60 protein-coding genes and 1 tRNA gene (1 of these 61 running past the window's edge) are annotated in these 81,496 nt (G+C 33.7%); 26 read left to right on the top strand and 35 right to left on the bottom strand.

Going from position 1 to position 81,496, the window contains the following annotated elements:
* The 5 genes from A9G25_RS02685 to A9G25_RS02665 form a co-directional block, all read right to left on the bottom strand.
* Positions 1 to 5,444: two-partner secretion domain-containing protein (locus A9G25_RS02685; protein WP_141674978.1), on the bottom strand; the 5,444-nt coding region annotated here is incomplete at its 3' end.
* 97 nt (positions 5,445 to 5,541) lie between these two features.
* Complete coding sequence (locus tag A9G25_RS02680; RefSeq protein ID WP_065625637.1) at positions 5,542 to 7,236, bottom strand: ShlB/FhaC/HecB family hemolysin secretion/activation protein; 1,695 nt, start codon at positions 7,234 to 7,236, stop codon at positions 5,542 to 5,544.
* A 405-nt stretch (positions 7,237 to 7,641) separates the two neighbouring features.
* Positions 7,642 to 9,225: a glutamine-hydrolyzing GMP synthase gene (gene guaA, locus A9G25_RS02675; protein WP_065625636.1), complete on the bottom strand. Its 1,584-nt coding sequence runs from the start codon at positions 9,223 to 9,225 to the stop codon at positions 7,642 to 7,644.
* A gap of 90 nt (positions 9,226 to 9,315) precedes the next feature.
* The gene (gene pta / locus A9G25_RS02670) at positions 9,316 to 11,466 is read right to left on the bottom strand and encodes a phosphate acetyltransferase (protein ID WP_065625635.1); all 2,151 of its coding nucleotides are present in this window, start codon (positions 11,464 to 11,466) and stop codon (positions 9,316 to 9,318) included.
* A 66-nt stretch (positions 11,467 to 11,532) separates the two neighbouring features.
* Positions 11,533 to 12,738 carry an acetate kinase gene (locus tag A9G25_RS02665; RefSeq protein WP_065589139.1) on the bottom strand — a complete coding sequence of 402 codons (1,206 nt, stop codon included), beginning with the start codon at positions 12,736 to 12,738 and terminating at the stop codon, positions 11,533 to 11,535.
* Between the two features lie 174 nt (positions 12,739 to 12,912).
* Between A9G25_RS02665 and yfbV the strand changes: the two genes are divergently transcribed.
* Entirely contained in the window at positions 12,913 to 13,395 is a 483-nt protein-coding gene (yfbV, locus tag A9G25_RS02660) for a terminus macrodomain insulation protein YfbV (protein WP_081297121.1), read from the top strand.
* Positions 13,396 to 13,400: 5 nt separating this feature from the next.
* The gene (gene priC / locus A9G25_RS02655; protein WP_065625633.1) at positions 13,401 to 13,904 is read left to right on the top strand and encodes a primosomal replication protein PriC; all 504 of its coding nucleotides are present in this window, start codon (positions 13,401 to 13,403) and stop codon (positions 13,902 to 13,904) included.
* Between the two features lie 91 nt (positions 13,905 to 13,995).
* On the opposite strand, the gene A9G25_RS02650 is transcribed toward priC, so the two are convergent.
* The 4 genes from A9G25_RS02650 to A9G25_RS02630 form a co-directional block, all read right to left on the bottom strand.
* Positions 13,996 to 14,328, bottom strand: coding sequence for a DMT family transporter (locus A9G25_RS02650; protein ID WP_065625632.1), 333 nt, complete (start codon positions 14,326 to 14,328; stop codon positions 13,996 to 13,998).
* Positions 14,329 to 15,462: 1,134 nt separating this feature from the next.
* Positions 15,463 to 16,923 (bottom strand): DASS family sodium-coupled anion symporter, encoded by a 1,461-nt coding sequence (locus A9G25_RS02640; protein WP_065625630.1) that lies wholly within the window; start codon positions 16,921 to 16,923, stop codon positions 15,463 to 15,465.
* Between the two features lie 261 nt (positions 16,924 to 17,184).
* Positions 17,185 to 18,144 (bottom strand): FAD:protein FMN transferase, encoded by a 960-nt coding sequence (locus tag A9G25_RS02635; protein WP_065625629.1) that lies wholly within the window; start codon positions 18,142 to 18,144, stop codon positions 17,185 to 17,187.
* Between the two features lie 29 nt (positions 18,145 to 18,173).
* Positions 18,174 to 20,945: a flavocytochrome c gene (locus A9G25_RS02630; protein WP_065625628.1), complete on the bottom strand. Its 2,772-nt coding sequence runs from the start codon at positions 20,943 to 20,945 to the stop codon at positions 18,174 to 18,176.
* 522 nt (positions 20,946 to 21,467) lie between these two features.
* Here A9G25_RS02630 and A9G25_RS02625 point away from each other — a divergent pair.
* Positions 21,468 to 22,520 (top strand): dihydroorotate oxidase, encoded by a 1,053-nt coding sequence (locus A9G25_RS02625; protein WP_065625627.1) that lies wholly within the window; start codon positions 21,468 to 21,470, stop codon positions 22,518 to 22,520.
* A gap of 182 nt (positions 22,521 to 22,702) precedes the next feature.
* On the opposite strand, the gene A9G25_RS13315 is transcribed toward A9G25_RS02625, so the two are convergent.
* The 3 genes from A9G25_RS13315 to dnaQ form a co-directional block, all read right to left on the bottom strand.
* Complete coding sequence (locus A9G25_RS13315; RefSeq protein WP_081297120.1) at positions 22,703 to 22,963, bottom strand: YbaN family protein; 261 nt, start codon at positions 22,961 to 22,963, stop codon at positions 22,703 to 22,705.
* Positions 22,964 to 23,057: 94 nt separating this feature from the next.
* A tRNA-Asp gene (locus tag A9G25_RS02615) sits at positions 23,058 to 23,134 on the bottom strand.
* 116 nt (positions 23,135 to 23,250) lie between these two features.
* Positions 23,251 to 23,985 (bottom strand): DNA polymerase III subunit epsilon, encoded by a 735-nt coding sequence (gene dnaQ, locus A9G25_RS02610; protein ID WP_255306995.1) that lies wholly within the window; start codon positions 23,983 to 23,985, stop codon positions 23,251 to 23,253.
* A 180-nt stretch (positions 23,986 to 24,165) separates the two neighbouring features.
* Here dnaQ and rnhA point away from each other — a divergent pair, with 180 nt between their 5' ends.
* The 3 genes from rnhA to A9G25_RS02595 all read left to right on the top strand — a co-directional run bounded on the left by rnhA (position 24,166) and on the right by A9G25_RS02595 (position 26,728).
* Positions 24,166 to 24,639, top strand: coding sequence for a ribonuclease HI (gene rnhA, locus A9G25_RS02605; protein WP_065625626.1), 474 nt, complete (start codon positions 24,166 to 24,168; stop codon positions 24,637 to 24,639).
* A gap of 84 nt (positions 24,640 to 24,723) precedes the next feature.
* Complete coding sequence (gene gloB, locus A9G25_RS02600; protein WP_065625625.1) at positions 24,724 to 25,452, top strand: hydroxyacylglutathione hydrolase; 729 nt, start codon at positions 24,724 to 24,726, stop codon at positions 25,450 to 25,452.
* 40 nt (positions 25,453 to 25,492) lie between these two features.
* Positions 25,493 to 26,728, top strand: coding sequence for a transglycosylase SLT domain-containing protein (locus tag A9G25_RS02595; RefSeq protein ID WP_141674977.1), 1,236 nt, complete (start codon positions 25,493 to 25,495; stop codon positions 26,726 to 26,728).
* Here A9G25_RS02595 and A9G25_RS02590 read toward each other — a convergent pair.
* From A9G25_RS02590 to rlmC, 3 genes are all read right to left on the bottom strand, one after another.
* Positions 26,709 to 27,488, bottom strand: coding sequence for an endonuclease/exonuclease/phosphatase family protein (locus A9G25_RS02590; RefSeq protein WP_065625623.1), 780 nt, complete (start codon positions 27,486 to 27,488; stop codon positions 26,709 to 26,711). The genes A9G25_RS02595 and A9G25_RS02590 overlap by 20 nt on opposite strands.
* Entirely contained in the window at positions 27,481 to 29,049 is a 1,569-nt protein-coding gene (gene gshA / locus A9G25_RS02585; RefSeq protein ID WP_065625622.1) for a glutamate--cysteine ligase, read from the bottom strand. The genes A9G25_RS02590 and gshA overlap by 8 nt, the downstream gene beginning before the upstream one ends.
* 253 nt (positions 29,050 to 29,302) lie before the next feature.
* On the bottom strand, positions 29,303 to 30,445 hold the full coding sequence (gene rlmC / locus A9G25_RS02580) for a 23S rRNA (uracil(747)-C(5))-methyltransferase RlmC (protein ID WP_065625621.1): 1,143 nt from the start codon (positions 30,443 to 30,445) through the stop codon (positions 29,303 to 29,305).
* Between the two features lie 220 nt (positions 30,446 to 30,665).
* Here rlmC and map point away from each other — a divergent pair, with 220 nt between their 5' ends.
* On the top strand, positions 30,666 to 31,454 hold the full coding sequence (map, locus tag A9G25_RS02575) for a type I methionyl aminopeptidase (protein ID WP_065625620.1): 789 nt from the start codon (positions 30,666 to 30,668) through the stop codon (positions 31,452 to 31,454).
* Between the two features lie 62 nt (positions 31,455 to 31,516).
* Here map and A9G25_RS02570 read toward each other — a convergent pair whose 3' ends face one another.
* Positions 31,517 to 32,386 (bottom strand): co-chaperone YbbN, encoded by an 870-nt coding sequence (locus A9G25_RS02570; RefSeq protein WP_065625619.1) that lies wholly within the window; start codon positions 32,384 to 32,386, stop codon positions 31,517 to 31,519.
* A 27-nt stretch (positions 32,387 to 32,413) separates the two neighbouring features.
* The gene (locus tag A9G25_RS02565) at positions 32,414 to 33,184 is read right to left on the bottom strand and encodes an SDR family oxidoreductase (protein ID WP_065625618.1); all 771 of its coding nucleotides are present in this window, start codon (positions 33,182 to 33,184) and stop codon (positions 32,414 to 32,416) included.
* 98 nt (positions 33,185 to 33,282) lie between these two features.
* Here A9G25_RS02565 and A9G25_RS02560 point away from each other — a divergent pair, with 98 nt between their 5' ends.
* Positions 33,283 to 33,975: a 5'-methylthioadenosine/adenosylhomocysteine nucleosidase gene (locus A9G25_RS02560; RefSeq protein ID WP_065625617.1), complete on the top strand. Its 693-nt coding sequence runs from the start codon at positions 33,283 to 33,285 to the stop codon at positions 33,973 to 33,975.
* A 27-nt stretch (positions 33,976 to 34,002) separates the two neighbouring features.
* On the opposite strand, the gene rnd is transcribed toward A9G25_RS02560, so the two are convergent.
* Complete coding sequence (gene rnd / locus A9G25_RS02555; protein ID WP_065625616.1) at positions 34,003 to 35,085, bottom strand: ribonuclease D; 1,083 nt, start codon at positions 35,083 to 35,085, stop codon at positions 34,003 to 34,005.
* A gap of 28 nt (positions 35,086 to 35,113) precedes the next feature.
* Complete coding sequence (locus tag A9G25_RS02550) at positions 35,114 to 36,205, bottom strand: metallophosphoesterase (protein ID WP_176701062.1); 1,092 nt, start codon at positions 36,203 to 36,205, stop codon at positions 35,114 to 35,116.
* A 126-nt stretch (positions 36,206 to 36,331) separates the two neighbouring features.
* Between A9G25_RS02550 and cmoA the strand changes: the two genes are divergently transcribed.
* The 4 genes from cmoA to argE all read left to right on the top strand — a co-directional run bounded on the left by cmoA (position 36,332) and on the right by argE (position 45,865).
* Positions 36,332 to 37,063 carry a carboxy-S-adenosyl-L-methionine synthase CmoA gene (cmoA, locus tag A9G25_RS02545; protein ID WP_065625614.1) on the top strand — a complete coding sequence of 244 codons (732 nt, stop codon included), beginning with the start codon at positions 36,332 to 36,334 and terminating at the stop codon, positions 37,061 to 37,063.
* Between the two features lie 37 nt (positions 37,064 to 37,100).
* Positions 37,101 to 38,069: a tRNA 5-methoxyuridine(34)/uridine 5-oxyacetic acid(34) synthase CmoB gene (gene cmoB, locus A9G25_RS02540; protein WP_065625613.1), complete on the top strand. Its 969-nt coding sequence runs from the start codon at positions 37,101 to 37,103 to the stop codon at positions 38,067 to 38,069.
* A gap of 407 nt (positions 38,070 to 38,476) precedes the next feature.
* The gene (locus A9G25_RS02535; protein ID WP_065625612.1) at positions 38,477 to 44,461 is read left to right on the top strand and encodes an alpha-2-macroglobulin family protein; all 5,985 of its coding nucleotides are present in this window, start codon (positions 38,477 to 38,479) and stop codon (positions 44,459 to 44,461) included.
* A gap of 240 nt (positions 44,462 to 44,701) precedes the next feature.
* Positions 44,702 to 45,865: an acetylornithine deacetylase gene (argE, locus tag A9G25_RS02530; protein WP_176701065.1), complete on the top strand. Its 1,164-nt coding sequence runs from the start codon at positions 44,702 to 44,704 to the stop codon at positions 45,863 to 45,865.
* 57 nt (positions 45,866 to 45,922) lie between these two features.
* Here the strand turns inward: argE and rnz are convergent, their stop codons facing one another.
* Positions 45,923 to 46,840 (bottom strand): ribonuclease Z, encoded by a 918-nt coding sequence (gene rnz / locus A9G25_RS02525; protein WP_065625610.1) that lies wholly within the window; start codon positions 46,838 to 46,840, stop codon positions 45,923 to 45,925.
* A gap of 6 nt (positions 46,841 to 46,846) precedes the next feature.
* A complete protein-coding gene (locus A9G25_RS02520; protein WP_065625609.1) occupies positions 46,847 to 47,074 on the bottom strand; it encodes a YccJ family protein in 228 nt (75 codons plus the stop codon).
* A gap of 73 nt (positions 47,075 to 47,147) precedes the next feature.
* Between A9G25_RS02520 and yaaA the strand changes: the two genes are divergently transcribed.
* A complete protein-coding gene (gene yaaA / locus A9G25_RS02515; protein ID WP_065625608.1) occupies positions 47,148 to 47,921 on the top strand; it encodes a peroxide stress protein YaaA in 774 nt (257 codons plus the stop codon).
* Positions 47,922 to 47,928: 7 nt separating this feature from the next.
* Positions 47,929 to 48,885, top strand: a complete 957-nt coding sequence (locus A9G25_RS02510; RefSeq protein ID WP_065625607.1) for an AEC family transporter — start codon at positions 47,929 to 47,931, stop codon at positions 48,883 to 48,885.
* Positions 48,886 to 48,898: 13 nt separating this feature from the next.
* Here A9G25_RS02510 and A9G25_RS02505 read toward each other — a convergent pair whose 3' ends face one another.
* From A9G25_RS02505 to A9G25_RS02495, 3 genes are all read right to left on the bottom strand, one after another.
* Complete coding sequence (locus tag A9G25_RS02505; protein ID WP_065625606.1) at positions 48,899 to 49,756, bottom strand: carboxylate/amino acid/amine transporter; 858 nt, start codon at positions 49,754 to 49,756, stop codon at positions 48,899 to 48,901.
* 190 nt (positions 49,757 to 49,946) lie between these two features.
* A complete protein-coding gene (locus A9G25_RS02500; protein WP_141674975.1) occupies positions 49,947 to 50,621 on the bottom strand; it encodes a hypothetical protein in 675 nt (224 codons plus the stop codon).
* 16 nt (positions 50,622 to 50,637) lie between these two features.
* Positions 50,638 to 50,991 carry an integrase core domain-containing protein gene (locus A9G25_RS02495; protein WP_335340307.1) on the bottom strand — a complete coding sequence of 118 codons (354 nt, stop codon included), beginning with the start codon at positions 50,989 to 50,991 and terminating at the stop codon, positions 50,638 to 50,640.
* A gap of 701 nt (positions 50,992 to 51,692) precedes the next feature.
* Here A9G25_RS02495 and A9G25_RS02490 point away from each other — a divergent pair.
* Positions 51,693 to 53,285, top strand: a complete 1,593-nt coding sequence (locus tag A9G25_RS02490) for an ABC-F family ATPase (protein WP_065625603.1) — start codon at positions 51,693 to 51,695, stop codon at positions 53,283 to 53,285.
* Between the two features lie 102 nt (positions 53,286 to 53,387).
* Here the strand turns inward: A9G25_RS02490 and A9G25_RS02485 are convergent, their stop codons facing one another.
* The 4 genes from A9G25_RS02485 to rhlE form a co-directional block, all read right to left on the bottom strand.
* The gene (locus tag A9G25_RS02485; RefSeq protein WP_141674973.1) at positions 53,388 to 54,821 is read right to left on the bottom strand and encodes a hypothetical protein; all 1,434 of its coding nucleotides are present in this window, start codon (positions 54,819 to 54,821) and stop codon (positions 53,388 to 53,390) included.
* Between the two features lie 576 nt (positions 54,822 to 55,397).
* Entirely contained in the window at positions 55,398 to 55,589 is a 192-nt protein-coding gene (locus A9G25_RS02480; RefSeq protein ID WP_065625601.1) for a hypothetical protein, read from the bottom strand.
* A gap of 85 nt (positions 55,590 to 55,674) precedes the next feature.
* A complete protein-coding gene (locus A9G25_RS02475; protein WP_065625600.1) occupies positions 55,675 to 56,010 on the bottom strand; it encodes a YggL family protein in 336 nt (111 codons plus the stop codon).
* Positions 56,011 to 56,026: 16 nt separating this feature from the next.
* Entirely contained in the window at positions 56,027 to 57,340 is a 1,314-nt protein-coding gene (gene rhlE, locus A9G25_RS02470; RefSeq protein WP_081297116.1) for an ATP-dependent RNA helicase RhlE, read from the bottom strand.
* Between the two features lie 293 nt (positions 57,341 to 57,633).
* Here rhlE and nikA point away from each other — a divergent pair, with 293 nt between their 5' ends.
* From nikA to A9G25_RS02440, 6 genes are read left to right on the top strand one after another with little or no spacing between them, the layout of a single operon-like run.
* The gene (nikA, locus tag A9G25_RS02465) at positions 57,634 to 59,199 is read left to right on the top strand and encodes a nickel ABC transporter substrate-binding protein (protein WP_065625599.1); all 1,566 of its coding nucleotides are present in this window, start codon (positions 57,634 to 57,636) and stop codon (positions 59,197 to 59,199) included.
* Between the two features lie 22 nt (positions 59,200 to 59,221).
* Complete coding sequence (gene opp1B, locus A9G25_RS02460; protein WP_065625598.1) at positions 59,222 to 60,166, top strand: nickel/cobalt ABC transporter permease; 945 nt, start codon at positions 59,222 to 59,224, stop codon at positions 60,164 to 60,166.
* The gene (gene opp1C / locus A9G25_RS02455; RefSeq protein WP_065625597.1) at positions 60,163 to 60,993 is read left to right on the top strand and encodes a nickel/cobalt ABC transporter permease; all 831 of its coding nucleotides are present in this window, start codon (positions 60,163 to 60,165) and stop codon (positions 60,991 to 60,993) included. The genes opp1B and opp1C overlap by 4 nt, the downstream gene beginning before the upstream one ends.
* On the top strand, positions 60,990 to 61,844 hold the full coding sequence (locus A9G25_RS02450; protein WP_065625596.1) for an ABC transporter ATP-binding protein: 855 nt from the start codon (positions 60,990 to 60,992) through the stop codon (positions 61,842 to 61,844). Before opp1C ends, A9G25_RS02450 begins: the two co-directional genes overlap by 4 nt.
* A complete protein-coding gene (locus tag A9G25_RS02445) occupies positions 61,845 to 62,624 on the top strand; it encodes an ABC transporter ATP-binding protein (protein ID WP_065625595.1) in 780 nt (259 codons plus the stop codon). It abuts the gene before it with no gap.
* A gap of 3 nt (positions 62,625 to 62,627) precedes the next feature.
* Positions 62,628 to 63,953: an MATE family efflux transporter gene (locus A9G25_RS02440; RefSeq protein ID WP_065625594.1), complete on the top strand. Its 1,326-nt coding sequence runs from the start codon at positions 62,628 to 62,630 to the stop codon at positions 63,951 to 63,953.
* A 156-nt stretch (positions 63,954 to 64,109) separates the two neighbouring features.
* Here A9G25_RS02440 and A9G25_RS02435 read toward each other — a convergent pair whose 3' ends face one another.
* From A9G25_RS02435 to A9G25_RS02425, 3 genes are all read right to left on the bottom strand, one after another.
* On the bottom strand, positions 64,110 to 64,466 hold the full coding sequence (locus tag A9G25_RS02435) for an MmcQ/YjbR family DNA-binding protein (protein ID WP_065625593.1): 357 nt from the start codon (positions 64,464 to 64,466) through the stop codon (positions 64,110 to 64,112).
* Between the two features lie 150 nt (positions 64,467 to 64,616).
* A complete protein-coding gene (locus A9G25_RS02430; protein ID WP_065625592.1) occupies positions 64,617 to 65,048 on the bottom strand; it encodes a hypothetical protein in 432 nt (143 codons plus the stop codon).
* Between the two features lie 266 nt (positions 65,049 to 65,314).
* Entirely contained in the window at positions 65,315 to 65,521 is a 207-nt protein-coding gene (locus A9G25_RS02425) for a hypothetical protein (RefSeq protein ID WP_034910630.1), read from the bottom strand.
* 214 nt (positions 65,522 to 65,735) lie between these two features.
* Between A9G25_RS02425 and A9G25_RS02420 the strand changes: the two genes are divergently transcribed.
* Positions 65,736 to 66,575 carry an IS3 family transposase gene (locus tag A9G25_RS02420; protein ID WP_065625591.1) on the top strand — a complete coding sequence of 280 codons (840 nt, stop codon included), beginning with the start codon at positions 65,736 to 65,738 and terminating at the stop codon, positions 66,573 to 66,575.
* 322 nt (positions 66,576 to 66,897) lie between these two features.
* Here A9G25_RS02420 and mgtA read toward each other — a convergent pair whose 3' ends face one another.
* Positions 66,898 to 69,606, bottom strand: a complete 2,709-nt coding sequence (gene mgtA, locus A9G25_RS02415) for a magnesium-translocating P-type ATPase (protein ID WP_065625590.1) — start codon at positions 69,604 to 69,606, stop codon at positions 66,898 to 66,900.
* 944 nt (positions 69,607 to 70,550) lie between these two features.
* The gene (locus A9G25_RS02410) at positions 70,551 to 72,521 is read right to left on the bottom strand and encodes a TonB-dependent receptor domain-containing protein (protein WP_065625589.1); all 1,971 of its coding nucleotides are present in this window, start codon (positions 72,519 to 72,521) and stop codon (positions 70,551 to 70,553) included.
* 167 nt (positions 72,522 to 72,688) lie between these two features.
* Here A9G25_RS02410 and A9G25_RS02405 point away from each other — a divergent pair, with 167 nt between their 5' ends.
* The 4 genes from A9G25_RS02405 to A9G25_RS02390 all read left to right on the top strand — a co-directional run bounded on the left by A9G25_RS02405 (position 72,689) and on the right by A9G25_RS02390 (position 78,548).
* Positions 72,689 to 73,615: a siderophore ABC transporter substrate-binding protein gene (locus A9G25_RS02405; RefSeq protein WP_065625588.1), complete on the top strand. Its 927-nt coding sequence runs from the start codon at positions 72,689 to 72,691 to the stop codon at positions 73,613 to 73,615.
* Positions 73,616 to 73,951: 336 nt separating this feature from the next.
* Positions 73,952 to 75,268 carry a 30S ribosomal protein S12 methylthiotransferase RimO gene (rimO, locus tag A9G25_RS02400; RefSeq protein WP_442903077.1) on the top strand — a complete coding sequence of 439 codons (1,317 nt, stop codon included), beginning with the start codon at positions 73,952 to 73,954 and terminating at the stop codon, positions 75,266 to 75,268.
* Positions 75,269 to 75,272: 4 nt separating this feature from the next.
* Entirely contained in the window at positions 75,273 to 76,661 is a 1,389-nt protein-coding gene (locus tag A9G25_RS02395) for an MATE family efflux transporter (RefSeq protein ID WP_065625586.1), read from the top strand.
* A 315-nt stretch (positions 76,662 to 76,976) separates the two neighbouring features.
* Complete coding sequence (locus A9G25_RS02390; RefSeq protein ID WP_065625585.1) at positions 76,977 to 78,548, top strand: phosphoethanolamine transferase; 1,572 nt, start codon at positions 76,977 to 76,979, stop codon at positions 78,546 to 78,548.
* Between the two features lie 72 nt (positions 78,549 to 78,620).
* Here the strand turns inward: A9G25_RS02390 and tkt are convergent, their stop codons facing one another.
* Together tkt and tal are read right to left on the bottom strand one after the other, a co-directional pair.
* Positions 78,621 to 80,627 carry a transketolase gene (tkt, locus tag A9G25_RS02385; RefSeq protein WP_065625584.1) on the bottom strand — a complete coding sequence of 669 codons (2,007 nt, stop codon included), beginning with the start codon at positions 80,625 to 80,627 and terminating at the stop codon, positions 78,621 to 78,623.
* 137 nt (positions 80,628 to 80,764) lie between these two features.
* Positions 80,765 to 81,496, bottom strand: the 3' portion of a protein-coding gene (tal, locus tag A9G25_RS02380; protein WP_065625583.1) for a transaldolase. 219 nt of this gene lie beyond the right edge of the window; only the last 732 of its 951 coding nucleotides appear in the window; its start codon lies off the right edge, out of view — the gene reads right to left on this strand; the stop codon is at positions 80,765 to 80,767.

Here is an 81,496-nt window from a genome sequence, read left to right as displayed (position 1 = left end):
GACTCCATTTTGGCATGCTCAAGATCGATAGTGGTGACGGATTGGTTTTTATAATCTTTCCACCTTGCTCTTTTTTTATATACGGCTTTACCGTGCTTATTCTCTTTTTCTCGGTAATGATAAATTTCATCGCCAGTATCGGAAATGGTGCGCTGGCCTTTTAATGAGTGATTATTAAGTGTGCCGGTCATAATATCTAAGGCATTACCGGCAACAATTTTACTGTTGTCATTCTCTAAATGGTCGGATTGTATACGCAAATCTTTACCAGAGATGATTTCTGCCGGTGCCGTACTTTTGATTTTAGTTTCATAAATATTTCTTGTGTAATCATATTCATAATACTTATGAGTGGAATCAAAAGCGCCATTATTTGAATGCAAAACAGGGTATCTGTGCCGCTTTTTAGGGCTAGTGCGAATGCTGACTTCATCGGGTTTATATCGCCGAGCATCACCGAGAGGTGAATATTCAACAATATGTTGCCTTTCTACCAAGACCTCTTCAGTTTCAATATGGTCATTAATGTTGTTAATGTGGTTAACTTTTAAGGCCATATCGTCAGCCGCTTCAATCCGTGCTGAATGGTTGTTTAATGTTTGCCCCTCAATGTACATATCCCCTAAGCTGAGTATCAAAGCGTGATTGGTGTTATTTAACGTGTCAACATCCAATAAGAGTGCTTCCCTTGCCGCAATAGTGGGTGCAACGGGGCTGGATAAAGAAGCAGCACGGTTGTTCACCTCATGGGCTTTGATAGAAATCCAATCCCCATATAAACGTGCACCCTCTAGATTGTCAAAACGCTGCGAAGCGTTCACATTGACCTCGCCACCATCAATAAGCCCTTTATTTTCCAATACACGACTATTGGTGTTGATTTCCTCCGATTCGATAATACCCTTTTCTGTGTTTTTAATTTCATCACTCTTAAGGGTAATGGCTTGACCTGATGAGATTTTACCGTCATTGGTAATATGGCTTGCATTGATTAATATATCTTTATTGGCTAGCAAGCTGTTTTTGTTATCAAACCCATGCGTTAAATTAAGCTCAATATTGTTTTCAGCAAGCAGTTCTCCATCACCACTAAGTTGATTGGCGTTAATGGCAATATCATTGGCTAATAAACGGGCTTGGCTGTTGGCTATTTCATCCGCTTGAATATGTAATAACGTTTTGGCAATGATATCCGCTTGTTGGTTTTCAAGTGATTGTGTTTTTAGCTCAATTTTTTCTGCATTAAATTTAGCATTCTGATTAGTAATGGTATTAGCAATAATCTTTAATAAACTTGCCGTTTCAAGTTTTGACTGGCTATTATTAATCGAATTGGCCTCAATTAAAATGCCATTATTGGCCGTCGTTGTTGCGTGTTGATTATCAATAGCCCCATGAGACTGCAATTGAATTTGTTGCATCGCTATGAGCTTGGCATGATTATTGGTTAAATTATTTTCTGCATGTAACCGAATATTGCCCATGCTCAATAATTTTGCTTGTTGGTTATCAACGGTTTGTCCATCTAAGGTGATATCACCTTTAGCCTGAATATCAGCAGACTGATTATTGATATAATTTGCTTCAATTGTTAGGTCGCTTTCTGCGATTAATTGTGCTTGGTGATTATTCACATCATTGGCCGTAATTGCCAATACCCCTTTACTGCTTAACTCAGAATCTTCATTATCTAAAGAATCTGCATGAATGATAAGACCATCTTGCCCTGAGATAAGCATCGCATGTTGGTTAGCTAGATGGGCATTGACATCCATTTGCATACCTTGTTTGGCTTGTAAGGCGGCATTACGATTATCAAGGTTGTTGGTATGAATCGAAATGCGTTTATCTGCTAGCCATAAAGCGTTTTGATTATTTATTTCGTTACTGTTTATCGAAATATCTTGTTTAGCGGATAATGTGCTATCTTGATTATTTGTTTTGTTGGCGTCAATACGTATCGAATCATTAGTAATTAATGTCGCTGATTGATTATCAAATTCAGTACTTTGAATATCAATCCCTTTTTCTGCATTAAAATAAGCAGATTGGTTAGCTAATTTTTTAGCGGTTAATGATAATTGACCACCCGATATTAAGGTTGCCTCGTTATTATTTAATGTATCGGCTTTGACGGTAATATCATTATTGGCTTTAAATACAGATGAATGATTATCAATGTCATCACTATCAATAGTAATAGCATTTTGACTGACCCATTTGACTAATGCGCTATTAAGCTTTTTGGCTTTTATGGCAATATTATCATCCGCTTTTAATATAGATGACTGACTATTAAGTTCATCCGCATTAAGCGTGACTTCGTTACCCGCTACCAATAAGTTATTCTGATTATTAATTTGCTTGGCAGCCATATTAATTTTATTTTGTGTTCGAATGTCAGCGTTTTGATTATCTAATTGCTCATCAGCATTAAACTCAACATCGCCTGTCGCAATCATGGTGCTATGTTGATTATGAATCTTTTTACCTTGCATAGTCAGGTCATGACCAGACTTGATTTTCGAACGTTGATTATTAATTAACTGTGACTCAAGCTTTAGTTTATCACCGGAAATGAGTATTGCATCAGCATTGTCCAATTTGTCGGTAGCCATTATAGATAGTGCCTTACCCGATTGCATGGCCAAATGACGGTTATCAATGTCTTTACCTTCGATATTTATCGATTGCTGGCTAATGATTTGTGCATTTTGGTTGTCAATGTCGTTAGCCTGAATATGAATAGCAGCTAATGCATTAATTTGGGTATTTTGGTTATTAACATTGTTCGACAATAAATCAATTTTTCCATAACTGAACAATTTGCTGTTATGATTATTTAAATACGGTGCTTTAAAGTAAATATCTTTATAGCTTGATATTGACGAATTTTGATTATTAATCGTTTGTGCATTAGCGGTGATATTGCCTTCACTAATCCATTTTGCGTTGTTATTCTCTAATTGTGAAGTTGCTGTAACGGTTATGTCATCTTTGGCACTTAATGTTGCTTCATTTAATTTAACTGTGTTTGCTTCAATGGTTGACTGTTTTTCACTCACCATTAAGCCATTCGTGGCATCAATATAATCTGATGCATTCAGTTTTATATTCCCTTTGGCTTTAACTTTTGATTTTTGCGCATCAATATGTGAGCTGGTAATATGGATATCATTATTGCTAACTAATGTGCCCTCATTAACCCATAGTTGCTCCGCTGTTATCGCTATGCTATCGCTAGCGCTGAGCTCGGCATTATTATTATTTATATTTTTACCTTGTAGCGTTAAGCCAGAATTAGTCAGTAATTGTGCGGATTGATTGTTTTGTTCGGCTGAATTAATGGATAAATACCCATTGGATTTTAATTCTGCAGATTGGTTATTAACCTGTTGCCCATCAATAGCAATATTATGCAGTGCGGTAAATTTTGCATATTGATTAAAAAATTGCTTAACATTGATATTAATCGTTTTTTCTGAAATAAATGTCGACGAATGATTATCAACTAGCCCACTGTTAATATTAATATCACCTTTTGCCCTTAACGCCGCTTTTTGGTTGTTGATTTGATTGGCATGAACAGTCAAAACACCTTCAGTTAATAACTCAGACTGCTGATTATTAAACTGATGGCTATCAATGGTTAAATCTTTTTTCGATTGTAATGTGGATTTCTGGTTTTCTAATGTATCAGATTTTATTTGCAAACCATCATTAGTGACTAACAATGATTCGTTATTCGTAATATGTTGCCCTTTTAAATTAATCGCCCCTTCTGCCAAAAGCATCGACTTGTGATTATCAATAAAACGCCCTGCATTAAAATTAATTTTATTACCTGTATTGAGTTTTGATTGAGCATTATTGATACTACTGCCATTAAAGGTTATGTCTCCTTTAGCCAATATAACAGATTGTTGGTTATCAATTACGTTACCTGTAGCTGAATAAGATGCATTAGTTTTAACTTGTAAATGGCGGCTATCAATGGAATTATTCGCCTGTAGAAGGATATCTTTTTCACTATGGATTGTTGCTGTGTTGATATCAATATTTTCAGCCGTTAATGTGACCGATTCAGCACTATTTTGGCTGTTGGCTAGATTAATATTCTTTTGTGCATTAACTTTAACGTGTTGACCTGCCAGATTTTTACCCGTGAGTGAAATATTATTGGCATCTGCGGTAATATTGCTTTTTTGTGTTAATTTTCCCTGTTCATCAATCCCCGCGGCAATCGTGCTTTTTTGCGTACTATTTATTTCCGAAGCTTTAAGCGTAATGTCATTTTTTGCAACTAATGTTCCTTCATTGACTATTGATTTTTCACTGTTTAACTTGATGTTTTGTTTACTGTATATCTGCTTACTGTTGTGAATGTCGTTTTGACTGCTTAAACGGATATCTTGCTGAGCCTGTATCGCCCCTGTATTGACGATTTTACCCTCCGCCGTTAGGGTTATATTGCCAACACTCGCACCCAATTCTCCTGCATTATGTACACCAACCCCCTTTTCAGTGCCCACTAGGTTGATTTTGCCTGCATACATCCCTCCCAATGCGGATACATCTATCGATACTTCAGGTTTGTCGCCTACCTGTTCATCCAATGGGGTGATTTTTTGGGTGTCTTGGCTGACTTTATTGCGACCCGTCACTACATTTAAGTCATTCGCCCAAACCGCTGAGTTTATCGATACCGTGCGTGCAATTAAATCCGTATAACTTTGCGTTGAACTGTCAAATCCTTTACCTGTCACCGCGATATGACCTTGTTCAACCTGATAACCCGTCAAATCACCATTTTCTATTATCGGCTTTCCCGTCGTTAGCGTGCCACGACTGGCATTAATAAAACCACAACCATTACAGGTTATTCCCGATGGGTTGGCAATGATAACTTGTGCCTTTTGACCCGCTACTTCAACCACCCCATTTAATTGACTAGGATTGCGTGAGTTGACTTCGTTTAAAATAATTTTAGCACTACCTGTGGCATTTAATAGCTCATTACCTTGAACATACCCCCCAATCTGGGTTTTGCTTGCCTTACTACTGTTATTTAAAATGACACCTTGCTTCGATACATCAAACTGTTGGTATTTATTATGTGATACCCCTTTCTTATTCGGCGTTTGAATATTAATCTGCGTTGTGCCATTGGCTGTTGAGCCAATCAGAGGCTGTTGATGTTTGCTGGCTTGACGGTCTGGGACAATGTGGTTGCCATAAACTGGAGCGCTAATACTCACAAAACCTAACGAAATAGATACAAGAAAGGTTATCGGTCTTAATTTAGCAAAAAGCGATTTGAAACTGGCTTGCTCTCTTGTTGATGAAGTTTGTTCACTACCTATCGGTGTTTTAGTTATATCCGCAACGACCATCTGCATGCCACGTTTTTTGTTAAAAATAACTCGGTATAACTTCTTATTCATCGCTTAATTCCTTTCTCTTATTATCTTTTCTAATATTGATTCTGTATTTATCTTGCTTTACTTCTCTCTTTTTTGACTATTAAATCGTCATGTAATATTAATAATTCCAATTGACACTAAACCCTAAGACTAAGGGGTTAGTGTTAAAACCTTTGGGTTTTCGTATCGGTTTTCCCGCAAAGAGGTCATAGTAAAATCCATAATTATTACCTCTGATTCCAATAACACCTCCCGTTAGGTGCCTCCCCAACAAATATTCACTTTTTGCTCCTGATACTTCACCTGTATCAATCCCTAAGTAAGGTTCATGATTAAACGGTGCTTGCCAAGCAAGCTCATTACGCACATACCACCCCCGGTCTGCTTTTAACGTTAATTCACCATCAAAACCGCGTACGCTCCAACGTCCGCCTATCGAAAACTGGTCTGGTGAAGTTAAACGCTCGCCTCGAGTATATTGACCTTGATAGTCGATATGATAACGATATTGTTGCTCACCTAAACGAAAAGGAATATTGGCCGCAAAGTTAACTAGAAAAATATTCGATAATGCACTGCCGTTATCTTCCGGATTAAGCTCCTCTGGCGCTTTTTGTGCATTGAACCATCTCACGCCTTTTTGATATGACACCCCCGCATCCAATACTATATCGTTAATATAATGCCGATGTTGTAAACCTAATTGCCAGTTTGTGGTCTTCCTTTGCTGGATTTCGATTTCCGTTTCATTGATATAGTTATGCGATTGACGCAAGTTAATGCCATAACTTAATGTCGTTTTTTGTGATTCATTTCGATGAATCACTCGACTGAGCTGTACATTTGCGCTCCGACTGCGACCACTGTATTTGTAATCTTCATTTTGTCCCGCTACCGTTTGATGATATTTATTCCCCGATAACGAAGCACTAAGCAACCAATATCCCCATGGCACAGAATACGATAATAAATAGTTACGTGAGCCATATTTCCCTTTGCCGTTTAAATCATGTCCCCCTGATGCATAAAAAGAATCACTTAATGACAAAATGTTGTCCAAATAAAAGGTTACCCCTCCTTGATCCCGCCCTGTTGTTTTTGTCCCTGAATCATCCACCGATAAACCTAATCGCCACATCTTTGTCTGTTTTCGAGCTATTACAATATCACTTTCACCTGGTTTGTCTCCTGGGACTAACTGCATCTGCGCACTTACGGTGGGTAAACGTTGTAAATTTTCAAGCCCTTGCTCAATATCGCGTAAATTGAGTGTTTTGCCTTCTCTAACTGGCATGGCACTATAAAGCTGCGCATATTTATCACTATCATCACTATAGTTAACGTGCCTAACTTTACCTTCAACAAGCAATAATTTTAACGTCCCATTCGCTAAATCTTGCTCTGGGGCTACAACTCGAGTTGTAATAAAACCATAACTTACCAAGCGGTCTTGCAACTGACTCATCAATAAATTAATACCTTCCCCCCCCAAACAACGATGCTCAGCTTGTTGAGCGAGTTTCTTTAAAGGGATAAACCAAGGTAATTTGTCACGATCAATTAATTCAACTCGATTAATATTGAAACATAATGACTCAACAGGAAATTCTATCTCGCCAACGGTTTTACTTGGCGGTAATAAATGAATATCAGGAGAAGTTGGATTTAATGAATCCTCTAGCGCTTTTTGACGCTCTTGCTGGTGAATTAACTGCTGATCGCTAAGAGTTTGGGTTTGGGTTTGAGTTGGCAGTGCCAACAAAATAGATACAGGAGAGATTACTAATACAAAACTTAATAAATATTTTTTCATCAAAACACTCTTTTTAGATCGATATTCACCCAAATATTACACAAAATTTACACAACAAATGTTAAAGTAAATCAGGTTAAATGTCTATGTTAAAATTTGATAAATATTATTTATGTGGTATTTGTTTGTTTTGCGATTGTTGATAGTACTTTATCAAATACCTAATTTGAAAAAAGATTTTATCCCAATTTTAGAAAATGCAACATAGAATCAAAATGGAATTTTTATTTTTCCCTTTAGTTTTACTAATTTAAACTTAGTTTTTGTTAACGTATTTATTTCTGATTAAAGATACCGCTAAAAAAGTTAAGTTTAAGTGGGATTAAATGAGGCTAAAAAGCCTTTATAAACAAGGCTTAAATTTTGGAAAAGAGACAATATAAGATCATATGATATTAATTACAATTATTCCCATTCAATAGTCGCTGGTGGCTTTCCGCTTATATCATATACGACACGAGAAATACCATTGACTTCGTTGATAATTCGATTTGAAACTCGTCCTAGGAAGTCATAAGGTAACTGAGCCCAATGAGCCGTCATAAAATCGATGGTTTCAACTGCACGCAAGGATACAACCCAATCATATTTACGACCATCCCCCATCACACCTACTGAACGAACAGGTAAGAACACAGTAAAGGCTTGACTTACTTTGTGGTATAGATCAGCTTTATAAAGTTCTTCAATAAAAATAGCATCAGCTTGACGTAACAAGTCGCAATACTCTTTTTTAACCTCACCAAGTACACGCACTCCAAGACCTGGACCAGGGAATGGGTGGCGGTAAAGCATGCCATAAGGTAAACCAAGTTCTAAACCAACTTTACGGACTTCATCTTTAAATAATTCGCGCAGTGGCTCAACTAAGCCCATTTTCATATCTTCTGGTAATCCACCTACATTATGGTGTGATTTAATTACATGGGCTTTTCCAGTATCAGCAGCAGCCGATTCAATAACATCTGGATAGATAGTACCTTGAGCTAACCATTTTACATCTTTTAATTTTGCCGCCTCTTCATCAAATACAGCAACAAATTCACGCCCGACAATTTTACGTTTTGCTTCAGGATCTGCTTCACCTTTTAGTGCAGCTAAAAAGCGGTCTTCGGCATTTATGGCGATGATATTTAAGCCAAATTTATTACCAAACATATCCATAACTTGTTGTGCTTCGTTCAAGCGTAACAAACCATGATCGACAAATACGCAAGTTAATTGATCACCGATAGCTTGGTGTAATAACAATGCTGTAACAGAAGAATCAACCCCTCCTGATAAACCAAGTAATACTTTGTCATTACCAACTTGTTTTTTAATTCGAGCAATAGCATCGGTAATAATTGAAGATGGTGTCCAAAGTTTTTCGCAGTGACAAATATCAATCACAAAACGTTGCAATAAATCTAAACCTTTAACAGTGTGAGTAACTTCTGGGTGGAATTGAACGCCATAAAATTGTTTTTCGTCATTAGCCATAATAGCAAATGGGCAAGTTTCAGTACGGCCAATCAGTGTAAAACTATCAGGCAAGGTTGTTACTTTATCACCGTGGCTCATCCAAACATCAAGTTGATTAACGCCTTGTTCGCTTGTGCTATCCCAAATACCATCAGTTAATTTTGACGATCCTACAAGATCCACTTTAGCATAACCAAATTCACGTTGGTTAGAGCCAGTGACTTGACCGCCCTTACCAACTTGAATTGCCATAGTCTGCATGCCATAACAAATACCCAAAACAGGTACGCCAGCATTAAAAACATACTCGGGAGCACGAGGACTATTAGCATCGGTGGTACTTTCAGGGCCACCTGATAAAATAATACCTTTAGGATTAAATTGTTTGATTTTCTCTTCTGATACATCCCACGGCCAAAGTTCACAGTACACACCAATTTCACGAATACGTCGAGCAATTAATTGAGTAACTTGTGAACCAAAATCGAGGATTAATATGCGCTGTTGGTGGATGTCTTTTTTCATCAATTTTATTCCTAAGGTATGAAATAATATAAAAAATAAGAGGCGATATTGTATCACCTCTTATTTGTAGTTAGAACGCCTTGCTTAAACTTATTTTGCAGCGTTTTGTTCTTGTGCTGATTGAATTGCGGTTAATGCAATAGTGTAGACAATATCGTCAACTAATGCACCACGAGACAAATCATTCACAGGTTTACGCATACCTTGTAGCATAGGACCAATCGAAACAAGATCCGCTGAACGTTGTACTGCTTTATAAGTAGTATTGCCCGTATTAAGATCAGGGAAGATAAACACAGTAGCTCTACCTGCAACTTGTGAATTAGGTGCCTTCGATTTAGCTACATCAGGCATTACCGCTGCATCATATTGTAATGGGCCGTCAATCATTAGATCTGGACGTTTTTCTTGAGCAATGCGAGTTGCTTCTTTCACTTTTTCAACATCAGCTCCTTGACCAGAACTACCTGTCGAGTAGGAGATCATCGCAACACGTGGTTCAATACCAAAGGCAATTGCTGTATCAGCTGACTGAATGGCAATTTCGGCTAACTCTTGTGCGTTTGGATCTGGATTAATTGCACAGTCACCATAAATATATACTTGATCAGGCATTAACATAAAGAATACCGATGAAACAAGGGAACTACCTGGTGCAGTTTTAATTAATTGTAACGGTGGTCGAATAGTATTAGCAGTTGTATGCACTGCACCTGATACTAAGCCATCGACTTCATTAGCTTCAAGCATCATGGTGCCCAATACAACATTATCAGCCAATTGCTCACGAGCAATAACTTCAGTCATCCCTTTGTTTTTACGTAATTCAACTAGGCGAGGAACATATTTTTCACGGATATTTTCAGGATCAACGATCTCTACTCCTTGACCTAAAGTCACGCCTTGTGAAGCGGCAACTTTACGCACTTCGTCAGGATTACCAATAAGAACACATTTTGCAATGTTACGTTCAGCACAAATTGCTGCTGCTTTAACTGTTCTTGGTTCGTCACCTTCTGGTAGTACCACTACTTTTTTCGCATTACGTGCAAGTTCAGTTAATTGATAACGGAATGCAGGAGGAGACAAGCGACGTGCAGAATTCACTACTTCATTTAATGATTTAATCCATTTAGCATCAATATGATCAGCTACATAATTTTGGGTGTTTTCCATACGTTCTTTATCGTCAGCAGGAATTTCTAAATTAAATTGTTGTAGACTGATCGATGTCTGAAAAGTGTTGGTTTTAACCGTAAATACAGGTAAACCAGTATCAAAAGCTGGTTGGCATAATTTTGCAACTTTATCGTCGATTTCATAACCACCAGTTAGAAGTACACCACCAATTGCCACACCATTCATTGCCGCTAAACTGATAGTAACTAGCACATCAGCACGATCAGCAGAAGTCACTAAAAGTGCATTTGGTTGTAGGTGGTTAATAATATTTGGTACACTGCGAGAACAGAAAGACACATGTTTAATACGACGATTTTTAATACAACCTTCGTTAATTATTTTTGCATCAAAATGCTTAGCAATATCTATAGCACGACAAGCACTTAGATCAATATTCCAAGGAATACAACCAAGAACAGGCAATGGACTGTGTGCATTTAAATCATCGATAGTAATTTTTTTATCGTCAAATTTAGGTGTATGATAAATTTCAGCAACATCAGGACGAGCAAGATTCTGCTCTTCAACTGGCGCATTAACTTTATTAACAATCACACCAACGATTTTATCATTTTTAATACCACCAAAGTTAGAACGAGCAATTTCAATACGATCTCTAAGTTGTTCTGGCGTATCTTTGCCCATATTAACTACAAAAATAATTTCGGCGCCAAGAGTTTTAGCAATATTATTATTAAGTTCATTAGCAAAAGGATAATCAGATGTTGGCACAATACCTTCAACTAAAACAACATCAGCTCCTTTAGTATTTTCGGCATAAAGGGCAACGATTTCTTCCATTAACACATCTTGTTGATTTAAACCTAATAGGTTTTCAACATGGCTCATTTTAAGCGGTTTTAGTGTTGGAATTGATGTATTGTTGCTCACTAGGGTTGTGGTATTATCTGGCGCATCGCCACCAGCTCTTGGTTGCGCGACAGGTTTAAACACATTTAAATTAATACCTTGACGCTCCATAGCTCGAATAACGCCCAGACTCACACCTGTTAACCCGACATTAGTGCCAGTTGGGATGAGCATAATTGTACGAGACATAATTATTACCTCTTAAATCTTTATTGTATAAAAACAAACCGCCATTTAGGCGGTTTTGAATATTTATTAAGCAGTTAGACGCGCAGCATCTTGAGCAATGACAAGTTCTTCATTGGTTGGAATAACCATCGCAATAGCTGAACCATCTTTAGTAATTTTGCCACCCTTACCAAAACGAGCTGCAAGGTTACGTTCTTGATCAAGTTCAAAACCAAGAATACCTAATTTTTGTAATGCCATACGACGCACTTCTTCTGAGTTTTCACCGATACCACCAGTAAATACTATAGCATCTAAACGACCATCTAAAAGCATAGCATAACCACCGATATATTTTACTAAGCGATGAACAAAAACATCTAAAGCATTTTTAGCATTTTCGTCTTTATCGTAATTATCGGTTACATAACGGCAATCACTGCTCACACCAGTCAAACCTAATAAACCAGATTTTTTGTTTAAAAGGTTATTAATATCAGCAACAGACATTTTTAAGTTATCATGTAAGAAGAACATAATCGCTGGATCGATATCACCACTACGTGTACCCATCACCAAGCCTTCAAGCGGAGTTAAACCCATTGAAGTTTCAACACATTTACCATTTTTAACAGCTGTAATTGATGCGCCATTACCTAAATGACAAGTAATAACATTAGTTTGGTCAACTGGTTTATTTAATAATTTAGCAGCTTCGCGACTAACATAATAATGGCTAGTGCCATGCGCACCATAACGACGAACACCGTGTTTAGTATAAAGTTCGTTTGGAAGAGCATATAGATAAGCTTCTTTTGGCATTGTTGTATGGAATGCAGTATCAAAAACAGCAACGTTTTTAGTTTTTAGGTGCGGGAACGCTGCAAATGCTTCACGAATACCGATTAAATGTGCAGGATTATGTAACGGTGCAAAAGCAGATGCTTCTTCGATTCCTTTTAATACTGAATCATCGATAACAACTGACTGGGTGTATTTTTCGCCACCATGAACAATACGATGACCAATCGATTTAATGCTATCTAATAATTCTGGTTTTTGTGGGAAGATGCTATTAACAATAAAACGAATTGCTTCACTGTGTGCTGCGCCAGCCCCTAAAGACGCTTCGTTCTTAACACCATCAAGCTTCCACTTAATACGAGCATCAGGAAGATGAAAACATTCAGCTAAACCAGATAAAAACTCATCACCATTTTCAGGGTTTATAATGGCAAATTTTAATGATGAACTTCCGCAATTAAGAACAAGAGCGTTATTACTTGATGACATAGTAATTCCTATAAATTGAATAAAAAGACATATACCAATCAAAATTGGTAACTTTACACATGATTTAAAATCAATGCGACTACGCTAAGGTGACTTCTGATATCTTGCTTTTTGAGATAAAATAGAGAGAGTCCCCAATTTGAATGGACACTATTTTAAGACAATAAGAAGTGAATGTCGAGGAATCACAATAATATGAATTTAATAACCACATTTAAAGCCGGACATAGGTATATGAAGCTTTGCCCAATGGACAAACAACTAACACATTCATTTCCTGAATTAAAAATTATTAACCACATAAAAACCGCAAATAAATACTTGCCTCCTATCATTATTGGCTTGCTCCTTTGGCAATATTTCATGCCAGCACAAATTGCTGTAACAATAATAACCATACTATTCACCTTAAGCATGCCCTTACAAGGAATATTTTGGTTAGGAAAACGTGCTCTATCACCCTTACCGCTTAACTTAATTGACTGTTATAATCAATTAAAATTAAAGTTGATTGCTAAAAAAATTATCGCTGAAAATAGCACAGACGACAATAAGCTAACATTTGAAGCATTTATGAACATTATAAATTTAGCCAAATTGCACTTAGGTGATTATTTTGGGCAAAATGATGATTCCTCACCTTATTATAAAGACTAACAACAATGGCAGATTTACTTACAACACTACAAAATCAAATTGATCAATTAGAACAACAGATCAATTTGGTAAACGAACAGCGGTTTCAAGAGCCCTATTTTGATGAGCAACTATTTCAAACCAATAAAATTGTGACAGACAAAACGTTTTACCTTGAAAAAATAAAACAAACCTATCACGCATTAGTTGCCAATATTAAATCAGAAAAAATTGAACAAATCACATTTTTATCCGACACATTAGTCAACCAAATTACAGCTCTAACACGCGAACTAGCCACTCATGACTTGCGCAAGAAAGAACCTAAACATATTATTGAAGAAACCTTAGCACAAAAGCACATGCGTCATTTAGATTACTTACGCCGACTACAAGAAATGAAATACGAGCTAGAACTATCACCTGAAGTTATCAATCAAAGCAAAATAGCTGCACTTGATAATCGAATTTATCGCTGTGAACAAGCAATTAAAAAGATTGAATTTGAAATTGAGAATGATATCGATTAATAAATTTTATACTTTCCTAATTTTAATCTGATCTCATTCATTTTATTGGACAGTTTTATTTGAATTTTTCTTATAGTTAATTTACGATTAATCAATGCCCTGATACTTTTGAAAATAAATTAATAATCACAACACCAAACATAATAAACCCCATGCCAACTAAAGCTGCAAAATCTAAAGTTTGTTTTAGAAAAATCCATGCAATTAAGCTTATCAATACAATTCCAATTCCAGACCAGATAGCATAAGCAATACCTACGGGAATAGTTTTTAGTGCTAATGAGAGTAAATAAAACGAAGCGCTATAGCCCACAATGGTAATGATGGAATAGATAAGATTGGTAAATCCATCAGATAGTTTTAATGAAGAAGTTGCAATAACTTCACAAATAATTGCAAAAAAAAGTAATAAATATGAGTTCATCCTAATACCTATAATCGTTAAATAAGAAGCTAGTTATCTAAAATTAATGTTGAAATTTTATAGCAATCAATCTCTAATTAACTGTTAAACATTGATAAATAAAAAATATAGTTTTGTTTTGCTTTATTTTAATATCATTAATTGTGATGAAGAGGTAAAGATAGATAGCTATTAACGCTTGAAAAGGAAAAGCTTTATGATAGCTTAGGTTTCCATTTTAAAAAATAAATTATTAATTATTAATAAAAATGCATATCAAACCAACTCCACTATTCTATATAATAGCCATTATTATACCTAAAAATAAGGCGCTTTGTAGTGCCAATAAATTTTATACTGCACAAAAAATTTAGTAATGCTATAAATAATTTGATATTTTAATTTTCTTATTATAGGTGTTAATGTAAAACAATCTGTTAATGGTGCACTATCTAATGCCCAGTAATTAATTAAATCCTCATAATTCTTATAATTGTTAAAAAGAATATTTAAAACCTTTTGAATAACTTTATCATTAGGGTTTAATCCCGAAGAAATTAAATCGTTACAAACATCAAGAGATAAAATCATTAATTCTTTTTTTTCTATTGAAGAATATCCATTATATAAATATGCAAAAATATATTTATTTAACCAATATTTTGTTCTATATTGATCTGGTAACTCATAAGCTTAATCCTGAGTAAATCGATGGCCATATGGCAAATTAAGGTCATCACATAATTTTTTAATTATTTGCATGTTATCCTCAAATTTTCAATTTAAAAATGATGAATTAAATGGAGTTGATATTCGTACTGATGCATCAAATTTCACAACTGTTCTTGCCATATCAAGGGAAATATTATCTCACTAAGTAAATAGTCTCTTTTTTCTCTACTCATATTTTTACTAGATGACCATGATATTTAGTCAGCTTGTCCAAATAGCGGATAATTATTGGTAAGCTGACCACAATATCAATACCTAACACTTCACAATTAAAGCCATTTTATTACATTGAACATTCTGAAATGACGTTAATTTCTACTACCATCACTTATAAAATTTATTGATTAAAATTCACAGTACCAATAACTTTTTTAATGATTCAAGGTGGAATATGTATTATTTTAGAGGATAGTTACATAACCATTAATCCAGACCTATTATCTTCCACCATAAAATTCCAACAGTAAATACGATAATTAGATTTACAACACTACAAATAAACCCAACTTTCCACCAAGTTTTTACTGGCACAAAACCTTCGGCAAATAATAGTGGATTTCGAGCATTGGCAAACTGGGTAATTGATCCAAAGTAGTTGGTACAAATAACCAACGCAAAAATTGCAGTTAGAGTTGGTACGCCTAAGGCAATAGCGATCGATAAGAAAACGGGAAATAATGCAGCAATATGAGCATTTCCACTTGCAAAGAAATAATGTAAATAAACATAGGCAACACATAAAATAACTAATACTAATACCCAACTACTTTCACCTAAATGACCTTGTACAGCTCCACCTATTGTGTCCCCTAACCATTTTGTTACACCAAGTTTATTAACTTGCCCCGCCATCATAAGTAATGCCGCAAACCAAATTAATGTATCCCAGGCAGCTTTTTCTCCTTTTATATCATCCCAGCTTAATACACCAGTTAAGATCAAAATAGTTAAACCAATAAACGCAGTAGTTGTTGAATCAATACCGAAGTTTTTACCAAAAATCCAAAGCGTTAACAAAAGTACAACAGTAACGCCCATAATGATTTCTTTAACAGTAATTACCCCCATTTTCTTTAATTCTTCAGCTGCCAATTTGGGCGCTTCCGGTGTTCTTTTTAATTCTGGGTTAGTCAGAAAGTAAATTACCAAAGGTATCACAACGAAAGAAACTAAACATGGCGCAATTGCTGCAACAAACCATTGCCCCCACCCTAATGTAATACCTAGTGATGTTGTAACTAATTTAGCGGCTAATAAATTTCCTGTAAATGCCGTTAGAAACATTGCCGAGGTGATATCATTTACATGGCTAATAGTTAGCATTAAAAAAGTACCTATGCGGTTTCTTGATTCATCTTTAGGGTTGGATTTAAAATTGATTGCTAGTGCTTCCGCTATTGGATAAATAACACCACCAGCACGTGCTGTTGTACTTGGAATAGCTGGTGCCAATGCAATATCAGTAACGGATAAACCATAAGCAAGTCCTAAGGTATTTTTACCCAAAATTTTAACAAGATAATAGGCTATACGTTTACTTAAACCTGTTTTGATAAAACCACGAGCGATCATAAAGGCAATAACAATTAACCAAATAAGACTACTATTTAATTCGCTTAACGAGATTTTTATTGACTCAGTCGCTGTTATTGCACCAGATGGTCTCAATACAGCAAAAACAGTAATCGTTAATAGGCCAATTGCGCCAATTGGCATTATTTCGGCCACAATACAGGCAATAGTAGCCACAAAAATAATACTGGTTTGCCAACCTTCTTGGCTAATACCTTCAGGTGGCGATGCAAACAACCAAAATATGGCTGAAATTACCACAATAATGATAAGTGGCAACCATTTTACTGGTGGTTTCTTTACTATGCTCATAATATTTTCCTTTTTAACTTAAATATTATTTAATTTATAAGATCTAATTCAGTTACAATAATACTATTCTTTTTGGGCTATTATTTATAATTATTCATGTTTGGATGACTAAAAAACTTTAATAAAATCAATAACATATCTGAATGTTTTTAGTAAAAATACTTATATATTAAGTCATTTACACAAAAACAGAACTCATAAAAAACCAATAAAATTATATCGTTAACTAAAATCGCATTTATAGCAAATTGAATAATCAATCTATTTTATTGTATATTGAGTATCGTTTTTTTGAAAACTAAAGTTATCAGGATTTATTAATGCTATGGTTTTATTTTTTAACAAAAATATGGCTGATAAATTTTGATTCTTTCGCAAATACGCCGTACTTTTCTCAATCCCCCATCCATAAAAAACAGTCGAATAAATATCGCCTTCTAATGAAGAATCTGAAATTATTGTCACACTTTCAAGTTCGTTGTCCAACGGATAGCCTGTTTTGGGATTAAATATGTGATGATAAAGTTTATTATTTTGCATAAAAAAGCGTTCATAAATTCCCGATGTCACAACTGATTTATTTTTAACTTTAATAACCCCAGACAGCTCATCACTAGTTGAAAACGGTTTTCTTAATCCTATATTCCAATAGCCACTTTGTTCTGTTAAACACTCACCTAAAGTTAATACATTTCCACCTAAGTTAATAATACCTTGATACACTTGATTTTCGAGTAAAACCAATTTGACGATATCAGCAACATACCCTTTAGCAATTGCACCTAAATCAATTTCCATTCCAGTTTTTTTTAAAAAAACGGAATGTGTGTTTGTATCAAGTTCGACATTTTTAGGATCAATTAACAATAGTTGTTGTTTTATTAATTCAGCAGATGGTACTTGATAACCTTGGAAACCAATCTTCCAAAGCTTAACTAATGGACCAATAGCAAAATTAAAGCAACTATTGAAATAAAGACTGACATTTTGAGCTTGTTCAATTAGGGAAAAAATAGGTCGACTCACTGTCACTGGATGTTTACCCGCAGCTAAATTAATTGACATAACTTCTGAAAATAGCCGGTTAACAGTCAATTTATCCTCAAGCATTTTTATAATTTGAAAAACAGTGTGTGCAACGGCTTCATTAGGCTCTAAAAGGGTTAATGAAACCGTTGTTCCCATTAAAGTTTGAGAATATTCATATCTCGAACATACCATATTAAACAAGCTCAGCTAGTTGTAATAATTTAATTTTTTATATAATCAGCAGCCTTTTTACCCGCTTGTCTACCAAAAATAATGATATCTGCAACAGCATTGCCACCAATACGGTTAGCACCATGTACACCGCCAACGACTTCGCCTGCGGCAAAGACTCCTTGGATGATATTTTTATTAGCATCTAGGACTTGTGTTTGGGTGTTGATTGTCACTCCACCCATGGTATGGTGAACGCCCGGTGCGATCTTTATTGCATAGAAAGGACCTTTTTCTATTGGATGACGTATACCTGTTGTTCGACCAAAATCCTCGTCTTGTTTGGTAATAGCAAACTGATTATAACGCTTTACAGTTTTAGTTAATGTATTAGTATCAATTGATAATTTTTGTGCTAATTCTTCAATGGTATTTGCTTGTGATACAAGTTCATTTGAAACATATTCTTCCACTGCTTTGTTTTCATTACGGACTTGCTGATCAAATAAGATATAAGCATAGTGCTCAGGTAATTTTATAATCTCAGCTGAAACTTTATCCCTTGTATCAAGTTCATTAACGAATCGTTGACCATTTTGTGATACAAGTATTGCGCCTCCACCTCGAATCGATTCAGATATTAAATAAGATGTTGTTTGTTCAACCGTTGGGTGGATTTGAATCTCTCCCATATCAACGGTTCCTGCACCAAGTTTTTCCAATAACATAATGCCAGAACCAGTAGCACCTTTGTGGTTAGTAGTGACAAAACCTTTTAGATCGGGTCGATATTTTTCAACCATTGTGGTATTGGCACTAAACCCACCAGTTGCAATAATAACTACTTTTGTTTTTATTACGTGATTTGAGCCATCTTCTTCTGAAACTTTAACACCAACCACTTTATTATTTTCTGTCATAATTTCAGTAACTACAGTATCAAGCATAACATCAATACCACGCTTATTGATGTTTTTAACTAGGCCACTAATTAAGAAACCACCTACTGCAGCACCACTTTCAGGGCGGTGAGTTCGATCAATACTCATTCCACCAGTTGTTGTAATACCACTTAATTCAATACCATTTTCATCTAACCAATCAATGGCATTTGGTGCATTTTCAACAAAATAATGTAATAAATCAGGGTTATTTTTATTTTTTCCGCCTGTCATCGTTTCGTTATAAAAGAGTTCTTTACTATCTGTAATACTTTTGAGTTTTTGGAATTTGGTTTCTGCCGCATTCATACCAGCTGAAGCTTTATTGGTATTACCGCCAATTACAGACATTTGTTCAACAATAACTACATTTGCACCAAGATCATGAGCTTGGATCGCAGCAGTAAGCCCAGCACCACCACTACCAACAACCACAACATCAAAAGATTGGTCATTAGGATCACCACCTTCCGCAAGAATCGCTTCTTTGTTAGATTTGGCTATTGCTTTGGTCACAGCTTTTTTGAAGGCTTCGCATTGGGTTGTTGCGCCAGAAATGGTATCAACATGAGGGCTATTTGAATCAATAATTCTATTTTTAATGATCGAAAAATTATCTAGAACATTATTATCAAACTCTTTAGCATTTACCAATTCCATATCTTTTATGAAATCTTTAGCTAATTCCACATTAATAAGGAATTCGTAAGATTCGTCATTAACTTTTTCTTGATAACTCCCCGGTTTGAATTTTTTAATATTAAGATTCACATCACGAATTAAACTTTCAACAAGAGAAAAATGCCATAGAGGTTCTGGGATATTCAGATCTTCACGTTTATCACTATTTATAAATAGCTCTAGTTTTTCACCTTTCTTTATGCGACTAACCCAATCAGGATAAGCAATGCAAGCTCGACCAACCGCAACTAAATCATAGCCATTGTCGATGGCACTATCCAAATCACTTTGATTAACAACATTACCGACCCCTACAACAGGAATTTGTGATAAAATTGGTGAACGCATCGCAACAAATTTTTTAATTAATGGTGTCGGATCTTGAGTATCAACAATCGACGATCTAAGCGTTGTTCCCATTGAGAAATGGACATAATCAAGCCCTTTTTGGGCCAATTTTTCAAGCAAATACATTGTATCATCAAAACGAATGCCTGGGATTTCTAATTCTTCTGGAGAAAAACGATAACCAACGATGAACTCTGGAGATGCATATTGTTTTACCATACTATGAGTGATATCTAAGACAGCTAAAGGGAATTGAGTACGATTATCACGACTTCCCCCCCACTTATCATCTCGTTGATTTGAATTTGGTGAATAGAATTGCTGAATAAGGTAAGTATTTGCACCATGAATTTCAACACCATCAAATCCAGCTTGGATAGCGCGTCGCACTGCTTGACCAAATTTATCGATCATTTCATCTACTTCATCAGCGCTTAGTGCTACTGGTGTTGCTGCACCAGGGCGTGGTGCTGCTATTGCACTTGGTCCCACAGGCGATTGTCCACCAATTAATTTTGGTTCAACCATTCGCCCTCCATGGTAAACTTGAATCACTGCTTTGGAGCCTTTTTCTTTGATTGCCTTCGCAATCTTTGCTAATCCTTCAATTTTGTCATCACTATCTAAACCAATTGCACCAGGAAAAGCTAATCCTCTATTATCAACAAATCCACATTCAACAATAATTGTCCCTATTTCACCAGATCGTACACGATAATATTCGATTAGATCTTGAGTAACTGAACCATCATAAAAACCAGAACAAGTGGTCATTGGGGCCATCATTATACGATTTTTTAGTTCAACGCCATTAGGTAGAGTTATCGGACTAAAAATATGATCATTTTTCATTTCTATATACCTACTCACTAGTATTTAAACTTTTTAATTATGATAACATTAACAATAGTTACTCTCCACATGGATTATCTACATTAATAACAACAAGTATCATTTTTTAGACAGAAATTTTTTTAGTGTTATTAAGCAATTATAAAATTATTACGATACATAGGATAAGATCATGCTTATTTTTGGTATTTTAGAGAGATTATATTGTCGTATTTACAATCAAAAATCTAGAAAAAAATACTATAACCTTTTCATTTAGTTAAATATTTTTCTATTTTTTATATTGAACTTTAATTTTATTCAGATAAAATGTGTACAAATTTACACAATAGAGAATAACTTGATGTCTTTAATTCCAATTGGCAGTTCTGAATCAACCCCATCTTTTTACTTTCTATTGTTGCTATTTCTTAATCCTCCTTATGGGGGATTTTTTTTTGGCTATAAAACCTTATTCATTTTATTTTTATTACAACTTAATACCCAACTTCACTTTAAGAACATGCATGATCAGGAGATAGTATGGAATATTTAACACCTTTTTATAATCCTTCTATAAGCTACGAAGATAATTATGCTCAAGGACCATTTGGACTTTTTACACAATTAAATAAAGCTGAGCAAATCCCAACAAAATCTTCAAAATTTTTAAATCATGACGTTAATTTACCATTTGGTATACCAGCGGGTCCTTTATTAAATGCAAACTACATCAAAGCTGCATTTGCCTATGGATTTGATTTATGCGTATATAAAACAGTTCGAACAAAACTACATAAATGTCATCCATTACCGAATGTATTATCAGTTCATCCTAAAGGTAAATTATCGTGTAATTTAGATACAGTATTAGCTGATACTGCTTACAATCAACCTCTATCAATTACCAACTCTTTTGGGGTTCCTTCTTTTTCTCCAGATATTTGGCAACCAGATATGGCTGATGCAGTAAAATCTGCAGGTCATGGGCAGTATGTAATTGGTAGTTTTCAGGGGACGCAAAGCAATGAAGAAATAGAAAATGATTATGCTTTAGCTGCAAAATTAGTTAGAGAAACCAATGCGCCTATTCTTGAAGCAAATTTAAGTTGCCCAAACGAAGGAGCAAGTAAACTACTTTGCTTTGATATAGATAAAGTCGAACGAATTGTTAACGCTATTAAAACAGCTGTTCCTGATCGTCCACTTATTTTAAAACTAGCCTATTTCCCTGATGATGAAAGGATCGTTTCTTTATTGACTCGTGTCGGTTCTATTATCGACGGCTTAAGTGCAATTAACACACTGTCCGCTAAACCAGTTGATGCTAAAGGTAATCCTGCCTTAGGTGAAAATAGAAAAGAAGGCGGTGTCTGTGGCGATGCAATTCGTTGGGCTGGTTTAGATATGGTGAGCAGATTAGCTAAATATCGAAAAGAAATGGAGCTAAAATTTGCTATTGTAGGTGTTGGTGGTGTTAGTTCTAGTGAACATTATCGTCATTTTATTGATAATGGCGCTGATGCGGTCATGAGTGCTACGGGTGCCATGTGGAACCCTATGCTTGCTATAGAAATTAAGAAAAACCTTAAATAAAAATATTTACAGCTAGGCTCACAAATGTTACAGGGTAACTACCCTGTAATTTTTTACTGGTAATATACTCTACTACATTCTTACTTTTTCCTAAAATAATAAAATCCAAAAACAATATGAGCTAAAAAAACGATAATTAAAATAATTCGCACATGTAAGGAATGAATAAAAATAAAAGGTATTCACAGTACAATTAAGACCATTGCTAACATTTTAAACAAACTTGTTTTTGTTGCTTTCTTTTCAAGAAGCAATTTTTGTATATAAGTTTGATAGTAATGACTATTAGTAAAATAGCTATAAAGGCGATCTGAGCTATTGAACCAAAGATAGGCCGTTAATAAATAAAAAGGCACTGTCGGTAGAAGTGGCATGAAGATACCAATTGTTCCCAATACAAATGAAACACTACCTATAATTATAAAAAGCCATTTTTTAAACATTATTAAATGTAACTCAGAAAGGTTTCAGCATTCAGCTTAATACTAGTATTGCGATGTTAATAATAGTATAAAAGTGTAATTAGAAAATTTGAATTGGCGGAACGGACGGGGCTCGAACCCGCGACCCCCTGCGTGACAGGCAGGTATTCTAACCAACTGAACTACCGCTCCGCTTTACTTGATAGTTTTAACGTTATAACGTTAAAGTAGACGTGATATTAAATATTATTTTTATTCTCGTCAATAAAATTTTTAAAATATGCGATCGATTGAATACAAAACAATCATTAATTTATATTCCACAATGCTCTCCCACTTTTTTTGTCAATTTTTTTTAAAATAATCTCATGTTCAGAAAGCTCATGTCCTGTGGCTTTGATTACTTTCAAAGGCACACCATTACGTTCTACTCTTTTTATCGAATTAGATTCGGATAAAGATGAGTTATTATCTTCTGAACTAAAAGACAATGTTGTTTGTCCACCTGTCATTGCTAAATAAACTTCAGCTAAAATCTCAGCATCTAATAATGCACCATGCAATGTTCGGTGGGAATTATCTATCTGATAGCGTTCACATAACACATCTAAATTATTACGTTTACCTGGAAATAAACGCCTTGCCATAGCTAAAGTATCAGTAATAATACAATGATCAGCTGTTTTAAAATCTAGCCCACAAAGACGAAATTCATAATCCATAAAACCTACGTCAAATGATGCATTATGGATAATTAACTCGGCACCATCTATAAATTTAATAAAATCGTGAGCAACATTTTTAAAAATAGGTTTATCTTTAACAAAATCATCACTGATTCCATGCACTTTAAATGCATCTTCATCAATTAAGCGTTCGGGGTTTATGTAAACATGAAAATGGTTACCAGTTAATCGTCGATTAATAATTTCGACGGCGCCAATTTCAATAATCTTATGTCCTTCATAATGATTATTACCTTCTTGGTTCATACCTGTCGTTTCAGTATCTAATACAATTTGTCGTGTAGAATTATGAATCACTTTCTTCTCTTTTATATCAATCGTTGGGAAAAACTTTTATTTAATGGTATAGTCTAGCACCAAAATCCCTTAAAGTTGATACATTCAGAAATTAATATAGTCTTTTATTTACTTAACTTACAGAATTAAAGTAAATAAATTAATAAAAAATTTAACATAGTCATAAATGAAATTAAAAAGATGTTAAAAAAAATTGAAATATATACTGATGGCTCTTGCCTTGGAAACCCCGGTCCTGGTGGTTATGCTGCAATTTTAAAATATAAAACAACCGAAAAAATATTATCAGAAGGTTTTTTTAAAACTACAAATAATCGTATGGAATTATTAGCTGCAATTGTTGCTTTAGAACAATTAAAGCAGCCTTGTCAAATTGAGTTATATTCTGATAGTCAATATTTGCGAAATGGAATCATCAATTGGATACACGGTTGGAAAAAAAATGGTTGGAAGACAGCCAACAAACAACCAGTAAAAAATGTCGACTTATGGAGAAGACTAGATGAGTTAGTACATATTCATAAGATTGAGTGGATTTGGGTAAAGGGTCATGCAGGGCATATTGAAAACGAGCGTTGTGACATTATAGCTAAAACACAAGCTCAATCCCCTACACTACAAGATACTATATTTGAACAATGTATAAATGGTTAATGTATTAATTAAATATTTTTATTCAATTTTAAAAAATTTATTTGCTTTTAACGACATAATTTATAATTAACGGTAAAATTTAAAATGTATAAACTACATAGCATTGCATCCTTAAAGGATAATTATATTTGGATACTAACCAATGCAAGTAACCAAGCCATAATTATCGATCCTGGTGAAGCTGAACCTGTTATTAATTATATTAATAAGCATAAATTAGTGCCCCTTGGAATTTTACTTACTCATCACCATATTGATCACACTGGAGGAGTAAACCAATTAAAAGCTCGATACCAAGATATTGATGTTTACGGTCCAAGTGAAATCAATTTACCAATTAATTATCTTATTAAACAAGATGAAGTCTGTATTGGTGATTTTAGTTTTGATGTTATAGAAGTACCAGGGCACACTCTTGGTCATTTGGCATATTATTGCCGGCCCTATTTATTTTCTGGAGATACTTTATTTTCAGCTGGTTGTGGAAGGATTTTTGAAGGTACTCATGAACAAATGTCAAACTCGTTAGAACATTTAAAACAACTGCCTAATGATACTTTAATCTGTGCAGGTCATGAATATACTTTATCAAATTTAGCATTCGCATCCCAAATACTGCCCGATGACAAAAATATCAAAAGCTATTTAGATTCGATTTCTAATAAATCAACAACATTACCGTCTAATTTATCTGACGAAAAAAAAATTAATTTATTTTTGCGATGTCATGAAAATAAATTACAAAATAAGTTCAAAATTAATAATGAATTAGAATTGTTTGTTTTTTTTAGAAGCCAAAAAGACATTTTTTAGGTATAATACTAAACTTAATTTAGGTAAAATTTACGGACTAATGAAAAAATTATTAATATTTACAGCGTTATGTTTGTTTTTAATCGCATGTCAGCATCATGGACCACGATATAATCCTGTTGTTAGAATAAAGTATTCAAAAAACACAGCTAATAATACAAATAGTTCCAGTAATTATGTATCTATTACTCAGAATCCATGGCAATATATGCTGAATCAGATTGAAGCAAATGTTCCAGAAAATAGTCGAGTTAACGCAGAAAGAGAACGATTATTACGTAATCCTAAAGGTTTTGAAGCCGTTGCCTTACGCTCAGAGCCTTATGTTTATTACATAATTAATCAGCTTCATAAAAATAACTTACCTACGGAGCTAGCTTTAATTCCTCTTATTGAAAGCGCTTATGACCCACTTGCTACATCATCTGCTCAAGCTGCAGGATTATGGCAATTTGTTCCTGTTACTGCTAAAGAGTATGGACTACAACGAAGTAGTTCATTTGATGCTCGTCGAGATTTAATTGCATCTACTAATTCAGCTATTTCACTTTTACAAAATTTAAATAAACGTTTTGATGGTGATTGGCTATTAACTTTGGCTGCTTATAATGCAGGTGAAGGTCGAGTAAGAAAAGCCATTGAGAAAAATCAGGCTAAAGGTTTACCAATTAATTATTGGTCGTTAGACTTACCAACAGAAACTATGCACTATGTGCCTAAAATTTTAGCAATTATTGATATTGTTAAGAATAATAAACGATATGGAATTAAATTACCCGATTGTAATTATGAAAATTCACTCGTTAGAATTGATATATCTAAGAATATTTCTCTAGCTAAAATTGCTAAATACTCAGAACTATCACTTGATGAGTTAGCTACTTATAATGCTGGATATGTGCAACAAACAGTAAACGGTCCTTTCCATTTGCTTGTTCCTTATGCTCATGCTAAAAGTTTATTCAAAAAACTACAAGCAGAAAACCTTGTTGTGAATGAAATTACAGAACTTTTACAAGATACTCCTCGTTCTAATATGGCGTTTGAATTTAGAACAAGTTTTATTCAAAATAACAGTATAGTGAGTAAGGATAGTTTTTCTAAAAATGTAAAAAAGATTGTCTATCTTGTTAAAGCAGGAGATAGCCTCTACTCTATAGCTCAAAATTATCGTGTAAAAATTACCGATATCTTGCAATGGAATAATCTAAAAAATTCTAGAGTTCAAGAAGGTGATATGTTAACAATTAATCTTGTCAACGCGAATCCAATCTAAAATTCACTAATAAAGGATTATGATCTGATGCGGTTGTGCTAATAATTTCAGCCTCATTAAGTTGTAATCCTCGATAAAAAACAAAATCAAGCGGTCTGCCCATAAATCTCTTTCGAACATCTACTGAAAAATTAACCGGCTTAAGTTCTATTGAACGAACAAAATGATACAACAAATTTAATCGTTGCCGACTCCATGCATTAAAATCCCCCGCCAAAATCACTGGACCAGTATGCTCTTTTATATGATTTAATAGCATGTGTATTTGCTGGCGGTAAACTTTTACACCAATACTAAAATTTACAGCATGAATATTAGCAACTAATAACTGTTGTTTGGAATTGCTAATAGGATAAATAGTAATTAAAGCAGATTTAGAGACACGGATTAATGGTTCTTTTTCTCTAAAAGAGGAGAGTGAAGTTGGTAAAGAATCAGAAATTGTCATGACTCCAGCATAAATATCATTAAAACAATATGCTGGAACATGATCTGCAATTTTATTGTGCTGTGAAATAAAATTAAGTAATGGCGATGTTGTTTGAGCTTCTTGTAATAAAATAAGTTTAGTCTTATCAACATAGTTTTTGAGTATATCAATGCAATCAGCCCTTTTTAGTTTAAAAATATTCCAAACTAAAATAGAAAACGATGTTTGATCAATTAATGGCCTATTAACTACTACTGATTGATTAGGTAAAACCAACTCAACTTTGTTATCTGCCTGATATCGTAAAGTATAACAGCGCTTTTTAAACATTTTTGGCGTTCAATTTTTTCAAATATTCATCAAAAGATAAAGTATCTCCTTGCTCTTTCTTTATCTGTTTCTCAATAGATAAATGGCGTTGTTGTACAAAATCACCTTCGGTTAATAATGCTAAAGGTTCTACCATAAGTTGTTTTTTATATTGATTTGCTAAAGCTAAACCAAATTCTGCTGTACCTAAATCACTTATTGCTTGCAACGTTCTTGCTGATAACGTTAATTCTGGTTGATCAAACATTAAATCTAGACGTTCACAAACATTACGATAACGCTGCATATCATCTTGATGATCTAAAACATCAGCAACACGTAACAGATCTTTAAATAATTCGTGACCAACTTTAGATAATGGTTCTCGATTGCTTTCACAGCCGATACCGATCTCAAGTCCTGGTTTTCTCCCTTCTATTATGACTTTATTCCAATTTAATTTAGCACATTCAAGTTCTTTACTGCTCATTTCAGGTGCTGGAGCTAGTGCACACCAAATTAAAAATAGATCTATAAAACGTATTTGATCTTCAGTAATTCCTATTGGCGAAAATGGATTAACATCTAATGCTCTTACTTCAATATACTCAATACCACCACGCAAAAGTGCATCCGATGGAGATTCCCCTGCCATTGGTACTCGTTTAGGTCGAATAGGTGCGTAAAACTCATTTTCAATTTGTAATACATTATCATTTAATTGGCAATAATGGCCATCAGCTTTAATTCCCAACTTAGCAAAATCTACAGACTCTGTGCGCGTTGCACGTTTTAGCCCCTCAACATATGTATCCAAATGGTTAAAAGTAATACCAAGCTGTTTTTGAGCATTATTGGTGTATCCAATATCACTTAATCTTAAAGAAGTTGCATAAGGCAAATAGCAATTGCCATTTGTTTGTTCAATAAAGGCTTGTGCTTTAACTGGATCTTGAATAAATGAAGAACACATTGATGGCGATGCACCAAATAAATAAGGAATAATCCAACCAAAACGATAATAATTTCGTATTAAGGTAAAATAACCTTCAGAAATTACAGCTTTACCTTCTTCGCTATTTTTAACCCCTTCTCTTGCCTGCCAAAATGCGGTTGGTAGTGAAAAATTATAGTGAACACCTGAAATAGTCTGCATCATTGCACCATAGCGGTTTTTCAACCCTTCACGATAAATCGTTTTAAAGCGGCCTTCATTAGAAGTACCATATTGAGCAAGAATAATATCTTTTTCGTTTGCAACAAAACAAGGCATACTTAAAGGCCACATCATTTCATCACCAATATTTACGCTAGCATAACGATGCAAGTCGCGCAAAAACGTTAACATATAATCAATATTGGTATTAACTGGCGTGATAAATTCTAACATTGATTCGGCAAAATCAGTTGTTATCCAAGGGTGGGTTAACGCTGCACCAATTTTTGAAGGAAATGGCGTTTTTGACAATGATCCATCAGGTAAAATACGTAAAGTTTCTCGTTCAATACCACGTTGAATACCTTGTAAAATGGTGTAGTGTTTTTCTAACCAACTAAGTGCTTTTGAGACATCAGGAATCATATTTTGCGCTTCCTTAAAATGTAGTTATTTAATATTTATATTAACATAATTTAATATTATGTGATGGGCTAATTTATGACAACACTTGGAATAAATTAACATTATACGTCGTAATATAGCAATCCTAAAAACTATAATTTACTATTTTTATTGCAAATAATTTGATCTTAAATACATGGCAGCTTTTAAAAAATAACAGCTATTTCATGGATAGGAAATAGCACATATAATATTTATCATAAATCTATTTTATTTATAATCGTTGCAATAAAACTAATACTTCCATATGTGAAGTATGCGGAAACATGTCAAATAATTGTACTTTTTGGATTTGATAATTTGACAGTAGCATTAAATCATCAACCAATGAAAATAAGTTACAACTTGAATACATAATATAATTAGGTGCCATTTGTTTCAAATACTGCATAAGTACTTTACCTGCCCCACGTCTTGGGGGATTTAGTAAAATTAAATCAGGTACATTTTTTTGAGCTGTAGCGTATTGTGTTGCGTCAAATGCTTTGAAGTTTAATTGTTTAAAACCTAACTTTTTTGCTGATTTGGTTGCACACTCAATTGCGTCTGAATTAATTTCAATTCCTGTAAGGTGAATATTTTTCTCAGTAATAAGGTTAACACAACTTAACCCAAAACCGCCTACCCCACAAAACATATCCCAAATAGAATGAATAGGTAAATCTGTGACCCAGTCACTTGCTGTTTTATAAAGGTTGCTGGCAACATATGGGTTTGTTTGAAAAAAGCTTTTAGGTTTAATAAAAAGAGGAGTGTTATTTAAAGTTATCGGAAGAAATGAATTATCAGTTAAGACTATTTCTTCTTCACCTTCTAAAATAGCCGCATGATTTGGTTGAATATTTATCGAGATTACGTCTAAGTTTTGAATTTTATCTTGTAATTGTTTAATAGAATTATTTATTTTACCAACAAACTTGTGTGATTTTAAAACAAATCGTAGCATAAAGTTGCTCGGACCCTCAGTTTTACTTTCAGTAATTATAACAAATTTCAGCTCCCCTTTACGCTTATTAATATTATAAGGGACAAGTCCTTGTTTACGAATGAAAGTTCGAACAAGCTTTAGGGTATTTTGCATACTGTTTGAGTAAAGAGGGCAATCGCACAAATCGACCACCTCACTCCCCGTTTGTATTCCTAAAACGGGCTTTTCAACACTACCTAACACTGCCATCTTTGCTTTATTACGAAAAGTGGTTTCATGACTCGCAAAAGGTTCTTTAACCTCTTTTGGTTTAAATTGGGTTAATTGTTGTAATAACTTATTTTGTTTTTCTGCCAGTTGTACATGATAAGGATGTTCTATCCATTGACAAGATAAACACTTTTTTTGTTGGTAAAAGTGACATTGCATTGCGATTAAAGCCTTTTTTATAATGAGTATAATTATATACAGAATATCGAACAAATATAAGAATAGTTTTGAATTTTATACTAAAACATATATTTTCCTGAAACTTTTTTACAAAAAATTATAAGATTTGAAGAAAAAGGTGTAATTAATTCTCTGGTATAATTTGACGAAATAGTGCTGTATGATAGGATATTGCCATTAATATTAAAGGAAAAAATTAATGTCTATAAAGTTAAAAACCCCTGCTGAAATCGAAAAAATGCGTATAGCCGGCAAACTTGCTGCTGAAGTTTTAGAAATGATAGAGCCTTATGTTAAACCCGGTATTACTACAGGTGAACTAGATAAGATCTGTTATGAACATATCGTCAATATCCAAAAAGCTATTCCAGCTAATATAGGTTATCACGGTTATCAACACACTAGTTGTATTTCAATTAATGATGTGGTTTGCCATGGTATCCCAAGTTTTGACAAAAAGTTAAAAGATGGCGATATTCTAAATATTGATGTGACAGTTATTAAAGATGGTTTTCATGGCGATACCTCTAGAATGTACATTGCTGGCAAACCAACTATCGCAGGTGAAAAATTATGCCAAGTCACCCAAGAAAGCCTTTACGAAGCGATTAAAATTATAAAACCCGGCATTCGTTTAAAGGAAATTGGTAAAACGATTCAAAAATATGTCGATAAATTTGGTTTTTCTTCAGTCCGAGAATATTGTGGTCATGGTATTGGGGAAGTCTATCATGACGAACCACAAGTATTACATTATGACGCTGATGATGGCGGTGTAATTTTAAAACCAGGAATGACCTTTACCATCGAACCAATGGTCAATACTGGTGACTGGCGTACTCGTACGATGAAAGATGGTTGGACAGTTAAAACCAAAGATCATGGGCTTTCTGCACAATATGAACATACCATTTTAGTTACTGAAAGTGGCGTTGAAGTCTTAACATTGCGCAGTAACGAAGATTTTCCTCGCATTATTGAACACTAAATAAAGTGGATTCAACAATAGTTTATTGTTGAATCCTTCCGCTTTATTAAATTTCATAAATCTTAATATAATAAACTATACAATTTACGTCGATAACTACTAGCTAACGGGTTACTTGTTCCTAATGCCGCCAATAAATCGAGTAATGTTTTCTTCACTTGCCCGTCACCAACATTAAGATCTTTTGTCAGCGGTTTGAATAACAACTCTAATGCTTCCTCATGACGCCCTACATGCATTAATTGGGAAGACAATTGAATCATTAGTTCAACGTTATCAGGATGTTGAGCAAATTCTGCCTGTAATTGTTGTAATTCTGGAGAATTAGCAGCTTGTTCAAGTAATTCAATTTCGACTTGTAATCCATGATAGCTTGAATCTTGATCTTGTAGCGGAATAGTTGCCAGCACTTCTTTTGCTTCACTTAGCTGTTTAAGTTCAATTTGTGATTTTATTAGCATTAATGCAATATCGGTTCTCGGTTTACCCAAATGATCGGTTAGTGATTTCCAGGTTTGCCGTAACAGTGGTAATGCTTCTTCATATTTAGCTTCATGAAATAAATTTTGTGCTTCAATTAATTTAAGCTCATCTTCATTTGGTAGCACTTTTTCTAAAAAAGTTTTAATGGTTTCTTCGGATTGAGGACCTTGAAAGCCATCTACAGGTTGACCATTTTGAAATAAATAAACAGTTGGAATCGCCTGTAAACCAAATTGAGCAGCCAGCATTTGCTCTTCATCGCAATTAACACTTGCCAAAATAAATTGACCATGATGTTCATTAGCTAATTTAGTTAAAGTTTGAGTCATTGCTTCATAATTGGGACTTCTTGATGACCAAAAATAAAACAACACAGGGGATTGTGAAGATCTTTCTATAATCTCTTGAATATTTTGTTCATTAACATTAAAAATAAATTGATTTTGCATATTATGTCCTAAGAATATTTTGATTCATTATTTATTTCTTAAAATTCTATCCATTAATCTATCAGGTAGCAAACGTTTGGCAATAGCTGCTATTTTGGTTATTTTTGTTACCCTGTAACGTATTTTAGGGCTTTTATGTTCAAGCGCATGAAATAAGTAAGGCAACACTGCTTCTGGTGGTAACGTAAATCGTTTAGCAATAGGTGGATTTTTTACAATATTTTCTTTTTCTATTTGATTAACATTATTTGAAAAATACGTTTTTAATGGCCCTGGTTCAATTAGACTAACTTTGATATTGGTATTAGCTAATTCTAATCTTAGTACATCAGACCACGCTTCTAAAGCATATTTACTTGCTGAATAAGCTCCTCTACCAGGAGTGGCAACAATGCCAACAATTGAGCTGGTTTGAATAATACGCCCTTCATTTTCTACAAGCATTGCAGGAAGTAGTAATTGAGTTAACTGATGTACACCAAAGAAATTGGTTGAGAATTGAGACTCTAACTGCTCTCGGCTAATTGTTGCTAATCGCCCATATACTCCAAAGCCAGCATTATTAAATAATGCATATAATTGTCCGCCTGTCATAGCTAACACTTCTTTAGCGACTAAATTAACAGAATCAGGATCATCTAAATCAAGTAATACGGTTTCAAAGCCTTGTTCAATTAATTTTTTCTGGTCAGACTTTTTGCGGCAAGACGCAATAATACGATAACCACGTTTTTTTAATGCAATGGCTGAAATAAGTCCTATTCCACTTGAACAGCCTGTAATAAAAATTGTTTTCAATTTTTATCTCCGTCTTATTCACATATTGTCAAGCTAGTCTTCTGCAATTATGATATCACACTTAAATAGAAGTTACCCAAACTAAGCCAGAGGATCGTATGAAAATTGCTATTATTGCTGCAATGGAAGAAGAAGTTGCCATATTAAAAAGTAAAATTACCCATTATCAAGTTGAACGCCATTTAAGTTGTAATTTTCACCTTGGCCAAATTGCCGGTTGTGAAATAGTTCTACTTCAATCAGGTATTGGTAAAGTAGCAGCAGCTTCAGGCACAACACTATTATTAAATAATTACAAGGTTGATGTCGTTATTAATACGGGTTCAGCTGGAGGACTTTCAAGCGAGCTCAATATTGGTGACATTATCGTATCAAAAGATGTATTTTATCATGATGTTGATTTAACCGCTTTTGGTTATAAACCTGGGCAAATGTCCGGTTGCCCGGTTGTATTTGAAGCAAGCCAACAATATCAATCATTAGCCAAATCATGCATAAAAAAACAAGGTATTAATGCAGTTGAAGGATCAATCGGTAGTGGTGATGCATTTATTAATGGTAAAGCTACATTAGAACGAATCAAACAAACCTTTCCAAATGCCATAGCGGTAGAAATGGAAGCCGCAGCAATTGGGCATGTCTGCTGGCTATTTAAGGTCCCTTTTGTAGTGGTAAGAGCAATCTCAGATAATGGTGATAATGAATCTGCAATGGATTTCCAGTCATTTTTAAAACTCGCAGCGAAACAGTCTTCCTTAATTGTTGAATCAATGTTAAGCGAGCTAGCCTAAACTCTTTTAAAAAATAGCATATTGAAATCACAAACAATATTCACTAAACAAGGGTTGACGCCAACCAGTTAGTATTTCTGGTACGTCACCTTTTTTATCAATTTTCCATTTAATATATTGATTAATTAATCGGCGCGAAAGCAGTAAATCTTGATTAAGCCCTGTTTTTGATGAAATCATTTGAGCCGCTTTTTTTAATTCATCCGAGATCTTTTTGAAATCGGGATAAGTATTAATTCTACGAATAGGTGGTACCTCGGGTATTGGTTCAGATAAAATATCGAGAATTTTCTGCCCATATAAGCGAATTTCTTTACCTTTCATCCCTAATTTATCAAGTTCAGCTAATGAAGATGGTAAATAACGTGCTATTTTCAACAAAACTTCTTCGCGTATAACAAAATTTAAAGCGATATCTTGCTCTTTGGACAATTTATATCGCCAACTTGCTAATTTATACAATTGACCTAGACTTTTCCCTTTCAATTGCCAACTATTTTTAATATTTAGATAAGCGTTGTTTGGATCTATCACTGTACATTTACGAGCCACCGTCATTTGGCACTCTTGATAAGCGGCTTGCAAATAATCATTTTCGGTTAATTGTGATTTTAGAATGTTTACTAATGGAAAAAGATATAACACATCATTAATAGCGTACTCACACTGTTTTTCGGTTAATGGTCGTTTTAACCAGTCTGTTCGAGTTTCACTTTTATCAAGCTCTGCACCTAAATATTTTTTTACCAAACTGGCATAGCCAGAACTTAACGGATTATCTAAAAAAGAAGCAAATATTTGGCTGTCAATAATAGGAGTTGGCACCATTCCAAAGTAATAAAGGAAAACCTCAATATCTTCACTGCACGAGTGGAAATACTTTTCAATTTTAGGATTTTTTAAGATAGCTAAAAAATCTTGCCACTCACTAATAGTGATTGGATCAATTAATGCGGCATGTTTTCCATCAAAGACCTGCAACAGCCCTAAATGAGGATAAAATGTGCACGTACGTACAAATTCTGTATCTAATGCAATCGCTGAGCTTTTTTCGATTTTTGAACAAAACTCAGCTAGCTGGTCATTATTAACAATAAGTTGATAAGACAAAGTAAAATTCCTATTTATATAAATCTATTTATTGTGTACTTTTTTTAAATACAACATCAATCACCACAATTTCAGAACGCGTCATTAAGCGAATAGGTGGTCCCCAAAAACCATATCCACTACTTACTATACTAGTAAAGTTATTATCTTCATTTTGATACAAACCATAAGCGTTTTTATACATTAACTTTTCAATAAGGTTAATTGGAAATATTTGCCCTGCATGGGTATGCCCAGAAATCATCAAATCAACACCTAACTTTGCTGGTTCAGTAAGATCTTTGGGTTGGTGATCTAATAAAATAACCGGTGTATTTGTATCTGCAAACATCATCAATTCCGCTAATGTTGATCTTTTCACATCATAAAGTGCAGAAGAAAAATCATCTCGCCCAATTAAAGTAATCCCCATATCATCAAGGTATACAATATCATCTTTTAAAACTTTCATTTTTGCTTGTTTAAAAGCATCAATAATATCCTCTTCGCTATTATTTTGTTTTCTAGTATTTAAATATTCGTGGTTTCCAAAAATAACATAGGTACCATATTTCGATTTTAACTGCTGAAATTGTTTATCAAAACCTTGTTCAGTAAAGGGCGACAAACGTTTATCTAATGTATCACCTGTAATTACAATAAAATCGGCATTTAATTGATTTACTTTATCTATCATTTGTTGAATAAATCCACTCGAAGTTAATTCATTAATATGAATATCACTAAGCTGAACAATACGCAGGTTTTCAACATGAGCTGTTTTATCTATTTTTACTTGATAATAAACGGTTTTCGGACTAATTGCCATTTCATGGCTGCAATAAAATAGTGAGAAAACTAAGTTTACATAAACAATTCTAAGCAGTAAGTTAGGCTTTAATTTTTTTTTGCTGAGCAAATAGATCGCATCAAAAATCAATAGAATAAAAATACTACACAAAAATCCAGCAAAAATAATATTAAAAATCAGAGATAGCTTATTAAAAATACCACCTAATGCCCTAGAAAGCACCAATGATAATCCAGCAATTGCAACAAATAACCAATAGATGATTTTAGAATAACCAGTAAAATGAAAATTGAACCAAAATGACCATCGTTTACCTAAATAAGTAATCATTAAAATACCGATCACTATAACCATAAATAAAATAGAAAAATAAATAAAACTCATAATTATCTGAACAATTGAATACGAATAATGATATGATAACAAAATTATTTTTTTTCGTACCAATAACTTTTTATGGATATTAAAAAAGACCAATTATTTATCACACCTATTGAAAAATTGGGGGATTGGACTTTTGATGAGAAAGTTGCCGAAGTTTTCCCTGATATGGTGCAGCGCTCTGTTCCTGGTTATTCTAATATCATCTCAATGATCGGCATGCTAGCTGAAAGGTTTGTACAACCTAATTCCATGATTTACGACTTAGGTTGTTCATTAGGCGCTGCTACATTATCTATTCGACGTAATATCAATCAAGAAAATTGCCATATTATTGCGGTTGATAATTCTCAACCAATGGTTGAACGTTGTAAGCGACATATTGAATCCTACAAGTCAAGCACACCTGTAGATGTAATTTGTGATGATATTTGTCATATTAACATGCAAAACGCATCAATGGTTGTACTCAATTTCACCTTACAATTTTTAACCGCTAAAAATCGTCAACGTGTTTTAAATAATATCTATAATGCGTTAAAACCAAATGGCATCTTAGTTCTATCTGAAAAATTTAGCTTTAGTGATACTTGTATTGATGAATTACTATTTAATATGCATCATGATTTTAAGCGTGCTAACGGCTATAGTGAGCTTGAAATCAGCCAAAAACGTAACATGCTGGAAAACGTCATGCTAACAGATACTATCGAAACTCATAAACAGCGACTATCTGAATCAGGTTTTAAACACATTGACACTTGGTTCCAATGTTTTAATTTTGGCTCTATTATTGCCATAAAATAACAGATTAATTTAAGCGTAATTGATAAAGGATAATAGAATGATTGATTTTGGTGATTTTTACCAGATTATCGCAAAAAATAGACTTAGTAGTTGGCTTGAAGTCTTACCTGCACAACTCGCAAATTGGCAAAAACAAAACATAGATAGCCGCTTTAATCAATGGTTTAACAGTATCAAACATTTACCATCCATCTCACCTTATCAAATTGATTTATTACATAGCGTCACTGCGAAATCAAAAGATCCTCTGTCTACGGGTGAACAGCAAAGGATAACGCAACTATTAAAAAATATGATGCCATGGCGCAAAGGCCCTTTTCACTTGTATGGAATTGATATTGATACAGAATGGCGTTCAGATTGGAAATGGGAACGCTTAATTAATCATATTGATTGTTTAGAAGATAAAATTGTTTTAGATGTCGGTTGTAACAGTGGTTATCATTTATGGCGAATGATTGGAGCTGGAACAAAACTTGCTGTCGGAATTGATCCTATGGCGCTTTATCTATGCCAATTTGAGGCTATTCGTAAACTACTCGGTAACGATCAGCGAGCACATTTATTACCACTTGGAATTGAACAACTGCCCAAACTTACTGCCTTTGATACAGTTTTTTCAATGGGGGTTTTATATCATCGCAGATCACCGCTGGATCATTTATTTCAATTAAAAGATCAACTTGTTCAAGGTGGTCAATTAGTACTGGAAACATTAGTCATTGATGGTCCTGAACATACAGCTCTCATGCCAGGTGAACGTTATGCACAAATGCGTAATGTCTACTTTATTCCATCAGTTCCAACCATGTTTAATTGGCTAAATAAATGTGGCTTTTCGGAAATCAAAATGGTAGACATTTCACAAACAAATGTAGAAGAACAACGTAAAACAGAATGGATGACATCAGATTCACTTGTTGATTTTTTAGATCCAAATGATTCAACAAAAACTATTGAAGGCTACCCTGCTCCAATGCGAGCTATTTTTATTGCTAAAAAATAAATATTAGTTGGCTAAAAATTTTTCCATACGTTAAAATCCTAATTATTGTTATATTGATATAATATATTATTTAGGATAAATCAATAAGCTTATGGTATATTTAAGCTCATGAGAATTTTGTAAAAAATATTTACCTTCACATTATTTATCATTACTTCATTTTGTAAATAAATTGAAATAGTGATTATACAATAGCCTCTCAAAAACTAAACATATTGCAAGTAGCATTTTGATAGCAATTGTTATAACATGTAATCATTTTTTATAAAAAAATGATTACATGTTATAAAGTAATAAGCCGTCAAAAACGTTGTAAAAAACTTTCAGAAAAATACGTGTTTGAATATAACTATAATCAATTGATTTTAACAATTTCTCTTTTAGGAATATAGGAATAGAAAATAAAAATGGAATTACTTAAGTTCATCTTGCAGTTACCTTTTTATATTTTGCAAAAAGCTTGGGAAATAATTAGTTATTTCTTTGTTTTTTTGCTAATTTTAACAAAAGGAATTTTTTGGCTATTTAGTCCAATTATAGGTGATGTTAAGTGGTCAACACCAAGTTGGCTACCTAATGTTAAAACATTTTGCTTCACCATAGGTTCCACATTAAACAAAATAAAAACCATAATTGGTGCAAGTATTCTTTTTGGCTTTATTGCTTATTTTTCAGCAAATTATGCCTATCATTGGTATTTAAACCGTCCAAAACCGATTGAGCCAGCACCTATAGTAATTAAGGCCTATTCAGCCAGATTGCTCCCACCAAATACAAGTAACGATATAGTATATGTACAATTTACTGGAGGTAAACGTCCACCAATTCCACTAGAATCAGTCAATAAAAGTGAAATAACAGAAGGTATTACTATTTCACCAAGTATTGAAGGCAAATGGATGTGGGTAAATGATTCAACATTAAAATTTACACTAACGAATAAAAACTGGCCACTTGGTATCAAATATACAGTCGAATTAGACCCTTCAAAATTATTGGCTGAAAATAGTGAACTCGAAAAAAACAGTACAACCTTCACCTTTATTTCGCCTAACTTTGAATATAATTTCAAAAATTATGGTGAACTTTATTCAAATCCTACCGAACCTAATATTAGAAACTTTATAAATACAATTCAATTTAGTCATCCTGTTGATAGAAAAAGTTTTGAGAAAAATATTATTTTATCGCTTTATGAAAATAATACCTTTTTAAAGAAAGTCGATTTTACTGTTACTTATAGTGATAACGACAAAATTGCCTACGTAAAAAGTGAACAAATTCCTTTGCTTGATAAAGAGGGTTATTTAAAAATAACAATTAATAAAGGTGTTACTTCAACGTTAGGAGGGAATTCAATAAATTCTGATATAACTAACACAACAAGTGTACCTGATAAATATCATCTAAACATTACTAAATCTGAGCTTACATTGGTTGAAAAAAGCAATGAAAAGATACAACAAGTATTAGTTTTATCATTAAGTCATGCAGTTAAATCTGAGGATTTATCGAAATTAGTTAAAGTCTGGAAATTACCTAAAAATCCACATACTCCATATAAAGAACGATATTACGACAATTATTATCGTAGCTATAAAACAAAACTCAACGTAACACCAGAAATACTTGAAAAAGCAACGCTTCTATCAATGAAACCAATTGATACTGAACTTGCTTATCAAAACCAAATTAGCTTTGAATTTAAAACAGAACAAAATTCTGAGTTGTATATTGAAGTTAATCAACCTTTATCGTCTCAAGAAGGTTATTTTCTAAAAGGACAGTATCAAGAAGTATTAACCGTGCCTAATTACCCAACTTATCTTGATTTTGTTGGGTCGGGATCATTATTATCTTTATCAGGCGAGAAAAAACTACCTATAGTATCGCGCAATGTAGAACAGATGAAGTTAGAAATAGATCGCGTTATCCCGTCACAGCTTCAACATTTAGTAGCTTTTAATCAAAGTTACGAATTTAGCGATATGAATTTTGGCGAATTGGATAATGATCATTTTATTGAAAAATACAGCATAACTAAAGACGTTACAGGTGCTCCTGAAGAAGTTAAATACACAAATGTCGATTTAACTCGTTACTTAACTGCTAACACAAATGGGAATAAGAACCGTGGTGTCTTTTTGTTAAGACTTTATGGAAAAGATAAAAAAGATACTAAATATGAGTTCATGGCTTCACGCTTTATTGTCGTTACGGATTTAGGAATTATCGCCAAAAAGTCACTTGATCAATCCAATGATCTCTTTATTCAATCAATAAGTTCAGGCGACCCCATTAGCGGTGCTAAAGTTTCAGTTCTAGGCATGAATGGGATTACTATTACGTCTAAAACTACAGATGATAATGGCCATGTTCGTTTTGCACCATTGTCTGAATATTATCAAGGCATCAAGCCTCTTTTATATGTTGTTGAAAAAGACCGTGACCTATCATTTTTACCAATCCAAAGTTATGAAAGAAATTTAAATCTATCTCGTTTTGATATCGGTGGCATTCGTGAAACCCTTGATGGTGGGACGTTACGATCTCACATCTTTTCAGATCGAGGTGTTTATCGCCCTGGCGACACATTCCATATAGGTACCATAGTTAGAGCTCAAAAATGGACTAATTCCTTAGAGGGTATCACCGTAGAAGCAGAAATTTACGATCCAAAATCCAATCTAGCACTCAAAAAATCGATTGTACTAAATAAATCAGGTTTTAATGAACTTAGCTATAAAACTAACTATGAATCCCCTACTGGTGATTGGTATATTAATTTATATTTAAAAAATGATGATGAAGAATCGCGAATCCTATTAGGCTCAAGTTCTGTTGTAGTTCGTGAATTTGAACCAGATAAAACTGCTGTTTTTCTTAAGTTGTTGCCAGAAATAAAAGATGGTTGGTTAAAACCTGAAAATATCCAAGCTGAGATTAAAGCCAAAAACCTAATCGGTACTGATGCAACTAATCGTCGAGTCACAAATACATTAATTCTTGAACCATCAACACCTTACTTCAAAAAATATGAAGATTACTATTTCTACCAAAATATTTCTGGTGAAAGAAATAGTTTTAAAGTTGAATTAGATGAAAAAACAACAGATGAAAACGGTATAGTAAAACTCAATCTCAATGACAATATACAAAGCTTTGAAGGAAACTACACGCTAAGAATGTTAATTGATGTTTTTGAGCCTGATAGTGGACGAAGCGTTGCGACAACTGCAAGCACCTTTATTTCACCAAATGATTATTTAGTCGGTGCAAAAGCGGATGGCAATTTAAGATATATTAACAGAGATTCAGTCCGTCATATTGATTTTATAGCGATAAATCCAGCTTTAGAAAAAATAGAGTTATCTGATCTAAAACTTGTTTTAATTGAAGAAAAATATCTATCGGTATTAGTTAAACAATCTTCGGGGGGTTATAAATATGAATCACGCCATAAAGAATCGGTTCTATCAGAACAACCATTTAAGATTAATCAAGATAAAACTGGATATCAATTAGATAGTAAAAAACCTGGTAACTATATTATTCAAATCAAAAATAATGATGACGAATTACTTTACCAAGGTAAATACTCTATTGTAGGTAAAGCGAATGTCACCAGTGATTTAGGCAGTAATGCGGAGCTTTCATTAAAAATTAAAGACGCACAATATAATCCGGGCGACGAAATAGAAATCTCAATCACAGCTCCTTATGTAGGTAGTGGTATTATTACTATTGAGCGCGACAAAGTGTATGCTTGGAAGTGGTTCCATACAGATACAACAAGCTCAATACAAAAAATAGCCCTACCAAAAGACATTGGTGGTAATGGTTATATTAATGTCCAATTTATTCGTGACCCAAATTCAGATGAAATTTTTATGAGTCCACTTAGTTACGGTGTTATACCTTTCAAAATTTCAAATGAGCAATTTAATGATAAAATCGTATTACAAGCACCATCACTAATAAAACCAGGTGAAACCCTGCCAATTACTTTACACACTAATACGCCACAAAAAGCGGTTGTATTTGCTGTAGATGAAGGAGTTTTACAGGTTTCGAATTATAAACTTAAAGATCCATTAAATAGTTTTTTACGCAAAAAAGCACTATCTGTAAGAACTTCGCAAATTTTAGATCTTATATTGCCAGAATTTCGACATTTAATAACAGCTTCAGCACCTGGTGGTGATGGTGATAATGATGATGTCTTATCAAATCATTTAAATCCATTTAAACGGAAAATAGATGAACCAGTAGCTTATTGGTCAGGTATTATCGATGTCGATGGCGATAAAACCATTGAATATAAAGTACCTGATTATTTTAATGGCAAAATTCGTATCATGGCAGTATCGGTTGGTGAAAAAACAATGGGACATACTCAAATGTCAACAACAGTACATAATGATATTGTTTTACAACCTAATGCCCCATATTTTGCTGCACCAAATGATGAGTTTGAAGTTTCCCTAAACGTAACTAATCTTATTGAAAACATTGGTGATAAAGTAATTCCTATTAATGTTAAAGCTTCAACCACTTCTAACCTATCAATCACGAGTGATAATAAAAAAACCATTGAATTGGCTAATGGCAAAGATGGGATTTTAAAATTTAACTTTAAAGCAACAGATCAGCTTGGTAATGGCGATCTTCACTTTTCCGCCAACTATAATGATATTACAATCACTCGTGATATTAGCCTTTCAATAAGACCATTAACTGAATACAGATTAATCACCAGTATGGGAAGAATGGCAGATAATAAACAAGCATTTATTGATTTTAGAGACATGTATAGTAACTTAAGTAAACGTGAAGCTGCTGCGTCTTATTCACCATTTATATTAAGTAAGGGCCTAAGTACCTATTTACAGGATTACCCTCACTACTGTTCTGAACAAATTGTCAGCCGTGCAATTCCTATTTTGATCGCGAGTAAATATAAGGAATTTGATCTGGCCTCAAAAAAAGGTATTGCCCCGTTATCAGAACTATTTCAAGTACTGCAATCTCGACAAAATAGTGAAGGTGCAATTGGTTTATGGTACTCAACTTATAATGTTGATCCATTTATTACATTATATGCAGTAAACTTTATGCTTGAAGCAAAAGAAATGGGCTATCAAGTTCCCCAAAAAATGCTTGATAATGCTAATAAATATTTGCAAACAATTGCTGAATCTAGTGATACTAGTACTTATGGTTTAAGAGTCCGTGCTTATGCTATCTATTTATTAACAAGGCAAAATCAAGTTACAACAAGCTATTTAGCCTCTACCATTAGCAATCTTAATCGAAAAGATGATTCATGGAAAAAAGATATAACAGCAATGTATTTAGCTTCATCTTATAAAATGTTAAAGATGGATAAAGAAGCAAATAAATTAATCAAACCTGTTTGGCAACAATTAGAAGCTGCATATGATCGTGCTTGGTGGCTAAACAATTATTATGATCCACTGGTCGTTAATGCAGGAAAAATCTATTTAATTAGCAAACATTTTCCTGAAAAAGCAAAAGATATTCCTGCACAAGCATTAGAAAATATGGTTATCATGCTAAATAAACAAAAATATACTACTCAATCAGCAGCAATGACAATATTGGCTTTAAGTAGTTATTCGCAGAGCATTGAACAATCAAATTTATCTAAAGATACTCTTGAAATTAATGCAATATCAAAAGATGCAGAAAAACAAAGAATTATTGCAAATTTAAGTGGAATTTTAGCTAAAGGCAAGTTTAATGATCAAGATGCACAATTAAGCATAACTAATAAATCAAGCTTACCTGTTTGGTATATGCTGTCTGAACAAGGTTATGACAAAGATATCCCTAAAGAGCCAATTAAACGGGGGCTTGAAGTATATCGTGAATTTACTGATCTTGATGGCAAACCTGTTGAACAAGTCAAACTTGGCGATAAAATTAACGTAACAGTTAGAATCCGAGCACTAGCAGATGAAGGTGCAACTAATATTGCCATTGTTGATTTACTACCAGGTGGTTTTGAAGTAGTACAACAACCAATAAATTCTCAGGAAAAAGATTATGACGAATATATTCAAGATAATGAAGAATATGATGACTATGAAGAAGATGATTATGATGAAAATTATGGCTGGGTTTCACCAATTAGTATAAAAACAGGAAAATACACTTGGTATCCTGAATATACAGATGTACGTGAAGATCGTGTTATTATTTATGGTTCAACTTATAATAATAAAATACAAGAATTCACCTATCAAATAAAAGCAACTAATGTAGGAATCTATAGCATTCCACCTGCATTTGGTGAAGCAATGTATGATCGTGATATTCAAGCCGTATCAAAAGGTGGGCAAAAGATAAGTATCATCCCACAACAATAGTTGTTTTTATAATTAATCAATCACTGAAACGGGCTTATAGCCCGTTTTTTTACCAAAGAAACGATAATAATAAAAACCATGTTCTAAACCATCCTTTTAATACTCAAACGATTAAATTAATCGTATGCTTAATATAAAACAGAAAATGAAACAATAAGGTTATTGATAGGCAAATGAAAAGGTAAATGCTATGCTTATAGCATTATAAAATAATATATTTTCGATTAACATTTAAAGGTAATTTTTATGACCCTACCGTCTTTTTTAACACTATATAACGAACTAATTTCAATACCAACAATTAGTAACGTTACTAACAAGGAATTAGATTATTCTAACAAACCACTCATCGACAAGTTAGCCTGTTGGTTTGAAGATTTAGGTTTTGCTATTGATATCCAAGCCGTTCCTAATACTCGTTATAAATATAATATGCTAGCTACTTATTCAAACAGTGAAAATAAAACCCAAGGTGGTTTATTGCTAAGTGGACACAGTGACACTGTTCCGTTTGACGATGGGCAATGGAGTAAAGATCCCTTTAAATTAACGGAAGAAAATAATAAGTTATATGGACTTGGCACCGCTGATATGAAAGGTTTTTTTGCCTTTATTTTAGATGCGCTGCGTGATATTGATCTTAAAAAGTTAACTAAGCCCATTTATATCCTTGCCACCGCCGATGAAGAAACATCAATGGCTGGTGCCGCATTTTTTGCGAAGAATACTAAATTACAACCTGACTGTACTATTATTGGCGAACCAACATCGTTAATCCCCATCAGAGCACATAAAGGATTTATCTCTAATTCCATTAAAGTAATTGGTAAATCAGGGCATTCGAGCGATCCCGATAAAGGCATTAACGCTATCGAAGTGATGAATTTAGTCATTGAACGCTTGTTAGTGCTAAAACAAAAATTTAAAGAACAATATCATAATGACGGATTTAGCGTTCCTTACCCTACTCTTAATTTAGGTGTTATTCACGGGGGCGATGCGGCCAATCGTATTTGCGGTTGTTGTGAGCTAGTGATTGATATTCGTGTATTGCCCGATAACGATGTTGATTCACTTTATCATGCGCTTTGTGAAGCACTGCAACCCGTTATGGATAAATATCCAAATCGAATTGCTATAGAATACGAAGTTGCCCCAATTCCGGGCTATGAGTGCAAAAAAGATCATCCAGCATTACAACACATTGAAAAATTAGTCGGTCATAGTGCGCAGACAGTCAACTACAGCACAGAAGCCCCCTACCTAAACCAAATTTCACCAACGATTGTATTAGGACCTGGTTCAATTGAACAAGCACACCAGCCCGATGAGTTTATTTCAATGGACTTTTTAAAACCAACTAAAATAGCAATAGAACAACTAATTAAGGATTTTTGTCTTTAATCTGTTTTTTATTCGCCGATAAAATAACATCGGCGAAATTTTATAAAATAAATCTAACTAAATGGAAAAAGTTGCAAAATCGGTAGCGATTTCAGTATTTGCAAAAACACTTTTTGCTTCATTAACTAACTTTTTATTGTTATTCAAATTATATCTTGGGCTTATATGAGTCATAATAAGTCTTTTGGCATTAGCTTGTTTGGCAATCGTTGCCGCATGTACAGTGGTGGAATGACCACGTTCAATAGCCTTATCAACTAAAGCATGTTCTTGGGTTGCTTCATGAACAAGCAAATCAACATCATTAGCAAGATCAATTGAGGTTTGGCAAGGAATAGTATCACCTAAAATTGCTAATTTTCGGCCTTTTTTAATTTGACCTAAGTAATCTGTGCCATTAATTATTCGCCCATCATCAAGTGTAATTGTTTTACCATTTTTAAGATCGTTATAAAAAGGACCAGCCTGAATATTATCTTGCTTTAATTTATCGATGTTAAGCTGAGCTGGTGGATCTTTTTCTATAATACGATAACCAAAACACGGTACACGATGTTGTAATAATTTTGCTTCTACTTGAAACTGATTATCTTCAAAAACGGTACAATTTTCTTCAAGCTCAATGATGTTAAGAGGATAGGTTAACCAAGAATAACTAATTTCAATAACAGTTTCAATAAGGATTTTAATTCCTTTCGGAGCAATCAATGTTAAAGGAGATTGATTCTGCATCAAGGAACGGGAAGTTAAAACACCTGGTAGCCCAAACAGATGATCGCCATGTAGATGTGTTAAAAAAATGATCTCAAGTTTAGCAAGACTAAACTTGGCTTTTTGCATTTGCATCTGAGTTGCCTCACCACAATCAAAAAGCCAGAACTTACCCCGCTCTTGCCTAAGATCCAATAAAATACTGCTCACATTACGTTGTAATGTTGGGGAACCAGCACTTGTCCCTAAAAAAGTCAAATTCATAAAGATTTAAACATTTTTACGTTCAATAGTCTGCTCACCCCAGAACAACTTATCCGCTTTGGTTTTAGAAAACGCAATTTTTAACACTTCATCACTACCTTCTGACCAAATTTGTTCGGCAAGTTTTTCATCATGGTTAGCTAGCTCAAAAATAGCCTCAGCAATTTCAATCGAGGTTTCACGAACAGAAGCCCAAGATTTAATATTATGTATTTCTTTTTTATCGATGTTCATTTTGCTACTCCTTTGAGTTGAATTAGAGGTAAAATAAACCTATTTACTGCAAAACACAATAGGCTAAATACGTATGATAACAATTATTTCTCCGGCGAAAACTTTGGATTACCAATCTCCATTATTAACCCAAAATTACACACTTCCTCAATTTATTGACTCAACTAAAAAACTTATTCAAGATTGCAAAAAACTAAGTGTTGAGAATTTAGCTAACTTAATGTCTATTAGCAAAAAATTAGCCGAACTTAATTATGAGCGATTTAAAGATTGGCATAGTGATTTTAATCTTGAAAATGCAAGACAAGCTATACTTGCTTTTAAAGGTGATGTTTATGAAGGATTACATGTTGAAGATTTTACTGATAAAAATCTAAAGTTTGCACAATCCCATTTAAGAATATTATCAGGGCTTTATGGTATTTTAAGACCACTTGACCTAATTCAACCTTATCGGTTAGAAATGGGGATCCGTTTAAAAAATGGTAGTAACACTAATCTTTATCAATTTTGGGGCGATAAATTAACTCAACACCTTAATAGTGAACTAGCCAAAACATCAGATCACACATTAATCAATTTAGCCTCAAACGAATATTTCAAGGCGATCAAACCAAAACAATTAAATGCAACTATAATTCAACCTATTTTTTTAGATCAAAGCAAAGAAACCTATAAAGTTATCAGTTTTTATGCAAAAAAAGCACGCGGACTAATGAGCCGATACATTATAAAAAATTGCATTGAAAAGAGTGACGATATTAAAAGTTTTAATCTAGAAGGCTATCAATTTGATTCGAAACGATCAACTGACTTAGAATGGTACTTTATACGCAATCATCAATAAAATAATAATGATGGAATTTCTTACTACATTATGGGCACAGTTTTTATCTACTTTGCCTTTATTTATCTTAATTTTATTAGGATATTTAGCTGTTAAAATTGGTCGTTGGCAAAAAACAGTAACCGATAGCTTAACTAAATTTACTTTTTATATTGCATTCCCCATAATGCTGTTTCAGATTATGAGTCATTTTTCTGAACAGTCGCAAATCGATATAAAAGTGTTATTCGTCTTTTTTGGTGGATCATTTATCGTCTTTGCGTTTGGTTGTTTGGTTGCATCAAAATTATTTAAATTAACAGGTTCAGAAAGTACACTTTTTGCTATGGGTGGTATCTATACTAATACCGTCTTTGTTGGTATTCCCATCATCAAAATGCTACTTGGCGAGAAAGCAATCCCCATTGTAGCCATTATTGTTATATTTAACGCTCTGATTTTATGGACACTTGCTACCATATCAATTGAATTTGTTCAAATGGGTAAATTTTCTGGGCAAAGCTTTGTCAAAGCATTAAAAAACGTATCAAAAAACCCTATTATTATTGGTATTTTCACTGGGATTGTGGTGAATTATATTGGATTACCTATGCCTAAATTTATCAATCAGTCAACAAAAATGGTCAGCGATATGACAGCACCACTCTCATTAATTGTGTTAGGTATGGGACTGGCTGAATATAAAATTCGCGACAAATTACTTATTACGACCTCTATCTGTATTTTAAAATTGGCTGTATTGCCAATTGTTACTTACATTATGGGTAAGCTATTAGGTTTACAAACTTTGGAATTACAGGTAGTGGTATTACTTAGTTCGGTTTCAATTGCAATAAATTGTTATATGATGGCAAGACAGTTTGAAGTGTTACAAGGACCTATTGCTTCAAGCTTGCTAATATCAACGACGCTGTCTTCTATTACAACGCCGCTAATTTTATCGATTATGACCCATTTACCTTAACTGCTTATTGTGCTTAACTCAATGATCGATTTTTAACTTTGTAGTGTAGCAATAGTGCCAACACAATAACTACACTACCTAATATAAAGCGTAACCAGTCTAATGATTGATGCCAAATAACCACATTCACTAAAATCCCTGTTGGGATAACCACATTATTCATAATAGCCAAAGTGCCCGAATCAACTTTTGTCGCACCAAAATTCCATAAAAAATAACATATGCCAGAAGCAACTACGCCAAGCCAGATAATAATGCTCCATTGTAAAATAGTTGTAGGTAATTTTGATGCATCGCCAAAAAGTAACCAACCTACTGTTGCCACAATTACCGCCCCAAAGTAAACCCAAGCAAAAGCCTGATGTTGAGGCATTGGATATATCTCCATAATTCTTTTATAACCAACCTGCCCTAAGGCAAAAACAATATTAGCCCCTTGAATTAATAAAAAGCCAATAATAAAGTTTGCACTAATATGATCATAACGAATAATAGCGGCACCAATAACTGCTATTATTGCCGTAAAAAGGTAACTCAATCTTAATGGATGACGTTGCAGTAAATCATAAATAACCGTGACATAAATAGGTGTAAAAATGGTAAACAACAGCACTTCAGGTACTGAAATATATTGGAAGGAATTATAATAAAAAAAGTACATAATTCCTAATTGACAAGCCCCAACACCCATTAAAAGAAATAGGGTTTTAAGCTTAATATTTCTAAAGCGTAAAAAAGGTAAAAAGGTAATAAATGCTAACAAAACACGCATAACCACAGCAAACCAAGTATCAACCTGTCCACTGATATAAACACCAATAAAACTAAACGAAAACGACCAAATAATTGTTACAAAAATAAGATAAAGCATAATTGATGAATATAAAGAAAATAATTAGAGACGCATCGTATCAATTGGCTTAGTACTTGTAAACTTTATATCATAAAAATTGATTACTATGATAAAATAATTGACAATCTGTAGGAATTGCTAGCGCTGTATACAATAGTCTGAGAAACCATGGTAATGGACATGCATAAAAAAAATTTAATAAATAAAATTAAATGTTAGTGATAAAAAATTGACTAACGTAGCCTCTTTGGTGCAAATCCAAAACGTTGTTTAAAGTAAAAAGCAAAACGAGAGTCTGATTCATATCCCACTTCTTGGGCAATTTGTAGGATCTTTTTTGGGTGGTTTGTAACAGCATTAAACCAAAATTCATTCTTATATCTAAGATAATTTTGGATAAATTATATCCTTCTAAAGCAAGATGTCGCCGTAAAGTTGATTCGCTCATAGCAAATTGTTTAGCAATTTCTGCTGCCTGCCACTTTTTGTCTGGCTGCTGGTTAATAATTTCGCGAATTTTTTGGCTAATTTTCGGGTTATTATTCAGTGGAAAATACACACCAAATGCAGATAATCTAATTAATAGTTCAATAAATAAATGTTTAACAAGATTAGAATTGCATTGGTTATGTGTAAATAATTCTGTTTTAATTTGTATTAGTCGAGTAATAAAAGTTTCAGGTAATATTGTTTCAACTTTAATTTTTTTTAAAATTTGATTGATCTGATAAAAATGAGATAAAGCTAATTGGTCTAGTAGCTGTGCATGCCAAGAGTAACAAATGGCTTGATAATCCTTATCATCAATATAAAAATTATTTATTGGTATGTCCACACTTTTTAGTACCAAAAAGATAAGGTCATCGATTTCTTTTGTATTCAATCGGCGACTGGTAATTTTATGTTAAATGAAGTCGATTATAATTAAACCAATCGACATTGTGATTAAATTCCAATTTAAGTTGCGCAAGTGAATCAAAAATAGTATTTGACACAAATTCTGTTTTTACTGCTTTAAATGTGCTTTCTGCAATTGCGTTATCAGAAGGGCAGCCTTTGCGACTTAACGACCGTTTAATTCCAAATGTTGTTAAACATTTATCAATCAAATGATTATCAAACTCTTTTCCTCTATCAGAATGAAACAATTCAATCGTCTGTAAGTTCATTGGAATTTGACTCATAGCTTGTATCACCAGTGCTGCTGTTTTATGCCTTCCAGCACTTCGCCCTACTATTTCTCGATTACTGATATCAACAATTTAGTGTAGCCTATCCAATAGGTTAAACGTTTTTTTCAAATTTGAAATTAGGGTATTTGTTAAGGAGTGTAAAAAGATAATTATTGATTCATTAGAGCGCTTTTGTCTACGATAAAAACCCTGAGAATGTCGTCAAAAAGTTTCAGGTAACTATGTGTTTCAGTATAAAAAGCAATTGAGTATAAAATGTAAATTTTGTTAGGATTGCATTGTCGATACTTTTCAACAACAAATCAACTGTCTTCAGATGTTGTAAAAGATAGTACATGTTATAATTAAAACCATGTGCAATATTGATTTTATTTAAGTTTTTTAGAAAATTTTAAACACAATCAATGAGTTATATGGTATATCAAGTGATGATATTTATTCGCAATTAACCTGAAATCAAAAAGTAAAAATAAATTTTAGGAATGATTTACTTTGTTTAAAGTAATATGATAAGCGGTTAACATCTTGTAGAATTAAGGGAATTATTTTAATCATAAAGAATAAATATCACTGATTTTTCATATGCCTTACAATATATTAATAATTAAATATACCCTCCCTAAATGCTGTTATCTAAAACAAAGATCCTCAAAAATGATTAATTATGGCATAATATGCGCCAATTCATATTTCCGCGACTTCACTCAAAGTCTAATTATTACTTATATGAGTGAAACGCATGTTAAAGAGAGTAAATTCTAGTGTTAAGTACAAATAACATCACAATGCAATTTGGAAGTAAGGCATTATTCGAAAATATCTCAGTTAAATTCGGTAATGGCAATCGTTATGGTTTAATTGGTGCCAATGGTAGCGGTAAATCAACTTTTATGAAGATTATTGGGGGCGATTTAGTGCCAACATCCGGCAATGTTGCTTTAGATCCGCATGAACGATTAGGTAAGTTACGTCAAGACCAATTTGCGTTTGAAGAGTTTACCGTACTTGATACCGTAATTATGGGACATACCGAATTATGGCAGATCAAACAAGAACGGGATCGCATCTATTCACTCCCTGAAATGAGTGAAGAAGATGGCTTTAAAGTTGCTGATTTAGAAACCCAATATGCTGAAATGGATGGTTACAGTGCCGAATCTCGGGCTGGCGAATTATTATTAGGTGTTGGTATTCCAATTGAGCAACATTACGGATTAATGAGCGAAATCGCACCAGGTTGGAAGTTACGGGTATTATTAGCCCAAGCCCTATTTTCAAATCCAGATATCTTATTACTCGATGAACCAACCAATAACTTAGATATTGATACAATCCGCTGGCTTGAAGATACCTTAAATCAACGTGAAAGCACCATGATTATTATTTCGCATGACCGCCATTTTTTGAATATGGTCTGTACCCATATGGCAGATTTAGATTATGGTGAATTGCGCATCTATCCAGGTAACTACGACGATTACATGACCGCATCAACGCAAGCGAGAGAGCGTTTGTTAGCCGAAAATGCCAAAAAGAAAGCACAAATTAGTGAACTGCAATCGTTTGTTAGTCGCTTTAGTGCCAATGCATCAAAATCAAAACAAGCAACATCACGCGCAAGGAAAATTGAAAAAATCAAACTTGAAGAAGTCAAAGCTTCTAGTCGACAAAATCCATTTATTCGTTTTGAGCAAGATAAAAAGCTATTTCGTAATGCGCTTGTTGTTGAAGACCTTACCAAAGGATTTGACAATGGCCCTCTTTTTAAAAATCTTAAGCTCATGGTTGAAGTGGGCGAAAAAGTTGCTATTTTAGGGACTAATGGTATTGGTAAAACCACATTATTAAAAACGCTAATGGGCGAACTAACTCCTGAGCAAGGCGATATAAAATGGTCTGAAAACGCAAATATTGGTTATTATGCGCAGGATCATGAATACGAATTTGAAGGTGATTTAACGGTATTTGACTGGATGAGCCAATGGAAACAACCAAACGACGATGAACAAGCCGTGCGTAGTATTCTAGGTCGATTATTATTTTCACAAGACGATATTAAAAAACAAGTTAAGGTCTTATCTGGTGGTGAAAAAGGACGTATGTTATTTGGTAAATTGATGATGCAACGTCCTAATATTATTGTTATGGACGAACCAACTAACCATTTAGATATGGAATCTATCGAATCACTCAATATGGCATTAGAGCTTTATCAAGGTACGCTATTTTTTGTTTCGCACGACCGTGAATTTGTTAGCTCACTGGCAACACGCATTGTTGAAATCACCCCAGAAAAAGTAATTGATTATACGGGTAATTATGAAGATTACTTGCATAGTCAAGGAATTGAATAATCATTCATTAATAAAAATAGCCACAAATACCAATGTGGCTATTTTTTTGGTTACCAATAATTTTTATTGTTTCACTCTACGATAAAATATTATTTATCATTACTATTTTCGACAAACTGGAGTGCAACCATCATATTTAAGCAAATTATAACCTACATAACCGCTTTCCCTATCAATACCAAATATAAGCGCATTTGTATATACCTGACTACTCCACGTACATCCAACAGATGCTCCAAAACCACTATTAGGGTATCCTTTATATAAATTTCCCCATTCTCCGTAAAATGTACCGTCAATATCTCGCGATAATCTTGCTTCTCGATTATGATACCATTCAGGAAATAGACCTATGCCATGCCCGGTTACGGCAGTTGCTGCGCTAGGTGCATTGGTTAATTCACTTGGCGAATAAAAATAACTTGCCGCTTCTTCTGCACTAATCATCCCTAAATCACGTCCAGCACAAGCATTAGCTGCAGGGAAAATACCATTTCCAGTATCTAAATACTGCTCTGTTTTATATGGTGTTGGAGGAAGTGCGCGTATCCATTTATTAATGGTAAAAGAATAAATAGACGTTTTTGAAGGCGTTATTACATTGGGTTTTGTCCTTGCTGTTAAGATTACATTAAAAGGTAAATTGGGATGAACAGATGAATTAAAGGTAACAACACCTTCACTTCCAGCTACATTACTTATTGAGACTAAATTCGGATTACTTGATGTATAAATATAATCACTCTGTTCATTACTCATTCTTAAAGTAAATTTTGCTTGATCAAAGGCCGTTGTAGGGAATTTAGTAGGAGCCAAAGCCGAAAACCCTTCATTAGGGAAGAAAACTCTAGGGTTATAACCGCCAATAAATTTGCAATTTGTCGTATTGGTACAAGTGTTGTCGTCAACGCCAGAAGCATCATAAATTTGTAAACTAGCAGGCTTTATATAGCAAACTTTGAAATCATCAACTTTTATTGTATACGTTTTACTAAGACTACCATAAGCGTGTTCAAATGGTATGCCATATTGAGATAGCGCTTTAACACTATTAGCGCTAATCGTCAATTGATATGGACTTTGACATGAATCTAATTTGTTTGTTAATTCATCAGAAGATAACGTTTTTATCGTACCATCTGGCTGTCGATAACGCCAAGTAGCAGTTAATGTACCTGTTATTCCCATAGTTGAATGAGCGAAATCGCCATCATCATCACCATAACTTACTCCCACAATATTTGATAAACGTTTTGGTTGTCCATCAGCAACAACTTTTGTAATAAATTGATTAAATTTGTCCCCATTATGCGCATAAATTACTTTATTTATCGATGGATAAATTACTACATAGTTAGAGGAACTATCAGATTTTTGAAAACTCAATAAATCAGCCAGTTCATTAATAGCAGAGCCATTTAATTTTATATAAGGGGCTGAACCTTCAATTGCTTTTATTGTCTTTGCAGATAAAGCAGCATAACTATTAGTAATAGTTAACAATGTCATAAAGATAAAAAAGATGAAATTTATCATCCCAATTTTTCGTATTTTTATCAATCTAAGATAATAAATTATATATTTATGGTAATTTTTATAAGCAAAGAATGAATTTTTGAGGAATTTACTTGATAATATTTTTTTACATAAAAGACAAATTAGTGTTGTGTTGTGTTGTGTTGTGTTGTGTTGTGTTGTGTTGTGTTGTGTTGTGTTGTGTTGTGTTGTGTTGTGTTGTGTTGTGTTGTGTTGTGTTGTGTCTTTCATTTCATTGTACCATAAGCCATTCAATTTATCAATACATTGTTTAACATAATATTTTTTATATAGAGCATCGATTAGTTTTTATAAAATCATTTTTGTTTTAGATAAAAAATATAGTAACTCACTAAAACAAGCCTGTATTTTAAATAAAAAATAACATCATTTAAATATAAAATGCTGACCTTTTTGTTAAGATTTGTAAATATTAGCTTGAATATCTTTTACTTACAGTTGGAAAGAAAATTATAAAAAAGCAATGCATATTAAAGTTGTAATATCATCCGTTGATAATCTATCATTGAAAAAACTAGCTGTACCAATATATAAAACGATTTACTCTTAGATAATTTAAAAAATTTTAGTAGCAATAAATATAATCGCTAATGTAATTATTTTTATATAATTATTAAAAAATATATAAAAATGATCGATATCGTATTTATATTTGGTCACAAATTCGCTTTTCTTTGCTGCTTCTATCGCTTTGAATAAAAAAGGCGTATACTTTTTATCAAGTTTAAAAATAGTACCTTCGTTCATTATATAAGTACTCCTTACCGAAATACTATATTGTACTTGAATAGCCACACCAGTGACTATTTTCTATTTAGAAATCACCAATAGATTAGAATTCTAATTCATCCCACCAAATATCGATAAGTGAACTGGTTTTGACATTTTTTAAGCCGTGACTTTCAAGCCATTTTGTGACAATGTCACGATGTTCTTCGGTACAATTGCCTTGTTTTTGAGTGCAAATAATCCCTTTCCAATTTAAATAACCACTCCCCTCATAAGCTAAACCATTGGGTTGAATAGCCTTAAGAATAAACTGATCGACGATATTATCTAAAGTTTCTTCAGTTGTACCTTCGTCAAACGACCAACTAACGGTAAAACCTAATTCTTTAAACTCTTCAATGTGTAATTTTTTTCGTAAACGTCTGCTGCGATTTACCATAATAATTTCCTTCTTATTAAATATAAGTTTGCTTATTTTTAGTATGATTATGTTTATTGGAGGTCACACCTTTTTGATTGGATTGCGACGATCGATTTGAAGATGAACCTCTTCTTTTTGCTGGCGCACGCCTTGATGACGATTTTTTTACAGGTTCAGCTTTAATTTTAGGATCAACTTCAAACCCTTTGGTTGTTAATTCTGGAATCGTTTTTTTAATTAATTTTTCAATTGCTTTTAATTGTGCCAATTCATCAATGCACACAAGCGAGAGAGCTTGCCCTTGATTCTGCGCTCGACCTGTTCGACCAATACGATGAACATAATCCTCAGCAACTTGAGGGAGCTCATAATTAACAACGTAAGGTAATAACTCTATATCAAGACCTCGAGCGGCAATATCTGTGGCAACCAATGTCCTAATTTGTCCGCTTTTAAAATCAGCTAATGCTTTTGTTCGAGCTCCTTGGCTTTTATTACCATGAATAGCTGCTGATTTAATGCCATCTTTCGTTAATTGTTCCGCTAAATGATTTGCACCATATTTGGTTCGTGTAAAAATTAACACTTGTTGCCACTGATTTTTACCGATTAAATAAGATAGTAACTCACGCTTACGGCGTTTATCAACTCGATGCACATATTGAGTAATTTGCTCTGAAGTACTATTAGTTTTTGCTACAGCAACAGATTCAGGTGACTGCAAAATAGATTGAGCCAAAACTTTTATTTCATCCGAAAAAGTTGCCGAAAACATTAAATTTTGCCGTTTTTTAGGTAGCTTGGAAATCACACGACGAATATCATGTATAAATCCCATATCTAACATGCGATCAGCTTCGTCCAACACCAGTATTTTAACCGTTGAAAGATCCACCGCATTTTGTTGCTGTAAATCAAGCAATCGTCCCGGTGTTGCAATTAAGATATCCACACCACCACGCAATTTCATCATTTGCGGATTAATACTCACCCCACCAAAAACTACTAATGAATGAATGGGCAAATAACAACTATAATCGCGAATATTTTCGCCTATTTGCGCAGCCAGCTCGCGCGTTGGGGCTAAAATCAAGGCATATAAAGGACGTTTGCCTTTTTTAGGTTTTGGATTATTAGCTTCTTTTGCTTGCTGTTGAACAAGCTTTTGTAATATTGGTAAACCAAAGCCTGCCGTTTTACCTGTTCCTGTTTGTGCACTCGCCATAAGGTCTTTACCAGATAAAATTATAGGTATAGCTTGTTGTTGAATGGGAGTGGGATCGGTATAGTTTTGCTCTTGAATTGCTTTTAAAATCTTGGTATCTAAACCAAGAGAGTCAAATGACATGAAATGTATCCTAAATAAACGAAAAATAAATTATTCATATGCATTATAAAGCAATTCAATAATACTTGTCTGATTATTTAATAAATTTACTCACTGACTATTATAATAATCCAAATTTTATATATTATACAAACCTTTAATTAAAATTATCGGAGCACCTTTAATATATAAATATGTTATAAAAAAGAGTATTGATTTTATTGTGTTTATCCATTAAAAATATAAATGATATTTATTATCATTTATAATCATGTTAATATTTGACTCTCTAATAATAATTTACTGGATTAAACATGCTTTTAAACTTTAGCCACATTAAAAAGCTATTAATTGTCTCACTTTTATCGCTTTTTAGCTTTAACTGTTTTGCAAAAGATGATATCACTTTTGCAAACTTCCGAGATATTCGCGATTTGAATCCACACCTTTATGGAGGTGAAATGTGGGCTCAAAATATGCTCTATGAGTCGCTTGTTCATTATAATGAAGATGGCACATTTTCCCCTTGGCTTGCTGAAAGCTGGACTATCACTAACCAAGGAAAAACCTATACGTTTAAACTGAGAAAAGATGTTACCTTTAGTGATGGTGCTAAATTTGATGCTCACAGTGCAAAATTAAACTGGGATGCAGTCTTGTCAAATAAAGTGCGCCATACATGGCTTGAAATGGTACGCCTAATTACCGAAATCAAAGCCGTAGATGATTATACTTTACAAGTTAACCTATCAGAACCTTACTACCCATTCTTGATTGAAATTGCTGTTACAAGACCAATGCGCTTTCTTTCACCAAATTCTATGATTGATGGCGAAACTAAAAATGGTGTTAAATCTTATATTGGTACTGGTCCTTATGTTTTAGGTGATCATAAAAAAGATCAGTATGCTGTTTTTAACGCAAATCCTAACTATTGGGGTGAGCAACCAAAACTGAAAACTGTTACCATGAAAGTTATAGCAGACAACCAAAGCCGTTTAATGGCACTTGAAAAAGGTGAAATTGATTTAATTTATGGTAAAAATATGGTGGATGCCGATTCATTTGAACGTTTTTCAGAAATGGATAAATTTCAAACATTAATGTCAAAACCTGTATCAAGCCGTATCGTATTGATGAATACCACTCGACCCGCTTTAAGCGATGCTAATGTGCGCCGAGCAATCGAACATATCATTAATAAAAAAGATATTTCTGAAGGTATCTTTAATGGTAGCGAAGCGCCAGCTGATACATTAATGGCTACTAATATTCCTTATGCAAATATTGGGTTAAAACCTTACGAATATAATACTAAATTGGCCGAAGAACTACTTGATAAAGCAGGTTGGCTAAAACAAAAAGGTCAGAATTACCGTCAAAAAGACGGCAAATCATTTGAAATAACTCTTTATTATGATAGCAATACTGCATCTCAAAAAACTATCGCACAATATATGCAAGATGAGTTTGAACAGGTTGGTTTAAAACTTAACATTCATGGAGAAGAAGAACAAGGTTATCGTGATCGCCAAAAAGCTGGTGATTTTGATATGGTATTTGATATTTCTTGGGGAATGCCTTATGACCCACAATCTTTTATGTCTGGCATGAAATTACCAGTATATGGTGATTATATGGCACAACAAGGATTGAAAGAGAAAGCTCAAATTGATGCAAGCATTAGTAAAGCATTAATTTCAACTGATGAAAAAGAACGTCAAGCTCTTTACCGTTATGTGCTTGAAACATTGCATAACCAAGCGGTCTATATTCCGTTAACTTATGAACGCAACCGAGCTATCGCCATAAAATCACTAAAAGGTATTGAATTTGCTCCTTCGCAGTTTGACATTCCCTTTGAGAAAATGCATTTTTAATTTATTTTGTTAGTTAGTAATAATGTTAAATTACTTTTTTAAACGTTTAATTATGATGATACCGATTATTATCGGTATCTCGTTTATCGCTTTTCTACTTATTAATTTAGCCCCTTCTGATCCTGCTGAAGTAGCATTACGTTTAAATGAAATTATGCCCACGCCCGATGCTATTGAAAGTATGCGCCTAGAGTTAGGTTTAAATGAACCATTTTGGAAACGTTACATCAGTTGGTTATATAATGTTTTTCAACTTGATTTTGGGCGGTCTTTTGTACATCGAGATAGATTGGTTTTAGACGAGATCCTTCGAAGTTTACAACCTACATTGCTTTTAGCCTTCTCTTCATTTATTTTTACATTGGTTATTAGCCTGATTTTAGGCGTGTTATGTGCCATTTTTGCTAATTCAGTTTTCGATCATATTTTACGTATTATAATTTTTTTAGGCACGGCTATGCCGAGCTACTGGCTTGGGCTTTTATTTATCTGGTTTTTTGCTAATTATTTAGATTTACTGCCAACTAATGGATATGGCTCATGGCAGAATCTAATCCTACCGACTTTAACATTATCATTCGTTTATATTTCAACCTATATTCGTTTTATTCGTAATAACATGCTAGAAAACATGCGTAACTACTCCGTTTTTTATGCGCGTAGCCGAGGGCTAAAAGAACGCACAATCATTCTTAAACATGTGTTAGTGAACTCCTTACATACCACTATTACAGCATTAGGTATGACAATTCCGCAATTAATTGCTGGCTCATTTGTGGTTGAATATATATTTTCTTGGCCAGGACTTGGACGGTTATGTATTGCTGCTATTATGAATCGAGACTACCCCGTTATCCAAGCTTATATTTTAATTATGGCAATATTATTTGTGGTATGTAATTTTATTGTCGATGTTCTTCATCATTTACTAGATCCTCGTTTACGTGATAATGGTGGTTTGTCATGAATGTACTTAAGCAGGTGTGTAAAAATAAAACTGCATTATGTTGTTTAATTATCATTGCAACTATCATTATATTAGGTATCTTAGCCCCTTATATTGCACCATTTGATCCCAATAAAGTACGTATTATTCGTAAATACGCCCCAATGTCAGCTCAACATTGGTTAGGTTGTGATCATCTTGGACGTGATATTTTTTCAAGACTACTTTATGGCATTCGCTCCACGTTATTTTTGTCATTATTAACCATGATTATTACCATCGTTATTGGTGCAATAATTGGCCTAATTTCAGGTTATAAACGAGGTAAACTTGACGAGTGTATTATGCGTTTATGCGATATTATGCTCTCTTTTCCTAGCCAAGTGATGATTCTTGCTATTGTAGGCGTACTTGGTGTGGGTATTGAGAACGTTATTATTGCCAATATTATGGTCAAATGGGCTTGGTATAGTCGTATGATTCGCAGCTCGGTTATCAAATATAGCCGTAAAAACTATATTTTATTTTCCCGAGCAATTGGCGCACCACATTCATTTATTATTCGCCGTCACTTATTACCAAATGTAATGTCAGAATTAGTTGTGTTAGCCACACTAGATACTGGTTGGGTAATTTTAAATATTTCAGCTTTATCTTTCATAGGGCTTGGCATACAAGCACCAACTCCAGAATGGGGACTAATGCTAAATGAAGCAAAAAACGTTATGATGCAGCATCCTATGCAAATGCTCTATCCCGGAATTGCAATATTAATTGTGGTTGCTGCATTTAATATGCTTGGCGATTGTTTACGTGACATTCTTGATCCTAAGGAAAAAACAGCATGAATAATAAATTACTTGAGGTTAAGAATCTTACAGTAACACTGGATAATGGCAAAACACTACTTAATGATATCTCCTTTTGCCTTGAGCATCATCAATGTTTAGGTATTGTGGGCGAAAGTGGCTGCGGTAAAAGTTTAACTAGCAAAGCTATTATCGGTTTATTGGAGCCCTACTTTTCGGTTCAAGGCGAAGTTTTATTTAACCCCAAACAGTCTAAAATAGCGTTACAATTAAATGGTGATCTACTAAAACAAAACCGTGAGACATTACGCCATATTCGTGGCAATGCTATTTCGGCTATACTACAGCATCCAATGAATGCTTTTGATCCGCTTTATTGTATTGGCAATCAAGTGGTTGAAACGTTATTGGCACATCTGACAATTAGTAAAAAACAAGCTATTGAAAAAACATTAACTATGATTGCCGACATTGGTCTTAATGATCCAAAACAAATCTTTAAGAAATACCCACATCAGTTAAGTGGCGGCATGTTACAACGAATCATGATCGGAATAGCATTAATGCTTGAACCTGAATTAATTATTGCCGATGAACCAACCACAGCGTTGGATTCTATTAGTCAACTTCATATTCTGCAATTATTAAAAAATATCAAACAAAAATCGAAAACAGCAATGATATTTATCTCGCATGATTTAAGTGTTATTCACCATATCGCTGATCATATTATTGTAATGAATCAAGGCCAGATTGTAGAACAAGGTAGTTGCGATCATATTTTTTATCATTCTAAAAATGATTATACACGTTACTTAATTGATACTCGTAAACAGTTATTAGCCAAATTTAACGCCGTTATCCACCCAAATAGATTGGAGACTATCTAAATGACGCCGTTATTACAAATTAATAATCTCAAAAAATCTTTCTTACAACCTAATCAAGGTTTATGTAATCGCAAAAAAACGCCAATTATTAAAGATGTTTCTTTGTCTTTATACCAAGGCGAATGTTTAGGTATTGTAGGAGAAAGCGGAAGCGGTAAAAGTACACTTGGAAAACTAATTTTGGGGCTTGAAAAACCTGATAGCGGCAAAATTTATTTTAATGGGCAAGATATAGGACAACGTGCATGGAGAAAATCTCCAATGCGACGAGAAATAAGCGCTGTGTTTCAAGACTACAACACTTCAGTTAACCCTTATTTTACCGCTGCTGAAATTATTGCCGAACCCATTTATATTTATGACAAACTTACTGCAAGCCAACTTAAAAAGCGAGTAATTGAACTATTAGAACAAGTAGGATTAAATGAATCATTTTATCATCGATTTCCCCACGAAATGAGTGGAGGACAATTACAACGTATCTGTATTGCACGAGCAATTGCCTGTTCACCTAAATTTGTTTTATTTGACGAAGCAGTAAGTTCACTTGATATTACTGTCCAAACTCAAGTTTTATCGTTATTAGTTGATCTGCAAAAACAGTTAAATTTAACAACCATTTTCATTACACATGATTTAGCGACTATCGCTTATCTTTGCGATCGAGTGATCTTCTTTTATCAAGGACAGATTGTCGAACAAGTTGATAAATTAGCTAATTTAAATCAGGTTAATAATGCTTATTCTAAACAACTTCTTAAATCTATTTTAGGTTTTTAAATTATGGCAACTCAATCTATCGTTAATAAACAATATCGTTTTAAAGATTACTTAGCGCTAGTTATTCCGTTTATTATTTCAACTATTACAACGCCACTACTTGGCGTGGTCGATACCGCATTGGTCGGACATTTACCCAATCCCGCCTTTATTGCTGGCATTGCTGTTGGTGCTGTTATTTTTAATACTATTTATTGGCTTTTTGGCTTTTTACGAGTCAGTACCACTGGTTTTGCCGCACAAGCATTAGACGATCCGTTGCTGTTGCGAGTATCTTTAATTCGCCCTTTATTTATAGCTATATTTTTAGGAATTATTTTTATCATTTTTCAACAGGTGATATTTTCTGCCTCAATGCACGTTATCAAACCTAATGAAGAAGTAAAGCATTACGCGGATATTTATTTCTCTGTCTTAATTTGGGGAGCACCGTTTGTCCTTATCAACTACGTTTTAGTTGGTTGGTTAATGGGAATGTCTAAAGTAAAGGCTGTGCTATTTCTACAAGTATTAATTAATCTGCTTAATATTATTATGGCAGTAATTTTTGTTTGGTGTTTTCATTGGAATGTGCAGGGAGTTGCCTTTGCAACACTAATTGCCCAAATAATTTGTACTTTGTTAGGCATTTGGTTTATTTATCGTAATTTACCGAAATCCAATCAACAAACTGATTTAAAATCGATACTATCTTGGCAATCATTGAAAGGAGTGATTTTAGTTAATACCAATTTGATGATTCGTACCATTTGCTTATTAATCGTTACCAACCATTTTATCTCGATTGGTTCTAGTTTTAGCACCGAAGTGTTAGCTGCTAATGCCGTTTTGTTTCAAATTCACTATTTAATGGCTTATTTGTTTGACGGGTTTGCCAATGCCTCAAGCGTATTTAGCGGTAAGGCGAAAGGTACTAAAGATATCAAGTTATATAATCAAACCTTACATTGGTCACTGCAAGCTTGTATTATTTGTCCCCTAATATTAATCGCTTTATGGTTTGGATTTGATACAACAATTATTAAATTATTAACCAATCAAACCGAAATCATCACTATCTGTTTACAATATCAATATTGGCTTACTATCTTCCCTATTGTAGTTGCTGGTGGTCTTATATATTATGGCGTTTTTTCTGGAATCAGCTACACTTCTTCTATTCGTGATTCTATGATTCTAGCTTTAATTTTATGGCTGATATCACAATATATCTGTGTACCAATATGGGGAAATAATGGATTATGGCTCTCTTATATTTTATTTAGCTTAGGTAGAACTTTATTTTTAGTAATGTGGGTAAAAAAATCTAAAAGATATATACTAAACTAAATAACTAATTATCTTTTGAAGGTCTAGACTATTTATATCGTTCAAAGTATTAATTAGATAGTTTATATAAAAGATAATACAAAGCTCTTGTTTCTGAATTAACCTGTTGTGTAGGCAACTATACCATTTTATATTTTTTAAAATATATCATATATTTTAAATAGTTAAATCATAGCTATGGTTTAATAAACTTACGATTTGTTCAAACGGCACAGAACCATCGAGCATTATTGTAATCCAGTGATTTTTATTCATATGATATGCGGGTAATATACCTGAAGTATTTTTTATTATAGAAATTAATTCAGGATCAGATTTAACATTAATTATTTCCACCATATCTTTTGAATTTAGACCTAACTTATTCTTTTCCACTGACATAATTAAACCAAACCATTTACCATTATTTTTATGTCTAATAACCTGATAGTTAGGATAATTTTCAAAAGGGTGGTCAATTTGAATATTATTTAAAGTATGAGCATATTCAATTAATTTATTCTTAAAGCTCATTGTTATTTTCCTGTTTCAATTCACTAAAGCTAATACGATAATATAAACAGCTGATTTAATATACAACACGCTAATCAAGCTTTATAAAATCATTGTTATGTATAATAATCTCAAAATAAGATGTCAACAATGGCTATAAATTTAACCTATTTATTTTTGTTCTTCACAAATTTCATCAATTGATAACGTTGCTGGCACGTTACGATCATCATTGAATTGAAAGCGAAATAAAAAACGAATATCATAAGCACGTAACACTTCAATCACGTCTTGCTTATTACAAAATTGCGCATTAAGCCCAAGCCTGATATTTTCTGTAATATCTACTATTGATACACTTTGGCTATCGGTCGGCATATTATATTCAAAAACAATATTATTAAGGTTACCAAAAATGTTAGTTATTTCATAACCCGCATCCACTTTAACCGGAAATTCACCACCTTCACCTAATATCGACCTTTTTGCACTATCGGCAAAAGCTTTAGTTATGTTTGCTGATGGTGGTAATTCAGCACTATACGCATTCGAAATTGTAAAAAGAGCAGAAAATAACACTACCAATTTCATTAGCTTTTTCACTTCAATATTCCTTACATTTAGAGTTAATAGTTGTCTTGATTTTATTATAAAAAACATCTAAATGAAAAACAAATCAAACAAATTCACAACAAAATAAGAGGTTTATAAAATAACTATATGAAAGAATTAATATTTATTCTTAATAGTCATATCGTTATACATTCGTCAGAATTAATTGCTGACAACGAAAAAATATTATTTTAGATCGATACAATCAAAAAAGGTAACCATATAGGCTACCTTTTAATAGCATTAACTGAATAAAATTACTTTTTATGTGGATGAGGATCTTTAACTGAATCACCCTGTCCAGACATAATATACCAACCATTTTTGCTGTGCGGTTTTTTATTATAATCAGGGCAAGGAGGTAACGATTTCTTACTTTGGTTAGAATAAATATAGCCACAGTCAGCGCACTTATAAGTGCCAGACGAAACATCACTACCGTATGGAGCAAATTTTTGTACCATTATAAGTCCTCCTAATAAATTAGTGACAAACCCAATGTTTATCACTGTTATATCTAAACGCTGATTTAAGAAAAAAGCAAGTGCAGTTTTTAAAAAAGGAGACCGCCGATATAAACAGTCAATTAAACAACACCCAAATTATCTAAAAAGCCGGAAAACGCGAGGACATTGGGAGGACGATACCTGTATTAGCCGTAAAGACAAGCAAGCATTGATGACATTCTATTATCAACCTAAGTTACAGGATGATTCAATAATTATTTCTGTGTTGAATACTATCACAGACCGGCATTTACGCTGGGGCTTTCCTAAATGCTTTAATCGTATCAGGAAGCTGGGATATCAATGTAACCATAAGCGTGTTTATCGGGTGTATTGTGAATTAAAGCTTAATCTCAGAGTAAAGCGTAAAAAACGCACTCCTCCACGATGCCCAAAAAAGCTATTGGTGCCTAATAAACAAGGTGAATGTTGGTCAATGGATTTTATGAGTGACAGTAGCCGTAATCAACGTAGTTTTAGGACATTCAATGTCATCGATGACTTTAATCGTGAGGCGTTAGATATTGATATTGTAGTAAGCTTACCAGCAGGGAGAATTACCCGTTACTTAGATAAACTGGCCGAATATCATGGGTATCCATTAAAAATACGAGTCGATAATGGACCAGAATTTACAGGAAAATCCTTTATAAACTGGGCTAAATCACATGATATAGCCATTGATTATATAAAGCCTGGTAGCCCTTATCAAAATGGCTATATTGAACGATTTAATCGTACCTATCGTACTGAAGTACTCGATTTATATCTTTTTAACAACTTATCGCAAGCAAGGAGAATAACCGAAGAATGGTTAACGATTTATAACACCGAAAGACCACATAAGGCAATAAAGAGGTACTACCGCTTCTCGAATAAATTCAAAATCAATGACTTTAGTTATTTTACGAACAACATGATTTTCATGGGACACGCATCTAGCGAGATTTGCTCTATTTTTTCTGGTGTCGCTGGAGCTGTTTTTTTTAGCATAGAAGAATTCCTCTTATAATGGACTCCTCTCTATTAGATCAAAGAACTCGCCAAAAAGCGAGTTCTTTGTCATCAATCTTCCCCCAATAATTGTTTCTTTTATTATGTGTTAACTTAAAATCCTTACTCTAACTATCTTTATATTTAATTTCTTAATTGCGCTTGAGCTTTTTTTTGTTTTCGGCTTTTAATTAGCATAATTAAATTTTTATGTGGTGTTTTCATAGATTATTTCCTCTTGTTATTATTTTATACTTAATATATTAATTTTTATAAATTTTAAATACACAATTTGTAAAGTAGCTAAGCGATATCAGTATCACTTAGCTGTTATTAATCAATTAAAACCATTGACCAAAACGTTTGATATAGATGCGTTTCATTAATTGTGCAACGCAGCAATAACTAAATAGAGTTGCTAATAGCCATGGAAAATATGACCACGGTAATGGTTGTAGTCCAATTAACCCACTTAGTGGAGAAAACGGAATATAAATACCAATAACCATAACTAACAACGTCATCACAATAACAGGAAATGCCGCCGTGCTTTGCACAAATGGAATTTTTTGTGTTCTTAACATGTGCACAACCAAAGTTTGCGATAACAACCCTTCAATAAACCATCCTGAATGAAATAGTGATTGAGCTTCAACACTATTAGCACTAAATACAAACCACATTAATGCATAAGTTGTAATATCAAAAATAGACGATGTTGGTCCAATCCAAATCATAAAACGTCTAATATTTAACGCATTCCATTTACGTGGTTTTTGTAAAAATTCATTGTCCATTTTGTCCCATGGCAATGAGAGTTGTGAAATATCATACAATAAGTTTTGAATAAGTAAATGTATTGCTAGCATAGGTAAAAATGGTAGAAACGCACTAGCAACCAATACTGAAAAAATATTGCCAAAATTAGAACTTGCTGTCATGTTTAGGTATTTCATAATATTGCCAAAGGTCTCGCGGCCACATATTACACCTTCTTCTAAAACCCTTAGGCTTTTTTCAAGTAAAATAATATCAGCAGATTCTTTAGCGATATCGGTTGCAGTATCCACCGAAATCCCTACATCGGCATCGCGAAGTGCTGGTGCATCGTTAATACCATCGCCTAAAAAACCAACAGTATGTCCATTATCTTGTAATAACCGAATAATTCGCGATTTTTGTAGCGGTGTTAATTTTGCAAAAATAGTGTGCTGTTCGATCTGTTTTTTTAGCTCGTCATCGTCCATTTTTTCAATTTCAGTGCCAAGTAATGGCGTGCCTGGTTCTAAACCAACTTCTCGGCAAACTTTAATGGTGATGATTTCGTTATCACCGGTCAAAACTTTAACGCCCACTCCATGCGCATTCAATGCAGAAATAGCTTCGAATGCGCTTTCTTTTGGTGGATCTAAAAAAGTTAAAAAGCCACGAATGGCGAGCGCAGTTTCTTCCTGCACGGTGTATTGTGGTTTTGTTTCACTTGCCGGAATGTTTTTTACTCCAACGGCTAACACTCTAAAACCTTCTTTATTATATTCATGTGCTAATGCGATCAAAGCTTGTTTACGTTCATCGTTTAATGGTAAATATTCTTCATTTTCATAAACGTAACTGGCAATGGACAGCATTTCTTCAACTGCGCCTTTACAAATCATCAAATGGTTATCATCACCATTTTGTACCACGACCGATAAACGTCGGCGTACAAAATCAAATGGTAATTCATCAATTTTTTTGTATAAGCTAACACCAACCTTTTTCATGCTGGTCTTTTCTTCAGCAAAACGAATAATCGCTTTATCCATCAAGTTTTTCATACCGCTTTGATAATAACTGTTAAGCCATGCAAGTTCCAAAACAGATGAATCGGCTTGACCTTTTATATCAAGGTGATGTTCTAAAATAATTTTATCTTGTGTTAATGTCCCCGTTTTGTCAGTACACAAAATGTCCATCGCCCCAAAATTCTGGATTGCGTTGAGTCTTTTAACAACCACTTTACGTTTTGCCATACCAACAGCGCCTTTTGCTAAATTAGCGCTCACAATCATTGGTAACATTTCAGGCGTCAGGCCAACGGCCACGGCTAATGCAAAAAGCGCAGCATCGCCCCAATCATTTTTTGAAAAACCATTAATAAAAAATACAATTGGCACCATAATTAGCATAAAGCGAATAAGCAACCAGCTAACGTTATTAACACCGCGATCAAACGAAGTTTCAGCACGAGATCCTACAATTGATTTTGCCAATGAGCCAAAATGAGTATCCCCCCCTGTTGCAACTACAATGGCTGTGGCGGTTCCACTAACAACGTTGGTTCCCATGTAACAAATGTTATTAACATCAAGCAAATTATCTTTGTTGATGTTTGATGTTTCGATATTATCGGATGTTTTCTGTGTTACAGCACCTAATGTGTCATACTTTTCAACAGGAATCGATTCACCTGTTAATACGGCTTGGCTAACAAATAAGTCCCGCGATTCAATCAATCGAATATCTGCAGGGATCATGTCTCCAGCCGACAAGTAAACAATATCTCCAGGAACAATTTCACTTAATGGAATTTCAATACGTTCTGGGCTCATATCTTTATGCGCACGCCTTAACACCGTTGCTGTTGTACGAATCATCGATTTTAACGCTTCAGCTGCTTTGTTCGATCTAAATTCCTGCCAAAAACGCAATAATCCACTCAGTGATACCATAGTTAGAATAATGATAATACTGGTTAAATCTGTCTCTTCGCCATTTTGCAAAGGTAACCAAAAATCAGTCACAAAACTGACAATAGCTAACGCTAATAATACAAATATAAATGGATTATTAAACGCCATTAATAGTTGTACTAAAACTGATGGTACCTTTTCGCGTGCAACTTCATTCTTTCCATAAGTTTCAATTCTCGACTTTGCACTTTCTTGTGTTAATCCTGAAAGGCTAGATTGAAATTTAGCTAAAATACTATCGAGACTGCTTTGAGATTCGTTGATAGCTTTAATATCTACACTATTTTGTGCTTTAGTTTTTGATGTATTTTTTGTCATCATGAGTACCTATATTCATAATTTTGGCAAAAATATGCCAACTTATTGTTATTAAGTAACAATAAATAATTAAATTTTGTGATTAGCTAAAATTTAGTGCATAACAAAATTAGCCTATAAAGCTATTTTTTATAGCTTGGGCTGAGCATTAAATTTGATTAGCAAACAGAATTAATTAAGAATTTAGATACAACTTGGTGGTTCTAAATGTTTTTCTGAAAGATGCAAAACACGCACCATTAAGCTTTGCGCGCATTGATGTTTTGAATTTGCGTGATAGCGTGTAAAAAAATACATATCGTTCACCGTTACCGTTCTATCAATTTCGGCTTGTGAACTGAAAAAATAGTTATTTAGACAAGTTCATTAACCGATAATGATGTGTTTAAGTTTGTCTCCCCTAGTCTTGGGGTGACCCGATTGAGTGTCCATATTTCTCCTGTAAATTGAACTCTTCACTTTATATTTCAACTTCCCTTCACCCTCGTTTTTAACTTCCATAATAGCTAAAAAAGGAAGAAAAGCTCAAAAGGCGGGCTTTTTATACTCCTTTAAGGAGTAGAAGTCAACCTATCTCACGAAAAAATAAATACAGTTGTTGAAAAACAGTACTTGTCGCCGTTTTTATCTTCACTTTATATAAATCGCAATCAATAGCATTACAAATAAGTGCAATGTTCCATTCCAAATTTTTGCTATTTATTATTTGAAGAAAGCAATTAACTTTTCTAAAATAAACTGGCTCGTTTCACTTTTCCTGTTTTGAATAAATATGTCCATATTTTAAGCAATTACCGTATTAATCAACCCATAAATAAATGAATACATAAGTTTATTTGTAAGATCAGATTAAATAATATTTAATTGAATAATATCATTAAAAAGGCAGCTATATTAAAAAGCTACCTTAAAGATTATAGACAAAAATTAAATCTTCTTAGTGATTAAAAATTAACCTCAGTCCCCACGAAGTATCTTCTACCTTCTAAGGTTTTACCAAAATCATCGTTAGTTATATTTTTATCAAATAGGTTATAGACACCAGCATAAATCTTGGCTTGTTTGTGTACTTGATAAGACGTACCTACATCCCAAAAAGTATAGCCTGGATATTCAACTTTTGTGCCATCACGGTTATTAGACGATTCCATGCCATAATAGGCCATTTTTGTCCATAAATCCCATTGTTGGGTGACATACCAATCTAATTGAGTATTGAATTTTTGTTTAGGGGTTCGATTTAAAGATCGTCCTTTAAATTGCCCACTTTTTTGTTCTGTTTTTGTCCAAGAATAGTTAGATGTTAATAGGAAATCAGTAAATAAAGGCGTTTTAAATGAAAATTCAAGACCTTTAAGATCTGCTTTGCCAACATTTTCGCGGCCCTGTATAAAGTCAAACTTTTTACTATAACCACTCAATAAGCACTTGCTTCCTTTATTACGATTACAAATATAATATGATTGAATTTTGTCTTTATATTTTGTGTAAAATGCAGTTGCAGAGGCATCAATACCATAATCATTGGTATAGCCTATACCGATTTCAAAATTATTTGTTTTTTCTGGTTTTAAAGCTGGATTTCCAATGATTACACCATCAGAATATCCACCACCAGTGACTTGTCCCCAATCCATCACAACATAACGTAATTGTGGTGTAGCATAACCAGTAGAATAACCGCCTTTTAATGTAAAGTTATCATCAATATTCCACACACTGTAAACCCTTGGATTCCAGTTGCTACCATAATTTTCATCTTTGTTATAACGTAATCCTAATGTTAAACTCCAATTTTCTAAAATACGTAACTCATCTTCTCCAAATAACGCATAATTCCAACGATCAATTTTAGATAATGTCGTTTTTAGTTGATTTCCTTTGTCATGCAATTCTTGATAATTATATTTTCCGCCTAAAGTCAGCATGTTAATACTAAAAGGAATAGTAACACGTGTATCTACATCCGTATTGCGAATTTTCATGTTCCTTTTTGGGTTATTATTTCCTTCATAAGAGACAAATGAAGTTGTAGAAACATCACCAAACAAACCATTATGTGTTAAAGCAAACGTATTTCGTCTATTATCTCTATTAAAATCACTTCTAGATTTATCTCTTGTTTTTCCTGCAGTTGCATTACTATTTTGTAAAGCTCGTCCAAAATCGAGATCAAATTTTTGTGTATCTGAAGCATTTAAAGATAATTTACCATTTAAACTACGTAATTTTTGTCCTGCATGACCCGCAAGAAATTTATCTTCATGACGATTTGAATACTGCCCATAAAGTTGTATACCTAAAACATCATCAATAATCGGTCCCATGGTCGAAAAACTGCTAGTATATGTATCTTTTTCTTTTGAACGATAAGGAATAACCGATTCTAAACGTACACCACTTTGCCATTTATTTGACACTTTTTTAGTAATAATATTAACAACCCCTCCCATCGCATCAGAACCATATAATGACGACATAGGGCCTCGCACAACCTCAATACGTTCAATGGCCGTTAATGGTGGTAACCATCCTTGTTCAAATCCTGAATTATCACTATTTGGTCTTGTTTCGCGGGTACTAACCTTTTTGCCATCAACTAATATTAGGGTATATTTGGCATCCATGCCTCGAATACTAATATCAGTAGAATCACCACCTCCAGTGATATTTACTCCAGGAATATCCTTCAACGCATCTGTGACATCACGATAAGGTTTTTTTTCAATTTCTTCTGGTGTAATTACCGAAATGGTAGCCGGCGCTTCTTTAACTTGTTGAGAAAACCCCGATGCAGTAACAACCATGGTGTCAGTATCTGAATTGCTAGCTGCTATAGCAGCTGTCGATAATGACAACAAAATACTAGTATTAATGACATTTGTAGCCAATTTAATCTTCTTTTTTGCTTTCATTGTTATAACCCTATTATTTATAATGACATTTATAGATTTATAAGATATATGAAGAATACATTATATGAGAATGATTATCAATATCTTTAAAAAATTATTTATAGCTAGACAAATCCCTTTTGTTAAATGATAATAATTATCATTTATATAAACACAGGAAAATTGAGATGAATAAAAAGAAAAAAATATTTTTAAGTAGTATTGCATCGATTATATTAAGTTTAACTGGTTGCCAATCAACGACAACAATGAGTGTAACTGCCAACAACCAAACGGTACAGGTTCCTAAATCGCCCGAAAAAGTTGTTGTCATGAACTATGGGGCATTAGATACTTTAGATGCGTTAGGTAAAGGTTCGATAGTTGTTGCAACTCCACTATCAGTTATCCCATCTTATTTGCAACAATTTAACAAAACAACAATTACCGATACAGGCAATATGAAAGACCCCAATATTGATGCAATCAGACAAGTTAAGCCTGATTTAATTATTATTGATGGGCGTCAAGCTAGTAAAACTGAAGATCTATCTAAAATTGCACCAGTCATTAATTTAAGTGTGAACGCCCAAAATTATGTTGAATCAACAAAAAACCATATCCATCTACTGGCAAATATTACAGGCACAGAAAGTAAAGCTGATAATATTATTCAGTCATTAGATGAAAAAATTCAACATGCCCGAGCAGTAGCCGAAGCTAGTTCTAAAAAAGCTATTGTTGCTATTCATAATGATGGAAAGATGATTCTTATCAATTCAAGCTCAAGCGCAGCATTGATTCACGATGTACTAGATGTTAAACGAGCGGTACCACTCACCGTTATGCCCGCAAATAACTTAATAGGCAAACCAAAACCAATTTTTATTGATGATAATTACATTAAATCAGTCAAACCTGATATTATTTTTGTTGTTGATCGTAGCAAAGCAATCGGCAATCAAGGTATGGCTGAGCACTTTTTTTCACAAAAAGTATTAAACAAAAGCAAAACACAGGTTGTTTATTTAACTCCTGATCTATGGTATTTGTCGGGTGGTGGTGCTGAAAGCATAGATCGTCAAATTGACGAAATCATTAATGCATTAAAATAATATAACTTGATTGTTAACTTTCTATTTTTTTAATAGCCTTTATTGTCAATAAAGGCTTTATTTTATACTGATAAATATCAGAGAAATACTTAATAAATAATTCTTTTTATTCAAACGAACTACTTTCCGAGTTATTACTAATACTTAATAGATAAGCCAAAGCATTGTTAATGTAAATTTGAAATTAGAAATTAGAAAATCGGTATATCAACTATGATGAAATGTGATAAAATGCCGACTTTATTTTGATTTGTAAATGATAATTAACAAATATAGTTTATTGAATTCTCAAACAATACCTCTTTAATATAACACGCTATTATAAATACTATGAATATGTTACCCCCTACAATTGGATTTGTGAGCCTTGGCTGTCCTAAAAATTTAGTTGACTCTGAACGAATTTTAACCGAACTGCGTACGCAAGGTTATCAAGTCGTACCTAGCTATGATAATGCCGATCTGGTCATTGTAAACACTTGTGGATTTATTGACAGTGCAGTACAAGAATCTCTAGAAGCAATTGGCGAAGCTCTTAATGAAAACGGCAAAGTCATTGTAACCGGATGCCTTGGTGCCAAAGAAGATCAAATTAGGACTGTACATCCAAAAGTACTTGAAATATCGGGTCCACACAGCTATGAAGCGGTACTAAATCATGTTAATAAATATGCACCAAAACCTGCTTATAATCCATTTACCAGTCTAGTCCCCCAACAAGGTATAAAACTAACACCAAAACATTATGCTTACCTAAAAATTTCTGAAGGTTGTAATCATTGTTGTACATTTTGCATTATTCCATCATTACGAGGTGAAATGATTAGTCGCCCTATTGGTAACGTACTTGATGAAGCAAAACGACTAGCCGACAGTGGCGTTAAGGAATTATTAGTTATTGCACAAGACACTTCAGCTTACGGCGTTGATATCAAAAACAGGACCAGTTTCTGGAATGGAATGCCATTAAAAACTGATATTCAAACGCTTTGCGAACAATTATCAACTTTGGGAATTTGGGTCAGATTGCATTATATGTATCCTTATCCATGTGTCGATAATCTAATTCCATTAATGGCAGATGGTAAAATTTTGCCTTATCTGGATGTGCCATTACAACACGCAAGTCCAACAATTTTAAAATCAATGAAACGACCTGGAACCATTGAAAGAACATTAGAACGTATCCATAAATGGCGAGAAATCTGTCCTGATATCACGTTACGTTCAACCTTTATTGTTGGTTATCCCGGCGAAACAGAACAAGATTTTGAATTACTGCTCAACTTTTTGTCGCAAGCACAGCTAGATCGTGTTGGCTGTTTTCCATACAGTTCCATAGAAGGCGCTGAAGCCAATAAACTTGCTGATCAAATTCCAGAAGCAATCAAACAAGAACGTTTTGATCGCTTTATGCAATTACAGCAAAAAATCTCAACGCAAAAATTACAAGCCAAAATTGGCAAAACATTAGCTGTTATTGTTGACGAAATTGATGAAGAAGGTGCAATTGGTCGTAGTATGGCTGATGCCCCTGAAATTGATGGTGTTGTTTATCTAAACGAAGAAAATCAAGTCAATATTGGTGATATTGTTCAAGTTAACATTGAACATTCAGATGAATACGACTTATGGGGAACGGTTAAACGGTAAAAATATGAAACAACATTATAAACACGAAATAAAAAATCTTGTTAAATTATCGGTTCCAGTGCTTATCGCACAAGTATCACAAACTGCGATCACCTTTGTTGATACTATCATGGCAGGCAATTATAGTAAAACGGCACTTTCTGGGGTAGCCATTGCTGTCTCGATATGGCTACCTACCATCTTATTTGGGCAAGGCTTACTCACCGTTTTAACGCCAATTATTTCAAACCTAAATGGTGCAGCTAAACGGAACCAAGTTGCCGATCATACCCGGCAAGGCGTTATCATTGCATTAGTATTATCAGTGCTTATGATGTTAGTTCTCTATCATTCCGACCTAATAATAAACCTAAGAAGCTCGGACGATTACCCTATTGATCCAAAAATGATGGAAGTGGCAGTCAAATTTTTACGCGCCATAATGTGGGGTGTGCCAGCTTTCTTGCTATTCTTAGTTTACCGCAATCAATGTGAAGGATTATCCAATACCAAACCAGCGATGGTCATCATCTTTATTGCACTAATCACCAACATCCCTATCAACTACATATTAATCTATGGCAAATTAGGCTTACCTGCTTTTGGCGGTGTAGGATGTGGAATCACTGCTTCAATAATATTCTGGTTAATGTTTATATTAATTCGTTTATATACACTAACCGCACCTAGCCAACACGATATACGTCAAACGCCAATAACTAAATTGATTGACGTTGCTATAATCAAAAAAGTCATCATCCTAGGAACTCCCCTTGCACTAGCTTACTTCTTTGAAATGAGCTTATTTGCAGTAATTGCTTTACTAATTGCTCCACTAGGACAATTAACCGTAGCTGCACACCAAATTATTTTTACTATCAGTAGTTTAACATTTGCTATTCCATTATCGCTAGGAGTAGCAACCAGTATTCGTATTGGCTATTTACTAGGCAAAAGAAAACCAGTTTTAGCCAAACAAACTTCTTACATTAGTTTAGCCATATCCTTAGCAATCGCCATTATAGTTGCACTAATTTTAGTTATTTTTAGTTCACAAATCATCACCATATTTACACAAGAAAATGCTGTAATTGCTATTTGTATGCAACTTATTGTTTTACTCGCTATTTATCAAGCTTCTGACTATTTACAAGTAGTAGCTAGTAATGTGCTTCGAGGTTATAAAGACACTAAAAGCATCTTTTTTATTACTCTACTTTCTTATTGGGTAGTCGGATTGCCTGTTGGTTATGTTCTAGGATTAACCGACCTAATCATTCAACCAATTGGCGCAGCTGGTTTTTGGATAGGAATTATTTCTGGGCTTGCTGTGGCAGCATTTCTATTAATAGCTAGGATGATCTATATTCAAAAACAATCTGTTGAAGTTATTTTAGTACGTGCATCAAGATAAAGTTATTTATTTAAGACATTCAATAAAATAAAAAAGATTAACCTCATTTTATTAATAACAACTTATTGATTATTCAATAACTAAACATAAATAGGTTAATCTTTCAAGAATTATGGGCAAGCTGCCATCCATCGGAATTCTAAAATTAGTCCATGCTGGTAACCCCCAGACATAGAAGACTTCTTCATTTTCTCTGCGTCGATACTAATACCAACAATTAAAATATTGGATATTTTTTATCAAAACCTATTGTCAAATATTTGAATAAATCTATAATTCTTGAAACCAAAAATTGATATAATAAATACAGTTACTATGATAAAAAAAGAAAATATACTTTCACACGGAGTTTGTCTTTGCCTTTCGATCTTACTTACTTATTTATTAGGCTTTCCACAAAGATTTGACCGCATATTCCTAACTTACTTTTCTCTTATCTTTTTAGCTCGACTTGCTTTTTTTAGAATCTTTTTTTGCATTTGGTTTGTAATAGCTGCTATCTATTTTCCTATTGGATTTTATTATGGCTCACCTAACGTTGCTGTGATTAGCTCTATTGCAGAAACTGATATTGATGAAATAACAGATTTTTGTTCACAACTATCTATTTATTTCTATTTTATTCCGCTACTCTTGATATTATTCTTTGTTATTTTATTTAAAAAATTTCCGTTCCCCAAAATAAGCAACCTCTATTTAATTATTGTTGTTTTGGGATTAGTTTTTTATAAACCAATAAAGATAATTAATCAATATCACCCAAACACTTTCAGCTCAATTACTTATTCTTTTTTTAGTAATATCAAATATCCTATATTAGAGTTTTGTGTTGGATTTTATGAAAATGGAAAGCTCTATTTAACCGAAAGAGAACAACAAATTAAACAGATTGAAAAAACTAATAGTATCTCAATTATATCGGTTGTTCCAAAACATAAAACCTATGTTATTATCATTGGCGAAAGTGTTCGAAAAGACTATATGAGTGCTTATAGTTTTAAATATGACAATACACCTTTTACCCGTACTCATGCTAGCATTATTTGGGATGGATTAATAGCGCCAGCACCAAATACCCAATCATCAATTCCCCATCTAATTAGCCAGTCAATTTTTTTAGAAAATAAAGAAGTTAATGCACAACTAAATAATAATATTGTAAGTATTGCTAATGATGCAGGATTTGAAACTTATTGGCTATCAAATCAAGGAAGATTAGGCAAAATGGAAATTACTGTTCCACGTATTGCCTCTTATGCACAACATTCATTTTACACTAAAAAAGGTGAATATAATGGTAAATCATCGAGAGGAAAACATGATACTTTATTATTACCCGAATTAGACAATATTTTATTAAAAGAAAGCAATAAACCAAAACTTATCATCATGCATCTAATTGGTTCTCATCCTCATTTTTGTAAGCGATTAGAATTTAATGTGCAGTTTGATCTGAATAATAAAAATATATCATGTTATGTTAGTAGTATTAAAGAAACAGATGATCTTATTGCACAAACTATCAGTATACTAAAAAAATATAATCAAGATTATTCAGTTGTTTACTTTGCAGATCATGGGCTTGCGCATGCAGATCAACATAATGACTTAAGACACAATTCAGAATATCAAGATAGTTATCGAGTTCCATTTATCTTTTTTGATTCAGATAAAACTATCCAACAAAAAATTAATAAACAAATATCCGGATTACAATTTGTTTATTTACTGAGCCAATGGATGGGAATTAAACTAAATGTACAACATGATTATATGCAAAATGAGCTAACAAAAATACCTGAGCAAAAAAATATAAAAGTAAAAGATTGGAAATCAAATAAGCTATTTCCATTTGATAAACTAAAGAAAGATCCTAATCCCTATTAGGTTTATAATCATAGACAGATATAAAATGCCATCATTAGATCAGATGGCATTTTATCGATAATTATTCTATTATTATTTTAATAAACTATATGCCTGAGCTATTACATTTTCAACAGTAAATCCGAATGCTTTAAATAGTTGCTCAGCTGGACCTGACTCACCAAAGCTTGTCATGCCAATTACTTTACCATTAAGACCAACATATTTATACCAGTAATCGCTAATACCAGCTTCAATAGCTAGACGAGCTGTCACTGACGATGGCAATACTGACTCTCTATAAGTGCTATCTTGTTTATCAAACGCATCCGTTGATGGCATTGACACAACTCGCACTTTTTTACCTGCTTGTGTAAGTTGATGATAAGCTTCAACTGCAAGTTCCACTTCTGAACCAGTAGCAATAATTATCAGCTCTGGAGTACCGGTACAATCATTTAAGATATAACCCCCTCGATAGACATTAGCTAATTGTTCAGCAGTACGTTCTTGTTGTTTTAAATTTTGTCTTGAGAAGATTAATGCAGTTGGTCCATCTTTGCGCTCAATACCATACTGCCAAGCAATAGCTGATTCCACTTGGTCACATGGGCGCCAAGTACTCACATTTGGCGTAACACGTAAGCTTGCCATTTGTTCAACAGGCTGATGCGTTGGTCCATCTTCACCCAAACCAATTGAATCATGAGTATAGACAAATAAAGCACGAATTTTCATTAATGCCGCCATTCGGATGGCATTACGTGCATATTCCATAAACATTAAGAATGTCGCACCATAAGGAATAAATCCACCATGTAACGCAATACCATTCATAATAGCGGACATACCAAATTCACGCACACCATAATGAATATAATTACCATCAGTATTGGCTAAAATTTCTTTAGAGCCTGACCACATTGTCAAATTACTTGGTGCTAAATCAGCCGAACCACCTAAAAATTCAGGTAAAGCTGGCGCAAATGCTTCGATAGCATTTTGAGATGCTTTACGAGTTGCAATAGTTGCTGGATTTGCTTGTAATTTATTCACTACATCGTTAGTGATTTGAGACCAATTTGCTGGCAAATCACCATTAACACGACGTTTGAATTCTTTAGCTAATTCAGGATAGGCCTTAGCGTAAGCATCAAAACGAGCATTCCATTCATCTTCAATTTGTTTACCTTTAGCTTTCGCATCCCAAGCATCGTAATAATCTTTAGGAATTTCAAAAGCAGGATAATCCCAACCTAATGATTTACGAGTTGCTTCAATTTCAGCATCACCTAAAGGTGCACCATGACTTTCATGGCTACCTGCTTTATTTGGTGAACCAAAACCAATTACCGTTTTACACATTAATAAAGATGGTTTATCGGTTACGGCTTGAGCTTGTTCGATTGCTTCTTTAAGGACTTTAGCATCATGACCATCAATATCACGAATAACATGCCAGCCATAAGCTTCAAATCGTTTTGCGGTATCATCAGTAAACCAACCTTCTACTTCACCATCGATCGAAATACCATTATCATCATAAAATGCGATGAGTTTACCTAATTTTAAGGTACCCGCTAAAGAACACACTTCGTGCGAGATACCTTCCATCATACAACCATCCCCCATAAACACATAAGTATGGTGATCAACAATGGTATGACTTGGTTTATTAAATTGTGCCGCTAACGTTCTTTCTGCAATTGCCATACCAACAGCATTGGCAATACCTTGGCCTAACGGTCCCGTTGTAGTTTCAACACCAGGTACATGACCATATTCAGGATGACCTGCGGTTTTTGAATGCAACTGACGAAAGTTTTTCAAATCATCAATAGTCACGTTATAACCAGTTAAATGTAACAAGCTATAAATCAACATAGAAGCATGACCATTTGATAACACAAAACGGTCGCGATCGGCCCATTTAGGATTGTTCGGATTATGTTTTAGAAAGCTACGCCAAAGCACTTCGGCCATATCCGCCATACCCATAGGTGCACCAGGATGGCCTGATTTCGCTTTTTGCACGCCATCCATGCTTAAAGCTCTTATCGCATTCGCCAATTCGCGGTGAGATAATGTGGTTGCATTCATGTTGTAATCTCCAAAAATTTTTTTTAAATGAGAATTGTTTTATGCAAGATTAATATCACTTGCAAAATCATTAATCAAATTAACGAATAAAATATTGTAAAAATGGGGAGCTAGCTCCCCTATTGTATCCAATATAATTATAGTAGTGCGCCAATCATATCTTCTAATTTGCCTTGATCAACGGCAAAAGCACGAATCCCTTCGGCTAATTTTTCAACTGCCATTGCATCGCTATTATGTTGCCATCTAAATTCGGCCTCAGTCATTGGCGCAGGACAAGCAACTACGGTTTGATTTGGATTGAGCTTTTGTACAACAGGCGCATTTGATTGTTGCATTTCGGCTAATAGATTAGGCGAAATAGTTAATCTGTCACAACCGGCTAATGCTAAAATCTGATCAACCTTGCGAAAGCTGGCCCCCATCACAATAGTTTTATAACCGTGTTGTTTGTAATAATTAAAGATATTACGCACAGAAATTACGCCCGGATCTTCATCCGCAACATAAGGTTCGATTGTTTTTTTAGCTTGATACCAATCATATATTCGACCTACAAAAGGCGAAATTAAAAAGGCATTTACTTCGGCACAAGCTCGTGCTTGTGCAAACGAAAATAGTAAAGTTAAATTACAGTTGATCCCTTCTTTTTCAAGCACCTCAGCTGCTTTAATGCCTTCCCAAGTTGACGCAATTTTAATTAAGATACGTGACTTATCGATACCCTTTTCTTTATAAAGTGCAATAATTTTGCGTGCCTTTTCAATACACTCTTGTTTATCAAAAGACAAACGAGCATCCACTTCGGTTGAAATACGACCAGGAACTGTTTTCAAAATTTCAGCGCCAATATTAACTGCAACCTGATC

This window comes from Gilliamella sp. Bif1-4, from assembly GCF_001690535.1.
Lineage (GTDB): Bacteria > Pseudomonadota > Gammaproteobacteria > Enterobacterales > Orbaceae > Gilliamella > Gilliamella bombi.
Note: the sequence above shows the minus strand (reverse complement) of the source record. Positions and strands in the feature narration are given on the sequence as shown.

What these genes read in the sequence shown, in the direction of transcription:
- A9G25_RS02680 (WP_065625637.1), bottom strand. Translation starts at nt 7,236, where the DNA reads ATGAAAAAATATTTATTAAGTTTTGTATTAGTAATCTCTCCTGTATCT.
- guaA (WP_065625636.1), bottom strand. Translation starts at nt 9,225, where the DNA reads ATGAAAAAAGACATCCACCAACAGCGCATATTAATCCTCGATTTTGGT.
- pta (WP_065625635.1), bottom strand. Translation starts at nt 11,466, where the DNA reads ATGTCTCGTACAATTATGCTCATCCCAACTGGCACTAATGTCGGGTTA.
- A9G25_RS02665 (WP_065589139.1), bottom strand. Translation starts at nt 12,738, where the DNA reads ATGTCATCAAGTAATAACGCTCTTGTTCTTAATTGCGGAAGTTCATCA.
- yfbV (WP_081297121.1), top strand. Translation starts at nt 12,913, where the DNA reads ATGTCGAGGAATCACAATAATATGAATTTAATAACCACATTTAAAGCC.
- priC (WP_065625633.1), top strand. Translation starts at nt 13,401, where the DNA reads ATGGCAGATTTACTTACAACACTACAAAATCAAATTGATCAATTAGAA.
- A9G25_RS02650 (WP_065625632.1), bottom strand. Translation starts at nt 14,328, where the DNA reads ATGAACTCATATTTATTACTTTTTTTTGCAATTATTTGTGAAGTTATT.
- A9G25_RS02640 (WP_065625630.1), bottom strand. Translation starts at nt 16,923, where the DNA reads ATGAGCATAGTAAAGAAACCACCAGTAAAATGGTTGCCACTTATCATT.
- A9G25_RS02635 (WP_065625629.1), bottom strand. Translation starts at nt 18,144, where the DNA reads ATGGTATGTTCGAGATATGAATATTCTCAAACTTTAATGGGAACAACG.
- A9G25_RS02630 (WP_065625628.1), bottom strand. Translation starts at nt 20,945, where the DNA reads ATGAAAAATGATCATATTTTTAGTCCGATAACTCTACCTAATGGCGTT.
- A9G25_RS02625 (WP_065625627.1), top strand. Translation starts at nt 21,468, where the DNA reads ATGGAATATTTAACACCTTTTTATAATCCTTCTATAAGCTACGAAGAT.
- A9G25_RS13315 (WP_081297120.1), bottom strand. Translation starts at nt 22,963, where the DNA reads ATGTTTAAAAAATGGCTTTTTATAATTATAGGTAGTGTTTCATTTGTA.
- rnhA (WP_065625626.1), top strand. Translation starts at nt 24,166, where the DNA reads ATGTTAAAAAAAATTGAAATATATACTGATGGCTCTTGCCTTGGAAAC.
- gloB (WP_065625625.1), top strand. Translation starts at nt 24,724, where the DNA reads ATGTATAAACTACATAGCATTGCATCCTTAAAGGATAATTATATTTGG.
- A9G25_RS02595 (WP_141674977.1), top strand. Translation starts at nt 25,493, where the DNA reads ATGAAAAAATTATTAATATTTACAGCGTTATGTTTGTTTTTAATCGCA.
- A9G25_RS02590 (WP_065625623.1), bottom strand. Translation starts at nt 27,488, where the DNA reads ATGTTTAAAAAGCGCTGTTATACTTTACGATATCAGGCAGATAACAAA.
- gshA (WP_065625622.1), bottom strand. Translation starts at nt 29,049, where the DNA reads ATGATTCCTGATGTCTCAAAAGCACTTAGTTGGTTAGAAAAACACTAC.
- rlmC (WP_065625621.1), bottom strand. Translation starts at nt 30,445, where the DNA reads ATGCAATGTCACTTTTACCAACAAAAAAAGTGTTTATCTTGTCAATGG.
- map (WP_065625620.1), top strand. Translation starts at nt 30,666, where the DNA reads ATGTCTATAAAGTTAAAAACCCCTGCTGAAATCGAAAAAATGCGTATA.
- A9G25_RS02570 (WP_065625619.1), bottom strand. Translation starts at nt 32,386, where the DNA reads ATGCAAAATCAATTTATTTTTAATGTTAATGAACAAAATATTCAAGAG.
- A9G25_RS02560 (WP_065625617.1), top strand. Translation starts at nt 33,283, where the DNA reads ATGAAAATTGCTATTATTGCTGCAATGGAAGAAGAAGTTGCCATATTA.
- A9G25_RS02550 (WP_176701062.1), bottom strand. Translation starts at nt 36,205, where the DNA reads ATGATTACTTATTTAGGTAAACGATGGTCATTTTGGTTCAATTTTCAT.
- cmoA (WP_065625614.1), top strand. Translation starts at nt 36,332, where the DNA reads ATGGATATTAAAAAAGACCAATTATTTATCACACCTATTGAAAAATTG.
- cmoB (WP_065625613.1), top strand. Translation starts at nt 37,101, where the DNA reads ATGATTGATTTTGGTGATTTTTACCAGATTATCGCAAAAAATAGACTT.
- A9G25_RS02535 (WP_065625612.1), top strand. Translation starts at nt 38,477, where the DNA reads ATGGAATTACTTAAGTTCATCTTGCAGTTACCTTTTTATATTTTGCAA.
- rnz (WP_065625610.1), bottom strand. Translation starts at nt 46,840, where the DNA reads ATGAATTTGACTTTTTTAGGGACAAGTGCTGGTTCCCCAACATTACAA.
- A9G25_RS02520 (WP_065625609.1), bottom strand. Translation starts at nt 47,074, where the DNA reads ATGAACATCGATAAAAAAGAAATACATAATATTAAATCTTGGGCTTCT.
- yaaA (WP_065625608.1), top strand. Translation starts at nt 47,148, where the DNA reads ATGATAACAATTATTTCTCCGGCGAAAACTTTGGATTACCAATCTCCA.
- A9G25_RS02510 (WP_065625607.1), top strand. Translation starts at nt 47,929, where the DNA reads ATGATGGAATTTCTTACTACATTATGGGCACAGTTTTTATCTACTTTG.
- A9G25_RS02505 (WP_065625606.1), bottom strand. Translation starts at nt 49,756, where the DNA reads ATGCTTTATCTTATTTTTGTAACAATTATTTGGTCGTTTTCGTTTAGT.
- A9G25_RS02485 (WP_141674973.1), bottom strand. Translation starts at nt 54,821, where the DNA reads ATGATAAATTTCATCTTTTTTATCTTTATGACATTGTTAACTATTACT.
- A9G25_RS02480 (WP_065625601.1), bottom strand. Translation starts at nt 55,589, where the DNA reads ATGAACGAAGGTACTATTTTTAAACTTGATAAAAAGTATACGCCTTTT.
- A9G25_RS02475 (WP_065625600.1), bottom strand. Translation starts at nt 56,010, where the DNA reads ATGGTAAATCGCAGCAGACGTTTACGAAAAAAATTACACATTGAAGAG.
- rhlE (WP_081297116.1), bottom strand. Translation starts at nt 57,340, where the DNA reads ATGTCATTTGACTCTCTTGGTTTAGATACCAAGATTTTAAAAGCAATT.
- nikA (WP_065625599.1), top strand. Translation starts at nt 57,634, where the DNA reads ATGCTTTTAAACTTTAGCCACATTAAAAAGCTATTAATTGTCTCACTT.
- opp1B (WP_065625598.1), top strand. Translation starts at nt 59,222, where the DNA reads ATGTTAAATTACTTTTTTAAACGTTTAATTATGATGATACCGATTATT.
- opp1C (WP_065625597.1), top strand. Translation starts at nt 60,163, where the DNA reads ATGAATGTACTTAAGCAGGTGTGTAAAAATAAAACTGCATTATGTTGT.
- A9G25_RS02450 (WP_065625596.1), top strand. Translation starts at nt 60,990, where the DNA reads ATGAATAATAAATTACTTGAGGTTAAGAATCTTACAGTAACACTGGAT.
- A9G25_RS02445 (WP_065625595.1), top strand. Translation starts at nt 61,845, where the DNA reads ATGACGCCGTTATTACAAATTAATAATCTCAAAAAATCTTTCTTACAA.
- A9G25_RS02440 (WP_065625594.1), top strand. Translation starts at nt 62,628, where the DNA reads ATGGCAACTCAATCTATCGTTAATAAACAATATCGTTTTAAAGATTAC.
- A9G25_RS02435 (WP_065625593.1), bottom strand. Translation starts at nt 64,466, where the DNA reads ATGAGCTTTAAGAATAAATTAATTGAATATGCTCATACTTTAAATAAT.
- A9G25_RS02425 (WP_034910630.1), bottom strand. Translation starts at nt 65,521, where the DNA reads ATGGTACAAAAATTTGCTCCATACGGTAGTGATGTTTCGTCTGGCACT.
- A9G25_RS02420 (WP_065625591.1), top strand. Translation starts at nt 65,736, where the DNA reads ATGACATTCTATTATCAACCTAAGTTACAGGATGATTCAATAATTATT.
- mgtA (WP_065625590.1), bottom strand. Translation starts at nt 69,606, where the DNA reads ATGACAAAAAATACATCAAAAACTAAAGCACAAAATAGTGTAGATATT.
- A9G25_RS02410 (WP_065625589.1), bottom strand. Translation starts at nt 72,521, where the DNA reads ATGAAAGCAAAAAAGAAGATTAAATTGGCTACAAATGTCATTAATACT.
- A9G25_RS02405 (WP_065625588.1), top strand. Translation starts at nt 72,689, where the DNA reads ATGAATAAAAAGAAAAAAATATTTTTAAGTAGTATTGCATCGATTATA.
- rimO (WP_442903077.1), top strand. Translation starts at nt 73,952, where the DNA reads ATGTTACCCCCTACAATTGGATTTGTGAGCCTTGGCTGTCCTAAAAAT.
- A9G25_RS02395 (WP_065625586.1), top strand. Translation starts at nt 75,273, where the DNA reads ATGAAACAACATTATAAACACGAAATAAAAAATCTTGTTAAATTATCG.
- A9G25_RS02390 (WP_065625585.1), top strand. Translation starts at nt 76,977, where the DNA reads ATGATAAAAAAAGAAAATATACTTTCACACGGAGTTTGTCTTTGCCTT.
- tkt (WP_065625584.1), bottom strand. Translation starts at nt 80,627, where the DNA reads ATGAATGCAACCACATTATCTCACCGCGAATTGGCGAATGCGATAAGA.